The sequence below is a fragment of the Alicyclobacillus tolerans genome (assembly GCF_048984885.1).
GTDB classification, from domain to species: Bacteria; Bacillota; Bacilli; order Alicyclobacillales; family Alicyclobacillaceae; genus Alicyclobacillus_I; species Alicyclobacillus_I tolerans.
Genome location: NZ_JBMGNK010000002.1, coordinates 173,015 through 288,357, shown reverse-complemented (window position 1 = coordinate 288,357; position 115,343 = coordinate 173,015). Strand labels below are relative to the sequence as shown.

The window sequence follows — 115,343 nt, the reverse complement described above, 5'->3', positions numbered from 1 at the left end:
TGTGCCCACTAATAGGAGCCCTATAAATGATGTAGCAATACTGCCAATCAAATGAATCGTTTCACGCAACCAAGCTCGACGGATGAAGATGGAGAGAACCCCTGTTACTGTAGGTACGACCAAAGATAAAATGGTTACCATTTCCTCACCCCCGAAGTCTGCGCAAATTTTCTGTGTGTGTACTTTGGAACGTTTTATCGATCCGGTAAGTCAGCATGCTTATGAGAATCACAGCAACGAACACATCCAGGAAGACTCCAATATCTACGAGAAACGGCATCCCGTATGTGGTGACAAGCGCGACTAGAAACAAACCGTTCTCCATTACAACCAGTCCTATTCCCTGCATAATGGCTTTTTGATGCGTCATCATTATCAATAGACCCATAAGTAACATCGCAATTGAAATGGGTAAATACTGTTGACCTAAGCTGATGGAAGACAGATGCAATTTCCCTGTCACGATGTAACTGATGGCCAATATTAGTCCCCCGCAAAGTATGGAAAGTTCACGCCCGATTAGCTTTTCAGTTTCCCGCTTCATTCCGATTTTTTTAAGGGTATACCAGAGAATCCATGGAATACCGATGGACTTCATAAGGATGGTTAATCCCCCCATAATATATAAATCTGGAGTATCTGTTCGCACTGCGATAAGTATGGCCATAAGACCAAGAATTAGGGATTGAACTGACAAAATCTTGATGGCGGTTCCGATTGGTTTTATCCAGAGCAACGCTAGGGTACTCATGATTAACACAATCGTAAATACTTGTAAAAGCATCAATATACATTCTCCTTAGAGTAAAAAATTAGTTAAAATTGAAATTATAGATAGGGCAAATGCTGCTGATAACAGTCTTGGAATACGAAAGAATCGTATTTTTGCGTATGACATCTCTACAAACGCAATAACAATTGCAATAACAGTGAGCTTCAAGAAAACCATGATGAAACTTGCTATAAGCATGGATCCATGGACTACCAACGAAATCCCCCAAGGAAAACAAAAATCTAACAACAAAGTAAACATGATTGCTTGCTTTATCCATGCACTCCACATCATCAACCCCAAACGTTTCCCAGAATATTCGAGAATCATTCCTTCGTGAATCATGGTTAATTCCAAATGTGTATCTGGGTTATCGATTGGAATTCTACCGGTTTCTGTAATCACTAAAATCAAAAACGCCAAAAAGGCCAAATAAAATGTCGGTGATAAAAGTGGTGAATGACCTGTGACTGCTCGGCTAGTTATCAACGTAAGATTAGTGGTTTTCATTGGCAAGGCGATAGCAAGTAACGTTATAAAAAGAACGGGTTCTGCCAATGCAGATACAAACATATCTCGGCTCGAGCCCATGGCTCCAAATGAACTTCCAGTATCAATTCCCGCAAGTGCTGTAAAAAATCGAGACAAGCCAAACAAATAGACCACAAGCATTAACTGTCCCGTAAAAGATAAAAGTGTATGAGTAATAAACACCGGGATCATCGCCACAACAGCAATCATCGTTACAAACACAACATAAGGTGTGATTAAAAATAACCAGGATGCATGGATAGATAAGACTTCGTCTTTGTTCAGGTACTTGTGTAAATCATAATAAGGTTGCCAAACCGACGGCCCCTGACGTCCCTGAAGGATAGCTTTTGTCCTTTTGACAATCCCCTGAATAAGCGGTGAAACCCCTATAATAAAAATGACTTGTAAGATTTCTAGAAGCACATGTATCATGCCTAGTTTCACCTCACTTCACCAATATCAAAAGCACAATCAGGGTGACAAACAAATACGCCAAATAACTTTGAACTTGTCCATTTTGAATCGCTCGAACGAGCCGAGCCATACTTAATACCGTTTGAATGATGGGATGATATAAATAGGTTTCGGCAAACGAGGTCACTTTACTGAAATACACGAATTTAGATGGGAAATATTCGCTTCCTTCTGTACGTTGTAATGTTCGAGAGGGTCGGAATATTTGCTGAAACGTAACCCGCACTGGTTTACTGTAGCCGCTCGCTGTGTAGGTCATAAGCGGTGTCAATGTTCCGCCACAGGCCCAAGTTTCCATTCGTACGGCCGAAGTTCGTCGCCCAACCAGGCGAAGAATCCCCCACAGAAAAATGAGCGCCAATATCGAAGTCATGAGAACGGGAATCAGTAAGAGGCGACCATCTGCACGTGCGATGTCGTTCATACCCAACTGAAATGGATTCATTTTTAAGGACATTCCGGTAATCTCTCTTATAGAGTTGCCTAACATAGACACCCATCTGGCTGGAAATATACCGATAAACAAACAGAGCCCAGCTAATCCAGCCATACCGATTCGCATAAGCATGCCCACTTCATTCGCCGATTCTACGTACTCACTTCTGGGTAATGCCAAAAAAGTACTCCCAAACGAACGGACGAATGCCATGGCTACCAATGCACCCGTCATTGTTAATGAACCAACCAACAGCACAGCATATATACCCATCCAAGGAGAATGGACTGACATGGCTAATGCAAATGCCGATTGAAATAACATCCACTCTCCAATGAATCCATTAAATGGTGGCATCGCTGAAATGGACAGTGCACCCATCAAGGTAAAACAGGCTGTCCATGGCATCTTTCGAATAATACCTCCGAGACGATCCATGTTTTTCGTATGGGTTTTCGAGAGTACTGCACCTGCTCCGAAAAATAGAAGACTTTTAAACAATGCGTGATTGAACGCATGTACCAAAGAAGCCAATAGAGAAAATGCAGCAAGTATCGGATCATGCAAAGACATGAAAATCAAGCTTAAACCTAGTCCCAAAAAAATTAGTCCCATATTCTCTATACTGCTATATGCTAACATTCGTTTTTGGTCGCGTTGTACGAGTGCGTGCAGAACCCCCAGAAGTGCTGTTATTGCCCCGATGCATGAAACAAGTATTCCCCACCAGATAGGCCCGCCTTTCAAGAACTCAAAAACAATGAGTAGAAACCCATACATGGCTATTTTGATCATCACACCAGACATAAGTGCCGAGACATGACTTGGTGCAACAGGATGTGCCCGTGGCAGCCATATATGGAAAGGAACGAGGCCAGCTTTTGTACCCAATCCAATCAATGCAAACAAAAAAACAATCGTCTTTATGACATTTGGCATATGATTAGTATTCATAAGATTGAAGGAAAGACTGTCCGAGTAACGAGCAATGATTAGAAAGGAAATAGTTAAAAATACAGTTCCAATGTGCGTCATGACAACATAAATGAATCCTGCATTCCTAACTTCTTCTTGTTCATGTTCATATATCACTAAGAGAAACGATACGATGGACATGCATTCCCACGAAACAAGAAAAGTAAACACGTTCCCCGCCAGCACTACAGAAGTCATGGTGGCAAGAAATACAAGAGCCCCCGCAACTAAAAGTGATACGTCTTTTCGTCCCGCGTATTCTTTCACGTAACCAATACCATATACTGAAGCGAATAAGCCCACGATGCCAATGAGCAATAAAAAAAATCCAGTAAGTGCGTTCATTCGAAAGCTTAAACTTGTAAATGCAAAAGCACCGTCTACGAATGTCACGTATTGTGGCGGCTCGAACATCGCCTTGACAGCGCTCATCACAAGCCCAAGAGACGTAACTACTCCAATAGCATGACCCAGATAAGTTAAGCGCCTTGTTACTACGATCAACAAACCCAGAGAAATATTGATAATGACGAGCACCACGGCGATATTCAGAGCTATTGATACAGACAAAGTTTGTTCCTCCACTCCATACCCTTCAACAAAAGATTATAATCTATATATATTACTATATATTAATTTAAAAACATAAATCAACCACAAACTTATTCGCTTTTGTAACGGAAACGATATACCTTGGAATGTAAAGTGCAGATTTTAACTCTTCAGCGCCGTTATATAATTGGACAAAATCTGATGTTATTAGAGGGATAGCGTCAGGAGGGATTGTTCTTGATCAGGCGTTAGTTTTCCCAGAAGTTTAGGGAACAAGGTTGTGAAAGAAGGTTTGGAGTCTGTCCATGTGTCCATCGTTGCTTGCAAGCATGAGATTCGTGCGAATGTGGTGAACCGTTAGGTAAGCCTCTACAAAAGTGGTGAGTTTGCGACATACGTAAAGGCGTGCGAGACTGTGTACACGTAAATGAAGTGGCAGAACAGCGATCGAATTCATTCAAGTATTCATTACGGATCACCGATTGAGTTTACCAGTGGCATCTGACGAGCGAACTGATGCCCGTCAAAACAGTTCGCGTCCAATGCGCAAACGAGAAATCCTGGATGCAGAAAATGGAACTCCAATCGCTAAAGCTGGTACCGTATTTGTGAGTTCCTACAGTATTCCGATGAACCTGATAGTCCAAATGATGAAACCTAATATCCAACTCCATGCCACCCAATCAAATAACCGTTTTTGTTCTCGTATACACTTTTTCATGACGTAAACAAACACAAATAATAAGATTACCTGACATGGTATGAATATAAAAAGTAAGATTATATGAGTCTTCAATGAGTGACTGCCCAAGTCCAAAATCAATCGCGTGAAATTTTACAGTTTGAGGCAATACAAATCTGGCGTTCGGATACCAGATTTGTATTGTTTCGTATCAAATAAGTTATAGGTTGGTCATGACTACGTACTCTTAGGAGCATCAGCTCAACTACCAGCTTACTAATTAATTTGACTACGATGCACTTAAGCTATTCACTTAGTTTCCTCTTATAGAAAAAATTGTTTTGAAATTTATATGCCACAAACCTCTTACGTGGTCTACGACACTCTTACTGAGAGCCGATGCCAAAATTGCTTTCGTTGTCAAACGGAGCAACGAGAAGTAAACTCTAATCGTCCAAAATTAGAGGAAACTCACTGTGATTCTGCTCCATGACTGTGGATATGTTCGTCATTGGCAAAATGGACGCACGAAAACTGTGGATAAGGTCTGCCAATCAAGGTTTTTGTGATGGCTGTTGTCATTGAGCCCGCTTCAGTCGACTTCGTGTCCACCCGCGGTTTACTGTTCCAGTTTGAGTGTAGGCGCAGTATGCCATCACATGCATACAGAGCATGCACTGGTCAACGTGAGCCTCTACCGCCTTACGTCCACGTTTGTGCACACGCCGTAAACTGTATCCATCTTTCAGCATCCCAATAATTCGCTCAATCCCTGTACGGGCGTCATACAACGTATCGAATGTACGGCTGTGCTGTGGGAACTCAGGGTCTACCTGAGGTGTTGTCGCAAAATCAACCCGAAGCACCCGACCCTGGGTGGCACCGCTACAGCACTGGATGTGTTTGTGGTGCGGGCAGACAAGCCCTTTCTGTTTCGCCTGAGGATTGTGAACTGGACACGTGAATATGTACTGCTCCTTTTTGAGGTCGGATCCTTTTAACTCCATCTTGTGTCCAGCAATGCAATGTGGCACCCCGTAGCGGTCAATCATATCAATTCCACGGACATCGCTCGGTTTGTCTTGGCGACCCCTGGGATTAATGGGAGCAACCAGTTTTGCCCCAAGTACATCCCTTGTTGCCTGCTGGTTCCTTGGACTCTGGTAAATCCCATCGGCAAGTACATATTGCACAGACTGTACCTGTTCCTCAAACTCAGCTTTGAATCGCTCAAGTGTAGGTAGCAAGGTAAAGGCATCGTATTCCTCTCCCTTGCACACTTCTCGGGTGAGTGGAAGTTGTCCCTTGGCGCCACTGAGTAACGAAACTTTGTGGCCAATGTAGGATACGGCGTTACTCTTACGAACAATGCCTACGTTATCGTCCGTGGGGACGGCAGGGCAATCACAGTCTTCTTTGTGGCGACAGGTTTTCATCTGTTTTCCGTAGGTCGCCTCCGCTTCAACATGCGTTGTATCGGCGACCAAGGTATCCTCAACCTCTAACACACCCTGCTTCAGGTTGAACGCAACGACCAGCCGTCGAGCCTTATCCCATAATCCGAAGTTTGTCATGATTTCGTCGAAGCGGGCAAACGAGCGGTAACTGGGGAGTTTGCCTGTAAACCCGCAAGCTTCAGCAAACAACGGGTTGGAGCGAACCTGTAGGTAGACACTCTCAGCCATGCTCTCAACGTATAGCAATCGGGCCAACTCGAACGCCCGCATCATAGGCATAAAGTCGTGAGGCTTGCGGCCTGAACGACTTCGCGTGACTGTCGACGTATTAACCGCCTGTTCCATTGGTGTGGGGAGTTCTAGCCCAAGAGCAGAGTTGGTGACGTTGCTGGTTCCGTCCGACCGATTTATCCGTTCCTCACGCAACGAGTCATATAGATGCCAGTAGTATTCCTGCTCAATATTTCGAAAGATGTCCCAAGGGAAAGTCAGTGCGGGGATAACAAACGGAACATCCATATACTGTTCCCATTGACGGGGAATCAAGGGGAAAGGAACCAAACCAGATTGCGCGTGTTGTGATATACTGGATTTCGCCATGGAGCTTCTCCTTTGTTGTGAATGGGTTTTGGTCGACTTAATTCTACCAAAAGAGGGTTCCGTGGCGTATTTATATCTAGCACCAACTCGACGATTTTCATCCACCATGATTTACCTTGTATAAACATTCAAATACTATCGATAAACATACAATTCACATGACTTGGATAGACCCATGGACTCTCTGAAACGCCTGTAATAAAGTTCTCTGATCATTCCGTTTTTCTTTGGCGAAATAAAGTGAGTCGTATCTTACATTCAAGATACCTGTTGTAACGGCAATTATTTAATTTTGGCACTGGCTCTGATATAATTACGAGGGCCCCCAAAAATTGAATTTGAGTCTTTATTCCTTATCCACTAGCCTGATATGACAAGAAATGTACCGCCCCCGTTCATTAGCCAAGCATTTGAAGAAGCGTTTGCAAGGCAGGAGTGATGCACGAAAGGATATATCCCCTCAAACGCCGAACAAAAATGCTTACATTGAATCCTTTCACATTCAATTAGAAGCAGATCTTCTTTTCTTGAATGGAATTCCAGGCATATAGCGATGCTCACTAAGCTGTGACTGAGTACATCCCGTTTGATAACCAATTGTTGTCTTGTCAACTTCAGGCTACTAGAAAATGAGGGGGTTTTTTTGCCTGTTCAGTGCCTGAAATCCCAGTCTTAGCAAGGATTTCAGAATGTAATCCTCTAACGCTTGTTGCAATAAAGGGTGCGAAAATGAAGGAGTTATCGCTGAACTGCCAGTGTATTATTATACAGTGAGACAGTTCGTTAGTTCTTGCGCATTTGGGACGTTATTTCCAGTAAGGTGATAATCCATTTTGGTTTTTGAGGGAGGAAATGGAGTGATTTATGGCAAGCTGGTGACTTTGAAGCCATTTACCCGAGAGATGTTTAATACATACTACCACTGGAGGCAAGATGCCGAAGTAATGTATTGGGCAACTGGAGAGCCGTATATGTCGAGCTTGATTTCAGAAGAAGCATTTATGAAACGGTACGAGAAGGATATTTTGGAAAATCGTCAACAGGAGTCTGGAATGCTCGGCATTTTTACTGAGAATGAAGATTTCATAGGGGAAATCAGTTATCGAAATATGGACTTAGTAACTGGTACAGCTGTCATCGGCATCATGATCGGAAATAAAGACTTTTGGGGTAAAGGGTACGGTACTGACGCTGTGCGGACCATGTGTCAATTTCTTTTTGACCGCTTTCAACTTAGACGTCTACAGTTAGATACTTGGAGTGGGAACGAGCGAGCGATAAAGGCCTATTTAAAGATTGGTTTTCAGATTGAAGGCACATTGAGAGAAGCTGTTCTCGTGAAAGGCGTACCAACGGATCAAGTGGTAATGGGACTGCTTCGTTCTGATTTGATTTCTTGAATTTCAGAGCCATTCTCTCTGTGGCAGGATGAAAGTGTAGGATGTGGCAGCGTAAAACTGCCGTTTTGCGCTGCTGTCATAAATCAAAACTATAGAAGCAGTATAGCAGGTTTTTGCATGAAGCAGAGATGTTTGTTCAATTCATGAGATTGTTGAGCGTTGGTATAAGGTGGATTGGGTCACAGGACGTCCTCCAGAAGATGTCCTCGGTTTCGGCTCGTGAGTTTGTTGAAAATAGTAGGTGAGTAACCCCCACAATGCGCAGCACCAATGCCGCTCTGTAACTCTGTGAGCGTCAAATAGTGCCCACAGACAAAGAAGATTTACGTAGTAGTCGTTTGGCTTCCGTCAATCGAAGTTTAAAGATATGCTGGAGATGACATAAGAATAAAGTAAGATTACACCTCGCATGAGGTCAACCAGCTGTTCACCAACCCTTACCTTGTCCGACCCGAATTTAGGGTAAAGGTCCCGTAACCAGTGAATTTTAGGGGACACGATATCGTCGTTCCAAATATGTTTTGTCAATTAACTCAACATGTGACGACGAATAAAACGGATTATCGAGTAACCAATCTTCTGAGCCAATCATGTCGGTTACCGCATGGTCCACATATCCAGGAGTAAAAAATACGTAAAATGACTTAACCTCATGTTTGGAATCAATTTCAATTGAATACGGTTGATGGTCGTTCAGTAATAAATATCGATTTAGGTCAATGGTTCTTGTGCCACTGTCCAAACGATATTGTGCACTCCCAATACTAGGAGGGAATTTTCATGTCAGCGTCAGTGAGATTACATGGACGGTAACGCTGTATCTCCTTTCACTTACTACCACGCTCGTATTCTTTGGCCGAGTCAGCGACCGAGTTGGCCGTCTGAAGGTTTACTCATGGAGATTGATGGTATTTGCAACCACGTCAATTTTGTGTGGTGGAGCATTCTCAGCCCCGCAATTGATACTCTTTAGGGGACTTCAAGGACTTGGTGCTGCGATGCTTCAAGCAACATCAACGGTTATTATCACAACATGCATTCCCCAAGAAAGACGAGGAGTTGCTTTAGGGACGCTCGCGATGATGATTGGACTTGGTCCTGTTCTAGGACCGAGCATTAGTGGAACACTTCTCTCATTTGCAGGGGGGAAATTTATTTTTTTGATTAACGTCCCTATTTGTCTACTCGACTTGTGGAGGACCGTAAGGATTATGAGGGTACTTCCCTTTTGCTTGTTTGACCTATCACTCATCGTGTACATCGTATTGGAGAAACGAGCATCAAGTCCTATAATACCGTTGTCATTGTTTCAGAATGCCAGCTTCGTTGTTCCTATGTTCGCCGTTACTATGTTAGGTTTGGCCACTGCAGTTGCCTTTATCGTGTCACCATATTTTCTCGAACAGGTATCAAACCTTTTGCCTTGCCAGGTGGGATTAGTGAATCTAGTCTCACCCTTGGGTCTCGTCATTCTGTCTAGAATATCCAGTAAACGTATTGAAGTGTTTGGCGCTCCACTACTCATGATCGTAAGATTGAGCGTTATGTCAAATGCTCTCGGGCTATTAAGCATGATTCAACCAGATTGGAACGCCGTCTTACTCGGTGTATTACTACTACTACTGTATGGAGTAGGTGCAAGCATATTTGTTCCTGCAAATTTAACGGCAATTATGGGATCTGTAGGTACTGAATTGCAGGGAACTATCGGGGCATTTCAGCAAATGGTACAAAATATGGGTATTGCCATCGGAACATCGATAGCTACTACCATGATTCATGCAGGTATGAACAATGGTGTTGCAGGATATGTCGGCTATTTCGGGTCTTGTCAGGGGAATTACGGTAATGAACTCAGTTTAGCTCTTGATTTTTGTGGCTCGTAAATGAATGGCCAGCACCGAGGTGTGAATTCATGGAGTATTCTATGTAGTCGGAAACGTCGCCATTCTAAAAGATTGGTCTTGCGCTATCCGGCCCGATTGCGACGAAACAGTGATCACGTCAACATTGTATATTCATGCAATGTGACCGCCGATCCTTTGTTTCAGAATCGCACCCGTTACCTGAAAAAGGGGCAGACTGACGTGACGTTTTGCATTCCTAGAAAACCATTAAGCTGATGTATGACTTTCAGAAATAGGATTTGAATGTTGAAACAGCATGGCAATGAACGTTGTAATTCCTAATAGAAGCATACAAATTGTAAAGCCAATGGTCATCATTCTTACACCGATGGCATCCGCCATGAATCCAGCAGTCACTGTCAACACAATAATTAATCCTTGGGTTATTGGTGTAGTGACATTTGCCACTCGCCCCATGTACTCAGGCGGTAATGACATCTGATAAAATGTCGAAAACCCAGAACTAGAGAGAGAGATGAATATTCCTAACACAACAAATCCAATCGCAGCTATCCCCAAAGAATGTGAAAAAGCATACATCACAAAACCAACACTCCCGAATAACGAACCCACACCGATTAGAATGTTCAAAGAAAATTTGTTTGCTAAAATTGCGACAAAAATTGCCCCGAAAACGTAGCCAGCACCAGCTATTGAGACGAGGAAGCTGTATTGGCTCGGCGATAAATGCAACACTCCTTTAGCAAAGACCACTTCCTGAGAATCAGTTGCGGCTCCAATTACACCAGATAGAGTCACCAATGACAGTACAAATGTGAAGAAGGCTCGTTGTCTTAATACTTGCATCGCTTTACGTAAATCCAAAACCCATACACGAAAATAAGCAGGTTTCTCTTTGGTATTTGGTGCTTCCTCTAAGCTGGATTTGAAGCTTGGCAACACAAACAGAGATACGGCGGAAACAAAAAAGGTAATCGCATCGATCCAAATGGCAGACGATATGCCACCCGTAAGGTTAACAATAAGACCCGTAACCGCTGGACCAACCACAATCGCCCCTGATTGCAAGGCTCCTCGAATACCATTTACACGCTTCCTACGATGGTTCGGAACCAGATATGTGACATATGGAGCTGAGGAAGCGGAAAAGAACGACCCGACACCATTAACAAAGAACAAAAGCAAATACAATAGCCATACGTGAGCCGATATAGTCATTCCTGCTATTAAAGCTGCACGTATAAATTCGGTCACGATCATAACAGACCTTCGATTCAAGCGATCTGTGATACTCCCTGCCCATGGACTTACCATGAGCTGAGCTAGTGCTGGAATAATCCACAAAATCGAAACCGCCGTGGGGGAATGCGTAATGTTGAGTACCCAAATGTTCACTGCTATGAGCAATATAAAATCGCCAATCTGTGAGACACCTCGAGCGGCAAGATATACCGTTATGTGTGCCAAGTTCTTATCTTTCAAGACATCAAATCCCACTCTTTCTCAGAGTGTCTGGAATAACAATGGATCCATCAAAAACGACTTCAGATGCACCTGTGGAACTGGTACGGTTCTCCCATTTAGTGAGAAGTTCCATGAGTTCGTCAACAAACATCTGAAGCTCCTGTTCCGTTAGGTTGAAATAAGCAAACATCCGAGAACGGGTTCGCCCTGATATACCTGTGTGGTTCTTCAAATCACTGATCTCAAAGCGATCTGCCACGGAACGATAGTATTTCTCCAATATTCCCGAAGACTCTTTGGTCTCGACAAGCTCCAAAAGACCGCCTTTGTATAGTTTTTGCATGTGGTAATGGACGTTCCCTGGTGATTCCTGCAGATATTCGGCTACTTGCTTTGAGGTCATGGCGTTGTCCTTTAGAACATACATGATTCGTACTCGGATTGAACTGGATAGTAATTCAAACTGGTCTGCCGTGATTGACATCGGAGCGTGCTTATCCAATTCCCAACACATCCTATAAATTATATTGATCTGAATTTTAGATCTTAAGTCCATGGAAGTCAACAAGTTGAGTTAGCCAATAACGATGAGCGTGTCTTGTGTCGCATTCCTGCCCAACGTATCGATAGGGCACTGAGTATCGATTCGTTGGGTACGAAACCAATGCATCTGCTGGGACTTTTCGTGAATAACGCTCTACGGATTCAAATGGTGTTACATTGAAGTGTTTGAGATGCTCATCCTTCCAACGCACCACAGGCTGCTCATGGGTTGTGCCATGAATACGGACATTGGCCACTGTGTCCATCCACACTCGAGCGCGCAGATTCAAATCATATAAGCTGGTGAATTCTCGAATACGCGGCCAAAAGTTCTTTCGTACGTATCCAACGCCATTTTCAATTTTGCCTTTCGTACGGGGGCGATGTGGCTGACAGCGTCGGATTGCAAAGCCATGATGTGCAGCGAAGTTGGCAAATCGTTCATTCCAAATCGCCTCTCCTTGCTCGTCCTGACCAACGACCACTGTCTTCATATTGTCGTAAAGGCAGGTCTCTGTCATTCCACCAAAGTACTGCATTGCACGCCAATGACACCCCATAAGCGTTTCCAGCTTCTCATCTTCGGTAAACTCCACATACAGCATGCGTGAGTATCCAAGAATCATGACCGGATTGACACCCGTAAGTTGGACATAGCTCTCTTTTTCTAGCGTTTTCTTAGACTTTCACATTTTCTTTCGGTTTTAATCCGGTATCACAATGCTTTTTGTGAAACTCGACCGGCGATAAGTAGTGCAGGCTGGAATGCATCCTTCTTTCATTGTAATATTCCATGAATGAAACTACTTCCCGATATGCCTGTGTATAACTCTCAAATTCAAAGCGAGAAAAACAGTCATCTTCCAGTATCCTGTGAAAAGATTCGATATGAGCATTCATATTTGGTGTCTTTGGCGGTATCCGCTCATGCTCCAGCCCAAGTTGTTCACATGTGGATTCAAACAGGTGACTGACAAACTGTGGCCCATTGTCGGAACGAATTACAGGCAACTCGGATTTCCCGTATAATTTTCGTTTCCAGAGCGCACTTTTCAGTGTATTTGCAGCATCTGTAGCCTCGCAGCGCAACCCAATATGGTAGTCCACAATTTGTCTGTCATACACATCAATATACGACAGCACGAAGAAGAATCGATCTTCACCCGTAATATAGCCATACTTAATATCCACTTCGAACAATTGATTCGGACCCGTGATATCTCGGTTTCTAGCCAATTTCCGAGGATGCTTTTCCTTCAATTTGCGTTGTGGCTTAAGGATCTTCAATTCCTTGCAAAGCCGATATACCTTTTTCTTGTTGATAACCAACTGGTACTTTCTCTTTAATAAATAGGTTAACTTGAGATATCCATAGGCAAAACCATCTCCTTCTATTTCATTCATAATCCATTCCTTGGCCTGCTCGTCACTTACCTTGCTGCCATCTTGTGTATAGGTATATTCGGTTACAGGACGCCCTCCAGCAGTCGTTCTCGGCTGTGGTTCATGTGTCTGCTGATAGTAATAGGTGGACCTAGAAACCCCCACGATGCGCAGCACGATGGTGACTGAATACCCGGCTGTGATCCACTTGTGTGCAATAGCTATTTTATCCGCAAGTGAGGGTTGGCTTTTTTTAACAGGTCACGCAAAATGTGATTTTCGAGTGCCTGATCAGCTAATGCCTTTCGTAATTTATCATTCTCAGAAGCCAACTCTGAACGCTCTTCAACGACCTGTTGGTAATCATCTGAAGTGACATGTGTTGGTATACCTTTTGATTTTCCAGGCGTTATACCTGTCTTCTTAAACTCACGAGTCCATCTACCAACCATATTGGCATTTAGATCGTGCTTCCTTGCCACAATAGTAGGACTACCAGTTTCCAGACATTCCTGGACGATCTGTTGCTTGAACTGTGATGAAAATTTCCGTCGTTCCATAAAGACAACCTCCTGTTGCTTCTAGTCTCCTATACTTTAGAGAGGTTGTCCAACCTGATTTCGGGGCTTAAGAGTGACAAAGGCATAAAGGCGCTTCTTTGTACCCTGCCAGTCTACTTTAAAGTGACCCCAGTCGACTTGTGCTTGACGGCCCGGCGGTGTTTCGAAACGCTCTGTTGCCTTCGCAGGAAGCGTCTCACGATATGGTCTCATAAAATTGCGTAGCGTGGTGACGCATCCGGTATACCCTTGTTGCTGAATTTCCTCGAAAAGTACGACTGCGTTCCTGCAACCTTCCTCCATACGCTGTAGGATGAATGTTTTGAACGGCTCTAGTTTACCCGGTGGTGTCACAGAACGCTGATAGGGTTGATGAGTTTCTTGTTGCAGCCATTTGCGCACGGTCTTTCTATCCCTCCTCATCTCCTCAGCAATTTGCGAGATGCTCATTCCCCGTTGTTTCATATCCCGAATCACAAAATACTCTCCATTCTGAACCAAGATTTCTCCCCTCCAGGGGAGATTGTCCGTTTAAGATGGGGAATTTTCAATTGCTGATAATGGGGAGTTTACACTTGTTGCTCACAATGGCGAAGGATTCCAGTTTGAAGTAGGTGCGCGTGAGTAAAGTAGGGCTCCCCATCAGGGAGTGATTGCGATGTCTACCGTCACTCAATCCTCCACATTGGAGGCAAAGAGATTCGAAACACAAGCGCGCCTTGCACGAAGATCCTTGGAACAACGACCATTTTCAAGACTACATCATCTGCTGAGATGGAATGTCTGGATTGACCTCTCCATTGAGAGAGTGTTGCGAAACAAGGGGGCATACACACCCGGCGTAGACAATAAGACGAAGAAGGATTACGCCACACCAGAGGCCCGGCAAAAGCTCCGGGAAGATGTGAAACAAGTTCTACGTATGTACTCATCCAGTCCTGTACGAAGAATCTTCATCCCGAAGAACCATAAGCCACATGAAACGAGGCCACTCGGTATTCCAACTATCGTCGATCGCGCGGCCCAGGATGCAGTGCGTAGCATTCTAGAGCCCATCTACGAAGGGAAGCAGCACCCGCACAGTTATGGATTCCGACCGTACCGCTGTACCCATCACGCCATTGAGCGTATCCGTTTCCTCATTGGCAGACACCGCTATTGCTGGGTGGTCGAGCTTGACATCAAGGGATTCTTCGACAACGTAGACCATGAAATTCTGCTGGATATCCTACGGTGGAATATTCATGACCGCAGATTTATAAAGGTTATCCGCAATATGTTAAAAGCGGGACTCGTCTACGCCGGAGAATTCGAGGGCACAGAACTCGGCACACCACAGGGTGGAGTCGCCAGTCCGATTCTCGGAAATATCTATTTGAACGAGTTGGATGAATTCATCGCGAACAAGTACGAATACCTATCACCTCGGGATCGGAGAAAAGCCACTATCCCCTGCTACATCGTGAGATACGCGGATGATGCAGTAATACTCTGCAGGAGCAAGGAACATGCCGAGACACTCAAAGCGGAAATCGCGGAGTACCTGAGCAACACACTGAAACTTCAGTTGTCGGAGCAAAAGACACTGGTGACGCACGCGGACAAAGGATTTGACTTCCTTGGATTCAATATCCGGCGATGGAAACGGCAGGGGAAAGAGCGAGTTCTGGCCAAACCGAGCCATAAGGCGATTCAACGGTTCAAGAGCACCATGGCTAAGGATTCAAGGGCATTCTTAGGGGCACCGGGCGCAGCAGTCATCTCCAACCTAAACCGAAAGATTCGAGGCTTCGCTGAATACTTTCGAAGAGGAAACGCGAAGGAGTCCTTCGCGGCTCTCGATTACTATCTGTGGTGGCTGGTATTCCGCAGGTTCCAGCAGAGAACGAGGGAACCCCCGAGTATTGTTGCGAAACGAAATCAGTATCGCTACAACGAGTCTGCCAATCTCCCACACCACCGAAGGTCTACGGCGAGAAATTTCGGATTCAGAGATGACAACGGTAATGTACACGTGCTGGATAAGCTTGGGCTCTACAAGATAGAGTATCCGAACAAGTGCTCGCAAAAGAATCCTTACGTGCCCGAGGACCGTGAGTGGCTGGATAGGAATCGCAAACTTCGAGAAACGATGAGAGTCCAACGTGCCAGATACATCGAGAGGCTATACGGATTGTCGGAAAACTGGGCATCCTACCGCAAATATGTGGTGACACGACAGGATGGACGATGCGCGAGATGCGCATGCAAACTCACAGGGCAGAACACGCATGTCGATTACTGGCCAGGAGTTGCAGGAGACATACGGATACAAATGGAGTCCATACCAGACAACCTCCTCGCCCTGTGCATTCCATGCTACAGGCGAAAACAAGAGCGGAGCAACAAGAAAACTGCGGGTCAGTCCGAACAACGTGCAAACTAAGACTACTTCAAATGGAGAGCCGGATGCATCGAAAGGTGCAAGTCCGGTTCGGGGAAGGGCTCGGGCGTCCAACTGCCCCCTTTGTGGGGCGGGTCGGCCCGGGCCTATTCTACAGAATGTAGGAATAAGGCGATTCGAGGTGAGCCACATGACACAGAAGTACGACAAGGAATTCAAACTTCACGCAGTTCAATTGGCTTTGGAGAGCGGGAAACCAGCGAGCCAGGTGGCTCGGGAGCTCGGTATTTCGCAAAAGACGTTGTATGGCTGGATGGCAAAATACAAGGAGGATCCTTCTACCCCGTTCGTCGGGAGCGGGAACCTCAAGCCGGAAGCGAAGGCCCTACGGGATCTTGAGCGGGAAATCCGTGAACTGCGAGAGGAGAATGCGATCTTAAAAAAGCTGTGCGCATCTTCACAAACGACCGGAAATAAGGTACCAATTCATCCACAGACACCGCTCCAAATTTTCGGTTGAGAAGATGTGCAAAATATTGGGGGTATCTCGGAGCGGGTATTATGCGTGGCGTGGGCGCCCTGAGAGCGAGCGATCCAAGCGTCGCAAGCGAATCACGAAACGAGTCCATCAGATATTCGTGAAATCCCGTCGTCTCTACGGCAGTCCTAAAATCACGCAGATCCTGTGGCAAGAGAGCGAACGTGTGGCGCAGAAGACCGTGGCCAAAATCATGCGAGAAAACCAACTGAGGAGCCGTACAGTTCGCAAGTACAAGGCGACCACGTATTCGAACCATAATTACCCGGTGCAGGAGAATGTGCTAAACCAAACGTTCGTAGCAGAGCGGCCAAGCCAGGTGTACATGGCGGACATTACCTACATTCCGACGAATGAGGGCTGGGTCTACCTAGCCAGCTTGGAGGATCTATACAGCCGCAAAATTGTGGGTTGGAGTGCGGGTGCAAGGATGACGAAAGAGCTGTGCATTAAGGCGTTGGAGCGGGCCTGGGAACGCCAGCGGCCGACTGGATCCGTATTGCATCATTCGGACCGTGGGAGCCAGTACGCCTCTCATGACTACCAGGAAAAGCTGCGAGAATACAAGATGGTTGGTAGCATGAGTCGCAAAGGCAACTGCTTTGATAATGCGTGCATCGAATCGTTTCACAGCATTATCAAACGAGAGCTCGTCTACCTGGAAAAGTTCAAAACAAGGGAACAGGCGATACGGCGGATCTTCGAATACATCGAGATCTGGTACAACCGGGAGCGAGTTCACTCATCCATCGGTTATCTAACACCGGTTGAATGCGAAAGAAGATATTTCCAAGCATTGAAGACCAAGGCAAGCTGAGTGGGGACAGAAACCATATCAGAATATTAAAACTTACAATTTCTCTGTTTTGGGGTATCTATTCTATTGACTTAATACCAGTTCAACCAATTCTTCAAGATCTCAGCCTTTCTTGTTCGTCCCATTAGACTGTACGCCTGATACTCATACTCCAAATTCAAAAGCGGAATGCACATCTCGCCAAAATTAACCTCCTCGATTATGGATCGCAACGGAGGAGTAGAAAGCCATATACCGTTAGGAGCTAATTTCTCTATGTCACCCATGATTTCGACTGACACTCCATCAACAAGCAATTTACCAAAATGGGAACGTATTTTCTGGGCTGTTCTGAATTCAACGGGTTCTATAACGTACCTCATCAAACTTCGCTCGATTTCGTATGCCCCATCCTTGTCCGTCTGGATGTCAATGTCCCCGACAGATACGTCAATGCCACGAATGTAAAATGCCAGACTACCTGTTAGGGCCCATGTGATATCGCTGGCGGAAATGGAATCATAAACCAACTTCAGGGCAGAAATTATCTCAGTCATATAATCCCCCCGTGAATTTCGCCTGTTCCCTAAAATCTGGGAATTGGCCGCAGCTTCAATTCTCTGTCCTAATACACCCGGCCCGTCGCATCATGATTTGAGACTTAGTGCCACAAGCTCTCCCTTGCCAACAGGAATAACATGCCTCAGGTAAGATGTCTCCTCCATACGTCGCATGAATTGCGCCATTTCCTGTGCATGGGATAATACGTTGTCGGTTATCCATATCCCCCCCTGGGGACAACATCCGTGTCAGACTATCAAAGTAGGTCAAATAGTTTTCACGATCAGCGTCGAGAAAGATGAAGTCAAATGTATCTGTCTCATGCCGACTCAAGTAGGATCCTATCTCTGATTCAATGAACGTTACACGTTGTTCAAGCCCAACTCGAGCGAAATTTTCCTTAGCCAGCAGAGTTTTCTTTGGACTCTTTTCAACAGTTGTCACGTGTCCTCCTGTCCGTCCTGCTGCCTTCGTGAGCCAAAGCGTAGAATAGCCGTCTGAAGTACCAAGTTCGAGTATACGGCGGGCTCCCATGGAACAAATAAGCAGTTCAAGCAACGCCCCGGTATCCGGCGTTATATTCATTAACAGCTCATCCCTCGGCAAAGACGGATTTGCGTCGTTGTCCTGACCGGTTCTCCACAACTCCTCAAGCAACTCATCCACATCCAAACCGCAACCCTCCCCGCTCTATTCGTCTTTCTTACCGAACCGATTCACCATGTTCTCCAGATATTCTTGTGACTTTCCACGAGGAATGGTCAACGTCTGCCAGTCCGCCCCCCCGGATTTGCTTGGCCAGGTACACAATCTGACCTGTATGGTACGAGAGGTGATACACTTGCCGCTCAATTGCTTGGACAACGGTGTGCGGTTCCGCACGGATGGTCACGATCTTCAGCAAGTCCTCCGGTTCGAGAGAGCCAACCGCCTGAAACAGTTTCTCCCATCCCGCTTCCCAAGCCGTCATCATCTCTTCACGGGATACATATCCACCTTCAAACTCTTTATCCCGGTTGCGGGTCGGCTTCTCTCCGTCCGTCGTGAGAAAATCTGTCCATCTCGACATCATGTTGCCTGCCACGTGTTTGACGATACGCGCAATGCTGTTTGACTCATTATTAGGGGCCCAGTGCAGCTCATGCAGGCTGAGTTGTTCGATCGCACGCTCAGCAGTTCTCTTCATATTCCGGAAATTTTCCAAAGCAGCGTCCAGATACGCACGTCCAAGGTCCATCTGTTTCGTCCTCCTTCATTTCTGCGGATGGATGCTTCGCCACTTCGACCACGAAACGACACCGAATTCTGGTTTAGGATTGTCTGGTAAAACAGAGATGAGTTCTAGCGCATGGCCATCTGGATCCGAAAAATACACCGATACCGCCGGAACCCAGCAGTGAACGCAAGCTTCATTGGCGAGCCGCCTGGTGCCCAGCCCTCGAGGATGCCATAAGAGGAACACGTGCATCTGGCGTTGGCTACTGCACCGTATGCGTCAGCATCCTCGTACTGGCACCCCGTGAAGTTGCACCACCTGCACATATCAGGCAGGTGTCGTCCTTTTCCGGGAACTCCCGCCGGCGGCTGAGCAAAGTTCCACAGGCCGCACAGCCAACGCTCTGCTCGGGAGCGCCGGATGCCAAGGTCCCACGTTCACTTCGTCAGTTCGTCGATTTTGTCATTTCATCGATTCATACGCTTCGTTGGGTTGTGAGGTGAATCGTAACTTGTCTGCTGTCCTTCCACTTCTTACACGCTACCACGTAGGGACGAGGCGCATCACCCTCCAAATTCCTCCACCACCTGCCGCAGTCCCTCCGCAACCAACGCCACATCCCCCGTCGCCAGCCCATGCAGCACCCCGTGGAATGGCGCCAATCGGCGGTAGAATCGTTGCCTGGCCCGGAACGATTCGTCAACCTGACAACCGTACCAAGGTAACAGTTCAGGTCCCACGTCATAGGCAGGATCACCGATTCCGCTGTCACCAAAGTCAATCACGCTGATTTCACCCGTCTCGCTGTCGACAAGGATATGTTCTGGCGAAAGATCGCCGTGAATGAGAACGGGGTGAAAGCTGAAGTGCTGGGCCTCACCCAGAAACGCTGCAATTCCGTCTGACACCCTCTCACCAGTCGAAGGGTCGAGAAGCGGAACAACGTCTGCTATGATGCGCTCCATGAACGCTTGCAGGCCTGTCTCCCAACCGTCTGAGCCGTCTGGACTGTTGTCGCCCGTCCACCGAAACCGAGGTACATCTGCGTCGTTCAGGGTACTCGTCGGGATGCCGTGGAGCTCGCCGAGAAAACAGCCAACCCGACGAAGCGCATCGTCTCTTGTCGCTCCCGGCGGAATCGCTGAAAGTGGCGTGCCCGTCAACTTCCGATATCCGACCGCCGATACGGTGAAGCGTCCATGTGGCTGGCCGATCCACTCAATCAGCGGGATCCGGACGCTCACGTACGGACGAATCACGTCCAGCACCCGAACCTCATTGGCCATCTGTCGTGCCACGGCAGGACGCTTGGGGATTCGGAAGACAATAGAGTCGTTGACCAGAATGGCAACGCTGTCCCATCCTTCTCCGAGCATTGAGATGTGCTCCACCTTTAGGTCTGGAAAGAGAGAGCGTAGAAAGTTCTCTGTCTCCCCAGGGGACTTCAGTACCCCGCTCACTGCCACACCTTCATTCGTTCTTCCAATGTGCCTGTGTGAAACTCAAGCTGTGTTCCATCCGGGTCGAGAAAATTTACCGTCCAGCCGCCCCCACGTTCCACGGGGCCTCGCACAATAGGGACGTGCGCCTTACGTAGCGTCTCGACAGCCGAATGAAATTCTTCAGGATCAACGTAAAATGCCACGTGATTGACACCAAGTTGCAGATTGGGCGGTTGAAGCTCAGGTCGCTCTTGAAGACAAACCCATGCCGCTCCCCATTCTAAATAAACGTCTCGGCGACCGTGATGGATCAATTCCATACCAAACGTGTCAATGTAGAAATTGAGAGACTTTTCAAGGTTGGACACGTCGATGGTACCATGGCTGAAGCCCTTGGCTACGGGAGTGTCTATGCAGTTACGAGTATCATCGGTATGTGCGTTGTTCCATTCCTCCCGCAAAACACCCATACGGATGGAATCGTAATACTCACCCTCATACAATCTTACTTTCCGGATTCGGGCTTCCATCTTCATGCCCAACTTTTCGGCGCAGCGGATCATCCGATGGTTCCCTGACCAGGTAGTAAGCCCAATTCGTACCAACGGCAAGGAAGCGAAGAGATAATCAATCCAAAGCTGCAACGCCTCAGTTCCATAGCCACCGTTCCAAAATTTTGGCTTGTAAATGACAATACCTACTTCCAGCCACAGCGATTCTATATGCTCCCAGTAATATGAGACTGTTCCAATGAGTTCCCCACTTTTGGTTGCGATGGCCACCCTGCTTGGCACATCTTCACCGGACGCCAAACGGTCCTTCATCTGCTTCACGAAGTGCTCATAGTCGATTCGATCCAACGGGTAAAAGGGGCGTCGCACTGCTTCCACTCCGTCGACTCCTGACCGTAAATCATCTGCCAGAACGGATAGAGGTCGCTCTCGGTAATACTGCGTAGGATGATTTTGTTCCCAACAATATGCGTCAAACTGGACTCCTCCTGTTCCCAATGCCCTCAAGCCAAAAATTTGGTTGTGTGCCATGTGTAAAGTTGTGTTTCTGAATCCGTATATCACCGTTTACCACTTCAACACGGGATTAACTCAAGCACTCACCGTTAGACCATCTCCGTCATGAATCCATTACAATACGTTCGGTTTTCCTTCGATAGGCTTCTTCCACAAACGCTTTTAAGCCTTCACAGTTTTTCTTGATGAAGGTCATCCACAAAGTCCGGCCTTTTTCCGCCAACTCTTCGGGTGTATAGGTTCCGGTGACAAATTCTCCCCAATTCCCGTCACGTGTAAGCTTCTCCCACCCCACAATATCTGCGAACTTGTTATGTTCGTCGGGGATGGGTGAACCGGCGGACTTAAGCTTAACGTACTCCGGGCAGAGAAACATTGCCGTACAGACTCCGATAAGCCCACCATGCATTTCATTACGTCCATCCAAACCTGCGGCCTTCAAGGCTTCTTCAAAAGCGCCCTGTTGATGATGTGGGTGTACTACCACAATATCCTCATACTTGAAATTCATATGTTTGATGAACGGGCCAATCCAATACGAACCGCCATGACCGGACGCAATTACAAACTTTCTGAACCCCTGGCGACGGAGATTCTCAATCATATCTTCGACAAAGGCACTAATGACGGCCGGACTGACTGTCACTGTCCCCTTGAACGTTGCGTGCTCTTCCGAGGTGTTAAACGGTAGAACTGGTAGGACGTATGCGTTGAGAGCCTTCCCATACTCCTTCCCATAGAGCTCCGCAATCAGCGTATCCAAATGCATTGGCAGAGTTGGACCAAACTGTTCGGTTGCTCCGATTGGAATTACCACCGTGTCGACACCACTCGCCGTTATCTCCAAGGTTGTGTTGGTGTAATTACACATGTTCAACTGACTCCTGTACGTCAAACCTGTCACCTCTTAACATCGTTCGAATTACTTCAGTCCCAAAACCCGCCGTCCGAATGAATGATCTGTCCTGTGATCCACTGTGCGTCGTCACTGGCCAAAAAGGTGATGAGTCGTGCGGCATCCTCGGGCTGACCAATTCGACCCATGGGGAACTTCTGTAACAAGAAGCCCTTTAACTCTTCCGACATCCACCCCGAATCGGTCGGACCGGGGTCTACGGCATTGACTGTTATACCGAGTGAGGCGACTTCCGCAGCAAGCGATACCGTAAAAGCAGAAATCGCTCCTTTTGTTGCCACGTAGGCAAGTTCTCCAGGCATTGGGCCCTTATCCTGTCCGGACACCATGTTGATGATTCGACCTCCACTCTGTCCACCCCAGCGGCGTGCAAACTCCACGCACAGCATACATGTCCCTCGAACATTCACGGCATAGTGAGCGTCCAAGATTTCGGCACTGAGGTTCTTAAACCCGTGCTGTGTAGAGTGCGTCGCATTGTTGACGAGAATCGATGGTTGGCCCAAAACCGAGCGTACCTCGTCCAGGATGGTCAACGGCGCATCGGGATCTGCAAAATTGACCTCAAGATGGCTCGCTCGCACACCGATGTGTCGCAATTCTTGAGCGAGATCGTCTGGCCAATCGTACTCTGCCCCCCACTCCATGGTCTCATCGTATCGACTCCAGTGAGTGAAGAAAATGTCGGCCCCATCATGTGCTAGTGACCTACAAATGGCAGTTCCAATTCCCCGCTCTCTACTCGCACCCGTCACAATGGCAATTCGTCGATCCAAACGCTTCGTCATCGTTCGTCCTCCTCACGTTCATTATATTTTCTGCTGTGTCTCTACTACGGTGCGCATCGATATCCCCCCCTGTTGCATCTGCCGATTTCCCTGGACAGCAAAAAACCGTGGGGCAAACGCTCCCACGGCGAAATATTCTTTGCACCCCGATTTTCACGTCGGGATGATAAAAGGCATTTCATCCACATGAGATCTCATGGTTTCTGAAGGCGCACCTTCATAACCACTGCTTTGATGCAGCGTTTGCATTCGTAAGACCTATTTCTGTTAGGCGCTTAGAATACAAACAAGGTCTTCATGACTGGACGAAATACCACCTTTGAACGGGTAATGTGAAATCTTCTCCAGTATAGATGATGTATTGATCCGTGGCAAGAGTCCGCGATCACTCAGCTAAAATCTTACCGAAAGGGTATCGGCTCACTCAAACAGAAATCTTACCGAAGGGATCGATGTGCGGATGTCCATGCAGAGTCGGCAAGAGTACCTGAGTACGATGCGCGTGCGTTACCTTAAGGCACGTACTAGGCAAGAGAAATCGCAGATTTTGGATGAGTTGGAGCGGACCCTGGGATACGCGCGGAAGTACGCGATTGCCACTATGAAACCCAAACCGGAGCACGATAAACCGCCCGCTAAGCGTACTCGCTCTCTTCGGTATAGGGATGTGATGCCCATCGTCCAAATCGTTTGGGAAGCACTCGACTATCCTTGTGCAGAGCGCTTGCATCCCGTGCTGATGTGTACTGCCGCACAGTTAGCCAATCACGGCGAGGTCAAGCTGACTCAAGAGGCAATCCGTGACTTGCAGCAAATGAGCCGTGCGACGCTGGCCCGTCGTATCGCCAAATGGAAGCGTCCCGGTACCAAGCACATCCCTGCCGACAGACGCCCGTCCGCGCATCTGCGCTCGGAAATTCCAGTGGAACGCTATGACTGGGACGAGGACAGACCTGGTGCGTTGGAAATCGACCTCGTCGAGCACAACGGCGGATCGTCCTTGGGACACTTCGCTTACACCCTCTCCGTCGTCGACGTCGTGACGGGATACAGTAGACGCGTTGCGGTACTTGGCAGGGGCCAGCTTGGTGTCATGGCAGCGCTGGAACGCATACTAACGGAATGGCCATATCCGGTGTGGGGAATCCACAGCGACAACGGCAGCGAGTTCATCAATGCTCACCTGGTTCGTTTCACGAAGGCGAATGGGCTGTCGCTCACCAGAAGCCGACCTTACAAGAAGAACGACAACGCTCACGTGGAGCAAAAGAATCGATTCTTGGTCCGCGAAATCGTAGGTTACGAGCGTTTCGACACTCCAGAGCATGTTCAATGGCTCAACACGGTTTATGCGTGGCTTGACGTATATGCCAACGCCTGTCTGCCCATGCGCAAGGTCATTGAGAAAAAACGTAACGGCAGTCACGTGCAAAAGAAATACGACTCAGCAAAAACTCCTTTGCAACGGGCGTTCGATGCTAGTGCCATCCCAACGAACAGCCAAAAGTACTGGAGTGAGTGGGCACAGTCCCTCAATCCACTACAGCTACACCGACAACTGGTGACACTGCTGGCACAGGGACTAGGCGGGGCGAACCTTGCTCCTGCTCCGCTGCCCGCACCGGTTTCCAGGGGGATCGACAACGACAAACGAAACGCGCGATCACTCAGCTAAAATCTTACCGAAGGAATCGATGTGCGGATGTCCATGCCGGATTGACACCCGTTGTTTGGACATAGCTCCCGTTTTCTAGCGTAATCTCAGACTTTCTTTCACATTTGTCTTCGGCGTTAGCCCAGTCTCGTAGTGTTGCTTGTTGAACTCGGGTGGCAGGTAATGCAGGCTTGAATGCAGCCGCCGATTGTTGTAATAATCCATAAAATCTACGACTGCTTTGTATGCCAGTTCATAACTTTCGAACTCGTACCGTGACAAACAGTCGTCTTCCAGAAGCCTGTGGAAAGACTCGATGTGTGCGTTCATATTCGGTGTTCGTGGCGGTATTCTCTCGTGCTCAATACCGAGTTGTTCACATGTCGACTCAAAGGCCAGGCTGACAAATTGCGGTCCATTATCTGAACGGATGACGGGTAAGACAGATTGGTCGAGTAGTCGACGTTTCCACAGTGCTCGTTTTAACGTATCCACAGCTTCTGTTGCCTCACAATGAAGCCCAATATGATAATCCGCTGTCTGTCGGTCAAATACATCAATGTATGACCGTACGAAAAAGAATCTGTCCTCACCATGAACGTAGCCGTATTTGATGTCAACTTCCCAGAGCTGATTCGGTGCCATAATGTCCCGATTTCTGGCCAATCTCCTTGGATACTTGGACTTGATTTGCCGCTGCTGTTTGAGAATCCCCAGCTCTTTACACAGTCGATATACCTTCTTCTTGTTGATAACCAACTGATACTCTCGTTTTAACACGTAGGTCAGCTTGAGATAACCGTAGGCAAACCCATCTCCCGCTACGGCGTTCATTATCCATTCCTTGACCTGTTCGTCACTAACTTTGCTTCCATCGTGCGTATACGTATATTGAGTCGCAGGACGCCCTCCAGAAGTTGTTCTCGGCTTCGGCTCGTGTGTCAGTTGATAATAATAAGTGGACCGAGAGACCCCCACGATGCGCAGCACGAAGGTGACTGAATGTCCGGCTGTGATCCACTTGTGCGCAATGGCTACTTTATCCGCAAACATTCCTGTAGAAGCTAAGAAATAGAGTTTGTAGAAATAATAACGCCCCGATACGATAAGTGTGTACTGGGTCGTAGCCCTCAATAACCCATCGTAGGAGGTGTTAATATGAAGTCTAGACTGGTTAAAGTGCAGAATCAACGCGTGGAACGAATTTCCACTACAACCCTTGTCATTGGTATCGACATCGCCAAGGAGAGACACGCTGCACAAGCTATTCACTTTCGAGGAATCGTCCTCAGCAACAAACCTATTATATGCTCAAATGACCGCTCCGGTTTTGAGCATCTGGAACGAACAATCCGCAAGCTACAGACAACCCATGGCATGGACGACGTCATCATAGGTATGGAGAGCACCGGACATTACTGGTTTAACCTTGCTAACTGGCTTGTTAAACAAGGTATCGACGTTGTGCTCGTGAATCCACTGACCACCAAAAGAAACAAGGAAAACAGAGATAATTCGCCTTCCAAAAATGACCCCAAGGATGCACTGGTCATTGCAGATGCCGTCAGTCGTGGATACTACGCCTCCTTTTCCCCAAAAGACGAAGCATTCCGGCGGATCCGAGTCGTCGTCACAAACAGGGAGCACTGGGTGATCGAACGTGGACGGATCGAAAACCGTATCCATCGTTGGATGGATATTCGTTTCCCTGAGTATGGACAAGCATTTGAGGATATTTTCAGTGCTCGTTCCCTAGCGACATTGCGCCGGTTCTCGACGCCGTCTGACTTGCTACAGCTGACTCCAGAACGAATGATAGAAATCTGGGGAGAGTACATGTCGAGACCTGGTGGTGTGCGTGGGAAGCGCAAGGCGATTGAACTTCTTGAGTTAGCCAGACACAGTGTTGGAGACACTTTCGCCTTGGAGGAAGACAAATGGGAACTCACACATTTGGTGGATGAGTACGAACGAATTCAGAGGATTGTTGAGGAAGCTGACGAGATGATGAAGAAGATGCTGCCCGAGATTCCTGGTTCAGAACTCGTTCTGTCCGTAGGGGTATCTGCTCCTGCAACGGCTGCCATTTTAGCCTTTGGCGGTAATTTAAGTAAGCTGTCTCATGGAAACCAGTTGCTGCGAAAAGCCGGTTTGAACCTCGCTGAGAAGAGTTCTGGTAAATACAAGGGGAAAATAAAGCTCACAAAGCGAGGCAATTCGCTACTACGCAAGCACCTTTACTTCACTGTGTTTCGCCTGCTGTCCCACAATTCTGCGTTTCAAGCTCTGCATACACACAACATTGAAGTGAAACGGATGACCAAGATGCAATCCATCATGAAATTAATCGGTAAACTGGCTCGAATGCTCGTCGCTATGGCCAGACAAGGGGAAGAATTCAGTTTAGATAAAGCCCAACTTACGTTAGCAGCTTAAGAAACCTGAGGGTCTCGACACGTAGATTGGCTCATTCGCAGGATTTCACAAAGAAAGCACGGGGTACCAAGAAACCCTCACTTTAGGGCAAAGCAGACCCGTTGCGCAAACGTTGATTGGACTCCACACCTTGGATAGATAGGACGAAGGAATGTAAGGGCGTAGACCCGTCGAGATTTGGGAGAGTGAATCCCAGGGACCTTGTGGAGAGAAGCGTGCAGCAAAGGACCTATATGGAAGATGCTGTTAAAACGCACTGCACCTTCTGTTCCCGCACGCGCTCGAACGGTTCTGCCTTACGAGGTATCTCCTCATTCCCACTCCATCTTATAACTAGGTTAATGAAATCCTGCGAATGAGCGAGCATTCGTGAGAAAAGGCTAATCATCTGAGGGAGTGAGGGTTTGCTTTTTTACGAAAATGAGTCCGTATCAGCTGAAGAGTCTCGATCGAATATGGACGAACGGAAATAGAGGCTGTCACTACAGTCTCGCGGAATGACTGGATATTCGCATCGGTATCAAGGTTTAGATACCTGGAATCCCTTCTCTTGCAACCTACGAATCATGTCCGCTTCCCGACGTTCTTCACTACGTTGCCTGAAACTATCTAGATAATCTGGACCAAGCTCTGTATACCGTTCTTTACGATGCAGGATGTGGTACACAATCCGAAGCAGAGTATGAGCGAGAGCGACAAGCGCCTTCTTGACGCCCATCTTACGGACCCATAACCAATAACGGGCGGACAGGCGGGTATTTCTTGTTCGTGCTGCTGCCCAGGCACATTCGCAAAGCACTGCTTTTAGAGCACTGTTCCCGCTTCGGGACCGAACCCGTTTTTTTTACCTGCACTCTCATGATTTCCTGGGCTGAGTCCGGCCCATGCCGCCAATTGTTTGTCACCGCCGAACTGCTCCATGTCGGTACCCATCTCAGCCAAGATGATTGCTGCCGCATTTGCATTAATTCCGGGTACGGTCGTAATGAGTTCAAAAGCTTCCTGCTTATCCGCCATGTGAGCGCGTATCTCTTGCTCTACTTCCAGAATGGCCTTCTCAATGAATTGCAGGTGTTCATAGGAAAATCGCAGCATATCTCGGTGATGTCTTCGTAAGCGACCGTTCAGTGACTGCAGCAATTTGGCTGATTTATGCCGTAGTGCACCCTTCATCTCCGACTCTAGGAACTCCAATGTAATGACTTCGCCGTCCATAATCTTTTGTAGCAGAATTCGTCCGGATACCCCGAAGATATCCGACATATGCGTAGTCAGTTTAATGTTTGCATCCTGCAGGAGTCGATGAATTCGGTTTTTCTCGGAAGTAGCATCCTGTACGAGCTTCTTCCGGTACCGAGTCAGATCGCGCAGGTCCCGTGTTTCTTGAGAAGGGACGAAACTACCTTCAATGAGACCAGAGCGAAGGAGTTTGGCTATCCACTCTGCATCTTTCATGTCGGTCTTACGTCCAGGGAGGTTTTTGATGTGGTGCGCATTGGCGAGGAGCAATTCAAAATCAAAGGCTTCAAGCACGTTCCAGACGGGCTTCCAGTAGACCCCCGTGCTCTCCATAACGACATGCGTACAGCCACTCTCGTTGAGCCAATCTGCAAGCGCTAGTAGATCCTCAACCATCGTGCCAAACGTCCGGATTTCAGACTTGGGCGAGCGATCCAGTGGGCCTGTTAACACACAGGCGACTACAGATTCCTGGTGTACGTCCAGCCCAGCACACCGCTCAAGAATGGCTTCCATCATGAATGACAACCTCCATCCCACAGAATGATGAATCCGAAGACAACCCGACATTGAAGATTTTTTACTCGGACTCTCGGTCCAATATCCTGTGCTTCGAGGGTTGTCCATTCAGTTTTTTTATCGGGGTCAAACCACCACAAAGCAGAACCGAACTGGTCGGATTCGTCTCCATTATGCGAGATTCTTAGCAAACAAAAAAGCCATGACCATTTTCATCATAGCCTGTGTCCCGAAGGGTCATGAGCGTTTTTTTTACGAAAATGAGTCCGTATCAGCTGAAGAGTCTCGATCGAATATGGACGAACGGAAATAGAGGCTGTCACTACAGTCTCGCGGAATGACTGGATATTCGCATCGGTATCAAGGTTTAGATACCTGGAATCCCTTCTCTTGCAACCTACGAATCATGTCCGCTTCCCGACGTTCTTCACTACGTTGCCTGAAACTATCTAGATAATCTGGACCAAGCTCTGTATACCGTTCTTTACGATGCAGGATGTGGTACACAATCCGAAGCAGAGTATGAGCGAGAGCGACAAGCGCCTTCTTGACGCCCATCTTACGGACCCATAACCAATAACGGGCGGACAGGCGGGTATTTCTTGTTCGTGCTGCTGCCCAGGCACATTCGCAAAGCACTGCTTTTAGAGCACTGTTCCCGCTTCGGGACCGAACCCGTTTTTTTTACCTGCACTCTCATGATTTCCTGGGCTGAGTCCGGCCCATGCCGCCAATTGTTTGTCACCGCCGAACTGCTCCATGTCGGTACCCATCTCAGCCAAGATGATTGCTGCCGCATTTGCATTAATTCCGGGTACGGTCGTAATGAGTTCAAAAGCTTCCTGCTTATCCGCCATGTGAGCGCGTATCTCTTGCTCTACTTCCAGAATGGCCTTCTCAATGAATTGCAGGTGTTCATAGGAAAATCGCAGCATATCTCGGTGATGTCTTCGTAAGCGACCGTTCAGTGACTGCAGCAATTTGGCTGATTTATGCCGTAGTGCACCCTTCATCTCCGACTCTAGGAACTCCAATGTAATGACTTCGCCGTCCATAATCTTTTGTAGCAGAATTCGTCCGGATACCCCGAAGATATCCGACATATGCGTAGTCAGTTTAATGTTTGCATCCTGCAGGAGTCGATGAATTCGGTTTTTCTCGGAAGTAGCATCCTGTACGAGCTTCTTCCGGTACCGAGTCAGATCGCGCAGGTCCCGTGTTTCTTGAGAAGGGACGAAACTACCTTCAATGAGACCAGAGCGAAGGAGTTTGGCTATCCACTCTGCATCTTTCATGTCGGTCTTACGTCCAGGGAGGTTTTTGATGTGGTGCGCATTGGCGAGGAGCAATTCAAAATCAAAGGCTTCAAGCACGTTCCAGACGGGCTTCCAGTAGACCCCCGTGCTCTCCATAACGACATGCGTACAGCCACTCTCGTTGAGCCAATCTGCAAGCGCTAGTAGATCCTCAACCATCGTGCCAAACGTCCGGATTTCAGACTTGGGCGAGCGATCCAGTGGGCCTGTTAACACACAGGCGACTACAGATTCCTGGTGTACGTCCAGCCCAGCACACCGCTCAAGAATGGCTTCCATCATGAATGACAACCTCCATCCCACAGAATGATGAATCCGAAGACAACCCGACATTGAAGATTTTTTACTCGGACTCTCGGTCCAATATCCTGTGCTTCGAGGGTTGTCCATTCAGTTTTTTTATCGGGGTCAAACCACCACAAAGCAGAACCGAACTGGTCGGATTCGTCTCCATTATGCGAGATTCTTAGCAAACAAAAAAGCCATGACCATTTTCATCATAGCCTGTGTCCCGAAGGGTCATGAGCGTTTTTTACGAAAATGAGTCCGTATCAGCTGAAGAGTCTCGATCGAATATGGACGAACGGAAATAGAGGCTGTCACTACAGTCTCGCGGAATGACTGGATATTCGCATCGGTATCAAGGTTTAGATACCTGGAATCCCTTCTCTTGCAACCTACGAATCATGTCCGCTTCCCGACGTTCTTCACTACGTTGCCTGAAACTATCTAGATAATCTGGACCAAGCTCTGTATACCGTTCTTTACGATGCAGGATGTGGTACACAATCCGAAGCAGAGTATGAGCGAGAGCGACAAGCGCCTTCTTGACGCCCATCTTACGGACCCATAACCAATAACGGGCGGACAGGCGGGTATTTCTTGTTCGTGCTGCTGCCCAGGCACATTCGCAAAGCACTGCTTTTAGAGCACTGTTCCCGCTTCGGGACCGAACCCGTTTTTTTTACCTGCACTCTCATGATTTCCTGGGCTGAGTCCGGCCCATGCCGCCAATTGTTTGTCACCGCCGAACTGCTCCATGTCGGTACCCATCTCAGCCAAGATGATTGCTGCCGCATTTGCATTAATTCCGGGTACGGTCGTAATGAGTTCAAAAGCTTCCTGCTTATCCGCCATGTGAGCGCGTATCTCTTGCTCTACTTCCAGAATGGCCTTCTCAATGAATTGCAGGTGTTCATAGGAAAATCGCAGCATATCTCGGTGATGTCTTCGTAAGCGACCGTTCAGTGACTGCAGCAATTTGGCTGATTTATGCCGTAGTGCACCCTTCATCTCCGACTCTAGGAACTCCAATGTAATGACTTCGCCGTCCATAATCTTTTGTAGCAGAATTCGTCCGGATACCCCGAAGATATCCGACATATGCGTAGTCAGTTTAATGTTTGCATCCTGCAGGAGTCGATGAATTCGGTTTTTCTCGGAAGTAGCATCCTGTACGAGCTTCTTCCGGTACCGAGTCAGATCGCGCAGGTCCCGTGTTTCTTGAGAAGGGACGAAACTACCTTCAATGAGACCAGAGCGAAGGAGTTTGGCTATCCACTCTGCATCTTTCATGTCGGTCTTACGTCCAGGGAGGTTTTTGATGTGGTGCGCATTGGCGAGGAGCAATTCAAAATCAAAGGCTTCAAGCACGTTCCAGACGGGCTTCCAGTAGACCCCCGTGCTCTCCATAACGACATGCGTACAGCCACTCTCGTTGAGCCAATCTGCAAGCGCTAGTAGATCCTCAACCATCGTGCCAAACGTCCGGATTTCAGACTTGGGCGAGCGATCCAGTGGGCCTGTTAACACACAGGCGACTACAGATTCCTGGTGTACGTCCAGCCCAGCACACCGCTCAAGAATGGCTTCCATCATGAATGACAACCTCCATCCCACAGAATGATGAATCCGAAGACAACCCGACATTGAAGATTTTTTACTCGGACTCTCGGTCCAATATCCTGTGCTTCGAGGGTTGTCCATTCAGTTTTTTTATCGGGGTCAAACCACCACAAAGCAGAACCGAACTGGTCGGATTCGTCTCCATTATGCGAGATTCTTAGCAAACAAAAAAGCCATGACCATTTTCATCATAGCCTGTGTCCCGAAGGGTCATGAGCGTTTTTTTAACAGGTCACGCAAAATACTATTTTCAAGCGCCTGGTCAGCAAGAGCCTTTCTCAATTGCTCAACTTCCGTAGACAGCTCAGAACGCTCTGCGTTTAATTGCTTAATCTCTTCAGGGGTGACATGCGTAGGAACTCCCTTTAGAGTGCCAGGAATCTTGCCACCATTTTGCTCAGCCTGCTTCACCCAACGACGAACCACATTTGTGTTGATGTCGTGCTTTCTGGAGACCAAAGCAATATTCCCAGTCTCAATACATTCACGTACAACCTGCTGCTTAAACTGTGTTGTAAATTTCCGACGTTCCATTATTCATCCTCCTGCTGGTTTAGTATCCTACGCAGCAGAGAGTTTGTCCAACCTGATTTCGGGGCTTAAGAGATATATACTCTACACTATACTAAGTTGTAACGTATTCACCCTACAGATTGGTATTAAACAATAGACCACCGTGATCATAAGTCAGTTAGGGCACCGTGGAATTATGGATGCAACGAGGATTTTGCTGTGCAAATTCTCTAACGCCAAAGAGGTTCGTATAATTTTCATTTGAAGAAGCCGCCATAGGGAATTATTTTTCCTGACCATTTTATTATTAACCCAAGAAGAGTCATATTCATAGATTTGTTTGATGCAAGTTAGGGGGAAAAGTCATGGACGATTTGGAAGAGCGAGTTAGAAAAACAAGTGAATACTATGACATTTTCGCAGAAGACGTTTCTAAACGGACAGAGACTAGAGACTACAGTAGATGGATTGACGCTGTATGCAGTAAAATTCCATCCGGTAGCACAATTTTGGATATTGGATGTGGTTCTGGGCAACACATGCGCACATTTGCCTCTAAAGGCTATATCACGATCGGTGTCGAGCCGAGTTCGAAAATGCGAAGCTTGGCAGTTGAGAATGGTTTGGAAGTATTTTACGGAACATTTGAAAATTTAGATAGACTTCCGCTGCAACGAGTAAATGCTATTTGGTGTGCTGCATCTCTGCTTCATGTACCAAAATATTTACTTAACGAGGTCCTTTCCAAGATATGGTCACTATTACAATGCGGTGGAGTTATCTATATTACTGTTCGCATGGGATCTGGGTGTAAATGGGACCATTACGACGGAGAAAATGAAAATGTTGCTCGGTTCATTCAACTTTATAACGAATACGAATTAATTGACTGCCTTCAAAAATCCAGGTTTCAAGTTCTATGTACTGAGATTGAAGAATCGTATTGGGGCAGACCATCAAAGTGGATAAATATACTGGCTGCTCGGGTATAGAATATGCATTTGTTCCCTGGATTCCCATGAGAACATAACTCATATAGTTCAAGTAGATTTAGTGATAAATTCAACATTTTTTCGTACTCATAAGATATTTTCGTGTCGTAACAACGTGAGCGTCAAATAGCGAACACCTAGCGTTAGTCCATCTTCTGCGAGATGATTCCCTCCAGAATCCAGTCATGGAGGGATTACCGTGACAAAAGCCGAATTGGAAGCAATTCGCGAGCTTTGGCGTGCCCGTGTGGCGGACTTTCTGGCCAGCGGATTGACAGGCGCAGCGTGGTGTGCTGCGCATCAGGTCTAGGAGCATCAGCTGTGGTATGGGGTTGGCAATTTTAAGGCGGACACCGACCACGACGGCCGTCAACGGAATAACGCCGAGCCGCGTTTCATCCCGGTGCACGTGGAGGAATCCGTGGTTGAAGTGGCGGATAAGCCGCTGTCCATACGTGTGGGTTCTTCTGTCATCGAGGTCACGTCTGGTTATCACTCTGATCTATTGCGCGATGTGGTGCGCACCCTGGCATCGCTATGCTGAACATCGGTGCTGGACCAGGGGAGCTGCCCGTTCACCTAGCTTGCGGCAGCACGGACATGCGCAAATCTATCGACGACTGGAACGCGGACGGTTTTGGTGACCGGACACAAGCGACGGCAAGACCCTCGTCATCACCCGCCAAGAGCTGAACTGGCTGTTGGATGGACTTCCCCTCAACCAGCCGAAAGCGCACCGGAGGGTTACCGCGAAAAAAGTGGTGTGAAACCGGTAAACACAGAAGGATCTGTCAAGGGATTTCGGCAGGTGTGTCGAAATCCTTTTGCATGACGAACACGACGACGGAGAATACCAACCAACTGGAAGCCCTACAGGAGCGCTGCGATGCGCATGAACAGGAAATCGCGGAACTGAAAAAGCAGGTCAACCTGCTGCTGGAACAGCTTCGTCTGGCCCGTCATCGTGGACTTCTGTCAAAGTCCTAGACACAATAAGAAGAACTATCTATACGACGACTGTAGATAGTAGATCTTCCATTTGTTGAAGCGTTTTGTACTGAATAGCTGAGTGAATTCTGCTCCGATTATAACGACCCTCAATGTATTGAAATTACTGTGGTTTTGCGTCTTCGTAAGATTTAAATATCGTTCTATAGACCATCCCCTTTTTCAAGATAGCATGAAAGCTTTCGATTGGTGCGTTGTCGTATGGGCACCCTTTGGATGAAAACGATTGACGAATGCCCAGACTAAGCAGTTTCTCTCGGTACTCATGACTTGTATACTGACTCCCTCGGTCTGAGTGGAGGATTATGCCACGTTCCGGTCTCTGCGTCGTGACTGCCTGATTCAGAGCGGATAGCACACAACTCTTATCCATTGTTTTACTATAATTCCATCCGATCATCTTGTTTGTGGCCAAATCCATAATGGATGCTAAGTAAGTCCACCCATCCGCTACAGTGTGTAAATACGTGATATCGCTAACCCATTTTTCATTTTTCTTAGTGTTAGAGAAATCTCGCTTGAGTAAATTTTCGCCCTCGTTATACACTGCGTCTGCTTTATAAGGCCTGTACTTTTTGATCACGACAGACCTCAATCCTAGCCTTTTCATGATACGTTGCACTCGCTTTTCGCTGACTATGATGGGTAAGTTCAACTGATTAATCTCTTGCCGAATTTTAGGGGCGCCATAGACGCCGCCTGGTTCAAGATAAATCCGGATTATTTCCTGTTTTAGTAACTTGTTTTCTTGTTTTAATCGTCCGTCCGGGCGTTTTTGCGTACAGAAATAATAGCTGCTACGACCGATCCCCAGCACCTTACACACTTTCTTTTAGGTATGTTTTTCATACTGGGATGCGGCGACATCAACCAGTTCACGTACGCTTACCGTTTGGCGAATATGGTCATAGCTTTTGTTAGGATTTCATTTTCCTCTTCCAATTCCCGAATACGATTCTTGAATTTCTTGATATCCAGAACTGTCATCGTCTCGTTCTCCACAGTGATTTCCCTACGCTCATTGACCTATTTATAAAGCGCCGTTTTACCTAGACCATATTCGCTCATGATTTCTGATGGCGTCTTCCCTTTACGATAGAGCTCAACAATCATCGCCTTAAATTCATCAGAATACCTCGTTTGTTTTGCTCCCATTTTGTTCAAGACACCCTTTCAATATTAGTCTATCAGTCCTTTCTTTTGTGTCCACCACTTTATACTAGGTCCACTCATGCCACGCTACTGTTGGCGGTCCGTGAATCCCTGCATGCTGTTGCGGAGCGTCTTGGCCACAGCAACCCGGCTCTGATAGCAACAACATATGCTCACGTACTCGCTAGTACAGAAAAGGCGTTGGCGAAAACTATGGACCAACATTTGAGGGCTAGAAAGCCGTAAAATCATCGGATGGTGGGAAAATTGGTGGGAAAAGTTCGTCTTGACAGCAAATAAGGGATCTCGAGAAAAACCCGAAATCCCTTATTTGATGCGGATTTCTGGCGCACCCGGAGGGACTCGAACCCCCGCAAGACGCGGTTTAGGAAACCACCGATACTATTAAATCTGCTAAAATCCCCTTATGCTTCGTTTATAAAAATCCGCGCTGTATCAATGTTTATATCAATTCTACCAAGTTTATATCAATTCTACCAAACTCGTTTAAGTTGTGTTTAGTCAGATTGGATTCACCAATGGATTAACTACATCGGCATAGATTAACCAAATGGCAGACCTTTGCGCGGAATAAGCGAGGTGCCCCATGTTCATTATCCAATGCTCAAATTGCGGAAGCACAGTCGAATGGAAAACAGGCAGCCAAGTCGGTCGCATGGAGATAGAAGTATCCGGCAGCGTGGTCATCTGCGCTTGCGGCCACGGCGTTGCAGAGGACGCGGGTCATGATGCTCTGCGCGAGTTTCATGTGCCTACCGGGTATCGCGATGACGACGATCCACTCGATCCCCGCGACTGAGGTTGCACGGAAGAGGAATAGTATCCCATTGAACACAGAAGAAAGGCCCAATAAAGCGGTCTGTCTTCTCTGTTCAAATCAATTCCGATACATTGTCCCAGAACGACCCCGAACACCTCAGAACACCCTTAAAATGCCGGAAAACTGGTGACTGCGTGAAAGCACGTGAGGGAGAGATGTTGGAAACGCGTTGAACATAAAGGCTGGTTGATTAGCGTACCCTTTCTCGCATTAAGTTCACGAAACTCAATGTAAATAAGCATATCAGCACCGCCCCACCTGCAACCATCCAAGACTCCCGAAACGCAGATATGTACCCTCCCGTTCCGAACTCAGAACCAGAACGGATGAACAGTGCTGCAACTGACGTGCCCAAGGCAATTCCGATATTTTGAACCATTCTCTGTACGGCTCCAATAGTTCCTTGTAATTCACTCTCAACCGCTCCCATGATTGCAGACAAATTTGCCGGAACAAAAATACCAGCCCCAAAACCGTACAGCAGTAGTAGCGCAACAATGGACAGAATCATCCAACTCACCTGCATCGCACTGAGAGTCGCTAACGCGACGAACATGAGTCCCAAGCCTATTGCCATAAGCCTCCTTGCACCCCATGTTCCGATGAGTCTTCCAGATGCCCTAGAAAGTAAAACCAGACCCAGTGGCGTTGCTAGATTAACCAATCCAACCTGCCACGGGGAAATGTGAACTATCTGTTCCAGAAAATATGGAGGCACAACAAACGCGATTGCAGTTGCAAAACCAAGTACGGTAACTGAAAAAATCGAAACACTAAAGATGCCCTTACGAAACAGTGGCAGTTTCACGATAGGCTGACTTGTCCTTGCTTCCCGAACCAAATAAATGATGAATGCTACTACAGCCAAGCAATATGGAAATATCCTCATAACTCCGTGCGAACCAGTTGCCGACAGTCCATAAATAATCCCGAACACTGAAGCCCCTAGAAGGAAACTCTCCACCAGATTGAGTGAACCTGTGTTTCTCTGCTCTTCCCTAATCCTCATCAGTCTCTGTGTACCAATAAGCCCCATCACACATATAGGAATGTTGATCCAGAAAATCCATCGCCAACCGACAAACGACAAAAGTAATCCCCCAACACTTGGCCCAAGAACTGGCCCTAGACCTAGCATCATACCAAGTGTTCCAAGCGCAGCACCTTGGCGATTACGGGGAATCTGTGTCGTGATAATAGCCGCTGCTGTCGCTTGAAGCATTGCTGCTCCGATACCCTGAATTCCTCTAAACAGAATCAGTCCTACCGCAGACGAAGCGAAGCCACATAGAAGAGACGCGACTGCAAATAGAACCAAACCCGAGAAATAGACCTTCAGTCTGCCGATCCGATCACTGATTCTCCCAAAAATCACGATGGTAGCACTCAACAATAGGAGATAAAGAGTGATAGACCAAGCCATTTCACTTATTCCCACATCAAACTTTCGCTCTAATGACGGAAGTGCGACATTGATTATTCCAGTGTCTAATGTTGATAAAAATAGGCCAACACTGGCTGTGAGCACGATGATCAAGTCCCGACGCTCAACAGCCTTTGACTGAATGGTTGCTGTATCTTCGTTCACTTAATCCCACCTCATTTCAACGGACTGAGGCGATTGTAACCCGCAGATATTTCACGTATGATCGAAATATGAATATGTACAAAAACATCGCGTCTACCGCCGCCCTGATCGGCGATCAAACTCGAATAACAATTCTGGCTTCCCTCGCTGACGGGAAGGCATTAACTGCTGGCGAATTGTCCCGGATTACCAAGGTGTCACCGCAAACTGCGAGTTCGCATTTGACTAAATTAGTGGACGGTGGACTTCTAACCGTTCAGACTCAAGGTCGGCATCGCTATTATCGACTATCGAGTTCTTCAGTGGCTGAGATTATCGAAGCGATTGCGAAAATTGCACCCCCTTCTCCGATCCGTTCCCTTCGAGAATCTGAACAAGCAAAAAAGCTCCGATTTGCCCGCACCTGCTACAAACACTTAGCGGGAGAACTTGGAGTGGCCTTTACCACCGCACTTGTACAAAAAGGGTACTTTCAAGAGGGGGAAGAAAGCTATCAGCTTACCCCTTCAGGCAGCCAGTGGCTTAACGAATTCGGCGTTAAGACAAACCACACAGAACCGATCCCGCGCCATATTGATTGGACAGAGCGTCGTCACCACATTGGCGGGCCAATTGCTGTGGGTATCACTCGTCGCCTGACCGAACTGGAGTGGATTGCAGAAGGAGAAATTCGACGGTCAATTGTTGTGACAAACCTTGGGCGCAGCATGTTTGAACAGGAGTTTCAAATCAAACTGTGGAGTTGAGTGATTGCAATTGGATTTGAAGTGCCGCCACCGAAGAGGAACAATATCCCATAGCATCAGGAAGACAGGCCGCACAGATTGGCCTGTCTTCGATTTTCCGAACCCATGACGATACCATTGGTCATCTAGCACCCTAAACGCCTGAGAACCGCCTTCAAACGCCGCAAACGTGGTGGTCGCTTGAAATGGCGCGTGGGAGAGGAGTGTATTGAGTTTCACATTTGGACAAGGATCAATCTATGTATTTTCTAGTAAACAGAACCAAAACAAAACTAAACAGCAATATACCAAACATACTCTCAACTACTGCAACAACTTTCCCAAATCCGACAGGGGTTGCGTCACCATATCCTAAAGTAGTTATAGTTACGCCGCTAAGATATAAAGCGTCCCAAAAATTGTGGGTAATTTCCCCTTCATACTGTAGACCTGAAGACATATAAGCAATCGCAGAAATGAAGGTGACAGGAAGGTTGCCAACGAGAAATGTCCGTAACGGTGCTGACCAATAATCCGTACCATATTTCCATAATGCAAACGAAGCTTTTTTACGAAAATGAGTCCGTATCAGCTGAAGAGTCTCGATCGAATATGGACGAACGGAAATAGAGGCTGTCACTACAGTCTCGCGGAATGACTGGATATTCGCATCGGTATCAAGGTTTAGATACCTGGAATCCCTTCTCTTGCAACCTACGAATCATGTCCGCTTCCCGACGTTCTTCACTACGTTGCCTGAAACTATCTAGATAATCTGGACCAAGCTCTGTATACCGTTCTTTACGATGCAGGATGTGGTACACAATCCGAAGCAGAGTATGAGCGAGAGCGACAAGCGCCTTCTTGACGCCCATCTTACGGACCCATAACCAATAACGGGCGGACAGGCGGGTATTTCTTGTTCGTGCTGCTGCCCAGGCACATTCGCAAAGCACTGCTTTTAGAGCACTGTTCCCGCTTCGGGACCGAACCCGTTTTTTTTACCTGCACTCTCATGATTTCCTGGGCTGAGTCCGGCCCATGCCGCCAATTGTTTGTCACCGCCGAACTGCTCCATGTCGGTACCCATCTCAGCCAAGATGATTGCTGCCGCATTTGCATTAATTCCGGGTACGGTCGTAATGAGTTCAAAAGCTTCCTGCTTATCCGCCATGTGAGCGCGTATCTCTTGCTCTACTTCCAGAATGGCCTTCTCAATGAATTGCAGGTGTTCATAGGAAAATCGCAGCATATCTCGGTGATGTCTTCGTAAGCGACCGTTCAGTGACTGCAGCAATTTGGCTGATTTATGCCGTAGTGCACCCTTCATCTCCGACTCTAGGAACTCCAATGTAATGACTTCGCCGTCCATAATCTTTTGTAGCAGAATTCGTCCGGATACCCCGAAGATATCCGACATATGCGTAGTCAGTTTAATGTTTGCATCCTGCAGGAGTCGATGAATTCGGTTTTTCTCGGAAGTAGCATCCTGTACGAGCTTCTTCCGGTACCGAGTCAGATCGCGCAGATCCCGTGTTTCTTGAGAAGGGACGAAACTACCTTCAATGAGACCAGAGCGAAGGAGTTTGGCTATCCACTCTGCATCTTTCATGTCGGTCTTACGTCCAGGGAGGTTTTTGATGTGGTGCGCATTGGCGAGGAGCAATTCAAAATCAAAGGCTTCAAGCACGTTCCAGACGGGCTTCCAGTAGACCCCCGTGCTCTCCATGACGACATGCGTACAGCCACTCTCGTTGAGCCAATCTGCAAGCGCTAGTAGATCCTCAACCATCGTGCCAAACGTCCGGATTTCAGACTTGGGCGAGCGATCCAGTGGGCCTGTTAACACACAGGCGACTACAGATTCCTGGTGTACGTCCAGCCCAGCACACCGCTCAAGAATGGCTTCCATCATGAATGACAACCTCCATCCCACAGAATGATGAATCCGAAGACAACCCGACATTGAAGATTTTTTACTCGGACTCTCGGTCCAATATCCTGTGCTTCGAGGGTTGTCCATTCAGTTTTTTTATCGGGGTCAAACCACCACAAAGCAGAACCGAACTGGTCGGATTCGTCTCCATTATGCGAGATTCTTAGCAAACAAAAAAGCCATGACCATTTTCATCATAGCCTGTGTCCCGAAGGGTCATGAGCGTTTTTTTACAAAAACCGAAATCTTCCAGCGTATCAATTTCCTGCGCTTGAAATGTTCTTTATTACACGCCTTTGGCCACCACGGAAGTGCATTAAATGTCATTTCAAATTTAAGTTTTTGTGCTGTTCGAGCTTCGCTCTTGTACCCTATTTGATTAAAAGACGCCTCTGCCAAGCCTGCCGTCCAGACCGCCAACTCCCACAAATGAAGATTTCTAAACTCCATTGCAGACTGATAAATTTTTCGTGCCCTAACTTGTAACCCAATTGCAGAAGGATCATCAAATACTCCACAGTAAAAAGTTAGGAATGCTATTCCAAGCCTGCCACATCTTTGTTCGTTCAAGATTGTCTGATACAGGTCGTGAAATTCGGCTAACGGCCTGTAACCCCTGTTAAGTATGCTCTCAATAGTGGTAACTGGCCCAGTAGTTAGTGTAAAGGCTACTATACTGAGTTGATTTACGTTTTTTCGGACAATATCACAACTCTCCACAATACATTCTATGAACTTATCACGAAGCATTTCTGACCCCAATGTTTCCTCGGATTCACTTATTTGTAATCACCCCTACAAGGACGGATAGTTCGAGTGAATAGACTTTTTTCTTTGTTTCCTCTCAACTTGCCGAAGGGATTTCAGCCATCAAACGCTTCGCAAGCTCAGAGCGAGTTGCTTCTAGCATATCGAAATATGCAGTTCCACGAGCATAGCCAAAAAGTTTAATACCCGGTTTTGCGTCCGGAACGATTACACTGGCATCTGTTTCAAAGAAAATTACCCCATTTTCATCAGACGCTCTTCGCGCCAGTTCTTCAACTTTAGAAATCGGGTAGTTGAAAAAATACTTACTTTGTATGCTATATTCTCGTTCTTTCACGTGCTCAATTAACGCGGAGGCATTTTGATTCCAACCAATGTATTGAAAGTTTGCTTTCCAAGGTGATAGAAACACCAGAACCTGTCGATGAGTTATTTCTTCGGGATCGATTGATTCGTCTGTCCATCCAGCCAATTCGTTTCGACAGAACTGTGCGAGGCTATTTTTCCCGTTCTTTTCGGCCAAAACAAGTGTCTTCGCAATAGTTGCTGATAATGGAATAGCGAGAATGTACAATTCCGACAGTATCTCACCAAATTGACTTGAATGGTCGTGCTCTCGCAGTACCGATAAATTAACCTTGCTTTCTCTCGACTTAATCATCGGGCTAATAGAACTAACAAGCTCAACCAGTCCAACAGCATAATTTTCGTCGGACATATCCGCATATTTCTTGGCTTTCAGCAATTGGGGAACTTCGCAGTCATCAATGCAAACTGGCAAAAGAAATGGCTGTTTTCGCTCCGTCTCAGTCATGTAAGCCGACTGCCATTCTCGTTTAACCCACTCTGACTCAATAGAATTCCGAGATAAAACAAGAACAACATAATCAGCATCGCCGAGTCCGTCATTTATTTTGTCTACAATTGAATCACCCACGCCAATGTTCTTCTCATCAAGCCATGTTTCGTATCCCATATTTGCTAAATCACGTTGTAGCCTTCTTGCAAACACTTTATCTTTTGAAGAATGAGAAATAAATACCCCTGCCACAGTTTCGCCTCCTAATATTTACCCACACTGATATTTGACTTCTATCACTCGGCGAATCCTCTGTACGAGTCTACGAGTTTATTTAATAGAAATCTCACATAAAATAGCTTGAGGTTCTACATGTGACCCCTTCTTGTTCCCCCACAACATCAACGCCCCTCCCCCTCCGCTGTATCCTCGTCTTATCGAGTCAAGGGAGGTGACGCCGTATGTTCATCATCCGTTGTGAAAATTGCGGAGCAGAACAGCGTTGGGGCGATGGTGTGACCGTTGGTCAGGTTACGCTCATCGAGGTGGCGGATAAGGCGGTGTTTTGTGAGTGCGGGGCGACGGTGGAAGAGGAAAACTGGATACTTGTGCTGTTTCAAGAGAGCGCGCAGTAGTTTGGTTCGGTAGTGAAAAGCCGCCCGGTGTGGGACGGCTCACTCTTATATGTTAATTGATGCCTAGCAATTCACCTATTTCTCTCCATAATGTTGACAATGATTCCACATCTGCGTCTTTTTCCTTTTGTACCTTGACCCGCAAACGTTCTAACGCTGAACGAATCCTCGCCTGATCTTCATCTTGCTGGAATAACTTAAAAAACTCGCGCCAGTATTGGATTGCAATTCCAGTGACTTCCTCTTGATCCAATGCTTTTATGTAGTCATCCATGATTCCGGTTCGGGCATATCGGCCAAAATTCCCACCGCCATCCGACTTGGGTTTGTCGGAAATCTTATCGGATTTCTTCGGGTATGGACTAACTGATGTGGGACTCTCTATTCTCACATCGCTCTTGGCTTCTCTGAGATTCTGCCACCAGTAGTTGCGATACTCCGCCGCATATTTCGCGGCTTCAATGTAAGGTTTCAAAACCCTCGGAACACCGGATATAACATTCGACAGATACCACGGAACAATCACAACCATGTCCATCAAGGTACACACAGCCGGAGTCACCTGATAACGAAAGCTAGGTTCACCTTCCTTAGCAAGCACATACCAGCCTTTCAACTCAATGCCTAGAATAATATCGGAGAGTTGCGCTGTATCCGGGTCCCGCTTAGCAAAAAGGACATCAGGAAAAGTCTGTGTCTGCCTAATAAAGCTATGTAATGAATATTTGTCATCCGGGTCCCAAACCGCCCGCATTTTGTTAAGTGAAGCAACCACCTGTTCTTCAATCGTCGCCCCCAAAGTTGTGTTCAGGGTGTGTATGTCCGTTGCCCGAAGCCCTTCGATGTTGGTTTCTGATGCGAAATAGGACGGGAGAGCAGCTAGGCTCTGCCTGACTCTACTCCACAATTCAAAATGCTTGTCCTTAGCCGTGGGTAATACTCTTGTTGGTGCTTTACTCATTGAAAATCCTCCAGCCTTTTAGCTGCAACGTCGTAGAACTCAGGCAATATTTCTGCACTGTAACAGCGTCGATTCAATTCCAGTGATGCAATCGCTCCGGTACACATTCCACCAAACGGTTCCCATACAACGTCTCCCTCATCAGATGAAGACTCGATAATGAGCTTAGTTAGAGACAGTGGTTTTTGATTGAGGTGCAACGCTTTACTTCCAATTTTCACTCGCTCTTGACCACGGATTGGAGGCTCGTCCCAGACGTTGTTCACCCCAAACAGGCACGTAAATTTGGCCCTCATCAATTCCCACTCTCCGCCTGTCAACGGATTTTTTCCGTCCGCAGAAAAATACGGTCTGCCTTCCGGGTTGCCATACTCGTTCGCGTAGTCAGCCAATTTTTGAAACGCCTCTGATGGTGGAAAATACCACAGGTGATCCTTGGTGAAATACTTGCGAGTAGCAGCATTTTTAACTCCACACACCTCGTTCGTCTTATACAAAGGCAAACCAGTCCGTTCCCATTCAGCCCGTAACCAGTCCTTCAATGGCAACGGCTCTTTATACCCCTTTGCGGGGAGTTTTACACTACGCACATACTGAACGCATACCTCAGTTACGACGGGAAACTTACGCAGCGTCTTTGAGTTCGCATTGCCTGCGACATGACCCAATCCTTTGTTCCAAACATGGCAACTACGATACTCCCAACCGTATTTGACCAAAATAGGGTGAACGGTTGCCCATCCGAGTTCCGTGTTCCAAAACCAAAGCGTGGTTGATGGTAGTGCATATTCCGACCACTTACGAATGTGAGGTTCATACATCTCTGGGAGAGGATCAACCGATACAGGATCGCCGGGAAACCCCTTAACTCCATAGGGGCCATCAGAAATTATGACAGTCGGTCGTTCCCACTCATGATATAGATCAAGGCTATCTCCGAACTCTATAGAAATGCCGCTCCTGCGTGACACTCGCACGGCTGGTATGCTGTACTTATCTACTGACATAAAAACTCCCCCTGATTCAGCGATACCGCCGAACGTTACTTAATACCATTCCAGTGATGAGACTGAAAGTCCTGCCTGTACGATAATTCGGGAAGAAAAATATCGAAGCCGCTATGAGAATTATATCCGGCTGTCCACGAAGAGAACAAGCGTTCTCTTCACAACTATTACTTTTGTTGCAATCCAATCTGTGCGACTACCATACACAATGGATTTTGTGTTTGCTCACTAAATAGGGCTGAAAGCCGCACTGGGCGGGCGATTCGAGTTGTTTGTGCTACGAACAGTCGCAGTTGGTCAGCCGCGAACCAAACAAAATACCTTCTTGTCATACATTGTGGCTTCTAGTGAAAGGAGCCGTGATGAGAATGGAATTCGTTGAACCGATCAGGGATCGTCGTCAACTTGAGGCGATGAAAAAGTATCTCCGGGGAACTAGTCTCCGAGATCATGCGCTGTTTGTGCTCGGCATCAACAGTGGGTTGAGGGTGTCCGACCTACTGAACTTGCGAGTCGGCGATGTGACGGACTCTAAAGGACGAATCAAGGAGCGCATGGTCGTGACCGAACAGAAAACGGGGAAGCGCAAAAGTTTTGCAGTAGGTGCCAGCGTAACGAAGGCGATAGCCGAATACCTCGCAACACGTCCTGATGCAAAAGCCACTGACCCGCTCTTTGAGAGCCGAAAGGGTGGCCCTCTGAAACGTGCCCGCGCGTGGGAAATCCTCAACGGGGCAGCCAGAGCGGTTGGCATCAAGGACAGGATTGGAGTGTGCGTCAAATAGCGCACACCTCAATTTGCAGCGCAGGAGGAGCCTGTTGACAAGTCTAATGGATTCAAATCTAAACTCAGTGCTATAACCCTCGGGTTTTTCCCGAGGTTATTTGATTACTTGGCCACTGACCTTCCGATTGCAATGCATTCTGCCAATTGTTTCGCAGTCAATGACGTAATAGGATAGCCCGGGATCGCTTCCGGCACCTTGGGGTGGGGGATTTTGAGGAGTTCCTTCTTTGAAACTGTCGCGATGGCCTCCACGACGTAATCTCCGTGCCGAGATACCACAAACAACGAAGGCTTTACTTCATTGGCCCTCAAGTTCCAACGGAGATAGGCTTCGAACTTAGACATTTCGTCTGATGCCTCATATTTCTTGATCGTGTCGAACCCAACACACTCTACCGAGATGAAGTCGTGTGCAACGTCGTCTGGTTTGACCTCTTAAGCCCCGAAATCAGGTTGGACAACCTCTCTAAAGTATAGGAGACTAGAAGCAACAGGAGGTTGTCTTTATGGAACGACGGAAATTTTCATCACAGTTCAAGCAACAGATCGTCCAGGAATGTCTGGAAACTGGTAGTCCTACTATTGTGGCAAGGAAGCACGATCTAAATGCCAATATGGTTGGTAGATGGACTCGTGAGTTTAAGAAGACAGGTATAACGCCTGGAAAATCAAAAGGTATACCAACACATGTCACTTCAGATGATTACCAACAGGTCGTTGAAGAGCGTTCAGAGTTGGCTTCTGAGAATGATAAATTACGAAAGGCATTAGCTGATCAGGCACTCGAAAATCACATTTTGCGTGACCTGTTAAAAAAAGCCAACCCTCACTTGCGGATAAAATAGCTATTGCACACAAGTGGATCACAGCCGGGTATTCAGTCACCATCGTGCTGCGCATCGTGGGGGTTTCTAGGTCCACCTATTACTATCAGCAGACACATGAACCACAGCCGAGAACGACTGCTGGAGGGCGTCCTGTAACCGAATATACCTATACACAAGATGGCAGCAAGGTAAGTGACGAGCAGGCCAAGGAATGGATTATGAATGAAATAGAAGGAGATGGTTTTGCCTATGGATATCTCAAGTTAACCTATTTATTAAAGAGAAAGTACCAGTTGGTTATCAACAAGAAAAAGGTATATCGGCTTTGCAAGGAATTGAAGATCCTTAAGCCACAACGCAAATTGAAGGAAAAGCATCCTCGGAAATTGGCTAGAAACCGAGATATCACGGGTCCGAATCAATTGTTCGAAGTGGATATTAAGTATGGCTATATTACGGGTGAAGATCGATTCTTCTTCGTGCTGTCGTATATTGATGTGTATGACAGACAAATTGTGGACTACCATATTGGGTTGCGCTGCGAGGCTACAGATGCTGCAAATACACTGAAAAGTGCGCTCTGGAAACGAAAATTATACGGGAAATCCGAGTTGCCTGTAATTCGTTCCGACAATGGGCCACAGTTTGTCAGTCACCTGTTTGAATCCACATGTGAACAACTTGGGCTGGAGCATGAGCGGATACCGCCAAAGACACCAAATATGAATGCTCATATCGAATCTTTTCACAGGATACTGGAAGATGACTGTTTTTCTCGCTTTGAATTTGAGAGTTATACACAGGCATATCGGGAAGTAGTTTCATTCATGGAATATTACAATGAAAGAAGGATGCATTCCAGCCTGCACTACTTATCGCCGGTCGAGTTTCACAAAAAGCATTGTGATACCGGATTAAAACCGAAAGAAAATGTGAAAGTCTAAGAAAACGCTAGAAAAAGAGAGCTATGTCCAACTTACGGGTGTCAATCCGTGACCGATTCCAAAAAAGAATTCTGTCCGGGGAACTGCTCGACAATGATTGCGGCATCCAGCCAACAAGAAGAGCGATTTAGGGGACATACACCTTGCGGTAAGCAAACTCTTACAACCGTGTTGTTTGTCTACATTATATCTCGGGTGTCGGTGGAGAATCTAGGAGTTAAGGTGAAAACATGAGGGCAATTTCGTTATTCTGGGAAAGTAACGATATTCAGGTACATGACGAGGCGGAAACTCCGCCTTTGGAACCTAAACGGTAAAGATTAAACGTCTAATGTATCTAGCGCCTGCATTGCGTCGTATTGGTCTTTGACATCACGGTTCGTGTAGTTGATGTAGATTTGAGTGGTTTGTAATGTCACCGTGCCCCAGTATTTGCTGCAAGGCTCGTAGGTTACCGTTGAGTTTTGCAAATCGGGTCGCAAACACATGGCGAAGCACATGCGGGCTACATTGACATTGTCCAGCAATACCAGCCTTCCTTTCGTACAAGTGCATTCGCTTACGAAGATAGTCGTCTTTGAGTTGTACACCAAACTGATTGGTAAATACGTATTTCACGTTTGCGAAGTATGTTTGAGTTTCCTCAATTAAGGTTCGTATCTCAGTCTTCACTTTGGATGACATCGGTACAGCCCTGGTTTTACGGTTCTTGTTCTTCGAACCAGGGAGGAGTATCACGTTGTTGTCAAAATCGACATCCCCAATTTCTAACTGCATGACCTCGTTATTGCGTAGTCCTTCTTTTAGCATCACAAGCATAGCCACATAGTCCCTGTTTCCGGCGAATGTTGTTCTGTCAATTACAGCAAACAATCGCTTAATTTGTTCCTCAGACATCAGAGGAAGGCTCTTCTCGTCAGTTTTCAACTTCCTGATTTGTGACACAGGGTTTTCTTTGAGGACGCCTTCCCTGTGCAGGCGATTAAATATGGCCTTCAATGCCGTCAGTCGGATATTAACCGTTCGCGGTGAAATCTTACGTTCATCCAACATCGTCGTGATGTACTGTCGAAAATGGTGTGGGGTCACTTCGTTTACGTACGGAGTGTCAATTACCTCAAAGAACCACGACCATATTCGCCTGTAATCCGTAAGCGTTCGTTCCCGGTAGTTCTCAGCGCGACACGATTTCAAAATGTACTCTAGTGCGTCTTCTTGTCCCAGTCCCTTTCCTTCTGATTCCGAATTCAATATCCTGTCCAAAACCAAATCCCGTCTTTTGAACACACCTTTTTGTCTCTGTGGTTCTTCCCTTGATTGTTCCTGTGGTCCATCAGTTATTTGTTCCATTTTCTTGCCTCCTTCTAATAACCATGATAAAGCGCACATGGATGCATTTTCTAGGGTGAGAGAAACAAAATTCTAGGACGCGGTCGCAGCACAAAAAAGGGACTCGAATTCCCACCGAAAATCCCTTGCCGATTTGGGTGAGACCGAGTCCTTTGATGGATTCAAGCCGGAAAATGATTCGCGTCACTAACCGGAGAAAAACCAGTAGTGACGCGGAATGTTTATGTATGGCGCACCCGGAGGGACTCGAACCCCCGCAAGACGCGGTTTAGGAAACCACCGCTCTATCCACCTGAGCTACGGGTGCATACAAACATATTATAGTCCATTCTGGCAAAAAATCATATCGCACACGTTTACTAGTTTCTCTCTATCACTTGAATCACTTTCTCTTTGTTCACCCATATCTCATACAATCTCCTATGCTTTATCCACTATATTCGTTTTTAAGTTGGATTTCGGATCGGCAGTCAACAAATGGCTTTGGAACAAATTTTGCGGGAGAGGTAATTGAAGTTGTTCAACAGCCAAGACTAAATATCCAGGTTGACAATGGATGTCCTTAACTCTTAATTCCACACCAAGCGGCTGTATCAAAGAAGGCACATGAACACGTAAACTTTGCCTTAGAACCTCGATTCCTGGCGGACCATCTTTCAATGCTTCACGGAGCTGACGCTCAACAATAGAGGATGGGATATTCACCAATTTGTGAGCAGAAATATCTAAGTTTACAGCATCACTCGCCCAATCTGCAGACGGTTTTGCTATAAAATCAATATTCCACACGAGTAGTTTAACCTGCCCGTGAATACCACTATCTCCTATATCCAAAATTTTAACTTTTACATCTGGTGCAATCTCTGCAAGCATTTGATTGAGATCTGAGCTTGAAAGACGCAATTCAAAATGAGAAACTTTCACAAACAGCCTCCTGACTCCCCCGCAATGCCCTCATTTATTTCAACATCAAAGTTAAACTTTATCTTCGATTCTTTATATTTTCTTTAGTTAACGATCTCGATACCGCCCATATAGGGAACCAACGCTTTAGGCAGGCGTACACTGCCATCCGATTGTTGGCCATTTTCTAACAGAGCAGCCAAGGTTCTCCCTATGGCAAGACCCGACCCATTCAATGTATGCACAAATTCCGGTTTTGATGTTTCAGTTCGCCGAAAACGCAAGTTGGCACGTCTTGCCTGATAGTCTTCAAAATTAGAACAAGAACTGATTTCCCGGTAGGTCTGTTGAGCAGGAAACCACACTTCTAGATCAATTTTTTTTGTTTCTTTTGAACCGAGATCGCCCGTACATATTTCTACAACTCGATAAGGAAGCTCTAACGCTTCAAGAATATCTGCGCAATCCTCAATTAAGCTATCAAGCTCAGCATACGAATTTTCTGGCAACACCAATTTAACCAACTCGACTTTTTGGAATTGATGCAGGCGAATCAAGCCTCTGGTATCTTTGCCAGCACTACCAGCTTCACTTCGAAAACAGGAACTGTATCCAGCAAATTTAACTGGCAATTGTTCAATGCTGAGAATTTCATCACGATAATAATTTGTTAAAGGAACTTCAGCAGTAGGTATTAAGTAATACGGAAGTCCTTCCAAACGAAACATTTCTTCTCCAAATTTAGGTAAATTTCCTGTGCCAACTAAACTATCCGCATTGGCAATAAAAGCAGGAAACATTTCTTGATAGCCATTCTTCTCCGTTTGAAAATCCAGCATAAAATTGGCTAATGCTCTTTCAAGACGTGCACCTAGCCCTTTGTATAAAATAAAACGACTGCCGGTAATCTTTACAGCCCTCTCAAAATCAACAATATCCAATTGTGAAGCAATCTCATAATGATGCTTAGGCTCAAAACTAAATTGCGGTTTTTCACCCCAATGACGAAGAGTGACATTGTCTTCCTCCGAATCTCCATCCGGAACAGACTCATGCGCCACATTAGGGATGGACAAAAGCAAATCTTTGACTGCCGCTTCGCGTTCCCGCACAGTCTCATCTAAAAGTTTAATCCGATCCGATACATCTTTCATAAGACGGATCGATTCGGACGCATCTTCACCTGACTTTTTCTTTTTGGCAATCTCTTCACTCGCTCGATTGCGATCATTTTTTAAACGTTCCACTTCGGCCAATGCTGCACGCCATGACTCGTCCATTGTTAGCAATTGATGAATCAATTCTGGATCTGTTTTTTTGCGTGCAATACCCCGGCGAAAAAATTCTGGATCCTGTCGAATAGCTTTGATATCGAGCATTGTTTCGGTCACCATCTTTTGTCAGGTTTTAGAATGCATAAACTGTCTTAAACTTTGTCTTGCTTCGTTTATATAATTTTAAAAAGTGTAAAAGCTTAGCGGACAGTTTGTAGAGAAGGTTGTACGATTTTCTCGAGAAAATATTGATGAATACGGCTATCATCTGTCAATTCTGGATGAAATGAAATAGCCAAACAATGTTTTTCCTGAACCGCGACTATACGTCCCTGATACCTGGAAAGCACGCGAACATTTTCGCCTACACTTTCAATATGTGGCGCACGAATGAAAACCGCTGGAAAAGGTGTCGATCCGATGACATCCATATCCAAATCTGCTTCAAAAGAATCTTTTTGTCGACCAAAAGAGTTTCGGCTGACCGTAACATCCATAACAGCCAAATGCGGTTCCTCACCACTACTGATTGTTTTCGCCATAACAATCATACCCGCACATGTACCAAAAATTGGAGTACCTTGCTGAACCATTTCACGAATGGGTTCTATTAATCCATATTCCCTCATCAATTTTCCAATTGATGTGCTCTCGCCACCAGGCAAAACAATACCATTCAGATTCTCTAGATGTTGACTGCGCTTAATTTCAATAGTGTCAACTCCTAATTGATTGAGCATTCGTTGATGTTCCCGAAATGCCCCTTGTACGGCCACGACACCAATTTTCATCATGGTTCACCTGCCTTCTTGAAAACGACAGCCCGTACAATAAGCACGGGCTGCAATCTATTGTTTCGATCTTTACCAGCCGCGTACAGCCATCCGCTCTTCATCTCGCAATGTATTCAGGTCAATTCCTTTCATTGGCGAGCCCAAACCTTTGGAAAGTTCACCAATCAATTCATAATCTTGATAATGCGTCGTGGCCTGAACCACTGCACGAGCAAACTTTTCAGGATTCTCCGATTTAAAAATACCTGAACCCACAAAAACACCATCTGAACCTAATTCCATCATCAAGGCAGCATCAGCAGGGGTGGCAACTCCACCAGCTGCAAAATTTACTACAGGTAATTTACCAGTATTGTGCACTTCAAGAAGCAGTTCAAAAGGAGCGCCCAAGTTTTTGGCTTCTGCGTACAACTCATCAGTGGACATATTTTGCACTTCACGAATTTTCGCTTGCATCATTCTCTGATGCTTAACCGCTTCAATAATATTGCCTGTTCCCGGTTCGCCTTTCGTCCGAATCATAGAAGCTCCTTCAGCGATTCTCCGCAATGCCTCACCCAAATCACGTGCGCCGCAGACAAATGGCACGGTAAACTTTCTTTTATCCACATGGTATTTATCGTCTGCAGGTGTCAAAACTTCACTCTCATCAATATAATCCACACCGAGAGACTCTAAAATTCTAGCTTCAACAATATGGCCGATCCGGCATTTGGCCATGACTGGAATAGAGACAGCCTTCATTACTTCTTCAATTATGGTCGGATCGGCCATACGGGCAACTCCGCCAGCCGCTCGAATATCGGAAGGCACCCGTTCCAGTGCCATAACTGCGCAAGCACCAGCTGCTTCTGCAATTTTTGCTTGTTCCGCGTTAATGACGTCCATAATGACGCCGCCTTTTTGCATTTCTGCCATACCACGTTTAACTCGTTCGGTTCCCACATTGGTTGCCACTTGTAGTTCCTCCCCATGTATCTTCTGCCATTAATACTGTTAGCAAAAAGTTATCCACAATAATATACACAAGCTAATCTTCTGCTGTGTATAAGTATATCACAACGGCAATTCCGCCTGTATTCAGGACCAGCCATCTAGCAATGATTCTTAGATACTATAATTTGGTGCTTCTTTGGTAATATGCACATCATGCGGATGACTTTCTCGCAATCCAGCTGACGTAATTCGTAAAAATTGGGCATGATTTTGCAAATCTTCTATTGTGGATGCCCCACAGTAACCCATACCTGCTCTTAAACCACCCACTAATTGATAGAGGATTTCTGACAAAGGTCCACGATAGGCAACACGACCTTCTATGCCTTCTGGAACTAATTTTTTTGCCTCTCCTTGAAAATAACGGTCTCCACTGCCAGCTTTCATAGCACCAATCGAACCCATACCCCGATAAACTTTAAAACGTCTTCCTTGATATATCTCAATCTCACCAGGGCTCTCCTCAGTTCCAGCTAGCAAAGATCCAATCATGACCGTGTGAGCGCCAGCAGCTAATGCTTTGACAATATCACCCGAATATTTAATCCCACCATCAGCTATAATAGGCACTCCTCTGCGCCTTCCTACACTAGCACAATCATAGATAGCTGTAATCTGTGGGACACCAATGCCAGCCACCACTCGGGTTGTACAAATAGAACCCGGTCCAATGCCCACTTTTACTGCATTGACACCCGCATCAATTAAAGCCTCTGTTGCTTCAGCTGTAGCTACATTACCAGCTACAATCTGTACGTGGCTAAACTGTTTGCGCAAATTTTTAACGGCTTCTATAACTCCTTTTGAATGGCCGTGTGCTGTATCAACAACCAGTACATCCACTTGCGAAGCAACAAGTGCTTCTGCTCGACGATACAAATCTGCTGACACTGTCACTGCGGCTCCAACCAGCAATCTTCCTTGACCATCTTTTGCAGCCTGTGGATATTGTCGAGCCTTTTCAATATCCTTAATCGTAATTAGTCCTCGTAAAATTCCATTCGCATCTACCAGAGGCAATTTTTCGACTTTATGTTGGCGCAGTATTTCTTTTGCATCAGATAACGTCGTTCCAACAGGCGCAGTCACTAAATTCCCGCTTGTCATCACTTCACGAATCGGACGATTATAATTTTTCTCAAAACGTAAATCACGGTTTGTAATAATTCCAACTAATTTACGATTTTCTCCTTCAACAATGGGCACACCGGATATCCGATATTTCGCCATCAAAGATTCTGCATCTTGAATAGGGTGATCCGGTGTCAAGTATATTGGATCAGTGATTACCCCACTTTCAGAACGTTTTACCTTATCCACTTCTTCTGCTTGCTGATCTATCGTCATATTTTTGTGTATAATGCCAATGCCGCCTTCTCTTGCCATAGCAATAGCCAATGAACCATCTGTAACTGTATCCATGGCGGCACTTACAATGGGGACATTTAACGTGATATCAGTCGTAATTTTCGTCTTTACATCCACATCTTTAGGAAGTACTTCTGAATAAGCAGGAATCAACAATACATCATCAAACGTCAATCCCTCTTTAACAAATTTATTTTCCCATTGGTTAGACAACCTAAGTCCCCCTTGGAATCAGTTAAAATGCGCCGAATTTCTATCCTCCCGCGCCGTATCGGATAAATATTGCGTGGATTATAACAGTGAAGAATTTTAGGTGTCAATTCAACAAAGTAAAAGGAAAGGCAAATGAGTAGACTTCTATATCATTTGCCACAAAATCGCCTTATAGACAAAATCATCGTAATTTTAGGTATTTACTTATCTAATAATTTCTATTGTAATCATTTTTATAAAACAAAAAAGTGGCTGTAAGGCAGAATTCCCAAGGAGGGAAACTCCACACTTAACAGCCACCTGTACTCCTGTTGCCTGGCAACGACCTAGGTTCCCAGGGGTCTTCACCCCAAGTATGCTCGGCGCTGGAGGTCTTCACGGTCGTGTTCGGGATGGGTACGCGTGTATCCCCTCCGCTATGGTCACCAGACTCTTCTTTCCTTTCCAACTGTCTCAGCAAGAGGGATTTTCCTTGGTGAAGGCCTCGACCGATTCGTATCCGTCCGCTCCACGCCTCACGACGCTTCCACGCCGGACCGATCTACCTTATCGTCTATAAGGGGTCTTCCTTCCTTGACGGAATGGGATACGTTATCTTGAGGCAGGCTTCGCGCTTAGATGCTTTCAGCGCTTATCCCTCCCCGACTTGGCTACCCAGCTGTGCCCTTGGCAGGACAACTGGTCCACCAGCGGTCGGTTCATCCCGGTCCTCTCGTACTAAGGACGAACCCTCTCACGTATCCTCCGCCCACGGCAGATAGGGACCGAACTGTCTCACGACGTTCTGAACCCAGCTCGCGTACCGCTTTCATGGGCGAACAGCCCAACCCTTGGGACCGACTTCAGCCCCAGGATGCGATGAGCCGACATCGAGGTGCCAAACCTCCCCGTCGATGTGGACTCTTGGGGGAGATCAGCCTGTTATCCCCGGGGTAGCTTTTATCCGTTGAGCGATGGCCCTTCCACGCAGTGCCACCGGGTCACTAAGCCCGACTTTCGTCCCTGCTCGACCTGTCCGTCTCGCAGTCAAGCTCCCTTGTGCCTTTACACGCCCCGCGCGGTTTCCATCCGCGCTGAGGGAACCTTTGGGCGCCTCCGTTACCTTTTAGGAGGCGACCGCCCCAGTCAAACTGTCCGCCTGACACTGTCCCCACACCCGATTCAGGGTGCCAGGTTAGAAGACTAGCATCTCAAGGGTGGTATCCCAACATCGACTCCACACAGGCTGGCGCCCATGCTTCTGTGTCTCCCACCTATCCTGTACATGACATGCCCGTCTCCCATATCAAGCTACAGTCAAGCTCCACGGGGTCTTTCCGTCTAGCCGCGGGTAACCTGCATCTTCACAGGTATTACAATTTCACCGGGTCTCTCGTTGAGACAGCGCCCAAGTCGTTACGCCTTTCGTGCGGGTCAGAACTTACCTGACAAGGAATTTCGCTACCTTAGGACCGTTATAGTTACGGCCGCCGTTTACTGGGGCTTCAATTCAGAGCTTCGGGCTCTCGCCCTCACCCCTCCTCTTAACCTTCCAGCACCGGGCAGGCGTCAGCCCCTATACTTCGCCTTTCGGCTTCGCAGAGACCTGTGTTTTTGCTAAACAGTCGCTTGGGCCTTTTCACTGCGGCTCTTCTTCAGAGCGCCCCTTCTCCCGAAGTTACGGGGCCATTTTGCCGAGTTCCTTAACGAGAGTGCTCCCGCGCGCCTCCGTGTTCTCCACGCGCCCACCTGTGTCGGTTTCCGGTACGGGCAGATGCATTCTCCCTAGAGGCTTTTCTTGGCAGTGTGACCTCGAGCGCTTCGGTACTCTTCTTCCCTCCCCATCACCGCTCAGAGTTCTCGCCGCGCGGTTTTCCCTGCGCGACCCCCTTGCGGATTGGACGGCCTCTTCCATCCGGCCGCTCGCTCTAGCCTCCTGCGTCACCCCTTCAGTCATGCAAATCCATCTGGTACGGGATTCTCAACCCGTTCTCCTTCGACTACGCCTCTCGGCCTCGCCTTAGGTCCCGACTAACCCTGGGTGGACGATCCTTCCCCAGGAAACCTTGGGCTTTCGGCGGAGGGGATTCTCACCCCTCTTTTCGCTACTCATACCGGCATTCTCACTTCCATAACCTCCACCTTCCCTCTCAAGAAGGCTTCTCCGCTTATGGAACGCTCCCCTACCCTGTGGTCTTCCCACAGCCATAGCTTCGGTGTGTGGTTTAGCCCCGTTACATTTTCCGCGCAGCGTCACTCGACCAGTGAGCTATTACGCACTCTTTCAATGATGGCTGCTTCTAAGCCAACATCCTGGTTGTCTATGCACCGCCACATCGTTTCCCACTTAACCACCCTTGGGGACCTTAGCTGTTGGTCTGGGCTGTTTCCCTCTTGACTACGGATCTTAGCACTCGCAGTCTGACTGCCACGGTTCAATGAAACGGCATTCGGAGTTCGACGGAGCTTGGTAACCCTGGTCGGGCCCCGCACCCCATCGGTGCTCTACCTCCGTCCCTCATCCGTGACGCTAGCCCTAAAGCTATTTCGGGGAGAACCAGCTATCTCCGGGTTCGATTGGAATTTCTCCCCTACCCCCAGTTCATCCCCCGGCTTTTCAACGCCGGTGGGTTCGGGCCTCCATGCGGTGTTACCCGCACTTCACCCTGACCAGGGGTAGCTCACCCGGTTTCGGGTCGATGGCAATCAACTTCTCGCCCTCTTCAGACTCGCTTTCGCTTCGGCTCCGGCTTCCCTGCCTTAACCTCGCTTATCACCATCACTCGCCGGTTCATTCTACAAAAGGCACGCCGTCATCCTTTCGGACTCCGACTGCTTGTAAGCACACGGTTTCAGGTTCTCTTTCACTCCGCTCCCGCGGTTCTTTTCACCTTTCCCTCACGGTACTCTCCGCTATCGGTTGCCAGGGAGTATTTAGCCTTAGGAGGTGGTCCTCCCGGATTCCCACGGGGTTCCTCGTGTCCCGCGGTACTTGGGGCCTGCGCTACCTCCCTCGACAAGCTTCGCCTACGGGGCTCTCACCCGCTCTGGCCGACCTTCCCATGTCGTTTGGCTCCCTTGTCTCCTTCGGCCCAGGCAAGACCCTGCCTGGCTGCGCATCCCCTCTACCCCATGATGGCAACGGGGGTCCCCTTCTCCACCATCATGGTTTAGGCTCTTCCGCGTTCGCTCGCCACTACTTGCGGAATCACTCTTGTTTTCTTCTCCTCCAGGTACTGAGATGTTTCAGTTCCCCAGGTTCCCTCCGTCTATCCTATACATTCAGATAGCGGTACCGGCCCATCACGACCGGTGGGTTCCCCCATTCGGACATCCCTGGATCTTCGCTCGCGTACAGCTCCCCAAGGCATTTCGGTGTTCGCCCCGTCCTTCTTCGGCTCCTGGCACCTAGGCATCCTCCGTGCGCCCTTTCTACCTTCACCTTGCTTCCCTCTTGCTGATTCAGTTCTCAAGGTCCTTCGAGCTTATCCCTCTCTCAAGGCATAAGTAGCTTTCGCTAAGTTCTCTCCCGAGAACCCTCAAAACTAAACACGCACGCCTCTCCACCAAACCCCTCTCTCTTCCCTAGAAAGGAGGTGATCCAGCCGCACCTTCCGATACGGCTACCTTGTTACGACTTCACCCCAATCATCGACCCCACCTTCGGCGGCTGGCCCCCTTTCGGGTTACCCCACCGACTTCGGGTGTTGCCAACTCTCGTGGTGTGACGGGCGGTGTGTACAAGGCCCGGGAACGGATTCACCGCGGCATGCTGATCCGCGATTACTAGCAATTCCGGCTTCATGCAGGCGAGTTGCAGCCTGCAATCCGAACTACGAGCGGTTTTCAGGGGTTCGCTCCAGATCGCTCTCTCGCTTCCCGTTGTGCCGCCCATTGTAGCACGTGTGTCGCCCAGGACATCAGGGGCATGATGATTTGACGTCATCCCCGCCTTCCTCCGACTTGCGCCGGCAGTCACCTGTGAGTCCCCACCTCTACGTGCTGGTAACACAGGTCAAGGGTTGCGCTCGTTGCGGGACTTAACCCAACATCTCACGACACGAGCTGACGACAACCATGCACCACCTGTCTCCTCTGCCCCGAAGGGACCTACCATCTCTGGTATCGTCAGAGGGATGTCAAGCCCTGGTAAGGTTCTTCGCGTTGCTTCGAATTAAACCACATGCTCCACTGCTTGTGCGGGCCCCCGTCAATTCCTTTGAGTTTCAGTCTTGCGACCGTACTCCCCAGGCGGAGTGCTTATTGGGTTTCCTTCGGCACTGAGGGTGGTACCCCCCAACACCTAGCACTCATCGTTTACGGCGTGGACTACCAGGGTATCTAATCCTGTTTGCTCCCCACGCTTTCGTGCCTCAGCGTCAGTCACTGTCCAGCAAGGCGCCTTCGCCACTGGTATTCCTCCACATCTCTACGCATTTCACCGCTACACGTGGAATTCCCCTTGCCTCTCCAGTACTCAAGTCCTACAGTTTCCAAGGCATTCCCAAGGTTGAGCCCTGGCCTTTCACCCCAGACTTGCAGAACCGCCTACGCACCCTTTACGCCCAGTGATTCCGGACAACGCTTGCCCCCTACGTATTACCGCGGCTGCTGGCACGTAGTTTGCCGGGGCTTCCTCTCGGGGTACCGTCTCGCAAAGAGCATTCCCTCTCCTTGCCGCTCTTCCCCCTTGACTGAGCTTTACAACCCGAAGGCCTTCCTCGCTCACGCGGCGTTGCTCCGTCAGGCTTGCGCCCATTGCGGAAGATTCCCTACTGCTGCCTCCCGTAGGAGTCTGGGCCGTGTCTCAGTCCCAGTGTGGCCGGTCACCCTCTCAGGTCGGCTACGCATCGTCGCCTTGGTAGGCCTTTACCCTACCAACTAGCTAATGCGCCGCGGGGTCCTCTCTCAGCGATGCCGTAGCATCCTTTCCCGCATCAGGCATGCGCCTCATGCGCCTATCCGGCCTTAGCACCCGTTTCCAGGCGTTATTCCGGTCTGTTAGGCAGATTCCCCACGTGTTCCTCACCCGTCCGCCGCTGGTATCTCTCGATACCCGCTCGACTTGCATGTATTAGGCACGCCGCCAGCGTTCGTCCTGAGCCAGGATCAAACTCTCAATGTCTAATTCCTTCTCCCTCGCTCTCTCGAACTCGGGCACTTCTTCTCTGGCGTTTGGTGATTCTTGTGCGTGTTTAGTTTTCAAGGTTCTCTCGCTGCCAAGGCTCTCTTTCGCGTCCCCTCTTGCAGCGACAGCGATTATCTTACCTCCCTCCAAACTTTTTTGCAACCCCTTTTTGAAAAAAATTTTTATGATTTTATTCTTTGTTACGATTCATAAGAAATCCCCGCCTGTTCACTTAATGTGATCAGACAGGGATTCATTGTTTCATCAGGATTTTCTGCATTGTTTCAGTAAAGAATTCTACACTAGCACACTTTATTTACGCGGTAATATAGCATGAAACACAAGATACGATAATCCCACAATTACCCCAAGCGCCAAAAATCCTGCAGCTTGATGTATTGCAAAAATTTCTAAAGGAGACATTTAGACCACTCCTCGTAGATATGATTTTTAGATCGAATCTTCTTCTGTTTCGGTATCGTCTGTCGTTATGACACGAGCTACTGTTGCAACTTCCTCACCGTCTGGCACATTAATCAATTTAACACCCTGAGTATTTCGGCTTTGTGTAGAAATATCCGCAACGTGAATGCGTATAGCTACTCCTGCATTGGTAATAATCATTAAATCATCTTGTGAAGTTACCATTCTTAATGCAATAACTACACCATTCTTCTTTGTACAGTTTAACGTTTTAATGCCTTTTCCGCCACGAGATTGAGTACGATAGTCGTCAGCGGGTGTTTTTTTACCATAGCCTCGGCTGGTAACCACCAGCACTTCATGATCTTCCTCAATAACATCCATAGCTATAAGCTCATCATTCGGATTAAGAGCAATTCCTTTGACACCTGTTGCATTTCTACCCATAGTTCTTACATCGGATTCAGGAAAGCGGATGGAGAGCCCGCAGCGAGTCGCCATAATAATATCCTTACTACCGTTTGTTAATTTTACCGAAATAACCTCATCATCTTCTTTTAAATGAAGTGCAATTAAGCCTGTTTTTCGAATATTGGCGTATTCACTTAGAGCAGATTTCTTGACAATGCCCATTCTTGTTGCAAAGAACAAGGTTAGTTGTTCCATATCTTCTTCAGCTATGGTTCCAAGCGGAATAACTGCAGTAATTTTTTCACCCTGTTCAATGTTCAGCAAATTAATGATGGGCACACCTTTAGCCTGGCGACTAAATTCAGGAATTTCATATGCCTTAAGATTGTATACTCTTCCACGATTCGTAAAAAAGAGAACCGGGCTATGGGAAGAACAGATGTGCAAATGCTCAACAAAATCTTCTTCTCGAGTTCCCATCATGGTCATACCACGGCCACCACGACGCTGGCTTTGGTAAGTTGACAATGGAATACGCTTGACATAACCAGCATGCGTTATGGTAATCGCAACGTCTTGTACAGGAATGAGATCCTCTTCATTGATATCTCCCTCTGCAGCTACAATCTCTGTACGTCTTTCATCACCAAATTTATCGCGAATTTGTATAATTTCTTCTCGAATGACGCCCATTAATCTCGATTCATCGGCTAGAATAGCCCGTAACTCACTGATTAATTTTTGCAATTCTGCATACTCAGCTTCAATTTTTTCTCTTTCTAAACCAGTCAAACGCTGAAGACGCATATCCAATATTGCCTGGGCTTGTTCTTGCGATAATCCAAATCGTTGAATTAATCCCTCTCTTGCTTCATCAACTGTTTGAGAAGCGCGTATTAAGGCTATAACCGCATCTAAATGATCAAGTGCGATTCTTAACCCTTCAAGAATATGGGCCCTTGCTTCAGCTTTTCTTAAATCATACTGCGTTCTTCGTGTGACTACTTCTTTTTGATGTTCCAAGTAATGATAAAGCATTTGGCGCAAATTAAGTACTTTAGGCTCACCATTAACCAACGCCAAATTGATGATGCCGAAATTTGTTTGCAAACCAGTAAATTTAAAAAGATTATTTAATACAACTTGAGGCCTTACGTCCCGGCGCAATTCTATAACCATTCTCATGCCGTTTCGGTCAGATTCGTCTCGAAGATCAGTAATACCATCTATTTTTTTGTCTCTTGCTAATTCTGCAATTTTTTCCACTAATCTGGCTTTATTTTGTTGATATGGAATTTCCGTAACTACAATTCTAGTTTTCCCACCCGACATTTCTTCAAATTCTGTTTTTGCTCTGACCGTTATACTGCCACGACCAGTTTCATAAGCACGGCGAATGCCATCTCTACCCAGAATAATGCCACCAGTAGGAAAATCGGGTCCCTTAATATAATTCATCAATTCTGATACTGTGACATCTGGATGATCAATCATAGCAACAACACCATTGATGACTTCGCGTAAATTGTGTGGAGGGATATTTGTAGCCATTCCTACTGCAATGCCGGACGATCCGTTTGCCAATAAATTTGGAAAACGGGCAGGTAATACAAGTGGCTCCTGTTCATTTTCGTCGTAGTTAGGACCAAAATTAACAGTCTCTTTCTGTATATCTCTTAATAATTCCATCGCAATAGCTGACATGCGAGACTCTGTATAACGCATGGCAGCCGCAGAATCTCCATCTACAGAACCAAAGTTTCCATGTCCATCCACTAATAGATAGCGTGTTGAAAATTCTTGGGCCAGTCTAACGAGAGCATCATAAACAGAAGCATCGCCGTGCGGATGATAACGTCCAAGTACATCACCCACAATGCGTGCTGATTTTTTATATGGTTTTTCATGTGTCATTCCAGATTCGTACATCGCATATAAAATTCGACGATGTACAGGTTTTAATCCATCCCTGACATCCGGAATCGCACGACTGATAATAACGCTCATAGCGTAATCCATAAAGGATTGACGTACTTCATCACCTAAATCAATGGGTATAACTTTGCCCATGTAATCTTGAGACAACTAAATCCCCCCTAAGATCTCTCTTCTTCCATGATGAAAGATTAAATATCCAAATTCCGAACATAACGCGCATGTTCTTCTATAAATTCACGGCGTGGTTCAACTTTGTCGCCCATTAAAATACTGAACGTTTGTTCAGCAGCCATCGCATCTTCTGTAGTTACCCTTAATAGTGTGCGCGTACTCGGATCCATCGTGGTTTCCCAAAGCTGTGTCGGATTCATTTCACCCAGACCTTTATAGCGCTGAATATTGATATTCTGTCGACCTATTTCTTGTAGAATTTGCTCAAGTTGTTGATCTGAGTATGCGTATTGAATATTTTTTCCTTTTGTAATTTTATAAAGCGGTGGTTGTGCAATATATACATAACCCGCATCAATAAGTGGTCTCATGAATCGATACAACAATGTAAGTAAAAGAATGCGGATGTGGCTTCCATCGTGATCGGCATCTGTCATAATCACAATTTTATGATATCTAGCTTTTGTAATATCAAAATCTTCTCCAATGCCCGTTCCACTCGCTGTGATAATAGATCGAACTTCTTCATTGGAGAGTACCTTATCCAAGCGCGATTTTTCTACATTGATAATTTTTCCGCGAATTGGAAGTATAGCTTGAAAAGTTCTATCTCTACCCGATTTTGCCGATCCGCCTGCTGAATCACCCTCGACAATATAGAGTTCGCAAATAGATGCGTCTTTTGAAGAACAATCAGCTAATTTTCCAGGCAATGAACTGACTTCCAAAGCATTTTTACGCCTGGTTAACTCTCTTGCTTTACGCGCAGCTTCTCTTGCCCGCGCAGCCATCACTGCTTTTTCAACAATTTTTTTGGCAACAGAAGGATGTTCATCTAAAAATGTTTGTAATTTTTCACCAAATAAGCTTTCCACAATTCCACGAACTTCTGAATTGCCAAGCTTTGTTTTGGTTTGTCCTTCAAATTGCGGTTCGGGCACTTTAACACTAATAATAGCAGTTAAACCTTCCCTGACATCGTCACCTGTCAAGTTATTGTCCGATTCTTTTATCGCGTTTAACTTGCGAGCAAAATCGTTAATCACTCTTGTTAATGCACTTTTAAATCCAGATTCGTGTGTACCACCTTCATGAGTATTAATATTATTTGCAAATGAAAAAAGCGTTGCTGAATAACCGTCGTTATATTGCAGGGCGATTTCAACCGTTACATCATCTTTTTTCCCACTCACAAAAACGGGATCTTCATGAAGCACATCTTTAGATTTATTTAGAAATTCTACAAATTCCGCAACACCGCCAGAATAATGGAAATTTAATTTTTTCCCGCCATCACGTTCATCTTGAAAAATGATTTCCAATCCAGCATTTAAAAAAGCAAGTTCTCTAAGTCGATTCTGTAAAATTTCAGAATCAAAAACTATTGTTTCTGTAAAAATTTCAGGATCTGGTCTAAAAGAAACACTGGTTCCTGTATGATCTGTGCTACCAATTACTCGTAGATCGTAGAGAGGTGTACCTCTTTCATATTCCTGTTCGTAAATTTTTCCATCCCTATGAACTTCCACTCTCAGCCATGTGGAAAGGGCATTGACGACAGATGCGCCAACACCATGTAAACCTCCTGATACCTTATAACCACTTCCACCAAACTTACCGCCTGCATGAAGAACGGTTAATGCTGTTTCTACAGCTGGTCTTCCGGTTTTTGGATGAATTCCAACTGGAAAACCGGCGCCATTATCCACAACAGTCACAGAATTATCAGGATGAATCTGGACAAGAATACGGTCACAGCGACCAGCAAGCGCTTCATCCACAGCATTATCTACAATTTCCCAAACCAGATGATGAAGACCTCTTGAACTGGTTGATCCGATATACATACCAGGACGTTTTCGAACAGCTTCCAATCCTTCAAGAACCTGAATTTGCGTTTCATCATATACTTTCGCAGTCGCGTTTGTTTCGGACAATGACATTCCCTCCGAGATCATCGAATCAAATACAATCGCATGAGTCATTTTGTATAAACTCATCTGGTAATGAAACATCTTGTAGATGATCCTCTAGAATAAACATTCGTTTTTTTAGAGTCATTACAGATACGGGAGATAAATAGATTTTTTGAAAAGTCACTACTACAGATTTAATATCTTCCGCATCAATCATCTCAAGAGAATAATCGGCATAGGCATTTTTAAAAAAGCTTTCTGTATTTGCACTCTCTCCAATGCGCCAATCAAAGATACCTACCAATTGGTCTACGTGAATGGCTACATCACCGCCAATGTGCAAATACATGATATTCACTATCCTTCCGAAGTAAGTATACCAGAATCAACTTTGTAGAGTTTTGGCGCCATGCGAAAATAGTCAGCTAAAGATGACCAACTTGTTGTCGTAAGGATAGTTTGAACTTTTTCTGTCATCGAAAGAAGCAGATTTTTTTGTCGATCATCATCTAACTCTGATAGCACATCGTCCAGTAAAAGAACAGGATATTCCCTAGATAATTTATACAATAACTCAATTTCGGCAAGCCTGAGAGAAAGAGCTATCGTTCTTTGCTGTCCTTGACTGCCATATTTTTTAGCATCTTTCTCATTTAAATAAAATAACAAGTCATCTCTATGTGGTCCTATAGTGGTTATGCACTGATGGATATCTTGTTTTCTTTGTTTTTGTAAACCTGTATATAGAGCTTCTTGAAATTCATGAATGGTGAAGGAGTATAAATAAGCATCATCTATACGTAGCGAAGAATCATATTTTATATTAAGTTTTTCTTTTTGATAAGCTATTTTTTCATATAAGGATGAAGCAATATGGTTCAAATCTTTAAAAAAATCGATTCTCTTTAATAAAATATAAGATCCATGTATAGATAATTGTTCATCAAGAACATCTAACAATGATTCATCAATGTTGTGAGATTTTAAAAATCGATTTCGTTGCTGCAAAGTTTTATTATACAGTGCTAAATGATAGAGATAGGTAGGCTGGCTTTGTCCTATCTCTATATCTAAAAATCTCCTTCTTAAGGCAGGACTGCCTTTAAGAAGTTGTAAATCTTCAGGAGAAAATAAGACAACTTGCAAATGTCCGATATAATCGGACATTTTTTTATATGGAGCATGATTAATCCAAGCTTTTTTCCCTACATTCTCTTCAATTTGAATTTCTAATTGATAATTCCTGATTTCATGTTCAACTAATGTTTTAAGTGTCGATCTCGTTTCTCCAAATTGGATAAGTTCATAATCTCTCACAGTTCTATGAGATTTACCAATACCTAAATAAAAAATGCTTTCTAACGCGTTAGTTTTTCCTTGTCCATTTTCTCCAACGAAAACATTGAGTGTAGGAGATAATTCAAAGAATACATGTCTATAATTGCGATAATTTTCGAGATTCAACCCATTTAACAATCATTCTTTATCAGCCTTAAGTAAATACGACTTATTTTGAATCGTTAAGACATCATTAGAAACTAATTTTTTACCTCTTCTGGTTTCTATCATTCCGTTTACAAGAACTCGGTTTTCTTCTAAAAAGATTTTTACATCTCCTCCAGAAGAAACATAATTTAATTTCTTTAGTAATTGACCCAAAGTTATATATTCATTATAAAATATAATTTTTTCCATATGTATAATTACCTCGTTAAAACAGGAGAAATTAATTGTAATGACCCATTCTCCTGATTTTCCAATATCACAAACGGTTGATTAGATCCATTTAAGCGAATGGTTACTGTTTCAGATTCTAAATTTCTTAAAGCGTCCAAAACGTAACGTCCATTAAAAGTTATTTGTACATCTTCACCTGATTTTTCATTAATCCACAGTTGTTCTTGAACATTTCCAATCTCAGGTGAATTAGAAGACATTGACATTTCATTGTTTTGAATTTCCATTTTTACTTTGTTATTTTCTTTGTCTCTTAAGATAAGAACTGCTCGATCAACTGCAGATAAAAGTTCAGATCTGTTAATCAGCAATTCTGTTTTCCACTGACTTGGAATCAATCTGCTTGTGTCTGGATAGGCTCCGCTCAATAAGCGGGTATAAACGTGCATAGAACCGAATATGAATAGAGAGTGACCCTCCGATAATTGCAAGACAACTTCTTCATCACTATCAGGAAGTATTTTGGCTAATTCATTTAAAGATTTTCCAGGAAGAACTGCTGAAATTGTATGATTCTTTACTTCTTCGAAAGGATATTTTTTTGTAGCTAATCGGAGTCCATCTGTCGCTGTAAAACTTAAAAAATCTCGATTTAATTCAACATGCAGGCCAGTTAAGATAGGTCGTACTTCGGATGAGGAAGTTGCAAAAACTGTTGATTCTATTAATGAACGTAATTTTTTGGATGATACCTTAAATGCGTTGGAGGATAAAAAAGAAGGTAATTTAGGAAATTCTGAAGCATCAATACCATGTAGATGAAACTCAGAGTGTCCTGAAACAATTTTTGTGATGTAGTTGGAATTGGTCTGTATTTGAACCTTTTCATCTGGTAATTTTCGAATGACATCCAAAAAATATCTTGCTGGTAAAACTATACTACCAGGCTCTGATATTTGCAGAAACGTTGGATCTTCTGTTTGAACAGATAATTCATCTTGAATACCGAGTTCTAAATCATATGCTGTTGCAATAAGTGTATTGGATGAAAGATTGATTAGTATTCCTGAGAGAATTTGTTTGGTCGTTCTTGTAGCTACAGCTCTTGAAACATTATTTATGAGATTGAGAAGAGCATTTTTATTTACGACACAATGCATGGGAGATGAAACTCCTTTCAAAAATTTACATCTGATTTTCTATGACCAAACTAGTAGTAGATAGATAGTATATAGATCTTTTTACTAGTACAAGTAATAGTAATAACGCCTGTGTTTTTGTGGATAACTTAAAGATTCGCTGTAATCACTAGCGTTTTTCCTTGTGGATAATATGTGCATAACTTATTTTTTCTTGTGAGAAAAACTAAAAGTTGTCCACATTTCATCACAATTCATCACAAAGTACGAATTGCCTCAGATAGTCTCTCAACAATCGCTCGTATCTCATCATTTTTTGTCATTTCTTCTGTGACTCTTTCACAAGCGTGCAGAACGGTTGTATGATCTCGCCCACCAAATGCTTCTCCTATTCTTGGTAAAGATAGGTCGGTTAATTCTCTGGTTAAATACATGGCTATCTGTCTTGGAAAAGCTATATTTCTTGTTCGTTTTTTTGCCTTTAAGTCTTCTAGCTTTAAGCTGAAGTGATCACCTACAACTTTTTGGATATGGGATACATTAATGGTTTGCTTGTTTCCTCTTTGAATGAGTTCTTGCAATGCTTCTTCTGCCAGGCCGAGAGAAATATCTGAATTCACCAATGAAGAATAAGCAACGATTCGAATGAGTGCTCCTTCTAATTCTCGAATATTAGAATTTACCTGATTGGCGATGTAATATGTAACATCTTCAGGGATACTGATTCCTTCTGATTTAGCTTTTCTCTGCAGGATAGCAATACGTGTTTCTAAATCCGGTGGTTGAATATCTGTAATCAGCCCCCATTCAAAGCGCGATCTCAATCTATCTTCTAATGTAGGTATCTCCCTGGGTGGACGATCGCTGGAAATTACAATTTGCTTAGCTTCTTCATGTAAAGTATTAAATGTATGGAAAAATTCTTCTTGTGTTTGTTCTTTTTTAGCTAAAAATTGAATGTCATCAATTAACAAAACGTCAATAGAGCGATATCGATTTCGAAAATTACCGGTACTATTCTCTCGAATTGCGGTAATAAATTCATTTGTAAAACGTTCAGAAGATAAATATAAAACTTTAGAATAAGGCCTTAGCTTTTTGGAAAGTTGCCCAATGGCATGCATCAAGTGCGTTTTTCCTAGTCCAACTCCTCCATAAATAAATAGAGGATTATAGTTTTTGGCTGGTTTTTCTGCTACAGCTAAGCTTGCTGCATGTGCAAAACGATTACTGGCACCTATCACAAAATTTTCGAAAGTATAACGAGGATTAAAGTTTGTAGTTTCAAAGACTTCTTCAGATTGTTGACTCTCGCCATTCTGAATTGTCGTTTGAATTTCAATAACTGGCTGACTTTTATCTTTATGGTCAGCGAAATTTGAGGTATCTTTCTCTCGATCACGAGGATCAGTTAGCGGATCGTGAATAAATTGTAAATTGAATTCTTTATCTGTTAACGCAGTTATTGTATTTTGAATTACCGTATAGAAGTGTTTTTCTAACCAATTTCTAGTAAATAAAGTAGAAGCTTGAATAACAATTGTATTGTCTGATTCCCGATAAGCTGCAATTCGGGTGCCTGAAAACCAAGTTTCAAATGTAGGAGTCGTTGTTCTTTCCTGAATGACAGTTAAAACTTGAGACCATAAATCGTCAAAATAATCGGTTTTCAATACTGTGCTCATTGGGTGACAAAAATCCCCCTTACCATCTGTAAATAGAGAAAATGGGCATTGAAAAATTTTCATAAGAAGTCCACAAAGTTTGATTTGGAATGCTTATGAATACGCTTTTGATAGATTTTCGAGTTGATTCGAGATGAATCGACAAAATTAAAGGATCAGTTATTCACTTTTCAACAAGAGGTGAATTATTTTATCCACAACCTGTGGATAAAATGGTGGATAAGTCGAACTTATTCACAGCGTTTAAAATGTGGTGATGAAGAGAATCATATCAGAATTTCTAGGTAAAGAGCAATGGACAAATTAGTTATCCACAATGTTCATATTTTGCAAAGTGAGCAATGCAATATCTGTGGATTTGTGTATAAATTTGTGGGTTTTTATGATTGATAAACTGTAGATTTTCTAAGAAATTATTTTTTGTGGATAATAATTGCGATTCTGTGTGTATAATATTCCGAATGGTAGTCTTGCTTTAATTTTTTTGATATTCCTTTTCAATGATGATTGTGTATAGGTGTCATTTACATGAATTGTCTTGTGTTTTGAAAATTAATATGGTATCATTTTGAGCGGTTTTCTTGATTGTCAAGGGGGTGTAAGAGTTGAAACCTACCTATCAACCGAATACTCGTAAGCGGAAAAAGGTACACGGCTTCCGCAAGCGTATGTCAACCAAAAATGGACGCAGAGTCTTGGCGGCTCGGCGTAAAAAGGGAAGAAAAGAATTGACAGCTTAAGGCCACTCGAGGTGGCCTTTTTCTATCAATGTTTCTATTCAAAGAGTATTTTTAAACAGCGAGTATTCTTAAACAGCAAATGTGCAAAGTCATGCGAGGGGTTGGGTTTATTGATATCTCGAATTCACCGTTTGCGCGAAAATCGTGATTTTCGTCGGGTGTTTCAAAGAGGTCAGTCTTTCGCAACCTCTCGGCTTGTTTTATATAGTTTTCCTAATAGACTCTCTCACTATCGTGTTGGGTTTTCTGTGAGCAAGAAGATGGGCAATGCAGTAGTACGCAATCGATTAAAAAGAGTTTTGCGTGCATGTTTTTATCAACTCGAAAAAGATTTGTCGTCTGTTTCTGCGGATTTTGTGATTATTTGTCGAAAACCTGCTGTTGATGCGGAATTTGATGTTTTATTGTCAGATTTGCGGAAAATGCTCAATAAGGCGAAAATCATGCTATGATGGTGGCGGGAGTGAATAGCGATGATGAAATCTATCCTGCTTTTAGCTATTCGATTTTATCAACTTTATATATCGCCGCTTAAGAGACCAACTTGCCGCTTTTATCCTACCTGTTCTCAATATGCTTTAGAAGCTATTCAGACACATGGGGCATTGCGTGGCAGCTGGCTTTCCATAAAGCGGATTGTACGTTGCGGTCCTTGGCATCCGGGCGGTGTTGATCACGTTCCGACCAAAGTCCATTAGGAGGAATATGGATAGTGGCTGAAAGAAAACCACGCAAGTCACGTTGGCTCTGGGCTCTCTCGGCGGTTGCATTGTTGTCTGTAACTGGCTGTGGATTGTATCCAGCAAAACCTGGTGATTGGCCTCATAATGCATGGGGCGATATTTTAAAATTTGTTTCCAGTGTTCTTGACTTCTTTGCAAAGCATGCAGGGGGATATGGAATCTCTTTGCTGATTGTTACTTTTATTGTGCGTTTGATTATATTTCCTTTGATGATTAATCAATTGCGCAGTATGCGAAAGATGCAGGAGCTTCAACCGCAAATGCAAAAAATTCGCAGTCAATTTAAAGGTGACAATAAAAGAATTCAAGAAGAAACCATGAAGCTTTATCAGACAGCTGGCGTGAATCCTCTTGGAGGATGTTTCCCTTTACTTTTGCAGCTGCCTATTATTTATGCTTTATATGGAGCGATATACGGCAGTCGACAACTTCATGAAGCCGTTTTTTTGGGAGTTCATTTAGGACAACCTGACCCAAATTATATCTTTCCGATTTTAGCTGCTTTGACTCAATTGCTTTCTACTTGGTTGACTATGCGTGGACAACCGACTCAACAAAAGGCGATGTTGTTTGTAACACCCATCATGGTTCTGTTTATTGGCTTAAGGTTGCCTTCAGGACTTGCGTTATATTGGATATATACTAATATTTTTACGTCCATCCAAACATGGTTAATGAAATATATTCCTGAAAAAAATTCTGCTGCGAAAAAGTCTGATAAAAATATAGTTGAAGCTCCGGCTCCGCAAAAAGGAAAGGGTCGTTAAATTCTTCGTTATAAAAATGGGGGAACAAGCAGTGAAATCTGTCGTCACGACTGGGCGAACGGTGGAAGAAGCTGTGACCAGCGCTTTAGTAAAACTGGGTGTGACCCGTTCTCAAGCAAAAGTGCGCATTATTTCAGAACCAGTAAAAGGGATTCTGGGGTGGATAGGCGGACGCCCTGCACAGGTTGAGGTTTCGATTGAAGAAAAACCTGATGAAGTCGTTTTACGTCTAATGCGCAATTTGTTTGATAGACTTTCAATGACAGCCGTTGTTCGTTGTTCTTATCATTCTGAGTCTGATGTAAATGAATTAATGATTAATGTTGAAGCTGAAGAAGATGTTTTACCCTATCTTATTGGTCATCACGGAAATACGTTGGATGCTTTGCAAAATTGGTTGACGCTTGCATACAACAAACAAATGCGCGATACATCTTTTTCTACAGTTAAGATCAATATGGATATTGGTAATTATCGTGAAAAAAGAAAACAAAAACTTATTCATTTAGCTGATATTGCGGCTGAAAAAGCCACTCATTTGAAAAAAGTCATTTTTCTTGAACCGATGGTTGCTGTCGATCGGAAATTAATTCATGAACATTTTCAAAATCGCTCAGATATACGAACAGAAAGTGAAGGTAAGGAACCCAATAGAAGAATTAAAATTATCCCAGTCGATCATGATTAATTTTTCTTGAGTTTATTTGAGTTTGAATAGCAGCGTTATGATATTAAATTTTAGCCCTTCTCTTGGAGAAGGGTCTCTCTTATGAAATAGGACGGGTTTTCATTGTTGTGACAAGGGAGGTGTTTCTGAATGAATGTAAACGATACTATTGCTGCTGTTGCTACTGCTCCTGGTGAGTCAAGTATCGCTGTTGTACGCTCGAGTGGGCAAGGTGTGAAAGATCTGATACGTTCTGTTTTTAGAACGCCTTCCGGGAAAAAGGCTGTTTTGCCTACAAAAAGAGTGATTCGATACGGTTTTGTTGTCGATCCGGTTACTGAAGAAAAAATTGATGAATGTATATTGCTTTGGATGCCAGGAACTAAAAGTTATACTGCAGAAGATTCTTGTGAATTTCAAGTTCATGGAGGTTTCCAGTCTGTAAATTTGACACTAAACGCGTTAATGCGTTCCGGTGTAAGGATTGCGGAACCAGGTGAATTTACAAAGCGCGCATTTTTAAACGGTAGAATTGATTTATCTCAAGCAGAAGCAGTTATGGATTTAATTCAATCAAAAACTGAAGCTGCCAATAAAGCAGCATTCTCCAGTTTGCAGGGAAAACTTCACAATGAAATTATTCGATTGCGTAAACAGGTCTTGAGATTGCAAGCTCATGTAGAAGTTCATCTCGACTATCCTGAACATGATGATGAAGAAATTGCTCTTGTGCAAGTTATTCAAGAAGGAGAGCAAATTCATAACAGGATTCATTGGTTAAGAGAAGCTGCTGTCAAGGGAAGAATATTGCGTGAAGGCATTAAAGTTGCTATTGTCGGTAAACCGAACGTAGGTAAATCTTCTCTTATGAATTTATTTTTAGGTAGAGATCGTGCCATAGTGACAGATATTCCAGGAACGACAAGAGATGTTATTGAAGAATATATTTCTCTGAATGGCGTTCCTATAAAAATTGTCGATACGGCAGGTATTCGAATCACTGAAGATTTAGTAGAACGAATTGGTGTAGAAAAATCACATCAAGAGATGGAATCTGCAGATTTGATTTTGTTGCTTTTGGATGTTAGTAGACCTCTTGAGGAGGAAGATTTTCAACTTTTCTCCTATACTCAGTCCAAACGCAGGATTATCGTGATCAATAAAATTGATGAAATATCGCAGTGGGATATTGATGAGATTGGGTCATCATTTCTTAAAAAAGAAGATAGGGTTGTAAAAATATCTATAAAAGCGGAAAAAAATTTAAATGATTTAAATCATGAAATTGTGAGTAGTGCTTTAGGGAGTCAACAACAGGATTTTTGGGAAGGCGCTTTAATGGCCAACGCGCGTCAATTAGCTTGGCTAAATAAAGCTGATGAATCTTTACAAGAGGCTATAGAGGCGGCTTCTTTCAATGTAACACTGGATGTTATAGCTGTGTCACTTCAAGAGTGTTACAAAAATTTAGGCTGGGTGATTGGAGAGCAAGTGGGAGAAGATCTGCTTGATGAGATATTTTCTAATTTTTGTTTAGGAAAATAGGAGGTGAATCGATCATGAGATTTGAAGGTGGTCAGTATGAGGTTATTGTTATTGGCGCAGGTCATGCTGGTTGTGAAGCGGCGCTTGCTGCGGCAAGAATGGGTTGTAAAACTTTATTGATCACAATAAATCTAGACACAATTGCCTATATGCCATGTAATCCGTCTATTGGTGGTCCAGCTAAAGGTATTGTCGTTAGAGAGATCGATGCACTCGGTGGAGAAATGGCAGAGAATATTGATAAATCTTATATTCAAATGCGTATGTTGAATACTGGTAAGGGACCTGCTGTACAAGCTTTAAGAGCACAAGCTGACAAACCACTCTATGGACAGAATATGAAATGGACTTTAGAAAATACAACGAATCTTCAACTTTTGCAGGGGATGGTTGAAGAACTTCTGGTTGAAAACGGGAAAGTTGTGGGTGTAGCTACAAAAAGTGGCATGATTTATCGTTCAAAAGCCGTGGTTTTGACAACTGGGACCTATTTACGGGGACGAATTTTTATTGGAGAAGTGAATTATGAGAGCGGGCCAAATGGGCAAATGCCCGCTATACGATTAACCGATAGTTTACTTGAATTAGGTTTCCAATTGGTTCGTTTTAAGACGGGTACGCCACCGCGAATCAATCGAAATACAGTACGATTTGACGCATTGGTAGCGCAACCTGGTGATGAACACCCCGAGCATTTTTCATTTAATAGTCATATACCCACACGTCAACAATTGGATTGTTGGCTGACCTATACGAATGAAAATACGCACGAAATTATACAAGAAAATTTACATCGTGCACCTATGTTTTCTGGAGATATTCAAGGTACAGGGCCTAGATATTGTCCAAGTATAGAAGATAAGATTGTTCGGTTTAAAGATCGACCGAATCACCAAGTCTTTCTAGAACCTGAAGGTCCTCATACTGCTGAATGGTATGTTCAAGGTTTGTCGACTAGTCTTCCACAAGATGTTCAACTAAAGATGTTGCGAACCATTCCTGGGCTCGAACAGGTAGAAATGCTGCGTCCCGGGTATGCAATTGAGTATGATGCCATTGTTCCTACTCAGCTCTGGCCATCTTTAGAGTCTAAGCGAGTGGAAGGATTATTTACAGCTGGACAAATTAACGGTACATCCGGATATGAAGAGGCGGCAGGCCAAGGTATCATGGCCGGAATTAATGCGGCGCGTAAAGTTCAAGGGAAAGAACCTGTGATTTTACCGAGATCGGCCGCCTATATTGCGGTAATGATTGATGATTTGGTTACTAAAGGGACATTAGAACCTTATAGACTGTTAACTTCTCGGGCGGAGTATCGTTTGTTGTTGCGTCACGATAATGCTGATTTGAGATTGATGGAAATTGGAAGAGATATTGGATTGCTTTCTGAGGAAAAATATTCAAGAATGGCAAGAAAACGTGATGGCGTAGTTACAACATTAGAACGATTGAAGAGAACGAAAGTAAAACCAGCAGAAATCAATCAAGTTTTAGAGAGCCTATCTTCGCAAACTATTGATGAAGCTGTGAGTTTATCACAACTGTTAAGAAGACCAGAAGTAGGCGTAAACGATTTGTTGCCGTTCCTCGTTGATGATCATCAGGATGTTTCTTCGCTTTTCAATGAGATTTCTACAGATCAAGTATTGCTAAGTGAAATGCTAGAACAAGTGGAAATTCAGTCGAAATACGCTGGGTATATTGATAAACAGCAAAATGAAATAAAACGTCAAAAGAGATTGGAGGAAAAGAAAATTCCTCTTCAAATAGAATATGATCAAATTCGTGGACTGGCTATGGAAGCGAGAGAAAAATTAAGCAAAATAAGGCCTCAAACTATTGGTCAGGCATCCCGCATTCCTGGAGTAACACCCGCCGATATTTCTATTTTGTTGATTGCAGTGGAATCGCATTGGGGAAGACATGCCCATGGATAATCAATTATCGATGGTTTGGGACAGGCTGTCTGATCATCAAAAGTCTGCATTTGAGACTTTTTTTCAATTGTTAGTTGAATGGAATGAGAAAATAAATTTAACCGCAATTATTGATTGGCCTGATGTACGTATCAAACATTTTATTGATAGTTTGCTTATTCATGTGTCTAATTACCGTAGTTTCTTAATGGAACCGGGCCGTAGAGTGATTGATGTAGGTACAGGAGCAGGTTTTCCTGGGATTCCATTGGCAATTGTATATCCTGAGGTTTCTTTTACTTTAGTAGATTCATTGCAAAAAAGAGTTCAATTTTTACAAACTGTGATTTCAGAATTAGGAATTGAAAATGTGGAAATTATTCATGCACGAGCAGAGGATTTAGGTAGATCTCCAGATTATCGTGAACAATTTTCTGGCGCAGTTTCCAGGGCTGTTGCTAAAGTGAATGTTTTATTAGAATATCTATCACCTTTTGTAGAAAAACATGGTTGGATTTGTATGTACAAAGGACCGCAAGTTGATGATGAATTACAATTCTCCAAAGTAGCCCAAAGCAAGTTAGCGGTACATCTGCAACATCAAGAAGATTTTAGGTTGCCTGATGAAGCAGGTACAAGGCATTTGTTGTGGTTTCAAAAAATAAGCAGTTTGTCTCGCAAGTATCCGCGTAAAGCGGGAATTCCGTCGAAGCAACCGTTATTATGATGTTTTTTGCTGGTCTTTTGCATGTCGTAGAAAGAGATGTTTTGTCGTTTCCTGAGAACCTTTGTCGCCTGGAAGGAAATGCAGATCGAAGTGTGGAAACCTAGTCATGTCGAGACGAGGATTCTGCTTATCCATTGGGGGCTCGTGATTTATGATGAAGGAAGCTTGGGGAAAATTCATGAGTCGGGATACATCGCCTCCCGCTCAAAACGTTATGGATATTGATGTTCATAGTATAGTCTCTAATCCATATCAACCACGCACCGTTTTTGATGAACGTGCTATTGAAGAATTAGCTCGGACTATTCATACGCATGGCATTATTCAACCTATTGTAGTTCGGAAAAAGTCCGGTGGATATGAATTGATCGCTGGAGAACGCAGATGGCGGGCTGTTAAACTTCTGGGTTGGACCACAATTCCGGCAATTGTAAGAGATATGAACGATGCTCAGACGGCGTCTGCTGCATTAATAGAGAATTTGCAGCGCGAAGGCCTTACTCCGATTGAAGAAGCTGTCGCTTATCAACAATTGTTAGAATTACATGGGTTGACACAGGAAAGCCTAGCCCAAAGATTAGGGAAAGGCCAATCAACGATTGCCAATAAGCTTCGTCTTCTTCATTTGCCGTCCGATGTTCAACAGGCTTTGTTATCTAGACAGATTACTGAGAGACATGCTCGTGCTTTGTTGGCTCTACCTTCTGAAGAGTTACAATTAAAATTACTTATGGACTGTATTGAGCGAAACTGGAATGTCAAGCAAATGGAAGAGCAAGTGAAACGATTATTAAACAAATTAGAAAAAGAACCCCAGCGTAAAGCCCGAAAAAAGGGTTTGTCCAGAGATGTGCGCCTAGCAGTCAACACGATTCGTCAATCTTTGCAATTGATTGAAAAAAATGGACTATCTGTTAATGTTGAAGAACAGGATGAAGATTCCTATTATCAATTTGTGATAAGAGTTCCCAAGTCTCATGTATCCTCTTGATATGATGTTGAACTCTAAATTTTCCTGTTTTTATCGTCATCTAATCTATATTCATACAAAGTTTTATATATCGGCTCCTCCCTTTTAGCTCATAGATGCAGTACAATGTATGGTACTGAATTGGGTTGAGAGGTTAGGGGGCTTCTTTGTGTCCGGTGGTCGTATCATAGCTGTTGCAAACCAAAAAGGTGGTGTAGGTAAAACTACCACAGCGGTGAATTTGGGAGCTTGTCTGGCTAATCTAGGCAGGAAAGTGCTACTGGTCGATATTGATCCCCAAGGAAATACGACGTCAGGTATAGGCATTAATAAAGCCGATGTACGTTATTGTGTATATGATGTCATTATTAATGATGTAACTATGGAAGAAGCGATTTTACCGTCTGGATTGGAAAATCTCTCTATTCTACCAGCTACCATTCAACTAGCGGGTGCTGAAATCGAATTAGTGCCAACGATTTCACGGGAAGTTCGATTGCGTCGAGCTATGAATACACTCAGGTCAAAATTTGACTATATGATTATTGACTGCCCACCTTCTCTGGGACTTTTGACTGTAAATGCACTTACGGCTGCTGATTCTGTTTTAATCCCTATTCAATGTGAGTATTATGCACTTGAAGGTTTGAGTCAGTTGTTAAATACAATCCGTTTGGTCCAAAAACATCTGAATACTTCTCTTGAAGTCGAAGGTGTGGTTTTAACCATGTTGGATGCTCGTACGAATTTAGGATTGCAGGTCATTGAAGACGTAAAAAAATTTTTTCGGGATAAGGTTTACCATACTGTCATTCCTAGAAATGTTCGCTTATCTGAAGCGCCCAGTCACGGACGTCCTATTATTCATTATGATCCGAAATCTAGAGGTGCTGAAAGCTATATGGATTTAGCGAAGGAAGTGATTGGTATTGAGTAAACGAGCACTCGGTCGAGGTTTGGACTCACTTATACCTTTACATGAAACATCAGCTGATTCTATTTCATCCATTGATATTCGTGATTTACGTCCTAACCCTTATCAACCTAGAAGAGTATTTGATGATGACAAATTGCAGGAATTGGCTAATTCTATTCGAGAACATGGTATTCTTCAACCGATTGTAGTACGTAAAAGTGCTATTCAAGGTTTTGATATTGTAGCTGGTGAAAGAAGATTTCGTGCTGCAAAATTAGTTGGTTTACATGTAGTACCTGCTATTGTAAGGGATTTAACGGATATACAGTTGATGGAGATAGCCATTATTGAAAATCTTCAACGTGCTGACTTAAATCCTCTGGAAACAGCTGAGGCTTATGTACAGTTAATTGAACGTTGTGGATATACTCAAGAGCAGTTAGCAAAAAGGATTGGACAAAGTCGAAGTCATATTGCGAATATGATGAGATTACTTCAATTATCTCCTTTGGTACGTGAGTATGTTTCACGTGGAACATTAAGTATGGGACATGCTCGTGCTCTTTTAGCTATTCAGAATAAAGAAGAGCAAGAACAAATAGCAGACTTGGCTGTTAAACAAGAGTGGAGTGTTAGAAAATTAGAGGCGATGATTTATGAGCCTAAAAAAACTAAAAATGTTTCACGTGAAACAAAAATTCATGAACGATTCAAACATTATGAAGAACAAGTACGACAATATCTTGGTACATCAGTTAGAATACAATCGGGTAAAAACAAAGGTAAAATTGAAATAGAGTATTTTTCAGAAGAGGATTTAGAACGAATTCTACAGTTATTAATGGTTACTGATGCGGATGGTGTTTAATCTTGTTTTTAATTGGAACCTTGGTAAATTCAATTGCGATTATTTTAGGCTCAGTGCTAGGTGTACTGTTACCACGAGTCCCTGAAAGCATGAAGACAACCATTATGCAGGGACTTGCTTTATGTGTAGCTTTAATAGGGCTTGGCATGGCTCTATCTGATCAAAAAGATATTCTTTACTTGATTATATCGATTGTTATAGGGGCGATTATTGGAGAATGGATCGATATTGAGAACCGTCTTTTGCGATTCGGTAACTGGATAGAACATAAAATGCATCGTCTAAATCAGGGTCCGGTTTCCGAAGCATTTGTCGCATCAACTTTGTTATTTTGTATAGGTTCCATGGCAATAGTCGGAGCTATACAAAATGGTATAAGTGGAGATCCTCAAACTTTATTTGCAAAATCGATTATAGATGGAATCACATCAGTTATATTTGCTTCAACATTAGGATTTGGCGTTGCATTTGCTGCTGTTTCGGTATTTTTGTACGAAGGTAGCATTGCCTTGTTAGCACATTGGGTAGGTAAAGGAATGGATAATCCTGCGGCAATAAGTTGTATGACAGCTACTGGTGGATTGTTACTTATTGCGATAGCTATCAATTTGTATGGATTAAAGAAAATTGCCGTGGGTAATCTGCTGCCCGCAATTTTTATAGCTGTTTTATTGAAAATTTATTATCCGTCTATTATACATGTTTTACATCATCATTGGATTTAGAGTGTTTTATAACTCATCATTTAGTTTGCTACATGGCAGAAAAATTTTCATTGTATCAGATGGATGGGAACAATGAAAAATAATGTTGGAGTACTTTTTAGGAGGAAAAATCATTGTTAAAAGAAATTGTAAGTCAATATCTTTGGATTGCTGTAGGAGTCAGCTTAGTACTCTCCATATTGAGTATTATTCTGGCTTTGGTATCAATAAGTTCGTTATCCAAAATTCGCAAGCAAAATCGTAGATGGAAATCGATTCATTCATCAGCAGATTTAGAGGCAGTTTATGAACAAACTATTTTAGCTGTTCATAAAACAGAAGAAGAAATGAAAAAATTACAAAAACAAATGGAATTTATTGAAGAAGGGCTCCATAAAAAAATCTCTACGCCAAGAATGGTGCGTTATAATGCGTTTGGCGATCTCGGCAATGATTTAAGCTACTCAGTTGCATTTTTAGATGATGAGCAAAACGGTGTCGTGATATCTTCTATTTATGGTCGAGAAGAATCTCATACGTATGGAAAACCTATTCAAGAGGGAGAATCTCAATATACTTTGACGCAAGAAGAAAAAATGGTCATTCAGCAAGTAGCAGCAGAATTATCGAGTGATTTGAGAAAACCTGAAACCGTCTCAAGATGAGAGAGACGGTTTCAGTATTTAAAATATATTATTATTTCATTTGACTATTAGGAAGTATGTAGGGAGCTACTCATGTTTTTTCGGATTTGAAATTTCCATAGACTATTTTTTAGGGATTGCACAACGATTTCGGACATTTTCATAACGATGCCTAATCTTGTATTTTGAAGAACAAAATACTCCATAAATCCACTGACATTAACAACACCGGTTAGAGTCATATCTCCGAATTCGGGCAAATTTTTCTTAACGCCTGCACCGGGCCGCAAAGGACCAGGCTCCAAAGTGATGTGTCCAACATGGTCAAAACGTCCTAAACAAGCATCGATAGCCAATATAAATGGTGTATGTGAATATGAATTTCTTACTTCTTCAAGAGTAGAGGATAAATTTACAGCATGAACGGGATTTTCGAGTGTGCCTTTGACTTGTACATAAGGCATGGGAGCACCTTGTGTTAGTTGTGTACCAACTATTGGTCCAAAAGCGTCACCTGTTGATCGGTCTGTTCCAACGCATATAATGAGTATGTTTTGAATGTTTGGTGCTGAAAATACTTTATCCAATGCTTGTTCTAACAGACCTACTGCCTGTTCATCATCATAAGGAATACGCCAGCTTGGCTTACTTGTTTCTATAAAACCCACGACATCATCCAGCCCCTTTGAGCCCAGTCCTTTTGCTCATGAAGTATTCACAGTATACGTACAATGGACATGTTCTATACCTTATCTCTCATACAATTTCACTGTAACAAGTTGAAATTTTATGGGGGACAATATTGTGGATATTGGGTTATCAGCGTGTTTCTTATGGGTGTATTTGATGATGAAAAGATGGTCTCCAGAGAGGATCATCAAATTTTGGGCAGGATGGATGGCATCATTTTATGTTGGCTATGCATTTTACCACCCCATAAGCCAATACATCACTCTTCGAGATCCAGGTATTTTAGTTTGGATTAGTCAACATATTGAAGACAACCAAGGTGCTATCAGTGTGTGGGCACAATTTTTTCCTCGGAACGCTATAGCAGTGTCTTCTATCACACCTTTTCATTTATGGTCTCTATATATTTTTCGATTTAGTTTATGGATGGGTGTTGTATGGATTACATTTACTTCTTTTATGATAATTTCTAAGTTAAAGCAGGCGATTTGGGATGAAGAAGACAGAATGGCTGAAGGTCCTGTAGCTAAAATTTTCTCTCAAGTACTAGCTATGGTTACGTCACTTGCTTCAGTTATTTTGGCAGCAAGTATATTGTCGATGGTTACTTGTTTTTTACCCCAACATTTTAATAGTTTCACAGATGGAGAAATAGTCAAAGCGGCTGGAGCCATTGTACATGAATGTAGTCAATATCTTTTGGGGAGAAATTTTTGACGCAATTCTTATTTCATTCTATGATTATTGGAAATTAAAAAATGCAATAGATTTGAAAATGGAGGAATAGACTTGTGCAAAATTTTTGGCATCAACTGATTCAACAATCTTTATCGGATATACCGAGTTTAACTAAGATTGCTATAGCTTTAATCAAAATCATCATTCTGTTTTTTTTAAGTCGAATTGCTATTGCTGTACTTGAACATATTAGTCATCGATTCTTTAAATCTAAAGCTGTTCGTTCGGATGAACGCCGAAAAACAACTTTACAGACTTTGGTCGATAATGTGATTCACTATACAGTATATTTCTTGTATTTTTTAATGGTATTGCAGTCTTTTGGTTTTCATATTGAAACATTACTGGCTGGAGCAGGTATTGCTGGGCTAGCTATAGGCTTAGGTGCGCAATCTTTGATTAAAGATGTGCTCACAGGCTTCTTTATATTATTTGAAGATCAATATGGTGTGGGAGATACGGTACAAATTAACCAATTTACAGGGACTGTCGTATCCATAGGATTAAGATTGACTCGTGTGCGTGCTTGGACTGGTGAAGTGGAGATAATTCCTAATGGACAAATTACGACAGTAACAAATTATTCACGCACTAATTCCATTGCTGTGGTGGATGTTGGTATTGCTTATGAAGCGGATATAGAAGAGGCGAAAAAAATCATTTTAGAGGAAATGAATAAAATTTGTGAGGAAAATCAAGAGATTGTAGTTGGCCCTGTCAAAATGTTAGGTGTTCAATCGCTTGGAGCATCTAGCGTGAATTTGCGAGTCACGGTGGAGTGTAAACCAACACAACAATATGCTATTCAAAGGTTGGCACAACAAAGAATCAAAGAAGCCTTGACTGACGCCAATATTGATATTCCATATAATCAATTGGCAGTAAGACTTATTCAATAAAGTTCATGACAGATTGGTGATGAACAATAATGCTTTCCTATTCGCTCAATAGTATTGTTGTTATGAAAAAACCTCACGCTTGTGGTACAAACCGTTGGCAGATCATCAGGTTAGGGATGGATATACGCATGAAATGTTTGCATTGTGGTCACAGTGTGCTTATACCGAGATCTCGTTTTGAAAGATTATTAAGAAAAGTCGAGGCAGATCATGAAGGTGAAACGTCATGACTGAACGCACTATTATCACAGCGTGTCCTCTCGATTGTTATGATGCCTGTAGTTTTTCAGTCACTGAGGAAAATGGTCAGATAAAACAATTGGAGGGGAATAAAGATCATCCAATTACCAAAGGTGTTATTTGTGGTCGAGGCAGAAGATTAAAAGAGCGTACGTATGCTTCATATCGCATTCTACATCCATTAAAAAGAGTTCAAGATAAATGGGTTCGTTTATCTTGGGAACAGGCTATTTCTGAAATTTCTAGAAATATTCGGCAAGCAATGGATTTATATGGACATCAGTCTATCTTTCATTGTTATGACTGGGGTTCTGGTGCGTTATTAAAAAGTTTGAATCAAAGATTTTTTTATGCGCTTGGTGGATGTACAGAAACTGTAGGAAGTCTTTGTTGGAATGCTGGGTTGCAAGCGCAACAGTATGACATGGGTGAAGCAAGAAGTCACGCACCAGATGATTTACTAAATAGTTCGGCTATCGTGGTCTGGGGTAGAAACGCTGCAGTTACGAATATGCATATTCTCCCCTTTTTACGGGAAGCGCAGTCATTGGGTGCGAAATTATGGATTATTAATCCGCTTCCAACAGATTTAGACGCCAGGGCAGATAAGGTAATATCGTTAAGACCAGGAACGGACGGAGTTTTAGCGCTGGCTGTATTAAAAAGATGTATACAGTTTGGGTATTTGGACTGGGAATTTATAAACCAATACAGCATAGGTTGGGAAGAGTTTGAGTCACAGCTTTCTGCTTTTGACTATGAAGATTTAGTGCGTCAAACAGGCGTATCTGCTGAAGATATTCATCAATTGGCAGAGTTATATGGCACAAAACAGCCTGTAGCTACTTTACTGGGAATAGGTTTGCAACGTTATCAAAATGGTGGGCAAAATATACGGGCTATTGATGCGTTAGTAGCAGCCACTGGACATATTGGTGTACCAGGCGGTGGCGTACAATATGCCAGTCGAGATATGGGTCAGTATTTTGATACTAAAGTACTTACAGGTGATGTACCAGAGAATATCAGAACATTTTCGAGAGGCAAAATAGCAGAATGTATGGAGACGGCTGAACCACCAATTCAGGTTATGGTGGTTACACGGACCAATCCATTAACGCAAATCCCAAATACAAAAAAACTAGAAAGTGTCTTGAAAAAAGTTCCGTGCAAAGTAGTGATAGATACATTTATGACTCGCACAGCAGAGATGGCTGATTATATTTTACCTTGTACCACAGTTTTTGAAGAGGAAGACTTCACATATACAACGATGTGGCATGCATATGGCAATTTCATTCAGCCTGTCGTATCAGCACAGGGAGAAGCAAAGGCGGACTGGGAAATATTTAAAGAATTAGCGAATGCGCTGGGTTTGCATGAGTTGTATGACGGATCGCCCAAAGAATGGATAGCTAAAGCCTTACGTCCTCTAATTCAAACCGGTGTATCTTTAGATGAGGCCAAACAACGCGGATTTATCAAAGTTCCATTATCTGATATTGCTTTTGAAGACAAAAAATTTCTAACATCGAGTGGACGTTTTGAATTTGCCTCAGATAAAGCCGAAAAAGATGGTTTGCCTAGAACTGCCGTTGATGGATGGAAGGCGCTTACTCCTTTAGATGAAGGTCAATATCATCTTATTACGGCTCATCCTAGAAAAAGTGAAAACTCACAACATGCAGAGTTCCCTAAACTGCCTTCCATGCCTATTGTCCAGATTCATTTTCGAGAGGCAGAAAAAATGGGTATTGTAGCTGGGGACATCGTTCAAATCTCCACCCAAAACGGAGTATTATTAGCTGAAGTCAGATTGCTGCAAACAGGTTATCCAAAAGCTGTTTTGCTCGAGGAAGGTTGGTGGAATGGAGAGCATACCATCAATCATTTAACTGGCAATGAAATGGCTGATATGGGGGATCAAACAGCACAATACGAATGCCTTTGTACAATTTCACCTATTCAACAAGAAGGGAATGAAGACAAATGAAATGAGCCCATAAGGGCTCGTCAAAAATGTAGGTTAGGAAGCTAATTTACAATAATGGCGTTTGTTGACGGAGTGTTGGCTGTCGAGCGTTTTTACTGCCAATGCTTTGGGCGACAGTTTAGGTACCCTTAGCTTGCGCATAAGTCGCTTCAGCACATCAATCACCTCCCTGTCAATAGTCTGCCATAATTTTTGTCAAGATTCTAGCTGTATACAGCCCGGTTTTGGCTTCTTAACAGGCATATACAAAAGTTTCTGAAAATATGCTCGTAGTTTTGTACAATAAGAAGAATTTTTGTATTGTTATTTATTGTGCGAGACACAGATGATTTTTATACTAGCAGTGTTTGTTGCTGGAGATGAGGTGCATGTATGCCATTACAAGCAGGAATTGTAGGTTTGCCGAATGTAGGGAAATCTACATTGTTTAATGCCATAACCAAGGCTGGAGCAGAAGCCGCAAACTATCCCTTTTGTACAATTGACCCTAATGTCGGTGTTGTAGAAGTTCCGGATTTACGGTTACAGCGTTTGGCGGAGATGGTCCATCCTAAAAAAATTGTTCCAACAACTTTTGAATTTGTGGATATTGCCGGGTTAGTTGCGGGGGCCAGTCGTGGAGAGGGACTGGGCAACAAGTTTTTAGGACATATCCGGGAAGTGGATGCTATTGTACATGTCGTCCGGTGTTTTCAAAATGATGATGTAACACATGTGGCAGGTTCTGTCGATCCTATTCGGGATATTGAAACCATTGAATTAGAACTTGCTTTAGCCGATTTGGAAACCGTAGAACGTCGATTGGATAAGGCAAAGAAAAATTTAAAATCTGGGGACAAGCGTTACGTAATAGAGGTTGCAGCGCTAGAAAAGTTAAAAGGTGTTTTAGAAGAAGGACAAGCGGCTCGCAGTTTGGACTTAACAGAAGAAGAGCAGGACGTATTAAAAGATTTGCATTTATTGACAATGAAACCTGTTCTATATGTGGCCAATGTGGGTGAATCAGAAATCCATGATGAATCAACCCATAATCCATATTTTAATGCTGTAAAAGAGCGTGCAGATCAAGAAGGCGCTGAAGTAATTCGTGTTTCTGCTCAAATGGAATCAGAGATAGCTGAGTTAGATGCAGAGGACAAAGTAGCTTTTCTGGCCGATCTCGGTGTTGAAGAATCCGGACTTGATCGTCTGATCAGGGCAGCTTACCATCTTTTGGGGCTCATTACTTACTTTACAGCGGGGGAGCCAGAAGTGCGGGCTTGGACCATTCGTCAAGGAACGAAGGCGCCACAAGCTGCAGGTGTTATTCACAGTGATTTTGAACGAGGATTCATTCGAGCGGAAGTTGTTTCTTATGAAGATCTTGTGAATGCTGGCAGTATGGTGGCTGCGCGAGAAGCGGGCAAATTACGTTTAGAGGGAAAAGAATATGTTGTACAAGATGGCGATATTATGCTGTTCCGATTTAATGTCTAAGAAGAAAATGTTTTATTTTGGATTTCATCGGTTCTGACGTGTTAAGGACCTGTCTGAAAATCGAGTTCTACAAGAGTGACTGGTTGCTGTTTTATCATAAATAAGATAAAATTTTATCTTGGCATGTCGCATGCCTATCCTTGCTCCAAGCATTGACTTGGGGCCATAGTCCAAAAGGAGGTGAATAGGGATGCGCCAGTACGAAACCATGTACATTCTGAAACCTGAACTGGAATCAGAGCAAATTTCTTCACTGGTGGAGAAGTATCAATCCCTTGTAACCGAGCACGGAGGCCAGATTGATGAACTTCAAGAAATCGGCAAACGACGCTTGGCTTATGAGATTGATCGCCATCGTGAAGGATTTTACGTCCTGATGAAGTACTCGTCAGACACCGATGTGACCAATGAACTCGAGCGTGTGATGCGTATTGAAGATAATGTGCTTCGATACCTCACAGTACGTCTTGGGGAATAGGACGCGTCGGAGGGGATGGTACAATGTTAAACCGAATTGTGCTGATTGGCAGATTGACTCAAGATCCTGAGCTTCGCTATACCAATAGCGGAACGGCTGTAGCAACATTCAGTCTGGCGGTAGATCGTCCAAGGCTTAATCAAGCTGGAGAACGAGAGACCGATTTTATTCAGATAGTAGTCTGGCAGAAACAAGCTGAAACCGTTGCACAGTATTTGCATAAAGGACGCTTGGCAGCGGTAGACGGAAGGTTGCAAATCCGTTCTTATGAAAATAAAGACGGTCAAAAAGTTCGTGTAGCAGAAGTTGTAGCTGAAACGGTGCGATTCCTCGACCGAGGCGAAAATTCTGCACGCGATACACACAGCAACGCAGGTATGCAGAGAAACAGCTCAGGAATGAATTCAAATCGCCGCCAAGAAGTTCCCAGACCCTCATTTGATGATGATCCATTTGCGGATGATGGACCGATGATAGATATTTCTGATGATGATTTACCTTTCTGAGATTTGTCGTTGAGAGAAGAATAGGATGAAGGGGGGAAGAATGTTATGCCGCGCAAAGGTCGTGGAGGTAAGCGCCGTAAGGTGTGTCAGTTTTGTGTGGACAAGATTGACTATGCTGACTACAAAGATATTGGTCGTTTAAATAAATTTCTTACTGAACGTGGCAAAATTTTACCACGCCGAATTTCGGGAAATTGTGCAAGACATCAACGTCAAGTGACGATTGCCATAAAGCGTGCTCGTCAAATTGCTTTGATGCCATATACTACTGAATAAATGTTGTCCCGAGATGGAAACGTCTGGAGCCGCATCGCTCATGGTGCGGCTTTTCTCTTAGCAGGAAACAGAGATTAGGTTGTGGAATAGAAGCGGCAATACAGCGCGCGGATTACTCGCGATGCAATAGGTTAGAGGCGGAGCACTGGTGCGCATTGAGGGGGAAATCGAGGTGTCGCACACGGATCCTCAGATACAAATTGCCCGGCGCTTGCGTGTATTAGAATCTTTGCGCATTGGGCTTATCACAGATGTAGCAGAAACTTTTAAAAGTATACATCTCGGAGAAGAACGGGAGCTTACGCGTTCACTTGGAGCGTTGATAGCTTCCGCATATCTGTTAGGTCGCCAGATGGGTATCGCGCCGGCAGTGATTGAACAGGAAGTTCTGGAGGCTTTATCCGTATATTCATTGGATGATGAAGCTTTGCAGGAGGATTCGGCAACTGTTCGAAGATATCTAGACCATCGGGCTTAGCTCAAAAGGAGAGTTGATGGATGAAGGTTATTTTCTTGCAGGATGTGAAAGGACAAGGTAAACAAGGCGAAATTAAAGAGGTATCAGAGGGATATGCTAGAAACTTTTTATTTCCTCGGCAGTTGGCAGTAGAAGCCAATCAGGGCACCTTACATCAATTAAAGGAAAAACAAGCGAGCAAGGAACGCAGGGCAGCACAGGAATTGGCAGACGCTAAAGCGCTAGCTCAAAAAATAGAAGGCAGAGAAATTTTGCTCAAGGTGCAGGTAGGTGAAGGTAGTCGTCTGTTTGGAGCTATTACCACCAAACATATTGCAGATGCCTTACATCAAGCTGGTTATCCTGTTGATAAAAAGAAAATTGTTTTGCATGAACCGATTAAGTCGCTTGGATATCATGAAGTGCATGTGAAATTGCATCCAGAAGTAGGGGCAAACGTCAGAGTACACGTAATTGCCGAAGGCGAATAAAACTGTTTTGAGTTTGGAGAGGAGAAGTCCGGAGTGGAAGAAGCCGTATCTCCATCTGTGCGGCAAAGAGAAGTTGAGATGAACGGGTTACGCTTGCCTCCTCAACAAATTGAGGCAGAACAAGCGGTTCTTGGCGCTATGCTCATTTCTAATGATGCAGTCGTGGAAGCTATTGAGATTCTTGAAGCAGATGATTTTTATCGTACTCCCCACCGTATCATCTATGGAGTCATGCAACGATTGTTTCAGGAAGCAGAACCGATTGACGTGATTACTGTTACCGCTTCTTTAGCTTCAGAAGAAGCTGCTTTGGAAAGCGTAGGCGGCGTTGAATACATCGCTCAATTGGCCGCCGCCTTGCCAACAGCCTTGCATACCTATCATTATGCACGAATCATTAAGGAAAAAGCTTTAATGCGCCGCATTATCCAGGTTTCTACGAAAATTGCTGAACAAGGTTACGATACAGAAAAAACAGCTGCAGAAGTCCTTGCTGATGCAGAAAGAATGATATTAGAACTCTCGCAGTATCAAAAAACTCGCGATTTTACCCATATTTCTGATGTATTGCAATCGACCTTCGATCGTATTGAGCAGTTGTACGCAAGTGAGGGCCAGTTAACAGGTATTCCAACAGGCTACAGTGAACTGGACAGAATGACCAGCGGATTTCAAAAGTCAGATTTAATTATTGTTGCAGCTCGTCCTTCTGTGGGCAAAACAGCGTTTGCACTCAATATTGCCCAAAATGTTGCTGTGCGAGCAGGTCTACCTGTTGCGATATTTTCTTTAGAAATGTCTAAAGATCAACTTGTTCAGCGTATGCTTTGCGCTGAAGCGTATATTGACGGTCACAAACTTCGCAATGGTACATTAGATGACGAGGATTGGCCAAAGCTTTCTATGGGTGTCAGCACACTATCCAACTCCCCACTCTATATTGATGACAGTCCTGGTATTACAGTGCCTGAAATGCGCAGTAAACTTCGTCGTCTCAAATTAGAAAAAGGTTTAGGTTTTGTGGTGATTGACTATTTGCAATTGATTCAGGGTCGCCGTGCTTCGGGAGAAAATAGGCAGCAGGAAATTTCCGAAATATCGAGATCGCTCAAAGGGTTGGCTCGTGAACTGGAAGTTCCTGTGGTAGCACTTGCACAGTTAAGCCGTTCTGTTGAACAGCGCCAGGACAAACGTCCAATGCTTTCCGACATTCGTGAATCCGGAAGTATTGAGCAGGATGCCGATATTGTAGCGTTTCTTTATCGGGATGATTATTACGATCCAGATTCTGAAAAGAAAAACATCATTGAGATTATTATTGCCAAGCAGAGAAATGGGCCAACCGGAAAGGTCGAGCTTGTCTTTTTAAAGAATTACAATAAATTTGTTAATCTGGAGAGGGCGCATGCTGCACCATGATAGAGTCAGGATCGCTCGAGACGCTTGGTCGCAAAGAATATCAGCGTCAGCTTAATAAGAAAAGGCAGCGTCGACGTAAACAACGTCGAGCACGTATGCGAAGAATTCGTGCTTTGCGCGCTGTGCGTTCGCTGCGATTTTGGACACGCGCGATTACATGGCTGGCGATTGGTTTGTCAGTTGCTTTTTGGTCCCGATTCGCGTTTGTTTATAATATTCCATCCTTTGCTCAAATCGGCTCCTTACAAGGTGTCGAGTCGTATGTTACTGTGAAACCGTGGTGGTTTGGTCCTCCTGTATTTGATATCGAAAGTTATGTAGAGTCTGAAAATTTGCCAGAACAGACGAATTTATCTCCCTATCCGTTGTTGCTGATGCAATTGGGGAGATACCAAGCCGTATTGACACATCCTCACTTCGTTTGGGTAGCTTTAGATCAACATTCTTGATGTTGGATTCCGCATAAAGAGAGGAAACTCTATGCCGAAAATTTTAGTAGTAGAAGATGAGGAGCCAATTCAAAAAATATTACGATTTGCTATGGAACGAGAAGGCTATCAAGTGATTTCTGCTGAAGATGGTGTACGTGCAGTGCAATTGGCTCGCGAAGAAAAACCGGATTTAGTATTACTGGATTTAATGATACCTGAGAAAGACGGTTTTGAAGTATGTCGAGAGTTAAGAGAATTTACAGCTGTACCCATCATCATGTTGACTGCACGGGATGCGGAAGTTGACAAAATTTTAGGTCTTGAACTGGGTGCAGATGATTATGTAACCAAGCCGTTTTCTACTCGTGAATTGTTGGCTCGTGTAAAGGCAACGTTACGACGTGTTGAACTTGAGAGGGATATGCATGAAAAAGAAGACGGTCATTTACTTTATTTACATGATATTGTCATTGATTTGGCCCACTATGAGGTGCGTAAGAATGGTACCTTAATATCTCTCACACATAGAGAATTTCAGTTGTTAGCGTATCTCGCTTCAAGGCCAGGTCTGGTCTATACCCGAGAGCAATTGCTGACTGAGGTGTGGGGTATGGACTATGTGGGCGATGAGCGTACGGTTGATGTGACCATCCGGCGTTTGCGTGAAAAATTAGAAGAGGATGCAAGTGCTCCTGAATATGTGCTGACTCGGCGCGGTGTTGGCTATTATGCGCGAAGATAGGCGTTTTTGGCGAAGTATTCGTTTTAAGTTAGTGACGGTCTCTTTATTGCTCGTACTCTTTTCTTTAGAGCTCATCGGAGCTTATTTTGTGCGTACACTTACGACATCTCTCGTTCAGAGTGAGACACAAACTGTAGAAAATCAGGCTCATCTTATGTCCATATTGGTAGCTCCGCAACTGGAAATAAGTAATTCGTCACATAACAAACATCCACTTGATACATTGACTTCCATGTTATCGTCTCTGCCACAATTTATGGGTGGTTCGGTCTATATTCTTAATCGTGACGGATTTGTGGTAGATACTTCTGCAGGAACAGCATTGATTGGTCAGCAGCGCACAGATTCAGTTTCCACAGAGGCTCTTTTGCAGCATAAAACGGTAGCCGCCATTCGGTTTGATCCTCTTTCAAACCAGCATTTATTAACCGTTGCTGTACCTATTTTGTATAACAACCGATTTCTTGGCGTGGTGGAATATGTTGTCCCCATCCAGTCTGTATATAACACTGTCCATGAGGTTACAAAGATTTTTTATACCGGATCGGCCATAGGTTTGATGTTAGCAGCTCTGCTTGGTATTTTACTGGCGCGAACCATTACTCGTCCTATTCTAGATGCGACACGCCAAGCCCGTGTCTTGGCCAGTGGAGATTTCAGTCGTCGAGTGCATGTGGGTGGCGATGATGAATTTGGTGATTTGGCGACAGCGATTAATGATTTGACGACTAAATTGGAAGATGCTTTGCAAACAAACCAGCGGGAACAGGAACGTTTGCGAGCCATTATTACTTCGATGGGTGACGGCGTGGTTGCTTTTAATCCAGAATGGCAACCGCTTTTCTTAAACGAAGCGGCACGGCGTATGTTGCAATTGCGCACAAACGATAGCAATGCTGCGATACGGCTTGGCTTGACAGAAATGAAAGAAGATATACGGGAGAAGATTTGGGTTCGAGAAATTGGTCAGAGTATTCTTCATGTTCACGTGACAGCGCTTCAACAGCATCAAGAACGCCAAGGCTATGTCGCGGTGATTCGAGATGTGACAGAACAAGAGAAACTCATACAAGCGCAACGAGATTTTGTAGCCAACGTTTCGCACGAATTGCGAACACCGCTAACCTCGGTTAAGTCTTATATTGAAGCTCTTCGCGATTTAACACCAGATGAAGAAGATGTCCGACAAGATTTTCTACAAGTTGTCAGTGATGAAACAGATAGAATGGTCCGTTTGACGCGAGATCTATTGCTTTTATCCGGTTTATCCAAGGATTCGCAGCGTCCAAGGACAGTTACATATATTACCATGGAACGTTTGTTTGCTTTTGCCGAGCAGCGGTTCCGTATACAGGCGAATGCCCGCGAGTTAACTTTTATAGTTGATCCCGCTCCACCCGCTACCTTGTTGGGTGACGAAGATATGTTGCATCGCGTCTTGGACAACCTTCTCTCTAATGCTTTTAAATATACCCCTGCAGGAGGAATTGTTTGCCTGTCAGCTCATATAGAAAATGCGGATGAAGTAGAAATTATAGTTTCTGATACAGGTATAGGCATTCCACCAGAAGACTTACCGCATGTTTTTGAACGTTTTTATCGAGTGGACAAAGGGCGTAGTCGTCGATCGGGTGGTACTGGTCTCGGGTTGGCGCTGGCCAGGGAAATTGTTGAGCGCCACGGTGGTACCATTGATATGGAAAGCGAAGTCAATCGAGGCACAAAGGTTCATTTGCGATTGCCGATGGTCAAAGATAAAGGGGTTGGCCAATATGAATAAAAATTGGCTCGCACACATTCGTACCCTTATTTTAGTTGTTTTAGTTGGGCTTTCACTGTTGTTAAGCTATTGGCTGTGGGTAGGAGATTTTCAAAACGCAACGGAAGTTGGTATTGGTGAACCTTTGCCATTGGCAGCAACCGAGTATCCCATCGCGAGCCAATTAGGTCGTCCGTATCGAATTATTCTCAGTCAACATTCGGCAGCAAGTTTAAGTGTCGCTTTACCGGAAACTCATAGTTACAATCAATGGCTTACATTATTGCAATCAGTGCGTGTGACTGCTTTACAGGAAATCCCAGCTTTCCCCAAGAGAACCTTGGACGAGGTGGAATATGATTTTGGCGTGCCTCTGTCCGCAGCACTTTTACAACAATGGGTACCGAATATTGAACCGACAGGGTATGTGCAATACTCAGGGTTAATTTTATTGTATCAGACAAGCTCCAATGGGCCTGTATGGCTTGGATTAACCAGCGGCGGAGTAGACTACGAAGCGCAAACCAACTTATCGACTGTTTCACTTTACAATCAAATTACGGAAGCCGTCAGGGCACAACCGTGGTCCATTTGGACTACCGTACAAACTAATAATGACTTGCCAGGCTCCTATACCCAATTGAGTACGAGCACTTGGACCACCAATGCGATTTCGCTTCTGCCTGTTGTTCATTCATTTTTTGTCAATCCTTTAGTCGTAACGCGAATTCAGGAAGATAATAACACTACCCTTTGGACGGATGGCAGTCGAGCCGTGCAATGGACGAAGCATCCAGATGAAATTACTTATCAAGATCCAAATGCAAGCGGCAAACGAATTGAAAATCTGGATACCTTGGAACTAGCCGCACGTTTTGTGCGCGATCACGGTGGAGGACCTAATAATCTGATTGCGACTCAGGTGCAGTCCAATGCTTCGGGAGAAACCATCACTCTAGTGCCTTATGTTGATGGTTTGCCCATTTTAAACGGATCGAACGACTATCAAGTAGTCATTCGAGCGGGCAGAGTCGTCTCCTTCAGTCGTCCTTTGTACAATTTGGCCAGTGAAATAGATTCAACCCGAGGAAATGCTTTAAATGGTTGGCAGTTGTTGAATGTCTTAAAAACGATTTTAAGTGTTCAACAAATCAAACAGATACAACAAATTCAACTCGGCCTTGATGAGCAAGATGAAGGTTCAATCGTATCTTTAATTCCAGCGTATTTTGTACAATTGCCGAAAGGGCAGCAGCTTATCATTGACGCTATAGATGGTCATGTTTTAGGAGGGGATCTGCCGTGAATTGGGAGGTCGCAAAGAATTGGCTGATTGCTGCCTTTTTGATTTTAGATCTTATTCTTGGCTGGCAATTATATGAAAGTCATATTCAAACGTATGGCTATGTCGAGTCCTACAGCGATCTTCTTGCCAATACGAAAACGGTATTGGCTGATCACGGTTTTACTCTCCAAGCGCATGTTCCAGAGTCACAACCAGAGATGGTTACTTTTAAAGCCAATTGGATTACGCCCAAGTTAGATGAATTAGCCAAAGCAGTTTTTCCAAATGGAAAAATTCTCTATACGTCTACTACACAGATTCAAGATTCCGAGGGTCAAATCAAAGTGCGAGGTGAAACTTGGCAGATTCAATTTCAGCCTCCATTGCAAGGGATACAGCCTGTGGATCTGTTGAAGACAGCTTTTCATGGACAGTTGTATACATTTGATAAATATTCATCGACGCAAAATATATCCGATTATCTGGAAAACTACAATAATTTTCCGGTTTTTGATGTCCATATTCAAATTCGAACAGGTTCACATGGTGAAATTTTAGGTTATAGTCAACAGGCCATTCACCATATCCAGCCGATTGGCCGACCCAAACCTGTCATATCAGCGATTGATGCGCTCAATAGTCTGGCAGAATCGGTAGACAAGACCTATAGTGCCAGAGATAATGTGATTTTAGGTATACAATTAGGATATGCCAGAAAAGTTGGAGTAGGAAAAATTTCTAGTGGACACCTGGGACAACAACTCTGGTTTCCGGTTTGGCGCATTATTACACCCAGCCAGTCTTATGACGTCAACGCTTTAACAGGTGAAGTAGATAATGCATCGAGTGCGTCAGCTTGACGCAGGATGGAGGATTCACTCTTTGTTGTCTGTTAGTGTTTTAGCGAGTGGTAGCAGTGGAAATGCAATTTACATATCTACAGAACAGACTCGTTTGTTGCTTGATGCGGGTATTAGCGGCAAACAGATTTCCCAACGATTAGCTACCGCTTGCCAAGTGGATGGTTCGCAAATAACGGCTGTACTGGTTACCCATGAGCATGTCGATCACGTTCGCGGCTTAAAACAGATACTCAAGCTCTCTCAAGCACCGCTCTATACGACGGAAGGTACATATGCGGAAATTGTGTCAGGAATAAGCGGAAATCACATTCATAAGGTTGTACGCGCAGGAGAAGTTTTTAGTATTGGCGACATTCGAATTACGCCTTTTGCTGTTTCACATGACGCAGAAGAACCGGTAGCATATCGGTTTGATTCGGGAGACGAAAGTCTGGCTGTAGTCACGGATCTCGGTTTTGTCAGTGACTCGATTAAAGATGTGATTGCTGGCTGCGACACCTATGTTTTTGAAAGCAACCATGATGTAGAGATGTTGCGAGCTGGTCCGTATCCTTGGTCTATCAAACGGCGCATCCTTGGCGATAAGGGTCATCTGTCCAATACGGATGCTGCAGAGGCATTGATTGATATTATCGGTCAACAAGAAGTAAAAGTTTATTTGGCTCATTTAAGTGAGGAGAACAATCAGCCCGATTTAGCTGATTTAACAGTTTCGAGTATTTTACAGGAAGCGCGATCGACCTATCAAGAACAGGTCTCACTGTTACGGACAAGTCGCTATGAACCGACGATACTGACTCCTGTGTCCGCTAAATGCAACGCATAGGAAGTGTCGGTCTGAGACACGCTAGAGGGAGAATTCGAAGAGGCAATCATTGCCGAATTCTCCATCTGGAGGGTGTCTATGATGAGTCAGCGCCATGTTCAAAGAATGAAAAAATGCTTCTTGGCTTTAAGCAGCGTATCTACATTTCTTTGCTTGAGCCCGGTGGTTTTTCATGCAGAAGCTAGTGCCCAATCCATAGCGATTTCTGGCGGCTACACAAACAATATCACTGACGCGGTGAAACGTGTAAAACCAGCCGTAATGGGAATTGTCAATTATGCGCAAATCTCGAACAACATTACTCAGCAGACCAAAATTGAGCCCGCTGGTGTGGGAACAGGGGTACTTTTTTACAAAGACAGCGAGTACGGTTACGCCGTTACGAACAACCATGTGGTAGAAGGTTCTGTTAAAGTGAGCGCAGTCTTAGAGTCGGGAAAACATATTCAAGCGTCTGTGGTAGGTACCGATCCATATACAGATTTGGCGGTTATTCGACTCCCAGTTGCAGAAGTACGAGGAATTCAGCCTGTGACTTTCTGCAATTCAAATGATCTGATTGTGGGTGAACCTGCGATTGCTATTGGAACGCCAATGGGGTTAGATTTTGCTGATTCGGTGACAGCAGGTATCGTGAGCGCTGCAAAGCGTATTATGCCAGTTTCCGAACCTGAGACGGATCAGGTGCTCGATTATCAAGCGGTGATACAGACAGATGCTGCTATCAATCCAGGTAACAGTGGAGGGCCTTTGGTCAATATTCGCGGACAGGTTATGGGTATTAACAGCAGTAAAATTGTAGCGCCTGAGTTTGAAGGAATGGGTTTTGCCATCCCCTCCAATGAGGTTGTGACCATTGCCAATCAATTGTTAAAGACAGGCCATGCTATTCATCCCGCGCTAGGTATTGAAGGATATTCGTTGGCTACTCTGCCAGAGCAGTGGTGGCCGGATGTGCCTGTTGATTATGGAGTATGGGTGAAGGCTGCTATTTCTCCTGAAGCTCGTGCTTCCGGATTGCAGGAGAATGATGTGATTGTGGCTATGGATAATCATCCGGTAAAAACCATGGCTGATTTGCGTACGCATCTTTTTCAGGAGCATCCAGGCGATGTAGCTCAACTGCGAGTATATCGGGGTAGCCGCGAACTGAATCTTAAGTTGAAAATAGGTAAAATGGATACGAAATTGACAACAGCCAGCCCCAATTCCATCATTCCAAGTTCTTCATCGGATGATGATGACGATCCGTTTTTGCAGGGAGCCCCCGAATATGGTCCAAATTTCTGGAGCACTCGCTGATTTTAGTTTCTTTGGTATACAGGAAACATGTTGGACTGGTTTAGGCTGCTGTCATAGAAAGAGAATTTTATGAGGTGGCCTGACATGCAAATTTGTATTCTTTCTGTGGGGAAGATTAAAGAGAAATTTTATCAGGAGGCGCTTGCAGAATATGCAAAGCGCCTTAACGCTTATGTACAATTGGAAATATTGGAAGTCGATGATGAGCCATGTCCAGAACATTATTCTGCGGCGGATAAAGAACGGGTGCTGCAATTAGAAGCAAAGCGTTTATCTCGACATCTCCGGCAAAGAGACGGCTTAGTCTTGTTGGACATCTTAGGGAAAGAGCTGACCTCTGAGAAGTGGAGTCAACAATATCAAGAACTTTGCGGGCGTGGATTTGGGCGCCTGGTCTTTATCGTGGGGGGCTCACTAGGCGTTCATTCGGAAATACGTGCGCGGTCTGATTTTCGATGGTCTTTTGGACCATTAACTTTGCCACATGCGCTGGCCCGTGTTGTACTTCTAGAGCAGCTATATCGGGGTATTCGTATTCAACGGGGTGAACCGTATCATAAGTAACGGCATACTCACTTAAGCGTTTCATCGGTGAATTCATGTCATCCTCCACAGCTTAAATGATCGATAGTTGCCGTTTTACGCTGTCACTTCTTTGGGGCGATCGCGATCGGGCAAAACCCAATGAATAATCAGTCCTGCAATGGTGGCATAGGCAATGCCGTTATTGGGCTCTCCCACGCCTATAATAGAAATGACTGCGACGATGATTAAATTTTTAGTTCTTGTTAAATCAACTTTCTCCTCAATCATATGCCGAATACCCATGGCAGCAATCATTCCATAAAGCAAAATGCCAATTCCACCCATGACAGCAGCAGGTATGGTTTCAATTAAGCCGCCAAATTTGCCAAGCAGTCCTAATATGATGGCAATTACTGCAGCGCCTTCTATTAATCGGCTGGAGAATTGGCGAGTCATGGCAAGTACACCGAGATTCTCGGCATATGTCGTTTCAGCAGGGCCACCAATGAGCGCTGAGACAAGAGTGGCGACACCGTTTCCCAAGAGAATAGATGAAAAGCCTGGATCTTTCGTCACATCGCGTCCAATAATTTCATTTAATACAAACATATGACCAATATCTTCAATCATGGTTACTAGTGCGATGGGAGCCATGGAAAGTACCACAGTCCAAGTAAAATCTGGCATGTGAAAAGTTGGTGTTTGTATCCAGGGAGAAGCGTGGAGTTTTTGAAAAGATACATATCCTCGCAATACGGCATAAAGGTAACCAACCACAATTCCTACCAATATAGGTAAAAGGCGTAATTGTCGAGTTCCTACAATTGCCGACAAGATGGCGGCTACAAGACTGATAATGGCCACATCCCAATGTGTATTGGCTTCGCTTGTAATCGCAGTTTGCGCTAAAGAGAGACCAATTATTGCAACTACTGGACCTACAACGACTGGTGGAATCGCTTTGCGGATTTTGTCAAAACCAATCGTAGCTACCAGAATCGTAAAAATAAAATAAACAATGGAGACACTGATAAGTCCGGCTGCTGCTTGATTAGGAGCATGATGTCGACTGACAAATAGCGCCAATGGAGCAATAAAAGCGAATGAAGAGCCTAGATAAGCTGGCACTTTACCCCTTGTAATCAGATGAAATAACAGAGTTCCTACGCCACTTGCAACAAGAGTCGCTCCAGGATTTAAACCGGTAAGCAAGGGGACTAGGACTGTTGCGCCAAACATTGCAAAGACATGTTGGAATGAGAGCGGTAAGCCGCGGAAAAACGATCGCATCCTAATCACCTCCAAAGTACACAAATTGCCACAAGTATACGGTTTGGACAAGTATTCTGCAAGATGAATTAGAAAATCTTTTGTAAACCGTCCTTTGGTAAAAAACTACTGTATGCTTGTTCGTATCTTTCCGCATGATATTTCTGCTCTTCTGAATTGATTTTAGTCAGAGAGGATGATAGTATAAAAAATGCGTAGCAAACAAAAAATAAGTAGTGGAGGTAAATGAAGTATGAATACACAAACTCAGCAACCATTTGATTTCTATACGGCACTTCGTAACCGTCGTTCCATCTATGCCTTAAGCAAAAATTCTCCTGTTTCTGATGCTCGGATTCAGGAAATCATAGAAGAAGCCATTCAACATACACCTTCCGCCTTTAATTCACAAAGTACTCGCATAGTACTTTTGCTGGGTAAACAGCATGATGAATTGTGGGATTTGACGACGGACGTATTGCGTGGAGTTGTTCCTGCTGATCAATTTGCTTCTACTCAGCAAAAAATGGATAGTTTTAAATCAGCATATGGAACTGTGCTCTATTTTGAAGATTGGTCAGTAATCGAAAGTTTGCAAAAACAATTTCCCTTATATCAAGATAATTTTCCTGTCTGGGCTCAGCATACGAGCGCAATGCATCAGCTTGTGATTTGGATGGCGCTTGAGGCAGAAGGATTGGGAGCAAGTTTACAGCATTACAATCCTCTTATTGATGAGAAAGTAAAAGCAGAATGGAAGTTGCCAGAGTCTTGGCGATTGATTGCACAGATGCCATTCGGTAAGCCAGAGCAACCTGCTGGTGAAAAACAGTTCAATCCTATTTCTGAGCGAGTAAAAGTTTTTAAGTAAGTTTTATATTCAACACTGTTATGTTTTTATTGAGGATGTCACGATTGTTTCAAAGTTTGTTCTGAATTTTAATTGGAGAACAGCCTCCTTTTCACTCTTAGAGTTTCAGAGTTGATGAGGAGGCCCTTTTATCGATAATTTTTGATTGCATGTATTAGCTTGGAGTTTTTTAGATCATCCTATATAAACCAACTCAATGAATGGGTAATTCTTAATCGTGTAGAGTGCGTGAGCCCTTGGCAGTGTCTTCTTGTTCGAGATTTTGTGTTTGGTGGGGTTCAGGTTTGCGTTTTTGAACTCGAGAACTATGTCCGGCTTGAGAACTGGTACTGACGGAATTTGCTTTTGGATAATTATACGTTTTACTGTTACCCATTTATATCGTCTCCTTTGTTGATTGATCGTTGGCACACTTTCACTTTGTCTCCGTACAAGTTTTTCTATACAGACTAAACAGACTTGTTTCTACCAGTGTTGGATGGTTTCCATTCGTCTCTCATAATCGATACCAGTCATGTAATTTTGATACAATGTTGATAAGCAATCGTTTTGTTTTGAAAGCAGATGGATTTGCTTGAATAGGATTGGAGTCATTTTTGGCAATATGTTTTTTGAAGTTTGGGTCATGCGTGACCATGAGAGGGCTGCATAGGAATGATGCTCATTCATCTTCTTTATATTGTAACATTTTCCATTGATTTGGTGACTGCGGGGGTCATTATATTCCTTGAACGACGAGATGCTGCAGTAACTTGGGCATGGTTAATGGTTCTTTTGTTTGTTCCTATTGGTGGTTTTTTGTTGTACTTATTACTTGGAAAGAAATTAAATGGAGTAAAAATGTATCGGATTCGTCGTATGCAGAGAGAGTTTGTAAATGCGATTGTTGAAGCTCAAAAGACGAATCTCCGTGAAGGAAATATTGAATTTTACGATCCGTTTGTTCAGCGATACCAAGACCTTATTTATATGAATTTAGTCAGTAGTTATGCTGTTTTTACCCAAGATAATCGGGTGGAAGTTTTTTACGATGGACAGAGTAAATTTATTTCTTTATTAGATACTATTCGACAAGCGAAACATCATATTCATTTAGAATACTATATTTTTCGCCCTGATCGACTAGGTAGGCAACTTGTGTCCGCCTTGATTCAAAAAGCGAATGAGGGTGTTGAAGTCAGAGTTTTATATGATGCTGTTGGTAGTAAAGGATTGCATATGGATTTTTTTGGCGATTTGATTCAGGCAGGAGGATATGTTGCCCGCTTTTTTCCTTCTATTTTTCCTTTTTTCAATCCGCGTATGAATCACCGAAATCATCGTAAATTGGCGATTATTGATGGCAGAGTGGGTTATATTGGGGGATTTAATATTGGTGATGAATATCTTGGCCGTGATGTACGATTTGGAGCTTGGCGTGATACACATTTGAAAATTGAAGGGACGTCTGTGTTGGAAATGCAGGCTCTCTTTTTGATGGACTGGAATTTTGCCTCAAAAAAACGTCTTCGTGTAACGGATGACTATTTTCCTCTTCAACCTGATACAGGTGACGTAGGAGTTCAAATTGTTTCTAGTGGACCAAACAGTCGTTCAGAAACGATTCGAAATGCTTATGTAAAAATGATTTATTTAGCCAAACGGCAAATTTTAATTCAAAGTCCTTATTTTATTCCTGACGAAAGTTTGTTGACTGCACTAAAGACAGCGGCTCTTTCTGGTGTTGATGTAAGAATTATGCTACCTGATAAACCTGATCATTACTTGGTCTATTTTGCTTCGCGCTTTTATTTGGCGGAGCTTTTGGAGGTAGGCGTAAAGTTTTATTTGTATAAAAACGGTTTTTTACATGCCAAAACGGTTGTTATCGATAGTGAATTAGCATCCGTTGGCACTGCAAATCTTGATATTCGCAGTTTTAAATTAAACTTTGAAGTTAACGCTGTTTTGTATGACAGTCGAATCGCATGCCGGTTGGCGGATCTGTTTTATACGGATATTGAAAAAAGCTCTGAGTTGACTCGTGAGTTATATCAAAAACGTCCACATGCAGTTCGAATTGCTGAATCATGTGCCCGCTTGCTATCCCCCATTCTTTAATATGCCTTAACTAATGATTTGTACGGGTGTTCCATAATGGATGATGGAATAGACTGTCTTTGCGTTAATAATGGGTAGCTCTACGCAACCGAGACTTTGTGGGAAGCCGTAGGATGCGCGAATGAATCCATGGACAGCGTCACTATGATAGAAGTAATTGATAAAGGGTACTCCCGGATCGTCATAAGGAGTTCCGTTGGGATTGGTCCCACGCATGGTTTGTTCTTTTAATCGTAGATAGACTGGCCAGATACCGTTGGGCGTTGGACTTGCTGCTATTCCCGTATTAGCTAAACTTTTAAAAATGGGTTGACCGCTCTCCCACACTTGTAAGGTTTCAGGCTTTGTTTTTTGTACTTCAATATAAGTGTATGGTTGGCTGTTCTGTTGATGATGTAACAATGCTTGGTAGAGTGCTTGATTCACTTCTGGTCCGGCTATTCCATCCACAGCAAGTTGGTGTTGGTGTTCAAAACTCATGATTGCCCCTTGTGTAATGGCTGTCGCTTTGTAAGGATTCCAATCGTTTTGTAGAGCTTCGGGATAGTTCCCTTTCCAAGACCACTGCACTGATAGTATGGGTTCTAACTGATGATGGACGAGTTGCGTTGCAAACTGACTTTCGATCATTTCTTCATTCTCTGTATCATTTGTTGGTGTTGTGTATGTGGCCGCTGTTGTGCTTTGAAGGTCGGAAGTTTGTGGGTCGTTCCATGTCACAGGTAAATAACCTAATATGGCTAACGCTTCATTATACCATAGTGCTTCATTGCCAGTCATTCCTCTCGTCAGGAGGGGAATCGTTTTTGGTTTTATAACGTCTACCTTGACTTTAACATGGGTATCGATGGGTTGGGTTTTTGCGTTGCCAGATATATCGGTTGTTGTGTGTGCAGATTTTAACGTGTCCCATGTGGAGCATCCGCTTACTGCATATATCGTAAGTGTTGTCAGAAGTAATGTAATGATTTGCGCCAATTTTATTTTCATACAAGGCACCATCCTAATTTCGATGTAAATATATGTATGATGACAATGTGGAAAGTGTAACAAAGACAGGACGTCAAATACTGTCGAAATTAAGTTTGCGTAGTGTAAAATTATGCAGAATGCTTGTCTGTCTTTCTTATTTCTTTCTGTCTAGGGTTGAGGTTTATAGAGGTGGTGAATATTTGTTATTGCGTGAAAGAGATTCTCGCTGCAGATTAAGAGTGATTTGTAAAGACCAACCAGGCATTATCAAATCTGTTTCTGAATTCCTGTTCCTGCATGACGCTAATATTGTGGAATCTAATCAGTACACGAGTGAAGATGACAACTTGTTTTTTATGAGGATTGAATTTGAGATACCTTCAGTTGGAAGTTTAATTTATCGTTTACGTTCTGAGTTTGCTGAGATTGCGGATAGATTTGTTATGGATTATCACTTTGAACTCTCCAATCGTCGCAAACAACTTGTTATTTTTGTTTCTCGAGAGGAACATTGTTTACGAGAATTGTTATGGCAATGGGAAATAGGTCACTTGCATGCGGATATTCGCATGGTGATCAGCAATCATGATGATGCTCGTTTTTTGGTTGAATCTTTAGGGATACCTTTTCATTATTTGCCTGTTCGTCCAGACACGAAAGCAATGATTGAAGAAAAACAACTTAACCTCATTGGAAAGCAAGTTGATTTTATTGTCTTGGCTAGATATATGCAGATTCTTTCCCCACATTTTTTAGCGGCTTTTCCTAACCGTATCATTAATATTCATCATTCTTTTTTGCCGGCATTTGTAGGTTGTAATCCGTATGAACAGGCTTATCATCGTGGTGTAAAGTTAATTGGTGCGACTGCCCATTATGTGACTGAAGAATTGGATGAGGGACCTATTATTGAACAACAGGTTTTGCGGGTTAGCCATAGAGATTCAGTACATGATCTGAAACGAATTGGTCAAAATGTGGAACGTTCCACATTATTTCAAGCTGTGAAGTGGCATGTGGAGGATCGGATTCTTGTGCATCGTAATAAAACTATTGTACTAGTATGATGATGATGCAGTATGTTCTTAAAAAGGGGTGTATAAAATGTCGTCTTTGCAGGATATGGTTGGTGTTTCTTCGCAACCTGTAAAAAATGAGGTTGAAAAGGGAGCTATTCGAAAATTCGCTGAAGCGATAGGAGATGACGATCCCGTTTACCGGGATGAGGAAGCTGCAAAAAAAGCAGGTTTTCCTGCCATTCCGGTTCCTCCTACTTTTTCTCGTACATTTGATTACGGAGAGATACCTGGTCTTGAGATGCCTAAAGCTGGGTTAATACATGGTGAGCAGAGATTTACATACCACAAACCTATCTATGCTGGAGATGTAGTTTTTTGCAGTCGTAAATTGTTAAAAGTGCGCGAGAGCTCAGGTCGACTAGGTAGCATGACATTTTACATGTTTGAAGCTGAAGTTAGGAACAGTGCTGGAGAACTCTTGTTGGTTGAAAATTCAACAGTTATTCGTACGGGAGGTGCTAAGTGATGAATCCTTTATTCACGATTGGGCAGGAGTTACCTCGTTTGATCAAGCCGCCCATAACGAAAACACAACTGGTTATGTATTCTGGTGCATCAGGTGATTTTAATCCCATTCATACGGTGGACGAGTTTGCAATTGAAGCGGGCCTTGGTGGAGTTATCGCGCATGGTATGCTGACCATGGCTTTTGTGGGACAAATGATTAAGGATACGGTTAAGCCTTATCAAGGCCGAATTTTACAGTTTGGGGTTCGATTTCAGGAAATGGTTCGGCCTGGGGATGTTGTTACTTGTAGTGGTAAAGTAACAAAAATAGAAGAGCAAGGTACGGAATATTACGTTGAGTGTGATATTGAAGCTCATACTCAGAATGGAGCTCGTGTTGTAGCAGGTTCGGCTACTTTTATGGTTCCTCAGCAGTAATGATTTTCTCTTTTCTTACCTTAATGAATGTTCTTCATTCATTAAGGTTTTTTATTTTGATCTCACTTTTTTTCGATAACGGGTTTAGGGGTTAATGAATATATGAATTTAGTAGTTAACTAGTATATTCATTTATTTATTAACCCATAAATTCATAAATGCATTGATGTTTGACGATAATCTAGCACAATCTCTATAATGAGTGGTAGGTAGGATAGTGATTACAGAATGACAGTTTTGCTGGACAGAGGAAAGAATGATTAAAAGGAGAGCAGCCCATGGCCAAGGAATCCAATATGAAAGAAACAAAACTCGTTATCGCTGTCGACAATGGCAATAGTTTTGTTAAGGCAGCATATGAAAATATTGATCAAACTTTCATGTTTCCCAATGTAATTTTCCAATCGGATATCAAACGAAAAGTGATTCTAAACCAAGGCTCTCCCATAGAAAATTTAGATGTCGAAATTGTCTCCCCAGCGATTCCGGAAGGGGCAGGAAGAAATTATCACGTGGGTGTCTTAGCATCTCGAAATGCTCGCGCCCAATCCATTGTTGGTTATCGGGCAGCCCAGATGAAATCGCAACGAGTAGAGACGCTCATTACAACGTTAACCGCCATCGCTTATGCAGCTGCGCAAAAACATGCGCAAGATATCCACAACGGAGTTAAAAAATTACGAGTCGATGTACAGCTTGGTATCGGATTACCTATAGCAGAAGTGGGAGAAGCAGCACTATTTGAAGAAAAACTGACAGCCGGAATTCATACCGTACAATTTAAATCAACACCCGAGTATGCTGGAGTTGTAGTAGAACTGGATATTGCGCTGCCTGATGGAGTAAATGTTGATAACGTGGCTGGTATTATTGATATTGCCAGTGAAAAAGGGAATTCACTCGCCAACAAAGCTTTTGGAGTGGCTGATCTCGGTGGAATTGACCTGGATATTGCATTTTTTCGACCAGGTTTGCAACTTGACGACTATACTTCCACAGGATTTCGAATTAATTTAAACGACATTGTCACTAAAATTCGCAAAGATTTTAATACTGCTATGGGACAAGAGTATTTAAGCAGTGATGTCAATGTAGTAGAAAGATTGGTTCATAAAGATTATGAAGTACGATGGCAGGGTTTGGTTAAAGGAAGTATTGCTGATATTGCAAATTTGCACTTAAGCGAGTTGGCCCGAGAAGTACTGGATAGAGTACTTGATGCGTGGGCAGCTGCACCAGAAGCGGAAGAATTTTTATTTATCGGTGGCGGATCGGCCATACTCAGCCCCTATATAAAAGAGTTAGACCGACAAGGACATCCACTTCGTTTTGATACACCAGAATTAGCACAAATGCGTAATTTGCGTGGAACTTTCCGCTCTTTAGCGACCGCTTTGTCGCCAGCTCAAATGGAAATTGCTTCAGCAGAGGCTGATAAAGCGTGAATGAGCGGCGAGAGCGGCGTCGCAGGGAAAAGACAGTTCGACATGGAGATTTGATTCATATTTATATTGCGTCTGACACGCCGCAAGAAGTTGTAAATTTTATTAATCAACTAAAGAGCGAAGGCGATTTTAGCTACGAGATATTGAGAATTGTGGAGCAACATCTAAAACAATCGAGAATCATGACAAGTGATACAACGGTAGACAAAGTGAAAGAAAACATAGCCATGGAGGCTTTAGAATCGATACCCGTTAGAACAGATGAAAAGCAAACAAATGTAACTCGCCCATCAGTGGAGAATAAAACGCTAAATCAAGTCACAGGGGGAGAATCCATTACAGCTTCGACAGATGAACAATCAGTTAGCCAATCGCACACGGCAGAAACTCCTGCAAGTTTACCCATGAAGGCAATAGAAGCGCTTCGTCGCCAGCGTATGGCACTCGTTCAACAGGCACCACGTCAACAAGAAAATTAATTCAGTCATCATCCCTGAGTTTCAGTATACTTTGAATAGAAGAAGAGGAAACGAGGGGAGATGACGATTGATATGAGATTTACAGAAATGTTGTATGAGAAACCGGATATACAGGAGATGGCGGGAAAGTTTTCCCTATTAATAGAAAAGTTTGAGGGTAGTACATCTGCGGAAAAACAAGATGAAGTTTTGGAAGAAATACAACGATTGAGAATGGACTACAATTCTCGGCAGTCGTTGGTCTACATAAGGCATAGTATGAACACCGAAGATGAATTTTACAAAGAACAGCAGGCATATTTTGATCAGAATGGCCCCATTATGGAGGGGATGATTAATAAATATTATCAGAAACTCATCAATTCACCATTTCGTCGTGAACTAGAGCTCAAATGGGGAAAACAGCTTTTCCGAATCGCAGAAAATAGTGTAAAAACATTTGATGAATCCATCATCCCGTATTTACAAAAAGAAAATCAGCTTATAACAAGTTATCAACAATTGATGGCAGCAGCCAATATAGAGTTTCAAGGCCAAATACTCAATCTCTCGCAGCTAGGTCCCTACGTTCAGTCAACGAATCGCGAAACAAGGAAAGACGCACAAGAAAGCTTGTGGAATTATTTTTTAGAAAGAGAAGAAGATTTAGATAATATTTATGACGAATTAGTCCATGTTCGACATGAAATGGCCAGAAAACTTGGCTATCCAAGTTTTGTGGAACTCGCCTATGCAAGACTGAATCGAACAGATTATGATGCCGCAATGGTAGCCCGCTTTAGGCGGCAGGTTAAACAGGAAATAGTACCCATAGCAAGCAGACTCCGTGAGGAGCAAAGAAACAGACTGCAACTGGAGAACCTTCGATACTATGATGAGTCGTTGACTTTTGCTAATGGAAATCCCCATCCATACGGAAACGCAGATTGGATTATAGCTCAAGCAGCTCAGATGTATGAAGAACTTTCTCCTGAAACGGGGCAGTTTTTTCGCAATATGCAGGAGAACGAATTAATGGATTTGCTGGCTCAGAAGGGAAAAGCGGTAGGTGGGTACTGCACGGTAATTCCTAAATACGAAGCCCCCTTTATTTTTGCTAATTTTAATGGCACTTATCATGATGTTACTGTACTGACTCATGAAGCTGGGCATGCTTTTCAGAGTTATATGAGCCGAAAATTGCCGGTACCTGAATATTTATTTCCAACTTTAGAAGCATGTGAAATCCATTCTATGAGTATGGAATTTATCACATGGCCCTGGATGGATAACTTCTTTGCAGAAGATGCGGATAAATTTCGCTATAAACATCTATCAGAAGCGCTAACTTTTATTCCATATGGCGTGGCAGTAGATGAATTTCAACATCAAATCTATAGCGAACCCAATCTATCACCAAGGGAACGCAAAGAAATATGGTCGAACATAGAGAAAGAATATTTACCGCATCGAGATTATGAAAATAATCCATTTCTTGAGGCGGGTGGATATTGGCAGCACCAAACGCACATCTACACAAGTCCTTTTTATTATATTGATTACACCTTGGCTCAAGTGTGTGCGTTTCAATTTTGGAAAAAAAGGCAAGAGAATCCCGAAGAAGCCTGGAAAGATTATTTGCGCATTTGCAGGGTAGGGGGAAGTCGTTCCTTTCTCGATATTGTTCGAGAAGGAAGGCTGATGTCACCTTTTCAAGAAGGGGTAGTAGCATCCGTCACAGCACCTATAACTCGTTGGTTAGATAGTGTGGACGCTAGTCGATTTTAGATAGACTAAGGTTTGACAATCTGCACGTTGGAACAAGAATACTCCTGATGTTATCCATGTTGAATAGGACTGCCCCATGGAAGAACGAGTGGGACAGTCCTATGCTGATGATAAAAGTCGTATTCGTCTTTACAGGTTTATTGGCGATGTTTTCCTACAAGCTGTTCGATTTCAGAAACCGTTTTGGGAATAGCTTGTGACAAGACTTCGTGTCCGTTTTCAGTTACCCAAATATCATCTTCAATTCTTATACCAATCTTCTCCTTGGCAATATACAATCCAGGTTCTATGGTAATCACCATACCAGGCGCCAGGGGAACATCGCGATCGCCCACATCATGTGTATCCAATCCCAACGGGTGACCGACGCTATGGTAATAATATTCGTCAATCTCATCCTTCGATTTTGCGATTCCCAAACGAACAAGAGATTCGGCTAAAGAATCTTTAGCCACTTGATTCAGCTCAGACCAAGTGACGCCAGGACGCACAGCGGCAATCACTTTTTCCTCCGCTTCAAGAACCGCTTCATATATAGCCTTTTGGCGTTCGGAAAATTTACCATTGACCGGAAAAGTCCGCGAAATATCAGCCGCATAGTATCCGCTTGAGGCTCCTAGATCGAGCAAAACGAGTTCGCCATCTTCGGCAGTTAAGTCGTTACTGACATAATGAAGGATGGTAGCGCGCTCACCAGCAGCAACAATGGGCGGGAAAGCGTGTTCTGAAACGCCGTGGCTACGAAGTGTAAAATCAAAGTAAGCCTCCAGTTGATATTCTTTCATTCCAGGTTGGCTGTGCGCCCAAAGATTTTGAATAGCCTCGTTAGTAACAGCAATGGCTTTACGAATTTCTTCAATTTCAGCAGATGATTTAATCAAGCGCATTTGACTCAATGTATAGTGTAAATTGCGAATCGTCAGTCCAGGATAGTTACGTTGTATGGTGTTTGCAAAGCGGTGTGAAAGGCTGATGGGCTCCTGTTGTAATTGGTTTTGATCAAAATCCAGGTAGCAATATTGGAGATTTTGCCAACTCAACATACGTCCGAGGATATTTTCGAATGATTCCCTAGGCTGGACATCATCGATATGACTGAGTGATTTCACGGTTTCAGGAGTCATATAGAAACCGACCCATTTTTCTAAATCAGGATTAGTTTTAGGTGTAAACAGGGTCTCAGAGATTTTTCCATTTCTTTTGCTGATCAGCAAAATCTGATTTTCTCTGTCGCAGCCCGTCAAATAATAGAAGTTGCGATTGACACTAAAAGGATAATCATGATCTTCCGATTGAGGAATACGGGTTCCAGAAAATAGCAAAGCAAAAGAATTGTCCTCCATTGCAGCAGCTACTGCTGCACGGCGTATTTTTCTGTCTTCCAAATGACCCACGAAGTTTGCCTCCTTAGTATATTCTAGAAATCAAAACGGTAGGGAAAATCGGTTCAGGTAAAGTTGGGTGGAGAGAATAAAGGCTTGTTAGAAGAACCGAGCAAATTTTGAGCAGCAGCTCGAATGAGAGCTTCTGCAGTTGCCAAGTTGGTTGCCACAGGAACATTATGTACATCACAAATGCGCAAAAGTGCAGAAATATCAGGCTCATGCGGTTGAGCAGTTAACGGATCGCGCAAAAAAATGACCATATCCATTTGATCTGTAGCAATCAATGCACCAATTTGTTGATCGCCACCAATTGGGCCGGACTGCAGTCGTTCGACCTGCAGGGATGTAGCTTCCATGATTCGTAAACCTGTTGTGCCTGTAGCGAAAAGTTGATGTTGAAGGAGAAAAGGTTCATAGGCAACTGCAAAGTTGACCATCCAGTCTTTTAGATTATCATGGGCAATCAATGCAATTTTCATCATGGCATCACCGTCCTTTTTGGTAGAATGAAAGTAACCAACTTGTCTCTTTATATGAATTCCACATGTGAGTCATTCAAACCTTTCAAACAAATCTAACGCACAGCTACTCGGGAGATTTCATCGTCTTGCCATATCTTATTGGCATTTTCAATGAGTTGTATAACCGCTTTCTCTCCAAACCGTTCTTCAATGACTTGGTATGCAGCGACCAGTGCAGGAGGGCGGGCGTTGGTGTTATGGCTGTCAGACGCAATGACGCTGGCATATCCGGTCTCCAGCAAAGTCCATGCCAGACGATTCACAGGTCGATCCGCTTTGGCGGAAGGTATAAAACAGCTGGCAGTTAATTGGAAACTAGCGCCAGTAGCTAACAGTTGATCGACTAAGTCAAATGACTTTTGCAATTCAACAAGTCTTTCAGGATGGGCAATAATGGGGTGCAATCCTGCGGATGTAACACGTTTCACAAATTGCAGAGTAGTTTGAGCGAGTCCAAGGTTGGGAAGTTCCAGAAGAATGTAATGAGTGTCTCCGAGGCGGGGCCAATCACTATCTTTTAGCCGTTCCAATTGTTGCAGATGGACGCGCATTTCAGCACCCAGTTGAAGTGCGGGCCATGCTGATTTTTGAGGAGTGGACTGCAGAAGATCATAGGCTGAAGTCATTTGCTGAAGAGAGACTTCAAAAGAGGGAGAAAGGTAGTGGGATGTGCAGAAAATTCGATCGACCCCTACTGCATGCATGGCTGTCAGTAGATGTTCGGTTTCTTCCATATTTTCCGGACCATCGTCAAGATTCGGTAAAACGTGTGTGTGAATATCTGTTATCGTATAATGCTTGTACATAATTTAATTTCGTTCCTTTCTATGGATGATCTGTCCAGCAGAATGGTTCCAATCGGGGATATGTCTTTTCGACAGACCTCGACATATTTCTTGGGAAATGATTAAATTCTATCTACGCTCGTGAAACGAGGAGATAAACATGGACCAACCGATCCAACCTATTGTGGACGCACTGAGTCGGCCATTGAAAGATTTGCGGATTTCAGTCACTGACAGGTGTAATTTTCGCTGTACCTATTGTATGCCAAAAGAGATTTTCGGATCGAATTATTCTTTTCTTCCCCACGAGAAAATCTTGACATTTGAAGAAGTTGAGCGGTTGGTAAGGATTTTTTCGCAGCTTGGTGTAGAAAAAATTCGCATTACCGGGGGAGAGCCCTTATTACGTAAAGATCTTGAAGAGTTAATCCACAAAATTGCGCTTGTAGATACCATTCGCGATATTGCCTTAACTACCAATGCGTCCATGCTTACGCTTCAACGCGCACAACGTTTGCGAGAAGCAGGTTTAAAACGTTTGACAGTTTCGCTGGACTCTTTGCAAGATAACATTTTTGGCAGCATGAACGGAGTAAGGTTTCCGGTTCAGCGTGTGCTACAGGGCATTCAAGCAGCAAAAGAAGCCGGTTTTACGTCAGTTAAAGTAAATATGGTTGTTCAAAAAGGGAAAAATGACAACGCAATCATAGAGATGGCTGAATATTTCCGGGGTACGGGCCATGTTTTGCGCCTTATTGAGTACATGGATGTAGGTACCACCAATGGCTGGAGTCTGCAAGATGTGGTTTCCGCAAATGAGATACTGTTGAAAATTTCTAGTCGTTGGCCACTTGAACCGATACCAGCGAGATCGCCTAATGATGTAGCCAAACGTTACCGTTATCTGGATGGAGAAGGTGAAATCGGCCTGATTACCTCAGTCACTAACCCCTTCTGTCATGGTTGTTCGCGAGCGCGACTTTCTTCAGATGGAAAAGTTTACACTTGTTTGTTTGCGGCAGATGGATTAGATATCAAAACACCCATGCGCGAAGGTGCTAGTGACAAGGAAATTAAAGAAATATTGTGTTCGCTGTGGCAACACAGGCGAGATCGATACTCAGAGATCCGTACGGACGCTACTGTCGCTTTGCCCAAGGTCGAGATGTCCCGTATCGGGGGATAATTGTTGTTCTAGCTCTTGCATCCGCGCAGTACGTTCTGACAATTCATTTTCCAGTTGGCTACATTTGCGACGCAGACGTAGTTGTGAAACGAGTCCAAAACTGCCTACAATTATGCCGCCTGCAGCAGCGGAACCGAGAATAATCAGAACAAGTGGAACATAAGCAGTAGCAAAGAGAAAGTTAATAGGTTCTTGATGGACATTGATCACCGCAAAAATAGCTACAATGACAGCAAAAAGTAGAGCTAATATCAATCGACCTTGAATTTTCATGATAGAATTACCAGCCTTTCTTCTAATTTTTTCAGAAGGAAGTCATATTTAACTTAGATGAGATATGAACTATTGTACCGAAAAGAGGCACAGACATGTGCTGAAGTTGAAAAAATATTGGCACGTCTGGAGCGGTTTTCTGCATACGGTATGGAGAGTCATACCTCAGCATGAAACGTTCAGAGGAGGAAAATCACGTGCCAAACCGAGCAGGTCGCAGTGTATCCGGGAAGAAAAACCGCACGGTGACTGCCAGAAAAAAGGGGCGGGTGCAAGAACAACCAATCCAATCCATAGAACAGCCCGCTGTTGAAGCACAAACCAGTTCCAACCGTGCCGACGGAACGCCCCTCAATACATTGAAAAATAATTTGAGTGGCAAGCGTAAGGCTATTTTTGAAATCCTTGACGATGTCAAGAAGGTTAAACCAGAACAATGGAAAGATCCTCAACAAGTTGAAAATTTAGCTAAATCTTTTGCCAACAAATTAGGATTACCTGTTCCTGAACAGCGTATTAAACAGTTCATGAATGCTTATACAGACGCTACCAAAAATGGACCAAATGCCAATGTGGATGAATTGGTGAAAAAATACGGAAAAAATGTGGATGATAAAACTTTAAAAGAGATTAAAAAATTTGTACCCAAAACAAAAGATTGAAAGCCATGTTTGATAGGAGGTGTCCTGCCAGCTGTATAACGGCTGACAGGACGCCTTTTTTTCCCCTCAGCATATGTGGGAATTTAAAATGGCCTGCCTTTCTATAGGAGAGGCAGGCCCTATGTCAAAAAAATCTATTTTACATCATTCCTGGCGGGGGAAGAGTAGGATTTCGTGCTGCCAGTTGTTGACCAGAGCCGTTTTGTCCAGATGAATTTTGATTGGTTGCAGCAGATGCGGTCGGTTCAGGTGTTGCAGGAGTTTCTTCCGAACTCGTTTCGCCACCACCTAAACCTTGGAGCATCCGTCCGCCTAAGGGTGTGTTAAGAATGGTAGCAAAGATGGTTGTAAAATCTTCTGTGGTCAGTTTGCCTTTCTTTTTGGAAGTTAGCTTCTCCAGGATCCCCGCCTCTTTTAAAGAAGTCGTTGTTCCATAGATGCTATCCAGCCAAACATCTGCCTGTTGGAGATAGGAAAGCCAATTTTTGACCGTCGAGCGCAGATTGTCTACTGCTTTAAAAGAATTCTGTATATTTTTGGGTGTCAACAGTTGAGATAATGTTTGCGACTGCTTTTTTTTGTTTGTTGACGAACCGTTACTTTGGTTTGGATTTGGAAGTGAAGTGGTAGACTTTGGTGTTGCGGCCTTTCCAGCCGTCTTACGTCTTTTGGTTGCGCTTGGCAATGCTTTTTTTGGAACAGGAGTTTTTGTAGCCACGCTTGTCACCTCCTCGCTTCATGGGCGCAAATACGACAAGCAACCTAGATTTGCGCCCATTGTTTGGCGAGACCGAACGGTCTTTGAGGGACCGAACTATTTTCGCATTCCACTCCTATCGTATTGAATTTGGCCATGGAGTGTGCACATTGCGAGGAGATGAAATAAGTTAGAGCCGATGCCAAAATTGCTTTCGTTGTCAAACGGAGCAACGAGAAGTAAACTCTAATCGTCCAAAATTAGAGGAAACTCACTGTGATTCTGCTCCATGACTGTGGATATGTTCGTCATTGGCAAAATGGACGCACGAAAACTGTGGATAAGGTCTGCCAATCAAGGTTTTTGTGATGGCTGTTGTCATTGAGCCCGCTTCAGTCGACTTCGTGTCCACCCGCGGTTTACTGTTCCAGTTTGAGTGTAGGCGCAGTATGCCATCACATGCATACAGAGCATGCACTGGTCAACGTGAGCCTCTACCGCCTTACGTCCACGTTTGTGCACACGCCGTAAACTGTATCCATCTTTCAGCATCCCAATAATTCGCTCAATCCCTGTACGGGCGTCATACAACGTATCGAATGTACGGCTGTGCTGTGGGAACTCAGGGTCTACCTGAGGTGTTGTCTCAAAATCAACCCGAAGCACCCGACCCTGGGTGGCACCGCTACAGCACTGGATGTGTTTGTGGTGCGGGCAGACAAGCCCTTTCTGTTTCGCCTGAGGATTGTGAACTGGACACGTGAATATGTACTGCTCCTTTTTGAGGTCGGATCCTTTTAACTCCATCTTGTGTCCAGCAATGCAATGTGGCACCCCGTAGCGGTCAATCATATCAATTCCACGGACATCGCTCGGTTTGTCCTGGCGACCCCTGGGATTAATGGGAGCAACCAGTTTTGCCCCAAGTACATCCCTTGTTGCCTGCTGGTTCCTTGGACTCTGGTAAATCCCATCGGCAAGTACATATTGCACAGACTGTACCTGTTCCTCAAACTCAGCTTTGAATCGCTCAAGTGTAGGTAGCAAGGTAAAGGCATCGTATTCCTCTCCCTTGC

116 protein-coding genes, 2 tRNA genes, 3 rRNA genes and 2 pseudogenes (2 of these 123 running past the window's edge) are annotated in these 115,343 nt (G+C 44.2%); 57 read left to right on the top strand and 66 right to left on the bottom strand.

Going from position 1 to position 115,343, the window contains the following annotated elements:
• The 4 genes in view from ACOJUR_RS01510 to ACOJUR_RS01495 are tightly spaced (at most 15 nt apart) and all read right to left on the bottom strand, a layout consistent with a single transcriptional unit that may run on beyond the window.
• Positions 1 to 141, bottom strand: the 5' portion of a protein-coding gene (locus tag ACOJUR_RS01510; protein WP_072873712.1) for a hydrogenase 4 subunit F. The gene continues 1,338 nt to the left of window position 1, outside the view; the window shows 141 of its 1,479 coding nt (coding positions 1–141); the start codon lies at positions 139 to 141; its stop codon lies off the left edge, out of view.
• Positions 142 to 145: 4 nt separating this feature from the next.
• Entirely contained in the window at positions 146 to 784 is a 639-nt protein-coding gene (locus ACOJUR_RS01505; RefSeq protein WP_072873738.1) for a hypothetical protein, read from the bottom strand.
• Between the two features lie 15 nt (positions 785 to 799).
• Complete coding sequence (locus ACOJUR_RS01500) at positions 800 to 1,738, bottom strand: respiratory chain complex I subunit 1 family protein (RefSeq protein ID WP_072873713.1); 939 nt, start codon at positions 1,736 to 1,738, stop codon at positions 800 to 802.
• Between the two features lie 13 nt (positions 1,739 to 1,751).
• Positions 1,752 to 3,761: a proton-conducting transporter transmembrane domain-containing protein gene (locus tag ACOJUR_RS01495; protein WP_420949081.1), complete on the bottom strand. Its 2,010-nt coding sequence runs from the start codon at positions 3,759 to 3,761 to the stop codon at positions 1,752 to 1,754.
• Between the two features lie 464 nt (positions 3,762 to 4,225).
• On the opposite strand from ACOJUR_RS01495, the gene ACOJUR_RS01490 reads away from it, so the two are divergent.
• Positions 4,226 to 4,471, top strand: coding sequence for a hypothetical protein (locus tag ACOJUR_RS01490; protein WP_420949080.1), 246 nt, complete (start codon positions 4,226 to 4,228; stop codon positions 4,469 to 4,471).
• 532 nt (positions 4,472 to 5,003) lie between these two features.
• Here the strand turns inward: ACOJUR_RS01490 and ACOJUR_RS01485 are convergent.
• The gene (locus tag ACOJUR_RS01485; RefSeq protein WP_420949079.1) at positions 5,004 to 6,482 is read right to left on the bottom strand and encodes a transposase; all 1,479 of its coding nucleotides are present in this window, start codon (positions 6,480 to 6,482) and stop codon (positions 5,004 to 5,006) included.
• An 857-nt stretch (positions 6,483 to 7,339) separates the two neighbouring features.
• Between ACOJUR_RS01485 and ACOJUR_RS01480 the strand changes: the two genes are divergently transcribed.
• Positions 7,340 to 7,882: a GNAT family N-acetyltransferase gene (locus ACOJUR_RS01480; RefSeq protein ID WP_306954963.1), complete on the top strand. Its 543-nt coding sequence runs from the start codon at positions 7,340 to 7,342 to the stop codon at positions 7,880 to 7,882.
• A 487-nt stretch (positions 7,883 to 8,369) separates the two neighbouring features.
• Here the strand turns inward: ACOJUR_RS01480 and ACOJUR_RS01475 are convergent, their stop codons facing one another.
• Positions 8,370 to 8,624: a hypothetical protein gene (locus tag ACOJUR_RS01475; RefSeq protein WP_420949078.1), complete on the bottom strand. Its 255-nt coding sequence runs from the start codon at positions 8,622 to 8,624 to the stop codon at positions 8,370 to 8,372.
• Here ACOJUR_RS01475 and ACOJUR_RS01470 point away from each other — a divergent pair.
• Positions 8,602 to 9,768 (top strand): MFS transporter, encoded by a 1,167-nt coding sequence (locus ACOJUR_RS01470; RefSeq protein WP_420949077.1) that lies wholly within the window; start codon positions 8,602 to 8,604, stop codon positions 9,766 to 9,768. The two genes, ACOJUR_RS01475 and ACOJUR_RS01470, sit on opposite strands and share 23 nt — an antisense overlap.
• A 228-nt stretch (positions 9,769 to 9,996) precedes the next feature.
• Here ACOJUR_RS01470 and ACOJUR_RS01465 read toward each other — a convergent pair whose 3' ends face one another.
• The 5 genes from ACOJUR_RS01465 to ACOJUR_RS01445 form a co-directional block, all read right to left on the bottom strand.
• Positions 9,997 to 11,217, bottom strand: a complete 1,221-nt coding sequence (locus ACOJUR_RS01465; protein WP_420949076.1) for an MFS transporter — start codon at positions 11,215 to 11,217, stop codon at positions 9,997 to 9,999.
• 19 nt (positions 11,218 to 11,236) lie between these two features.
• Complete coding sequence (locus ACOJUR_RS01460) at positions 11,237 to 11,716, bottom strand: ArsR/SmtB family transcription factor (protein ID WP_420949075.1); 480 nt, start codon at positions 11,714 to 11,716, stop codon at positions 11,237 to 11,239.
• A 37-nt stretch (positions 11,717 to 11,753) separates the two neighbouring features.
• On the bottom strand, positions 11,754 to 12,383 hold the full coding sequence (gene istA / locus ACOJUR_RS01455; protein WP_420949074.1) for an IS21 family transposase: 630 nt from the start codon (positions 12,381 to 12,383) through the stop codon (positions 11,754 to 11,756).
• A gap of 52 nt (positions 12,384 to 12,435) precedes the next feature.
• A protein-coding gene (locus ACOJUR_RS01450) for an IS3 family transposase (protein WP_420949004.1) occupies positions 12,436 to 13,700 on the bottom strand; the annotation gives its coding sequence in 2 pieces (ribosomal slippage) (positions 12,436 to 13,379 and positions 13,379 to 13,700; 1,266 coding nt in all).
• 36 nt (positions 13,701 to 13,736) lie between these two features.
• Positions 13,737 to 14,201, bottom strand: a complete 465-nt coding sequence (locus ACOJUR_RS01445; RefSeq protein WP_420949073.1) for a helix-turn-helix domain-containing protein — start codon at positions 14,199 to 14,201, stop codon at positions 13,737 to 13,739.
• A 157-nt stretch (positions 14,202 to 14,358) separates the two neighbouring features.
• On the opposite strand from ACOJUR_RS01445, the gene ltrA reads away from it, so the two are divergent.
• Complete coding sequence (gene ltrA / locus ACOJUR_RS01440; protein WP_420949072.1) at positions 14,359 to 16,125, top strand: group II intron reverse transcriptase/maturase; 1,767 nt, start codon at positions 14,359 to 14,361, stop codon at positions 16,123 to 16,125.
• Positions 16,126 to 16,273: 148 nt separating this feature from the next.
• A protein-coding gene (locus ACOJUR_RS01435) for an IS3 family transposase (RefSeq protein WP_420949071.1) occupies positions 16,274 to 17,438 on the top strand; the annotation gives its coding sequence in 2 pieces (ribosomal slippage) (positions 16,274 to 16,533 and positions 16,532 to 17,438; 1,167 coding nt in all).
• A 71-nt stretch (positions 17,439 to 17,509) separates the two neighbouring features.
• On the opposite strand, the gene ACOJUR_RS01430 is transcribed toward ACOJUR_RS01435, so the two are convergent.
• The 8 genes and pseudogenes from ACOJUR_RS01430 to ACOJUR_RS01395 all read right to left on the bottom strand — a co-directional run bounded on the left by ACOJUR_RS01430 (position 17,510) and on the right by ACOJUR_RS01395 (position 23,368).
• The gene (locus tag ACOJUR_RS01430) at positions 17,510 to 17,974 is read right to left on the bottom strand and encodes a nucleotidyltransferase domain-containing protein (protein ID WP_420949070.1); all 465 of its coding nucleotides are present in this window, start codon (positions 17,972 to 17,974) and stop codon (positions 17,510 to 17,512) included.
• A 55-nt stretch (positions 17,975 to 18,029) separates the two neighbouring features.
• A complete protein-coding gene (locus ACOJUR_RS01425) occupies positions 18,030 to 18,644 on the bottom strand; it encodes an O-methyltransferase (RefSeq protein ID WP_420950484.1) in 615 nt (204 codons plus the stop codon).
• Positions 18,645 to 18,668: 24 nt separating this feature from the next.
• Positions 18,669 to 19,215 (bottom strand): annotated as a pseudogene (locus ACOJUR_RS01420) (DUF1572 family protein).
• A gap of 542 nt (positions 19,216 to 19,757) precedes the next feature.
• Positions 19,758 to 20,570 (bottom strand): phosphotransferase family protein, encoded by an 813-nt coding sequence (locus ACOJUR_RS01415; RefSeq protein ID WP_420949069.1) that lies wholly within the window; start codon positions 20,568 to 20,570, stop codon positions 19,758 to 19,760.
• A gap of 80 nt (positions 20,571 to 20,650) precedes the next feature.
• Positions 20,651 to 21,049 (bottom strand): VOC family protein, encoded by a 399-nt coding sequence (locus tag ACOJUR_RS01410; protein WP_420950483.1) that lies wholly within the window; start codon positions 21,047 to 21,049, stop codon positions 20,651 to 20,653.
• Positions 21,050 to 21,082: 33 nt separating this feature from the next.
• A pseudogene (locus tag ACOJUR_RS01405) lies at positions 21,083 to 21,552 on the bottom strand (GNAT family N-acetyltransferase); the annotation flags it as partial.
• Between the two features lie 215 nt (positions 21,553 to 21,767).
• A complete protein-coding gene (locus tag ACOJUR_RS01400) occupies positions 21,768 to 22,535 on the bottom strand; it encodes a creatininase family protein (protein ID WP_420949068.1) in 768 nt (255 codons plus the stop codon).
• Positions 22,536 to 22,591: 56 nt separating this feature from the next.
• Positions 22,592 to 23,368, bottom strand: coding sequence for an SDR family oxidoreductase (locus ACOJUR_RS01395; protein ID WP_420949067.1), 777 nt, complete (start codon positions 23,366 to 23,368; stop codon positions 22,592 to 22,594).
• Positions 23,369 to 24,038: 670 nt separating this feature from the next.
• Between ACOJUR_RS01395 and ACOJUR_RS01390 the strand changes: the two genes are divergently transcribed.
• Positions 24,039 to 25,043 (top strand): transposase, encoded by a 1,005-nt coding sequence (locus ACOJUR_RS01390; protein ID WP_420949066.1) that lies wholly within the window; start codon positions 24,039 to 24,041, stop codon positions 25,041 to 25,043.
• A 75-nt stretch (positions 25,044 to 25,118) separates the two neighbouring features.
• Here ACOJUR_RS01390 and ACOJUR_RS01385 read toward each other — a convergent pair whose 3' ends face one another.
• Positions 25,119 to 26,075: an IS3 family transposase gene (locus tag ACOJUR_RS01385; RefSeq protein WP_420949065.1), complete on the bottom strand. Its 957-nt coding sequence runs from the start codon at positions 26,073 to 26,075 to the stop codon at positions 25,119 to 25,121.
• Positions 26,076 to 26,180: 105 nt separating this feature from the next.
• Between ACOJUR_RS01385 and ACOJUR_RS01380 the strand changes: the two genes are divergently transcribed.
• The gene (locus ACOJUR_RS01380) at positions 26,181 to 27,458 is read left to right on the top strand and encodes an IS110 family RNA-guided transposase (RefSeq protein ID WP_420949064.1); all 1,278 of its coding nucleotides are present in this window, start codon (positions 26,181 to 26,183) and stop codon (positions 27,456 to 27,458) included.
• Between the two features lie 520 nt (positions 27,459 to 27,978).
• On the opposite strand, the gene ACOJUR_RS01375 is transcribed toward ACOJUR_RS01380, so the two are convergent.
• From ACOJUR_RS01375 to ACOJUR_RS01345, 7 genes are all read right to left on the bottom strand, one after another.
• Positions 27,979 to 28,176 carry a hypothetical protein gene (locus ACOJUR_RS01375; RefSeq protein ID WP_306955528.1) on the bottom strand — a complete coding sequence of 66 codons (198 nt, stop codon included), beginning with the start codon at positions 28,174 to 28,176 and terminating at the stop codon, positions 27,979 to 27,981.
• 86 nt (positions 28,177 to 28,262) lie between these two features.
• Positions 28,263 to 29,216 (bottom strand): IS110 family RNA-guided transposase, encoded by a 954-nt coding sequence (locus tag ACOJUR_RS01370; RefSeq protein ID WP_420949053.1) that lies wholly within the window; start codon positions 29,214 to 29,216, stop codon positions 28,263 to 28,265.
• Between the two features lie 360 nt (positions 29,217 to 29,576).
• Complete coding sequence (locus ACOJUR_RS01365; protein WP_306955528.1) at positions 29,577 to 29,774, bottom strand: hypothetical protein; 198 nt, start codon at positions 29,772 to 29,774, stop codon at positions 29,577 to 29,579.
• 86 nt (positions 29,775 to 29,860) lie between these two features.
• Positions 29,861 to 30,814 (bottom strand): IS110 family RNA-guided transposase, encoded by a 954-nt coding sequence (locus tag ACOJUR_RS01360; RefSeq protein ID WP_420949053.1) that lies wholly within the window; start codon positions 30,812 to 30,814, stop codon positions 29,861 to 29,863.
• 358 nt (positions 30,815 to 31,172) lie between these two features.
• Complete coding sequence (locus tag ACOJUR_RS01355) at positions 31,173 to 31,370, bottom strand: hypothetical protein (RefSeq protein WP_306955528.1); 198 nt, start codon at positions 31,368 to 31,370, stop codon at positions 31,173 to 31,175.
• A gap of 86 nt (positions 31,371 to 31,456) precedes the next feature.
• Positions 31,457 to 32,410 carry an IS110 family RNA-guided transposase gene (locus ACOJUR_RS01350; protein ID WP_420949053.1) on the bottom strand — a complete coding sequence of 318 codons (954 nt, stop codon included), beginning with the start codon at positions 32,408 to 32,410 and terminating at the stop codon, positions 31,457 to 31,459.
• Between the two features lie 237 nt (positions 32,411 to 32,647).
• Positions 32,648 to 32,971, bottom strand: a complete 324-nt coding sequence (locus ACOJUR_RS01345) for a transposase (protein ID WP_420949063.1) — start codon at positions 32,969 to 32,971, stop codon at positions 32,648 to 32,650.
• A gap of 344 nt (positions 32,972 to 33,315) precedes the next feature.
• Between ACOJUR_RS01345 and ACOJUR_RS01340 the strand changes: the two genes are divergently transcribed.
• From ACOJUR_RS01340 to ACOJUR_RS01330, 3 genes are all read left to right on the top strand, one after another.
• Positions 33,316 to 33,942, top strand: a complete 627-nt coding sequence (locus tag ACOJUR_RS01340) for a class I SAM-dependent methyltransferase (RefSeq protein ID WP_420949062.1) — start codon at positions 33,316 to 33,318, stop codon at positions 33,940 to 33,942.
• Between the two features lie 199 nt (positions 33,943 to 34,141).
• On the top strand, positions 34,142 to 34,252 hold the full coding sequence (tnpA, locus tag ACOJUR_RS01335; protein ID WP_420949061.1) for an IS66 family insertion sequence element accessory protein TnpA: 111 nt from the start codon (positions 34,142 to 34,144) through the stop codon (positions 34,250 to 34,252).
• A gap of 518 nt (positions 34,253 to 34,770) precedes the next feature.
• Positions 34,771 to 34,929 (top strand): hypothetical protein, encoded by a 159-nt coding sequence (locus tag ACOJUR_RS01330; protein WP_420949060.1) that lies wholly within the window; start codon positions 34,771 to 34,773, stop codon positions 34,927 to 34,929.
• 124 nt (positions 34,930 to 35,053) lie between these two features.
• On the opposite strand, the gene ACOJUR_RS01325 is transcribed toward ACOJUR_RS01330, so the two are convergent.
• The 3 genes from ACOJUR_RS01325 to ACOJUR_RS01315 form a co-directional block, all read right to left on the bottom strand.
• Positions 35,054 to 35,767: an IS3 family transposase gene (locus tag ACOJUR_RS01325; RefSeq protein ID WP_420949059.1), complete on the bottom strand. Its 714-nt coding sequence runs from the start codon at positions 35,765 to 35,767 to the stop codon at positions 35,054 to 35,056.
• A gap of 209 nt (positions 35,768 to 35,976) precedes the next feature.
• The gene (locus tag ACOJUR_RS01320; RefSeq protein WP_420949058.1) at positions 35,977 to 36,114 is read right to left on the bottom strand and encodes a transposase; all 138 of its coding nucleotides are present in this window, start codon (positions 36,112 to 36,114) and stop codon (positions 35,977 to 35,979) included.
• A 333-nt stretch (positions 36,115 to 36,447) separates the two neighbouring features.
• Positions 36,448 to 36,517, bottom strand: a tRNA-Arg gene (locus ACOJUR_RS01315).
• Positions 36,518 to 36,778: 261 nt separating this feature from the next.
• On the opposite strand from ACOJUR_RS01315, the gene ACOJUR_RS01310 reads away from it, so the two are divergent.
• Positions 36,779 to 36,922: a hypothetical protein gene (locus ACOJUR_RS01310; protein ID WP_420949057.1), complete on the top strand. Its 144-nt coding sequence runs from the start codon at positions 36,779 to 36,781 to the stop codon at positions 36,920 to 36,922.
• 211 nt (positions 36,923 to 37,133) lie between these two features.
• Here ACOJUR_RS01310 and ACOJUR_RS01305 read toward each other — a convergent pair whose 3' ends face one another.
• The gene (locus ACOJUR_RS01305) at positions 37,134 to 38,531 is read right to left on the bottom strand and encodes an MFS transporter (protein WP_420949056.1); all 1,398 of its coding nucleotides are present in this window, start codon (positions 38,529 to 38,531) and stop codon (positions 37,134 to 37,136) included.
• A 68-nt stretch (positions 38,532 to 38,599) separates the two neighbouring features.
• On the opposite strand from ACOJUR_RS01305, the gene ACOJUR_RS01300 reads away from it, so the two are divergent.
• Positions 38,600 to 39,277: an ArsR/SmtB family transcription factor gene (locus tag ACOJUR_RS01300; RefSeq protein WP_420949055.1), complete on the top strand. Its 678-nt coding sequence runs from the start codon at positions 38,600 to 38,602 to the stop codon at positions 39,275 to 39,277.
• Between the two features lie 232 nt (positions 39,278 to 39,509).
• On the opposite strand, the gene ACOJUR_RS01295 is transcribed toward ACOJUR_RS01300, so the two are convergent.
• The 5 genes from ACOJUR_RS01295 to ACOJUR_RS01275 all read right to left on the bottom strand — a co-directional run bounded on the left by ACOJUR_RS01295 (position 39,510) and on the right by ACOJUR_RS01275 (position 43,011).
• Positions 39,510 to 39,896, bottom strand: coding sequence for a potassium channel family protein (locus tag ACOJUR_RS01295; RefSeq protein WP_420949054.1), 387 nt, complete (start codon positions 39,894 to 39,896; stop codon positions 39,510 to 39,512).
• Positions 39,897 to 39,933: 37 nt separating this feature from the next.
• Positions 39,934 to 40,131 carry a hypothetical protein gene (locus tag ACOJUR_RS01290; RefSeq protein WP_306955528.1) on the bottom strand — a complete coding sequence of 66 codons (198 nt, stop codon included), beginning with the start codon at positions 40,129 to 40,131 and terminating at the stop codon, positions 39,934 to 39,936.
• A gap of 86 nt (positions 40,132 to 40,217) precedes the next feature.
• Complete coding sequence (locus ACOJUR_RS01285) at positions 40,218 to 41,171, bottom strand: IS110 family RNA-guided transposase (protein ID WP_420949053.1); 954 nt, start codon at positions 41,169 to 41,171, stop codon at positions 40,218 to 40,220.
• A 237-nt stretch (positions 41,172 to 41,408) separates the two neighbouring features.
• Entirely contained in the window at positions 41,409 to 41,942 is a 534-nt protein-coding gene (locus tag ACOJUR_RS01280; protein WP_420949052.1) for a hypothetical protein, read from the bottom strand.
• 94 nt (positions 41,943 to 42,036) lie between these two features.
• Complete coding sequence (locus tag ACOJUR_RS01275; protein WP_420949051.1) at positions 42,037 to 43,011, bottom strand: toll/interleukin-1 receptor domain-containing protein; 975 nt, start codon at positions 43,009 to 43,011, stop codon at positions 42,037 to 42,039.
• A gap of 209 nt (positions 43,012 to 43,220) precedes the next feature.
• Between ACOJUR_RS01275 and ACOJUR_RS01270 the strand changes: the two genes are divergently transcribed.
• A complete protein-coding gene (locus ACOJUR_RS01270) occupies positions 43,221 to 43,394 on the top strand; it encodes a hypothetical protein (protein ID WP_420949050.1) in 174 nt (57 codons plus the stop codon).
• Between the two features lie 52 nt (positions 43,395 to 43,446).
• Here the strand turns inward: ACOJUR_RS01270 and ACOJUR_RS01265 are convergent, their stop codons facing one another.
• Complete coding sequence (locus tag ACOJUR_RS01265; protein ID WP_420949049.1) at positions 43,447 to 44,355, bottom strand: hypothetical protein; 909 nt, start codon at positions 44,353 to 44,355, stop codon at positions 43,447 to 43,449.
• A complete protein-coding gene (locus ACOJUR_RS01260) occupies positions 44,352 to 45,362 on the bottom strand; it encodes a DNA methyltransferase (protein WP_420949048.1) in 1,011 nt (336 codons plus the stop codon). The genes ACOJUR_RS01265 and ACOJUR_RS01260 overlap by 4 nt, the downstream gene beginning before the upstream one ends.
• Positions 45,363 to 45,730: 368 nt before the next feature.
• On the opposite strand from ACOJUR_RS01260, the gene ACOJUR_RS01255 reads away from it, so the two are divergent.
• Together ACOJUR_RS01255 and ACOJUR_RS01250 are read left to right on the top strand one after the other, a co-directional pair.
• Complete coding sequence (locus tag ACOJUR_RS01255) at positions 45,731 to 46,147, top strand: tyrosine-type recombinase/integrase (protein ID WP_420949047.1); 417 nt, start codon at positions 45,731 to 45,733, stop codon at positions 46,145 to 46,147.
• Between the two features lie 508 nt (positions 46,148 to 46,655).
• A protein-coding gene (locus tag ACOJUR_RS01250; RefSeq protein ID WP_420949004.1) for an IS3 family transposase occupies positions 46,656 to 47,920 on the top strand; the annotation gives its coding sequence in 2 pieces (ribosomal slippage) (positions 46,656 to 46,977 and positions 46,977 to 47,920; 1,266 coding nt in all).
• A gap of 372 nt (positions 47,921 to 48,292) precedes the next feature.
• Here the strand turns inward: ACOJUR_RS01250 and ACOJUR_RS01245 are convergent.
• From ACOJUR_RS01245 to dnaA, 17 genes are all read right to left on the bottom strand, one after another.
• Positions 48,293 to 49,270 carry a tyrosine-type recombinase/integrase gene (locus ACOJUR_RS01245; protein WP_420949046.1) on the bottom strand — a complete coding sequence of 326 codons (978 nt, stop codon included), beginning with the start codon at positions 49,268 to 49,270 and terminating at the stop codon, positions 48,293 to 48,295.
• A 228-nt stretch (positions 49,271 to 49,498) separates the two neighbouring features.
• A tRNA-Arg gene (locus tag ACOJUR_RS01240) sits at positions 49,499 to 49,577 on the bottom strand.
• A 113-nt stretch (positions 49,578 to 49,690) separates the two neighbouring features.
• A complete protein-coding gene (locus ACOJUR_RS01235; RefSeq protein WP_420949045.1) occupies positions 49,691 to 50,194 on the bottom strand; it encodes a hypothetical protein in 504 nt (167 codons plus the stop codon).
• A gap of 83 nt (positions 50,195 to 50,277) precedes the next feature.
• Positions 50,278 to 51,552, bottom strand: coding sequence for a serine--tRNA ligase (gene serS / locus ACOJUR_RS01230; protein WP_420950482.1), 1,275 nt, complete (start codon positions 51,550 to 51,552; stop codon positions 50,278 to 50,280).
• Positions 51,553 to 51,647: 95 nt separating this feature from the next.
• A complete protein-coding gene (gene pdxT / locus ACOJUR_RS01225) occupies positions 51,648 to 52,238 on the bottom strand; it encodes a pyridoxal 5'-phosphate synthase glutaminase subunit PdxT (RefSeq protein WP_072873739.1) in 591 nt (196 codons plus the stop codon).
• A 72-nt stretch (positions 52,239 to 52,310) separates the two neighbouring features.
• Positions 52,311 to 53,186 carry a pyridoxal 5'-phosphate synthase lyase subunit PdxS gene (pdxS, locus tag ACOJUR_RS01220; RefSeq protein WP_255567419.1) on the bottom strand — a complete coding sequence of 292 codons (876 nt, stop codon included), beginning with the start codon at positions 53,184 to 53,186 and terminating at the stop codon, positions 52,311 to 52,313.
• Positions 53,187 to 53,348: 162 nt separating this feature from the next.
• Positions 53,349 to 54,818 (bottom strand): IMP dehydrogenase, encoded by a 1,470-nt coding sequence (gene guaB / locus ACOJUR_RS01215; protein ID WP_072873717.1) that lies wholly within the window; start codon positions 54,816 to 54,818, stop codon positions 53,349 to 53,351.
• A 313-nt stretch (positions 54,819 to 55,131) separates the two neighbouring features.
• Positions 55,132 to 55,248, bottom strand: a 5S ribosomal RNA gene (gene rrf, locus ACOJUR_RS01210).
• A gap of 42 nt (positions 55,249 to 55,290) precedes the next feature.
• A 23S ribosomal RNA gene (locus tag ACOJUR_RS01205) occupies positions 55,291 to 58,240 on the bottom strand.
• 146 nt (positions 58,241 to 58,386) lie between these two features.
• Positions 58,387 to 59,922: ribosomal RNA gene (locus ACOJUR_RS01200) — 16S ribosomal RNA — on the bottom strand.
• Together the 16S, 23S and 5S rRNA genes form the textbook arrangement of a ribosomal RNA operon.
• Positions 59,923 to 60,375: 453 nt before the next feature.
• Positions 60,376 to 62,829, bottom strand: a complete 2,454-nt coding sequence (gene gyrA / locus ACOJUR_RS01195; RefSeq protein ID WP_203115491.1) for a DNA gyrase subunit A — start codon at positions 62,827 to 62,829, stop codon at positions 60,376 to 60,378.
• Positions 62,830 to 62,885: 56 nt separating this feature from the next.
• A complete protein-coding gene (gyrB, locus tag ACOJUR_RS01190) occupies positions 62,886 to 64,811 on the bottom strand; it encodes a DNA topoisomerase (ATP-hydrolyzing) subunit B (RefSeq protein ID WP_420949044.1) in 1,926 nt (641 codons plus the stop codon).
• Positions 64,812 to 64,830: 19 nt separating this feature from the next.
• Positions 64,831 to 65,133 (bottom strand): extracellular matrix regulator RemB, encoded by a 303-nt coding sequence (gene remB, locus ACOJUR_RS01185; RefSeq protein ID WP_203114891.1) that lies wholly within the window; start codon positions 65,131 to 65,133, stop codon positions 64,831 to 64,833.
• Positions 65,134 to 65,141: 8 nt separating this feature from the next.
• A complete protein-coding gene (gene recF, locus ACOJUR_RS01180) occupies positions 65,142 to 66,260 on the bottom strand; it encodes a DNA replication/repair protein RecF (protein ID WP_420949043.1) in 1,119 nt (372 codons plus the stop codon).
• Positions 66,261 to 66,479, bottom strand: coding sequence for a S4 domain-containing protein YaaA (yaaA, locus tag ACOJUR_RS01175; protein ID WP_072874406.1), 219 nt, complete (start codon positions 66,477 to 66,479; stop codon positions 66,261 to 66,263).
• A gap of 8 nt (positions 66,480 to 66,487) precedes the next feature.
• The gene (gene dnaN, locus ACOJUR_RS01170) at positions 66,488 to 67,642 is read right to left on the bottom strand and encodes a DNA polymerase III subunit beta (RefSeq protein WP_420949042.1); all 1,155 of its coding nucleotides are present in this window, start codon (positions 67,640 to 67,642) and stop codon (positions 66,488 to 66,490) included.
• A gap of 215 nt (positions 67,643 to 67,857) precedes the next feature.
• A complete protein-coding gene (dnaA, locus tag ACOJUR_RS01165) occupies positions 67,858 to 69,285 on the bottom strand; it encodes a chromosomal replication initiator protein DnaA (RefSeq protein WP_072874404.1) in 1,428 nt (475 codons plus the stop codon).
• Between the two features lie 605 nt (positions 69,286 to 69,890).
• On the opposite strand from dnaA, the gene rpmH reads away from it, so the two are divergent.
• The 13 genes from rpmH (at position 69,891) to ACOJUR_RS01100 (ending at position 80,516) form a co-directional block, all read left to right on the top strand.
• Positions 69,891 to 70,025 (top strand): 50S ribosomal protein L34, encoded by a 135-nt coding sequence (gene rpmH, locus ACOJUR_RS01160; protein ID WP_072874403.1) that lies wholly within the window; start codon positions 69,891 to 69,893, stop codon positions 70,023 to 70,025.
• A 101-nt stretch (positions 70,026 to 70,126) separates the two neighbouring features.
• Positions 70,127 to 70,477 (top strand): ribonuclease P protein component, encoded by a 351-nt coding sequence (gene rnpA, locus ACOJUR_RS01155; protein WP_420949041.1) that lies wholly within the window; start codon positions 70,127 to 70,129, stop codon positions 70,475 to 70,477.
• Positions 70,478 to 70,501: 24 nt separating this feature from the next.
• A complete protein-coding gene (yidD, locus tag ACOJUR_RS01150) occupies positions 70,502 to 70,723 on the top strand; it encodes a membrane protein insertion efficiency factor YidD (protein ID WP_072874419.1) in 222 nt (73 codons plus the stop codon).
• A 14-nt stretch (positions 70,724 to 70,737) separates the two neighbouring features.
• Positions 70,738 to 71,535 carry a YidC/Oxa1 family membrane protein insertase gene (locus ACOJUR_RS01145; RefSeq protein WP_072874402.1) on the top strand — a complete coding sequence of 266 codons (798 nt, stop codon included), beginning with the start codon at positions 70,738 to 70,740 and terminating at the stop codon, positions 71,533 to 71,535.
• A gap of 31 nt (positions 71,536 to 71,566) precedes the next feature.
• Positions 71,567 to 72,223, top strand: a complete 657-nt coding sequence (gene jag, locus ACOJUR_RS01140; protein WP_203114887.1) for an RNA-binding cell elongation regulator Jag/EloR — start codon at positions 71,567 to 71,569, stop codon at positions 72,221 to 72,223.
• Between the two features lie 129 nt (positions 72,224 to 72,352).
• Positions 72,353 to 73,747, top strand: a complete 1,395-nt coding sequence (gene mnmE / locus ACOJUR_RS01135) for a tRNA uridine-5-carboxymethylaminomethyl(34) synthesis GTPase MnmE (RefSeq protein ID WP_420949040.1) — start codon at positions 72,353 to 72,355, stop codon at positions 73,745 to 73,747.
• Between the two features lie 14 nt (positions 73,748 to 73,761).
• Positions 73,762 to 75,687, top strand: coding sequence for a tRNA uridine-5-carboxymethylaminomethyl(34) synthesis enzyme MnmG (gene mnmG, locus ACOJUR_RS01130; protein WP_420949039.1), 1,926 nt, complete (start codon positions 73,762 to 73,764; stop codon positions 75,685 to 75,687).
• Entirely contained in the window at positions 75,680 to 76,393 is a 714-nt protein-coding gene (gene rsmG / locus ACOJUR_RS01125; RefSeq protein ID WP_306953468.1) for a 16S rRNA (guanine(527)-N(7))-methyltransferase RsmG, read from the top strand. Before mnmG ends, rsmG begins: the two co-directional genes overlap by 8 nt.
• Before the next feature lie 154 nt (positions 76,394 to 76,547).
• Positions 76,548 to 77,384 carry a nucleoid occlusion protein gene (gene noc / locus ACOJUR_RS01120; RefSeq protein ID WP_420950481.1) on the top strand — a complete coding sequence of 279 codons (837 nt, stop codon included), beginning with the start codon at positions 76,548 to 76,550 and terminating at the stop codon, positions 77,382 to 77,384.
• Positions 77,385 to 77,493: 109 nt separating this feature from the next.
• Positions 77,494 to 78,300, top strand: a complete 807-nt coding sequence (locus ACOJUR_RS01115; RefSeq protein WP_072874397.1) for a ParA family protein — start codon at positions 77,494 to 77,496, stop codon at positions 78,298 to 78,300.
• Complete coding sequence (locus ACOJUR_RS01110; protein WP_072874396.1) at positions 78,293 to 79,147, top strand: ParB/RepB/Spo0J family partition protein; 855 nt, start codon at positions 78,293 to 78,295, stop codon at positions 79,145 to 79,147. Before ACOJUR_RS01115 ends, ACOJUR_RS01110 begins: the two co-directional genes overlap by 8 nt.
• A 2-nt stretch (positions 79,148 to 79,149) precedes the next feature.
• Entirely contained in the window at positions 79,150 to 79,872 is a 723-nt protein-coding gene (locus ACOJUR_RS01105; RefSeq protein WP_072874395.1) for a DUF554 domain-containing protein, read from the top strand.
• A 113-nt stretch (positions 79,873 to 79,985) separates the two neighbouring features.
• Complete coding sequence (locus tag ACOJUR_RS01100) at positions 79,986 to 80,516, top strand: DUF4446 family protein (protein ID WP_420949038.1); 531 nt, start codon at positions 79,986 to 79,988, stop codon at positions 80,514 to 80,516.
• A gap of 47 nt (positions 80,517 to 80,563) precedes the next feature.
• Here ACOJUR_RS01100 and yyaC read toward each other — a convergent pair whose 3' ends face one another.
• Complete coding sequence (yyaC, locus tag ACOJUR_RS01095; protein ID WP_129583592.1) at positions 80,564 to 81,163, bottom strand: spore protease YyaC; 600 nt, start codon at positions 81,161 to 81,163, stop codon at positions 80,564 to 80,566.
• A 136-nt stretch (positions 81,164 to 81,299) separates the two neighbouring features.
• Here yyaC and ACOJUR_RS01090 point away from each other — a divergent pair, with 136 nt between their 5' ends.
• From ACOJUR_RS01090 to ACOJUR_RS01075, 4 genes are all read left to right on the top strand, one after another.
• Complete coding sequence (locus ACOJUR_RS01090; protein ID WP_306953464.1) at positions 81,300 to 81,902, top strand: hypothetical protein; 603 nt, start codon at positions 81,300 to 81,302, stop codon at positions 81,900 to 81,902.
• A gap of 74 nt (positions 81,903 to 81,976) precedes the next feature.
• Entirely contained in the window at positions 81,977 to 82,822 is an 846-nt protein-coding gene (locus ACOJUR_RS01085; RefSeq protein ID WP_420949037.1) for a mechanosensitive ion channel family protein, read from the top strand.
• A 29-nt stretch (positions 82,823 to 82,851) separates the two neighbouring features.
• Positions 82,852 to 83,052 (top strand): DUF951 domain-containing protein, encoded by a 201-nt coding sequence (locus ACOJUR_RS01080; protein ID WP_306953460.1) that lies wholly within the window; start codon positions 82,852 to 82,854, stop codon positions 83,050 to 83,052.
• Positions 83,049 to 85,055: a molybdopterin-dependent oxidoreductase gene (locus tag ACOJUR_RS01075; protein ID WP_420949036.1), complete on the top strand. Its 2,007-nt coding sequence runs from the start codon at positions 83,049 to 83,051 to the stop codon at positions 85,053 to 85,055. The genes ACOJUR_RS01080 and ACOJUR_RS01075 overlap by 4 nt, the downstream gene beginning before the upstream one ends.
• Before the next feature lie 33 nt (positions 85,056 to 85,088).
• Here ACOJUR_RS01075 and ACOJUR_RS01070 read toward each other — a convergent pair whose 3' ends face one another.
• The gene (locus ACOJUR_RS01070; RefSeq protein WP_255567376.1) at positions 85,089 to 85,211 is read right to left on the bottom strand and encodes a hypothetical protein; all 123 of its coding nucleotides are present in this window, start codon (positions 85,209 to 85,211) and stop codon (positions 85,089 to 85,091) included.
• Positions 85,212 to 85,427: 216 nt separating this feature from the next.
• Here ACOJUR_RS01070 and ychF point away from each other — a divergent pair, with 216 nt between their 5' ends.
• The 15 genes from ychF to rlmH all read left to right on the top strand — a co-directional run bounded on the left by ychF (position 85,428) and on the right by rlmH (position 97,930).
• Positions 85,428 to 86,531, top strand: coding sequence for a redox-regulated ATPase YchF (gene ychF / locus ACOJUR_RS01065; RefSeq protein ID WP_072874388.1), 1,104 nt, complete (start codon positions 85,428 to 85,430; stop codon positions 86,529 to 86,531).
• 190 nt (positions 86,532 to 86,721) lie between these two features.
• On the top strand, positions 86,722 to 87,009 hold the full coding sequence (gene rpsF, locus ACOJUR_RS01060) for a 30S ribosomal protein S6 (RefSeq protein ID WP_072874387.1): 288 nt from the start codon (positions 86,722 to 86,724) through the stop codon (positions 87,007 to 87,009).
• A 23-nt stretch (positions 87,010 to 87,032) separates the two neighbouring features.
• Entirely contained in the window at positions 87,033 to 87,515 is a 483-nt protein-coding gene (ssb, locus tag ACOJUR_RS01055; protein ID WP_072874386.1) for a single-stranded DNA-binding protein, read from the top strand.
• Between the two features lie 45 nt (positions 87,516 to 87,560).
• Positions 87,561 to 87,791, top strand: a complete 231-nt coding sequence (gene rpsR, locus ACOJUR_RS01050; protein ID WP_072874385.1) for a 30S ribosomal protein S18 — start codon at positions 87,561 to 87,563, stop codon at positions 87,789 to 87,791.
• A 172-nt stretch (positions 87,792 to 87,963) separates the two neighbouring features.
• On the top strand, positions 87,964 to 88,269 hold the full coding sequence (locus tag ACOJUR_RS01045; protein ID WP_072874384.1) for a MazG-like family protein: 306 nt from the start codon (positions 87,964 to 87,966) through the stop codon (positions 88,267 to 88,269).
• 20 nt (positions 88,270 to 88,289) lie between these two features.
• On the top strand, positions 88,290 to 88,739 hold the full coding sequence (gene rplI / locus ACOJUR_RS01040) for a 50S ribosomal protein L9 (protein ID WP_072874383.1): 450 nt from the start codon (positions 88,290 to 88,292) through the stop codon (positions 88,737 to 88,739).
• A 78-nt stretch (positions 88,740 to 88,817) separates the two neighbouring features.
• Entirely contained in the window at positions 88,818 to 90,158 is a 1,341-nt protein-coding gene (gene dnaB / locus ACOJUR_RS01035; protein WP_420950480.1) for a replicative DNA helicase, read from the top strand.
• Positions 90,155 to 90,607, top strand: coding sequence for a hypothetical protein (locus ACOJUR_RS01030; RefSeq protein WP_306953448.1), 453 nt, complete (start codon positions 90,155 to 90,157; stop codon positions 90,605 to 90,607). Before dnaB ends, ACOJUR_RS01030 begins: the two co-directional genes overlap by 4 nt.
• A gap of 31 nt (positions 90,608 to 90,638) precedes the next feature.
• Positions 90,639 to 91,331 (top strand): response regulator, encoded by a 693-nt coding sequence (locus ACOJUR_RS01025; RefSeq protein ID WP_203114875.1) that lies wholly within the window; start codon positions 90,639 to 90,641, stop codon positions 91,329 to 91,331.
• Positions 91,318 to 93,111 (top strand): ATP-binding protein, encoded by a 1,794-nt coding sequence (locus ACOJUR_RS01020; protein ID WP_203115658.1) that lies wholly within the window; start codon positions 91,318 to 91,320, stop codon positions 93,109 to 93,111. Before ACOJUR_RS01025 ends, ACOJUR_RS01020 begins: the two co-directional genes overlap by 14 nt.
• On the top strand, positions 93,104 to 94,396 hold the full coding sequence (yycH, locus tag ACOJUR_RS01015) for a two-component system activity regulator YycH (RefSeq protein ID WP_420949035.1): 1,293 nt from the start codon (positions 93,104 to 93,106) through the stop codon (positions 94,394 to 94,396). The genes ACOJUR_RS01020 and yycH overlap by 8 nt, the downstream gene beginning before the upstream one ends.
• Positions 94,393 to 95,235 carry a two-component system regulatory protein YycI gene (yycI, locus tag ACOJUR_RS01010; protein WP_420949034.1) on the top strand — a complete coding sequence of 281 codons (843 nt, stop codon included), beginning with the start codon at positions 94,393 to 94,395 and terminating at the stop codon, positions 95,233 to 95,235. Before yycH ends, yycI begins: the two co-directional genes overlap by 4 nt.
• Entirely contained in the window at positions 95,213 to 96,064 is an 852-nt protein-coding gene (locus ACOJUR_RS01005) for an MBL fold metallo-hydrolase (RefSeq protein ID WP_420949033.1), read from the top strand. Before yycI ends, ACOJUR_RS01005 begins: the two co-directional genes overlap by 23 nt.
• A gap of 81 nt (positions 96,065 to 96,145) precedes the next feature.
• Complete coding sequence (locus ACOJUR_RS01000; RefSeq protein WP_420949032.1) at positions 96,146 to 97,366, top strand: S1C family serine protease; 1,221 nt, start codon at positions 96,146 to 96,148, stop codon at positions 97,364 to 97,366.
• An 84-nt stretch (positions 97,367 to 97,450) separates the two neighbouring features.
• Positions 97,451 to 97,930, top strand: coding sequence for a 23S rRNA (pseudouridine(1915)-N(3))-methyltransferase RlmH (rlmH, locus tag ACOJUR_RS00995; protein WP_072874376.1), 480 nt, complete (start codon positions 97,451 to 97,453; stop codon positions 97,928 to 97,930).
• Positions 97,931 to 98,005: 75 nt separating this feature from the next.
• Here rlmH and ACOJUR_RS00990 read toward each other — a convergent pair whose 3' ends face one another.
• Entirely contained in the window at positions 98,006 to 99,181 is a 1,176-nt protein-coding gene (locus tag ACOJUR_RS00990; RefSeq protein WP_420949031.1) for a solute carrier family 23 protein, read from the bottom strand.
• Positions 99,182 to 99,413: 232 nt separating this feature from the next.
• Between ACOJUR_RS00990 and ACOJUR_RS00985 the strand changes: the two genes are divergently transcribed.
• Complete coding sequence (locus tag ACOJUR_RS00985) at positions 99,414 to 100,031, top strand: nitroreductase family protein (RefSeq protein WP_420949030.1); 618 nt, start codon at positions 99,414 to 99,416, stop codon at positions 100,029 to 100,031.
• 211 nt (positions 100,032 to 100,242) lie between these two features.
• Here the strand turns inward: ACOJUR_RS00985 and ACOJUR_RS00980 are convergent, their stop codons facing one another.
• Entirely contained in the window at positions 100,243 to 100,407 is a 165-nt protein-coding gene (locus tag ACOJUR_RS00980; protein ID WP_203114870.1) for a hypothetical protein, read from the bottom strand.
• Positions 100,408 to 100,685: 278 nt separating this feature from the next.
• Here ACOJUR_RS00980 and cls point away from each other — a divergent pair, with 278 nt between their 5' ends.
• On the top strand, positions 100,686 to 102,131 hold the full coding sequence (gene cls, locus ACOJUR_RS00975) for a cardiolipin synthase (RefSeq protein WP_203114869.1): 1,446 nt from the start codon (positions 100,686 to 100,688) through the stop codon (positions 102,129 to 102,131).
• A 6-nt stretch (positions 102,132 to 102,137) separates the two neighbouring features.
• On the opposite strand, the gene ACOJUR_RS00970 is transcribed toward cls, so the two are convergent.
• The gene (locus ACOJUR_RS00970) at positions 102,138 to 103,121 is read right to left on the bottom strand and encodes a L,D-transpeptidase (protein WP_420949029.1); all 984 of its coding nucleotides are present in this window, start codon (positions 103,119 to 103,121) and stop codon (positions 102,138 to 102,140) included.
• 119 nt (positions 103,122 to 103,240) lie between these two features.
• Between ACOJUR_RS00970 and purU the strand changes: the two genes are divergently transcribed.
• The 6 genes from purU to ACOJUR_RS00940 all read left to right on the top strand — a co-directional run bounded on the left by purU (position 103,241) and on the right by ACOJUR_RS00940 (position 108,758).
• The gene (purU, locus tag ACOJUR_RS00965; RefSeq protein ID WP_420950479.1) at positions 103,241 to 104,170 is read left to right on the top strand and encodes a formyltetrahydrofolate deformylase; all 930 of its coding nucleotides are present in this window, start codon (positions 103,241 to 103,243) and stop codon (positions 104,168 to 104,170) included.
• A 37-nt stretch (positions 104,171 to 104,207) separates the two neighbouring features.
• Positions 104,208 to 104,648 carry a MaoC family dehydratase N-terminal domain-containing protein gene (locus ACOJUR_RS00960; RefSeq protein WP_072874371.1) on the top strand — a complete coding sequence of 147 codons (441 nt, stop codon included), beginning with the start codon at positions 104,208 to 104,210 and terminating at the stop codon, positions 104,646 to 104,648.
• A complete protein-coding gene (locus tag ACOJUR_RS00955) occupies positions 104,648 to 105,067 on the top strand; it encodes a MaoC/PaaZ C-terminal domain-containing protein (RefSeq protein ID WP_072874370.1) in 420 nt (139 codons plus the stop codon). Before ACOJUR_RS00960 ends, ACOJUR_RS00955 begins: the two co-directional genes overlap by 1 nt.
• Positions 105,068 to 105,345: 278 nt before the next feature.
• Positions 105,346 to 106,512, top strand: coding sequence for a ParM/StbA family protein (locus ACOJUR_RS00950; RefSeq protein WP_420949028.1), 1,167 nt, complete (start codon positions 105,346 to 105,348; stop codon positions 106,510 to 106,512).
• Positions 106,509 to 106,991, top strand: a complete 483-nt coding sequence (locus ACOJUR_RS00945) for a hypothetical protein (RefSeq protein ID WP_420949027.1) — start codon at positions 106,509 to 106,511, stop codon at positions 106,989 to 106,991. The genes ACOJUR_RS00950 and ACOJUR_RS00945 overlap by 4 nt, the downstream gene beginning before the upstream one ends.
• 72 nt (positions 106,992 to 107,063) lie before the next feature.
• Positions 107,064 to 108,758 (top strand): M3 family oligoendopeptidase, encoded by a 1,695-nt coding sequence (locus tag ACOJUR_RS00940; protein WP_420950478.1) that lies wholly within the window; start codon positions 107,064 to 107,066, stop codon positions 108,756 to 108,758.
• A 137-nt stretch (positions 108,759 to 108,895) separates the two neighbouring features.
• Here the strand turns inward: ACOJUR_RS00940 and ACOJUR_RS00935 are convergent, their stop codons facing one another.
• The 3 genes from ACOJUR_RS00935 to ACOJUR_RS00925 form a co-directional block, all read right to left on the bottom strand.
• Positions 108,896 to 110,152, bottom strand: coding sequence for an aminopeptidase P family protein (locus ACOJUR_RS00935; protein WP_306953421.1), 1,257 nt, complete (start codon positions 110,150 to 110,152; stop codon positions 108,896 to 108,898).
• Positions 110,153 to 110,205: 53 nt separating this feature from the next.
• Positions 110,206 to 110,622 carry a methylglyoxal synthase gene (gene mgsA / locus ACOJUR_RS00930; protein ID WP_072874367.1) on the bottom strand — a complete coding sequence of 139 codons (417 nt, stop codon included), beginning with the start codon at positions 110,620 to 110,622 and terminating at the stop codon, positions 110,206 to 110,208.
• Between the two features lie 95 nt (positions 110,623 to 110,717).
• On the bottom strand, positions 110,718 to 111,470 hold the full coding sequence (locus ACOJUR_RS00925) for a tyrosine-protein phosphatase (protein ID WP_420949026.1): 753 nt from the start codon (positions 111,468 to 111,470) through the stop codon (positions 110,718 to 110,720).
• 139 nt (positions 111,471 to 111,609) lie between these two features.
• On the opposite strand from ACOJUR_RS00925, the gene moaA reads away from it, so the two are divergent.
• Positions 111,610 to 112,635, top strand: a complete 1,026-nt coding sequence (gene moaA / locus ACOJUR_RS00920; RefSeq protein ID WP_304503218.1) for a GTP 3',8-cyclase MoaA — start codon at positions 111,610 to 111,612, stop codon at positions 112,633 to 112,635.
• Here the strand turns inward: moaA and ACOJUR_RS00915 are convergent.
• Positions 112,570 to 112,908 carry a LapA family protein gene (locus ACOJUR_RS00915; RefSeq protein ID WP_072874364.1) on the bottom strand — a complete coding sequence of 113 codons (339 nt, stop codon included), beginning with the start codon at positions 112,906 to 112,908 and terminating at the stop codon, positions 112,570 to 112,572. The two genes, moaA and ACOJUR_RS00915, sit on opposite strands and share 66 nt — an antisense overlap.
• A 245-nt stretch (positions 112,909 to 113,153) precedes the next feature.
• Between ACOJUR_RS00915 and ACOJUR_RS00910 the strand changes: the two genes are divergently transcribed.
• Positions 113,154 to 113,570, top strand: a complete 417-nt coding sequence (locus tag ACOJUR_RS00910; protein WP_420949025.1) for a hypothetical protein — start codon at positions 113,154 to 113,156, stop codon at positions 113,568 to 113,570.
• A gap of 139 nt (positions 113,571 to 113,709) precedes the next feature.
• Here ACOJUR_RS00910 and ACOJUR_RS00905 read toward each other — a convergent pair whose 3' ends face one another.
• Positions 113,710 to 114,288: a hypothetical protein gene (locus ACOJUR_RS00905; RefSeq protein WP_420949024.1), complete on the bottom strand. Its 579-nt coding sequence runs from the start codon at positions 114,286 to 114,288 to the stop codon at positions 113,710 to 113,712.
• A 357-nt stretch (positions 114,289 to 114,645) separates the two neighbouring features.
• Positions 114,646 to 115,343, bottom strand: the 3' portion of a protein-coding gene (locus tag ACOJUR_RS00900) for a transposase (RefSeq protein ID WP_420948996.1). It continues 781 nt past the right edge of the window; 698 of the gene's 1,479 nt are visible here — the last part of the coding sequence; the start codon falls outside the window, past its right edge; its stop codon occupies positions 114,646 to 114,648.

Coding starts and splice junctions, on each gene's coding strand:
- ACOJUR_RS01255 (WP_420949047.1), top strand. CDS start 45,731: ATGGAATTCGTTGAACCGATCAGGGATCGTCGTCAACTTGAGGCGATG.
- dnaA (WP_072874404.1), bottom strand. CDS start 69,285: ATGAGCACAGTATTGAAAACCGATTATTTTGACGATTTATGGTCTCAA.
- ACOJUR_RS01285 (WP_420949053.1), bottom strand. CDS start 41,171: ATGATGGAAGCCATTCTTGAGCGGTGTGCTGGGCTGGACGTACACCAG.
- ACOJUR_RS01020 (WP_203115658.1), top strand. CDS start 91,318: ATGCGCGAAGATAGGCGTTTTTGGCGAAGTATTCGTTTTAAGTTAGTG.
- ACOJUR_RS01340 (WP_420949062.1), top strand. CDS start 33,316: ATGGACGATTTGGAAGAGCGAGTTAGAAAAACAAGTGAATACTATGAC.
- moaA (WP_304503218.1), top strand. CDS start 111,610: ATGGACCAACCGATCCAACCTATTGTGGACGCACTGAGTCGGCCATTG.
- ACOJUR_RS01300 (WP_420949055.1), top strand. CDS start 38,600: ATGAATATGTACAAAAACATCGCGTCTACCGCCGCCCTGATCGGCGAT.
- ACOJUR_RS01260 (WP_420949048.1), bottom strand. CDS start 45,362: ATGTCAGTAGATAAGTACAGCATACCAGCCGTGCGAGTGTCACGCAGG.
- rpsF (WP_072874387.1), top strand. CDS start 86,722: ATGCGCCAGTACGAAACCATGTACATTCTGAAACCTGAACTGGAATCA.
- ACOJUR_RS00915 (WP_072874364.1), bottom strand. CDS start 112,908: ATGAAAATTCAAGGTCGATTGATATTAGCTCTACTTTTTGCTGTCATT.
- remB (WP_203114891.1), bottom strand. CDS start 65,133: ATGTATTTGCACATTGGCGGTGATGTAGCCATTCACGTAGACCAATTG.
- ACOJUR_RS01500 (WP_072873713.1), bottom strand. CDS start 1,738: ATGATACATGTGCTTCTAGAAATCTTACAAGTCATTTTTATTATAGGG.
- ACOJUR_RS01395 (WP_420949067.1), bottom strand. CDS start 23,368: ATGACGAAGCGTTTGGATCGACGAATTGCCATTGTGACGGGTGCGAGT.
- ACOJUR_RS01430 (WP_420949070.1), bottom strand. CDS start 17,974: ATGACTGAGATAATTTCTGCCCTGAAGTTGGTTTATGATTCCATTTCC.
- purU (WP_420950479.1), top strand. CDS start 103,241: ATGCTTGTCTGTCTTTCTTATTTCTTTCTGTCTAGGGTTGAGGTTTAT.
- dnaB (WP_420950480.1), top strand. CDS start 88,818: ATGAACGGGTTACGCTTGCCTCCTCAACAAATTGAGGCAGAACAAGCG.
- ACOJUR_RS01330 (WP_420949060.1), top strand. CDS start 34,771: ATGACGAACACGACGACGGAGAATACCAACCAACTGGAAGCCCTACAG.
- gyrB (WP_420949044.1), bottom strand. CDS start 64,811: ATGTCATTGTCCGAAACAAACGCGACTGCGAAAGTATATGATGAAACG.
- ACOJUR_RS00940 (WP_420950478.1), top strand. CDS start 107,064: ATGAGATTTACAGAAATGTTGTATGAGAAACCGGATATACAGGAGATG.
- ACOJUR_RS01355 (WP_306955528.1), bottom strand. CDS start 31,370: ATGGGCGTCAAGAAGGCGCTTGTCGCTCTCGCTCATACTCTGCTTCGG.
- rlmH (WP_072874376.1), top strand. CDS start 97,451: ATGCAAATTTGTATTCTTTCTGTGGGGAAGATTAAAGAGAAATTTTAT.
- serS (WP_420950482.1), bottom strand. CDS start 51,552: ATGCTCGATATCAAAGCTATTCGACAGGATCCAGAATTTTTTCGCCGG.
- ACOJUR_RS01075 (WP_420949036.1), top strand. CDS start 83,049: ATGACTGAACGCACTATTATCACAGCGTGTCCTCTCGATTGTTATGAT.
- ACOJUR_RS01365 (WP_306955528.1), bottom strand. CDS start 29,774: ATGGGCGTCAAGAAGGCGCTTGTCGCTCTCGCTCATACTCTGCTTCGG.
- ACOJUR_RS01380 (WP_420949064.1), top strand. CDS start 26,181: ATGAAGTCTAGACTGGTTAAAGTGCAGAATCAACGCGTGGAACGAATT.
- ACOJUR_RS01005 (WP_420949033.1), top strand. CDS start 95,213: ATGCATCGAGTGCGTCAGCTTGACGCAGGATGGAGGATTCACTCTTTG.
- mgsA (WP_072874367.1), bottom strand. CDS start 110,622: ATGAAAATTGCATTGATTGCCCATGATAATCTAAAAGACTGGATGGTC.
- rplI (WP_072874383.1), top strand. CDS start 88,290: ATGAAGGTTATTTTCTTGCAGGATGTGAAAGGACAAGGTAAACAAGGC.
- mnmE (WP_420949040.1), top strand. CDS start 72,353: ATGAATGTAAACGATACTATTGCTGCTGTTGCTACTGCTCCTGGTGAG.
- ACOJUR_RS01385 (WP_420949065.1), bottom strand. CDS start 26,075: ATGTTTGCGGATAAAGTAGCCATTGCGCACAAGTGGATCACAGCCGGA.
- ACOJUR_RS00955 (WP_072874370.1), top strand. CDS start 104,648: ATGAATCCTTTATTCACGATTGGGCAGGAGTTACCTCGTTTGATCAAG.
- yaaA (WP_072874406.1), bottom strand. CDS start 66,479: ATGGAAAAAATTATATTTTATAATGAATATATAACTTTGGGTCAATTA.
- yycH (WP_420949035.1), top strand. CDS start 93,104: ATGAATAAAAATTGGCTCGCACACATTCGTACCCTTATTTTAGTTGTT.
- ACOJUR_RS01265 (WP_420949049.1), bottom strand. CDS start 44,355: ATGAGTAAAGCACCAACAAGAGTATTACCCACGGCTAAGGACAAGCAT.
- ACOJUR_RS01310 (WP_420949057.1), top strand. CDS start 36,779: ATGGAGATAGAAGTATCCGGCAGCGTGGTCATCTGCGCTTGCGGCCAC.
- ltrA (WP_420949072.1), top strand. CDS start 14,359: ATGTCTACCGTCACTCAATCCTCCACATTGGAGGCAAAGAGATTCGAA.
- ACOJUR_RS00990 (WP_420949031.1), bottom strand. CDS start 99,181: ATGCGATCGTTTTTCCGCGGCTTACCGCTCTCATTCCAACATGTCTTT.
- ACOJUR_RS01375 (WP_306955528.1), bottom strand. CDS start 28,176: ATGGGCGTCAAGAAGGCGCTTGTCGCTCTCGCTCATACTCTGCTTCGG.
- istA (WP_420949074.1), bottom strand. CDS start 12,383: ATGATTCTTGGATACTCACGCATGCTGTATGTGGAGTTTACCGAAGAT.
- ACOJUR_RS01505 (WP_072873738.1), bottom strand. CDS start 784: ATGCTTTTACAAGTATTTACGATTGTGTTAATCATGAGTACCCTAGCG.
- yidD (WP_072874419.1), top strand. CDS start 70,502: ATGAAATCTATCCTGCTTTTAGCTATTCGATTTTATCAACTTTATATA.
- ychF (WP_072874388.1), top strand. CDS start 85,428: ATGCCATTACAAGCAGGAATTGTAGGTTTGCCGAATGTAGGGAAATCT.
- cls (WP_203114869.1), top strand. CDS start 100,686: ATGATGCTCATTCATCTTCTTTATATTGTAACATTTTCCATTGATTTG.
- ACOJUR_RS01415 (WP_420949069.1), bottom strand. CDS start 20,570: ATGCTCGGAGAAGGATGGGACAGCGTTGCCATTCTGGTCAACGACTCT.
- noc (WP_420950481.1), top strand. CDS start 76,548: ATGAAGGAAGCTTGGGGAAAATTCATGAGTCGGGATACATCGCCTCCC.
- mnmG (WP_420949039.1), top strand. CDS start 73,762: ATGAGATTTGAAGGTGGTCAGTATGAGGTTATTGTTATTGGCGCAGGT.
- rpsR (WP_072874385.1), top strand. CDS start 87,561: ATGCCGCGCAAAGGTCGTGGAGGTAAGCGCCGTAAGGTGTGTCAGTTT.
- ACOJUR_RS01080 (WP_306953460.1), top strand. CDS start 82,852: ATGCTTTCCTATTCGCTCAATAGTATTGTTGTTATGAAAAAACCTCAC.
- ACOJUR_RS01025 (WP_203114875.1), top strand. CDS start 90,639: ATGCCGAAAATTTTAGTAGTAGAAGATGAGGAGCCAATTCAAAAAATA.
- ACOJUR_RS00980 (WP_203114870.1), bottom strand. CDS start 100,407: ATGGGTAACAGTAAAACGTATAATTATCCAAAAGCAAATTCCGTCAGT.
- ACOJUR_RS01030 (WP_306953448.1), top strand. CDS start 90,155: ATGATAGAGTCAGGATCGCTCGAGACGCTTGGTCGCAAAGAATATCAG.
- ACOJUR_RS01345 (WP_420949063.1), bottom strand. CDS start 32,971: ATGGAACGTCGGAAATTTACAACACAGTTTAAGCAGCAGGTTGTACGT.
- ACOJUR_RS01290 (WP_306955528.1), bottom strand. CDS start 40,131: ATGGGCGTCAAGAAGGCGCTTGTCGCTCTCGCTCATACTCTGCTTCGG.
- ACOJUR_RS01270 (WP_420949050.1), top strand. CDS start 43,221: ATGTTCATCATCCGTTGTGAAAATTGCGGAGCAGAACAGCGTTGGGGC.
- ACOJUR_RS00970 (WP_420949029.1), bottom strand. CDS start 103,121: ATGAAAATAAAATTGGCGCAAATCATTACATTACTTCTGACAACACTT.
- ACOJUR_RS01470 (WP_420949077.1), top strand. CDS start 8,602: ATGGTTCTTGTGCCACTGTCCAAACGATATTGTGCACTCCCAATACTA.
- ACOJUR_RS01115 (WP_072874397.1), top strand. CDS start 77,494: ATGGTACTGAATTGGGTTGAGAGGTTAGGGGGCTTCTTTGTGTCCGGT.
- ACOJUR_RS01350 (WP_420949053.1), bottom strand. CDS start 32,410: ATGATGGAAGCCATTCTTGAGCGGTGTGCTGGGCTGGACGTACACCAG.
- ACOJUR_RS01360 (WP_420949053.1), bottom strand. CDS start 30,814: ATGATGGAAGCCATTCTTGAGCGGTGTGCTGGGCTGGACGTACACCAG.
- ACOJUR_RS01390 (WP_420949066.1), top strand. CDS start 24,039: ATGCCCATCGTCCAAATCGTTTGGGAAGCACTCGACTATCCTTGTGCA.
- ACOJUR_RS01280 (WP_420949052.1), bottom strand. CDS start 41,942: ATGCTTCGTGATAAGTTCATAGAATGTATTGTGGAGAGTTGTGATATT.
- ACOJUR_RS01400 (WP_420949068.1), bottom strand. CDS start 22,535: ATGTGTAATTACACCAACACAACCTTGGAGATAACGGCGAGTGGTGTC.
- ACOJUR_RS00925 (WP_420949026.1), bottom strand. CDS start 111,470: ATGTACAAGCATTATACGATAACAGATATTCACACACACGTTTTACCG.
- ssb (WP_072874386.1), top strand. CDS start 87,033: ATGTTAAACCGAATTGTGCTGATTGGCAGATTGACTCAAGATCCTGAG.
- ACOJUR_RS00960 (WP_072874371.1), top strand. CDS start 104,208: ATGTCGTCTTTGCAGGATATGGTTGGTGTTTCTTCGCAACCTGTAAAA.
- gyrA (WP_203115491.1), bottom strand. CDS start 62,829: ATGGGCAAAGTTATACCCATTGATTTAGGTGATGAAGTACGTCAATCC.
- ACOJUR_RS00950 (WP_420949028.1), top strand. CDS start 105,346: ATGGCCAAGGAATCCAATATGAAAGAAACAAAACTCGTTATCGCTGTC.
- pdxT (WP_072873739.1), bottom strand. CDS start 52,238: ATGAAAATTGGTGTCGTGGCCGTACAAGGGGCATTTCGGGAACATCAA.
- ACOJUR_RS01000 (WP_420949032.1), top strand. CDS start 96,146: ATGAGTCAGCGCCATGTTCAAAGAATGAAAAAATGCTTCTTGGCTTTA.
- ACOJUR_RS00985 (WP_420949030.1), top strand. CDS start 99,414: ATGAATACACAAACTCAGCAACCATTTGATTTCTATACGGCACTTCGT.
- rsmG (WP_306953468.1), top strand. CDS start 75,680: ATGGATAATCAATTATCGATGGTTTGGGACAGGCTGTCTGATCATCAA.
- ACOJUR_RS01485 (WP_420949079.1), bottom strand. CDS start 6,482: ATGGCGAAATCCAGTATATCACAACACGCGCAATCTGGTTTGGTTCCT.
- ACOJUR_RS01370 (WP_420949053.1), bottom strand. CDS start 29,216: ATGATGGAAGCCATTCTTGAGCGGTGTGCTGGGCTGGACGTACACCAG.
- ACOJUR_RS01245 (WP_420949046.1), bottom strand. CDS start 49,270: ATGGAACAAATAACTGATGGACCACAGGAACAATCAAGGGAAGAACCA.